At 68.3% G+C, this 112,730-nt stretch carries 111 protein-coding genes and 1 pseudogene (1 of these 112 running past the window's edge); 26 read left to right on the forward strand and 86 right to left on the reverse strand.

Annotation, left to right across the window (positions count from 1 at the left end):
• From ACZYZ9_RS14410 to ACZYZ9_RS14420, 3 genes are all read right to left on the reverse strand, one after another.
• On the reverse strand, positions 1–111 hold the beginning of the coding sequence (locus ACZYZ9_RS14410; protein WP_463826934.1) for a cell division protein DivIVA. Its footprint begins 636 nt before the window's first position; the window shows 111 of its 747 coding nt (coding positions 1–111); it begins with the start codon at positions 109–111; its stop codon lies off the left edge, out of view.
• Positions 112–177: 66 nt separating this feature from the next.
• On the reverse strand, positions 178–657 hold the full coding sequence (locus ACZYZ9_RS14415) for a dihydrofolate reductase (protein ID WP_463826935.1): 480 nt from the start codon (positions 655–657) through the stop codon (positions 178–180).
• On the reverse strand, positions 654–1,454 hold the full coding sequence (locus ACZYZ9_RS14420; protein WP_463826936.1) for a thymidylate synthase: 801 nt from the start codon (positions 1,452–1,454) through the stop codon (positions 654–656). Before ACZYZ9_RS14420 ends, ACZYZ9_RS14415 begins: the two co-directional genes overlap by 4 nt.
• A gap of 206 nt (positions 1,455–1,660) precedes the next feature.
• On the opposite strand from ACZYZ9_RS14420, the gene ACZYZ9_RS14425 reads away from it, so the two are divergent.
• Positions 1,661–2,398 carry a dienelactone hydrolase family protein gene (locus ACZYZ9_RS14425; RefSeq protein ID WP_463826937.1) on the forward strand — a complete coding sequence of 246 codons (738 nt, stop codon included), beginning with the start codon at positions 1,661–1,663 and terminating at the stop codon, positions 2,396–2,398.
• Positions 2,399–2,401: 3 nt separating this feature from the next.
• Here the strand turns inward: ACZYZ9_RS14425 and ACZYZ9_RS14430 are convergent, their stop codons facing one another.
• The 3 genes from ACZYZ9_RS14430 to ACZYZ9_RS14440 are packed head-to-tail and all read right to left on the reverse strand — an operon-like array spanning position 2,402 to position 5,432.
• Positions 2,402–3,490, reverse strand: coding sequence for an acyl-CoA dehydrogenase family protein (locus tag ACZYZ9_RS14430; RefSeq protein ID WP_463826938.1), 1,089 nt, complete (start codon positions 3,488–3,490; stop codon positions 2,402–2,404).
• Positions 3,487–4,668 (reverse strand): acyl-CoA dehydrogenase family protein, encoded by a 1,182-nt coding sequence (locus tag ACZYZ9_RS14435; protein WP_463826939.1) that lies wholly within the window; start codon positions 4,666–4,668, stop codon positions 3,487–3,489. The genes ACZYZ9_RS14430 and ACZYZ9_RS14435 overlap by 4 nt, the downstream gene beginning before the upstream one ends.
• Positions 4,665–5,432 carry an SDR family oxidoreductase gene (locus ACZYZ9_RS14440; RefSeq protein ID WP_463826940.1) on the reverse strand — a complete coding sequence of 256 codons (768 nt, stop codon included), beginning with the start codon at positions 5,430–5,432 and terminating at the stop codon, positions 4,665–4,667. Before ACZYZ9_RS14440 ends, ACZYZ9_RS14435 begins: the two co-directional genes overlap by 4 nt.
• Positions 5,433–5,534: 102 nt before the next feature.
• On the opposite strand from ACZYZ9_RS14440, the gene ACZYZ9_RS14445 reads away from it, so the two are divergent.
• Positions 5,535–5,861: a PE-PGRS family protein gene (locus tag ACZYZ9_RS14445; protein WP_463827171.1), complete on the forward strand. Its 327-nt coding sequence runs from the start codon at positions 5,535–5,537 to the stop codon at positions 5,859–5,861.
• An 8-nt stretch (positions 5,862–5,869) separates the two neighbouring features.
• On the opposite strand, the gene ACZYZ9_RS14450 is transcribed toward ACZYZ9_RS14445, so the two are convergent.
• The 6 genes from ACZYZ9_RS14450 to dapB all read right to left on the reverse strand — a co-directional run bounded on the left by ACZYZ9_RS14450 (position 5,870) and on the right by dapB (position 13,789).
• Complete coding sequence (locus ACZYZ9_RS14450; protein WP_463826941.1) at positions 5,870–9,121, reverse strand: acetyl-CoA carboxylase family protein; 3,252 nt, start codon at positions 9,119–9,121, stop codon at positions 5,870–5,872.
• 20 nt (positions 9,122–9,141) lie between these two features.
• On the reverse strand, positions 9,142–10,272 hold the full coding sequence (locus ACZYZ9_RS14455) for a PPE family protein (RefSeq protein WP_463826942.1): 1,131 nt from the start codon (positions 10,270–10,272) through the stop codon (positions 9,142–9,144).
• Positions 10,273–10,462: 190 nt separating this feature from the next.
• Positions 10,463–12,004, reverse strand: a complete 1,542-nt coding sequence (locus ACZYZ9_RS14460; protein ID WP_463827172.1) for a class I adenylate-forming enzyme family protein — start codon at positions 12,002–12,004, stop codon at positions 10,463–10,465.
• A 134-nt stretch (positions 12,005–12,138) separates the two neighbouring features.
• On the reverse strand, positions 12,139–12,594 hold the full coding sequence (locus ACZYZ9_RS14465) for a flavodoxin family protein (protein WP_463826943.1): 456 nt from the start codon (positions 12,592–12,594) through the stop codon (positions 12,139–12,141).
• The gene (locus ACZYZ9_RS14470; protein WP_463826944.1) at positions 12,591–13,055 is read right to left on the reverse strand and encodes a tetratricopeptide repeat protein; all 465 of its coding nucleotides are present in this window, start codon (positions 13,053–13,055) and stop codon (positions 12,591–12,593) included. Before ACZYZ9_RS14470 ends, ACZYZ9_RS14465 begins: the two co-directional genes overlap by 4 nt.
• On the reverse strand, positions 13,052–13,789 hold the full coding sequence (dapB, locus tag ACZYZ9_RS14475; RefSeq protein ID WP_463826945.1) for a 4-hydroxy-tetrahydrodipicolinate reductase: 738 nt from the start codon (positions 13,787–13,789) through the stop codon (positions 13,052–13,054). The genes ACZYZ9_RS14470 and dapB overlap by 4 nt, the downstream gene beginning before the upstream one ends.
• 180 nt (positions 13,790–13,969) lie before the next feature.
• Between dapB and nhaA the strand changes: the two genes are divergently transcribed.
• Both nhaA and ACZYZ9_RS14485 read left to right on the forward strand, forming a co-directional pair.
• Positions 13,970–15,310, forward strand: coding sequence for a Na+/H+ antiporter NhaA (gene nhaA / locus ACZYZ9_RS14480; RefSeq protein ID WP_463826946.1), 1,341 nt, complete (start codon positions 13,970–13,972; stop codon positions 15,308–15,310).
• Positions 15,311–15,363: 53 nt separating this feature from the next.
• Positions 15,364–17,094 carry an alpha/beta fold hydrolase gene (locus tag ACZYZ9_RS14485; protein ID WP_463826947.1) on the forward strand — a complete coding sequence of 577 codons (1,731 nt, stop codon included), beginning with the start codon at positions 15,364–15,366 and terminating at the stop codon, positions 17,092–17,094.
• Here the strand turns inward: ACZYZ9_RS14485 and ACZYZ9_RS14490 are convergent.
• From ACZYZ9_RS14490 to ACZYZ9_RS14505, 4 genes are all read right to left on the reverse strand, one after another.
• Positions 17,091–18,173, reverse strand: a complete 1,083-nt coding sequence (locus ACZYZ9_RS14490; protein WP_463826948.1) for a PDR/VanB family oxidoreductase — start codon at positions 18,171–18,173, stop codon at positions 17,091–17,093. The two genes, ACZYZ9_RS14485 and ACZYZ9_RS14490, sit on opposite strands and share 4 nt — an antisense overlap.
• A gap of 4 nt (positions 18,174–18,177) precedes the next feature.
• On the reverse strand, positions 18,178–19,734 hold the full coding sequence (locus tag ACZYZ9_RS14495) for an SDR family NAD(P)-dependent oxidoreductase (RefSeq protein WP_463826949.1): 1,557 nt from the start codon (positions 19,732–19,734) through the stop codon (positions 18,178–18,180).
• 3 nt (positions 19,735–19,737) lie between these two features.
• Entirely contained in the window at positions 19,738–20,655 is a 918-nt protein-coding gene (locus tag ACZYZ9_RS14500; protein ID WP_463826950.1) for a metal-dependent hydrolase, read from the reverse strand.
• Positions 20,656–20,726: 71 nt separating this feature from the next.
• Positions 20,727–21,188: an SRPBCC family protein gene (locus ACZYZ9_RS14505; protein ID WP_463826951.1), complete on the reverse strand. Its 462-nt coding sequence runs from the start codon at positions 21,186–21,188 to the stop codon at positions 20,727–20,729.
• A gap of 88 nt (positions 21,189–21,276) precedes the next feature.
• On the opposite strand from ACZYZ9_RS14505, the gene ald reads away from it, so the two are divergent.
• Positions 21,277–22,410, forward strand: coding sequence for an alanine dehydrogenase (gene ald / locus ACZYZ9_RS14510; RefSeq protein ID WP_463826952.1), 1,134 nt, complete (start codon positions 21,277–21,279; stop codon positions 22,408–22,410).
• On the opposite strand, the gene ACZYZ9_RS14515 is transcribed toward ald, so the two are convergent.
• From ACZYZ9_RS14515 to ACZYZ9_RS14540, 6 genes are all read right to left on the reverse strand, one after another.
• Entirely contained in the window at positions 22,398–23,426 is a 1,029-nt protein-coding gene (locus tag ACZYZ9_RS14515) for a nitronate monooxygenase (RefSeq protein WP_463826953.1), read from the reverse strand. The genes ald and ACZYZ9_RS14515 overlap by 13 nt on opposite strands.
• Before the next feature lie 4 nt (positions 23,427–23,430).
• Positions 23,431–24,747 (reverse strand): M16 family metallopeptidase, encoded by a 1,317-nt coding sequence (locus ACZYZ9_RS14520; protein WP_463827173.1) that lies wholly within the window; start codon positions 24,745–24,747, stop codon positions 23,431–23,433.
• Entirely contained in the window at positions 24,744–26,996 is a 2,253-nt protein-coding gene (locus ACZYZ9_RS14525) for a polyribonucleotide nucleotidyltransferase (protein ID WP_463826954.1), read from the reverse strand. The genes ACZYZ9_RS14520 and ACZYZ9_RS14525 overlap by 4 nt, the downstream gene beginning before the upstream one ends.
• Before the next feature lie 313 nt (positions 26,997–27,309).
• Complete coding sequence (gene lppU / locus ACZYZ9_RS14530; RefSeq protein WP_463827174.1) at positions 27,310–27,846, reverse strand: LppU family putative lipoprotein; 537 nt, start codon at positions 27,844–27,846, stop codon at positions 27,310–27,312.
• Positions 27,846–28,115 carry a 30S ribosomal protein S15 gene (gene rpsO / locus ACZYZ9_RS14535; protein ID WP_065161293.1) on the reverse strand — a complete coding sequence of 90 codons (270 nt, stop codon included), beginning with the start codon at positions 28,113–28,115 and terminating at the stop codon, positions 27,846–27,848. Before rpsO ends, lppU begins: the two co-directional genes overlap by 1 nt.
• A gap of 205 nt (positions 28,116–28,320) precedes the next feature.
• Entirely contained in the window at positions 28,321–29,289 is a 969-nt protein-coding gene (locus ACZYZ9_RS14540) for a bifunctional riboflavin kinase/FAD synthetase (RefSeq protein WP_463826955.1), read from the reverse strand.
• Between the two features lie 83 nt (positions 29,290–29,372).
• Here ACZYZ9_RS14540 and mntR point away from each other — a divergent pair, with 83 nt between their 5' ends.
• A complete protein-coding gene (gene mntR, locus ACZYZ9_RS14545) occupies positions 29,373–30,062 on the forward strand; it encodes a manganese-binding transcriptional regulator MntR (protein WP_463826956.1) in 690 nt (229 codons plus the stop codon).
• A 55-nt stretch (positions 30,063–30,117) separates the two neighbouring features.
• Here mntR and truB read toward each other — a convergent pair whose 3' ends face one another.
• Genes truB through ACZYZ9_RS14560 form a run of 3 tightly spaced genes read right to left on the reverse strand, consistent with a single transcriptional unit; the run spans position 30,118 to position 32,632 of the window.
• On the reverse strand, positions 30,118–30,999 hold the full coding sequence (truB, locus tag ACZYZ9_RS14550; protein ID WP_463826957.1) for a tRNA pseudouridine(55) synthase TruB: 882 nt from the start codon (positions 30,997–30,999) through the stop codon (positions 30,118–30,120).
• Positions 30,996–31,676, reverse strand: a complete 681-nt coding sequence (pptT, locus tag ACZYZ9_RS14555) for a 4'-phosphopantetheinyl transferase PptT (protein ID WP_463826958.1) — start codon at positions 31,674–31,676, stop codon at positions 30,996–30,998. The genes truB and pptT overlap by 4 nt, the downstream gene beginning before the upstream one ends.
• Positions 31,673–32,632 (reverse strand): metallophosphoesterase family protein, encoded by a 960-nt coding sequence (locus ACZYZ9_RS14560; RefSeq protein ID WP_463826959.1) that lies wholly within the window; start codon positions 32,630–32,632, stop codon positions 31,673–31,675. Before ACZYZ9_RS14560 ends, pptT begins: the two co-directional genes overlap by 4 nt.
• 106 nt (positions 32,633–32,738) lie before the next feature.
• Between ACZYZ9_RS14560 and ACZYZ9_RS14565 the strand changes: the two genes are divergently transcribed.
• Both ACZYZ9_RS14565 and ACZYZ9_RS14570 read left to right on the forward strand, forming a co-directional pair.
• Positions 32,739–33,320 carry a DUF3558 domain-containing protein gene (locus ACZYZ9_RS14565; protein WP_463826960.1) on the forward strand — a complete coding sequence of 194 codons (582 nt, stop codon included), beginning with the start codon at positions 32,739–32,741 and terminating at the stop codon, positions 33,318–33,320.
• A 45-nt stretch (positions 33,321–33,365) separates the two neighbouring features.
• On the forward strand, positions 33,366–35,084 hold the full coding sequence (locus ACZYZ9_RS14570; RefSeq protein ID WP_463826961.1) for a CocE/NonD family hydrolase: 1,719 nt from the start codon (positions 33,366–33,368) through the stop codon (positions 35,082–35,084).
• On the opposite strand, the gene ACZYZ9_RS14575 is transcribed toward ACZYZ9_RS14570, so the two are convergent.
• The gene (locus ACZYZ9_RS14575) at positions 35,043–35,585 is read right to left on the reverse strand and encodes a DUF1802 family protein (protein ID WP_463826962.1); all 543 of its coding nucleotides are present in this window, start codon (positions 35,583–35,585) and stop codon (positions 35,043–35,045) included. The two genes, ACZYZ9_RS14570 and ACZYZ9_RS14575, sit on opposite strands and share 42 nt — an antisense overlap.
• A gap of 16 nt (positions 35,586–35,601) precedes the next feature.
• Positions 35,602–35,871: a DUF2277 domain-containing protein gene (locus tag ACZYZ9_RS14580; protein ID WP_463826963.1), complete on the reverse strand. Its 270-nt coding sequence runs from the start codon at positions 35,869–35,871 to the stop codon at positions 35,602–35,604.
• Between the two features lie 85 nt (positions 35,872–35,956).
• Here ACZYZ9_RS14580 and ACZYZ9_RS14585 point away from each other — a divergent pair, with 85 nt between their 5' ends.
• Positions 35,957–36,706, forward strand: a complete 750-nt coding sequence (locus tag ACZYZ9_RS14585) for an enoyl-CoA hydratase (protein ID WP_463826964.1) — start codon at positions 35,957–35,959, stop codon at positions 36,704–36,706.
• Positions 36,707–36,757: 51 nt separating this feature from the next.
• On the opposite strand, the gene ACZYZ9_RS14590 is transcribed toward ACZYZ9_RS14585, so the two are convergent.
• The 7 genes from ACZYZ9_RS14590 to rimP form a co-directional block, all read right to left on the reverse strand.
• Complete coding sequence (locus tag ACZYZ9_RS14590; protein ID WP_463826965.1) at positions 36,758–38,059, reverse strand: MATE family efflux transporter; 1,302 nt, start codon at positions 38,057–38,059, stop codon at positions 36,758–36,760.
• Positions 38,052–39,077 (reverse strand): DHH family phosphoesterase, encoded by a 1,026-nt coding sequence (locus ACZYZ9_RS14595; protein WP_463826966.1) that lies wholly within the window; start codon positions 39,075–39,077, stop codon positions 38,052–38,054. Before ACZYZ9_RS14595 ends, ACZYZ9_RS14590 begins: the two co-directional genes overlap by 8 nt.
• Positions 39,040–39,579, reverse strand: coding sequence for a 30S ribosome-binding factor RbfA (gene rbfA, locus ACZYZ9_RS14600; RefSeq protein WP_463826967.1), 540 nt, complete (start codon positions 39,577–39,579; stop codon positions 39,040–39,042). The genes ACZYZ9_RS14595 and rbfA overlap by 38 nt, the downstream gene beginning before the upstream one ends.
• Before the next feature lie 47 nt (positions 39,580–39,626).
• Positions 39,627–42,431: a translation initiation factor IF-2 gene (infB, locus tag ACZYZ9_RS14605; RefSeq protein WP_463826968.1), complete on the reverse strand. Its 2,805-nt coding sequence runs from the start codon at positions 42,429–42,431 to the stop codon at positions 39,627–39,629.
• Positions 42,432–42,506: 75 nt separating this feature from the next.
• Complete coding sequence (locus tag ACZYZ9_RS14610; protein WP_463826969.1) at positions 42,507–42,857, reverse strand: YlxR family protein; 351 nt, start codon at positions 42,855–42,857, stop codon at positions 42,507–42,509.
• A 66-nt stretch (positions 42,858–42,923) separates the two neighbouring features.
• Positions 42,924–43,967, reverse strand: a complete 1,044-nt coding sequence (gene nusA / locus ACZYZ9_RS14615; RefSeq protein ID WP_463826970.1) for a transcription termination factor NusA — start codon at positions 43,965–43,967, stop codon at positions 42,924–42,926.
• Positions 43,964–44,485: a ribosome maturation factor RimP gene (rimP, locus tag ACZYZ9_RS14620; protein ID WP_463826971.1), complete on the reverse strand. Its 522-nt coding sequence runs from the start codon at positions 44,483–44,485 to the stop codon at positions 43,964–43,966. Before rimP ends, nusA begins: the two co-directional genes overlap by 4 nt.
• Before the next feature lie 143 nt (positions 44,486–44,628).
• Here rimP and ACZYZ9_RS14625 point away from each other — a divergent pair, with 143 nt between their 5' ends.
• Together ACZYZ9_RS14625 and ACZYZ9_RS14630 are read left to right on the forward strand one after the other, a co-directional pair.
• Positions 44,629–45,162: a hypothetical protein gene (locus ACZYZ9_RS14625; protein WP_463826972.1), complete on the forward strand. Its 534-nt coding sequence runs from the start codon at positions 44,629–44,631 to the stop codon at positions 45,160–45,162.
• Positions 45,159–45,623: a ferritin-like domain-containing protein gene (locus ACZYZ9_RS14630; protein ID WP_463826973.1), complete on the forward strand. Its 465-nt coding sequence runs from the start codon at positions 45,159–45,161 to the stop codon at positions 45,621–45,623. Before ACZYZ9_RS14625 ends, ACZYZ9_RS14630 begins: the two co-directional genes overlap by 4 nt.
• Positions 45,624–45,678: 55 nt before the next feature.
• Here the strand turns inward: ACZYZ9_RS14630 and ACZYZ9_RS14635 are convergent, their stop codons facing one another.
• The 8 genes from ACZYZ9_RS14635 to mqo all read right to left on the reverse strand — a co-directional run bounded on the left by ACZYZ9_RS14635 (position 45,679) and on the right by mqo (position 57,182).
• Positions 45,679–47,427, reverse strand: coding sequence for a proline--tRNA ligase (locus ACZYZ9_RS14635; protein WP_463826974.1), 1,749 nt, complete (start codon positions 47,425–47,427; stop codon positions 45,679–45,681).
• 1,136 nt (positions 47,428–48,563) lie between these two features.
• Positions 48,564–50,156 (reverse strand): MFS transporter, encoded by a 1,593-nt coding sequence (locus tag ACZYZ9_RS14640; protein ID WP_463826975.1) that lies wholly within the window; start codon positions 50,154–50,156, stop codon positions 48,564–48,566.
• A gap of 22 nt (positions 50,157–50,178) precedes the next feature.
• Entirely contained in the window at positions 50,179–51,387 is a 1,209-nt protein-coding gene (cobA, locus tag ACZYZ9_RS14645; RefSeq protein ID WP_463826976.1) for a uroporphyrinogen-III C-methyltransferase, read from the reverse strand.
• Positions 51,384–52,781 (reverse strand): cobyrinate a,c-diamide synthase, encoded by a 1,398-nt coding sequence (locus ACZYZ9_RS14650; protein WP_463826977.1) that lies wholly within the window; start codon positions 52,779–52,781, stop codon positions 51,384–51,386. Before ACZYZ9_RS14650 ends, cobA begins: the two co-directional genes overlap by 4 nt.
• Positions 52,775–53,389, reverse strand: a complete 615-nt coding sequence (gene cobO, locus ACZYZ9_RS14655) for a cob(I)yrinic acid a,c-diamide adenosyltransferase (RefSeq protein ID WP_463826978.1) — start codon at positions 53,387–53,389, stop codon at positions 52,775–52,777. The genes ACZYZ9_RS14650 and cobO overlap by 7 nt, the downstream gene beginning before the upstream one ends.
• A 1-nt stretch (position 53,390) precedes the next feature.
• Entirely contained in the window at positions 53,391–55,220 is a 1,830-nt protein-coding gene (locus ACZYZ9_RS14660; RefSeq protein WP_463826979.1) for a magnesium chelatase subunit D family protein, read from the reverse strand.
• Complete coding sequence (locus ACZYZ9_RS14665) at positions 55,217–55,693, reverse strand: GNAT family N-acetyltransferase (RefSeq protein ID WP_463826980.1); 477 nt, start codon at positions 55,691–55,693, stop codon at positions 55,217–55,219. The genes ACZYZ9_RS14660 and ACZYZ9_RS14665 overlap by 4 nt, the downstream gene beginning before the upstream one ends.
• 7 nt (positions 55,694–55,700) lie before the next feature.
• Positions 55,701–57,182: a malate dehydrogenase (quinone) gene (mqo, locus tag ACZYZ9_RS14670; protein ID WP_463826981.1), complete on the reverse strand. Its 1,482-nt coding sequence runs from the start codon at positions 57,180–57,182 to the stop codon at positions 55,701–55,703.
• 130 nt (positions 57,183–57,312) lie between these two features.
• On the opposite strand from mqo, the gene ACZYZ9_RS14675 reads away from it, so the two are divergent.
• The 4 genes from ACZYZ9_RS14675 to ACZYZ9_RS14690 all read left to right on the forward strand — a co-directional run bounded on the left by ACZYZ9_RS14675 (position 57,313) and on the right by ACZYZ9_RS14690 (position 61,875).
• Positions 57,313–58,299, forward strand: a complete 987-nt coding sequence (locus ACZYZ9_RS14675; protein WP_463826982.1) for an alpha/beta hydrolase — start codon at positions 57,313–57,315, stop codon at positions 58,297–58,299.
• A gap of 7 nt (positions 58,300–58,306) precedes the next feature.
• Positions 58,307–59,686, forward strand: coding sequence for a mycothione reductase (gene mtr / locus ACZYZ9_RS14680; protein WP_463826983.1), 1,380 nt, complete (start codon positions 58,307–58,309; stop codon positions 59,684–59,686).
• Positions 59,687–59,725: 39 nt separating this feature from the next.
• The gene (locus ACZYZ9_RS14685; protein ID WP_463826984.1) at positions 59,726–60,856 is read left to right on the forward strand and encodes an alkaline phosphatase family protein; all 1,131 of its coding nucleotides are present in this window, start codon (positions 59,726–59,728) and stop codon (positions 60,854–60,856) included.
• An 83-nt stretch (positions 60,857–60,939) separates the two neighbouring features.
• Positions 60,940–61,875: a PPE family protein gene (locus tag ACZYZ9_RS14690; RefSeq protein WP_463826985.1), complete on the forward strand. Its 936-nt coding sequence runs from the start codon at positions 60,940–60,942 to the stop codon at positions 61,873–61,875.
• A 1-nt stretch (position 61,876) separates the two neighbouring features.
• On the opposite strand, the gene ACZYZ9_RS14695 is transcribed toward ACZYZ9_RS14690, so the two are convergent.
• The 12 genes from ACZYZ9_RS14695 to dxr form a co-directional block, all read right to left on the reverse strand.
• A complete protein-coding gene (locus tag ACZYZ9_RS14695; protein WP_463826986.1) occupies positions 61,877–62,653 on the reverse strand; it encodes a 3-oxoacyl-ACP reductase in 777 nt (258 codons plus the stop codon).
• Entirely contained in the window at positions 62,650–64,017 is a 1,368-nt protein-coding gene (locus ACZYZ9_RS14700) for an aldehyde dehydrogenase family protein (RefSeq protein ID WP_463826987.1), read from the reverse strand. The genes ACZYZ9_RS14695 and ACZYZ9_RS14700 overlap by 4 nt, the downstream gene beginning before the upstream one ends.
• Positions 64,014–64,754, reverse strand: a complete 741-nt coding sequence (locus ACZYZ9_RS14705; RefSeq protein WP_463826988.1) for a gamma-glutamyl-gamma-aminobutyrate hydrolase family protein — start codon at positions 64,752–64,754, stop codon at positions 64,014–64,016. The genes ACZYZ9_RS14700 and ACZYZ9_RS14705 overlap by 4 nt, the downstream gene beginning before the upstream one ends.
• Entirely contained in the window at positions 64,735–66,090 is a 1,356-nt protein-coding gene (locus tag ACZYZ9_RS14710; protein WP_463826989.1) for a glutamine synthetase family protein, read from the reverse strand. Before ACZYZ9_RS14710 ends, ACZYZ9_RS14705 begins: the two co-directional genes overlap by 20 nt.
• A gap of 26 nt (positions 66,091–66,116) precedes the next feature.
• Positions 66,117–66,665 (reverse strand): alpha/beta hydrolase, encoded by a 549-nt coding sequence (locus ACZYZ9_RS14715; protein WP_463827175.1) that lies wholly within the window; start codon positions 66,663–66,665, stop codon positions 66,117–66,119.
• 92 nt (positions 66,666–66,757) lie between these two features.
• The gene (gene map / locus ACZYZ9_RS14720) at positions 66,758–67,615 is read right to left on the reverse strand and encodes a type I methionyl aminopeptidase (RefSeq protein ID WP_463826990.1); all 858 of its coding nucleotides are present in this window, start codon (positions 67,613–67,615) and stop codon (positions 66,758–66,760) included.
• 36 nt (positions 67,616–67,651) lie between these two features.
• Positions 67,652–68,227 (reverse strand): DUF1707 SHOCT-like domain-containing protein, encoded by a 576-nt coding sequence (locus tag ACZYZ9_RS14725; RefSeq protein WP_463827176.1) that lies wholly within the window; start codon positions 68,225–68,227, stop codon positions 67,652–67,654.
• Positions 68,228–68,305: 78 nt separating this feature from the next.
• Positions 68,306–70,114, reverse strand: coding sequence for a penicillin-binding transpeptidase domain-containing protein (locus ACZYZ9_RS14730; protein ID WP_463826991.1), 1,809 nt, complete (start codon positions 70,112–70,114; stop codon positions 68,306–68,308).
• A 91-nt stretch (positions 70,115–70,205) separates the two neighbouring features.
• On the reverse strand, positions 70,206–71,060 hold the full coding sequence (locus ACZYZ9_RS14735) for a GNAT family N-acetyltransferase (protein ID WP_463826992.1): 855 nt from the start codon (positions 71,058–71,060) through the stop codon (positions 70,206–70,208).
• A gap of 49 nt (positions 71,061–71,109) precedes the next feature.
• Positions 71,110–72,288, reverse strand: a complete 1,179-nt coding sequence (gene ispG, locus ACZYZ9_RS14740; RefSeq protein WP_463826993.1) for a flavodoxin-dependent (E)-4-hydroxy-3-methylbut-2-enyl-diphosphate synthase — start codon at positions 72,286–72,288, stop codon at positions 71,110–71,112.
• 19 nt (positions 72,289–72,307) lie between these two features.
• Positions 72,308–73,522, reverse strand: a complete 1,215-nt coding sequence (locus tag ACZYZ9_RS14745; protein WP_463826994.1) for a M50 family metallopeptidase — start codon at positions 73,520–73,522, stop codon at positions 72,308–72,310.
• A complete protein-coding gene (dxr, locus tag ACZYZ9_RS14750; protein ID WP_463826995.1) occupies positions 73,522–74,751 on the reverse strand; it encodes a 1-deoxy-D-xylulose-5-phosphate reductoisomerase in 1,230 nt (409 codons plus the stop codon). Before dxr ends, ACZYZ9_RS14745 begins: the two co-directional genes overlap by 1 nt.
• A 96-nt stretch (positions 74,752–74,847) precedes the next feature.
• Here dxr and ACZYZ9_RS14755 point away from each other — a divergent pair, with 96 nt between their 5' ends.
• The 3 genes from ACZYZ9_RS14755 (at position 74,848) to ACZYZ9_RS14765 (ending at position 77,560) form a co-directional block, all read left to right on the forward strand.
• Positions 74,848–76,566 carry a cytochrome c biogenesis protein DipZ gene (locus tag ACZYZ9_RS14755; RefSeq protein ID WP_463827177.1) on the forward strand — a complete coding sequence of 573 codons (1,719 nt, stop codon included), beginning with the start codon at positions 74,848–74,850 and terminating at the stop codon, positions 76,564–76,566.
• Between the two features lie 82 nt (positions 76,567–76,648).
• Entirely contained in the window at positions 76,649–77,227 is a 579-nt protein-coding gene (locus tag ACZYZ9_RS14760; RefSeq protein ID WP_463826996.1) for a fasciclin domain-containing protein, read from the forward strand.
• Between the two features lie 78 nt (positions 77,228–77,305).
• Positions 77,306–77,560 (forward strand): DUF2631 domain-containing protein, encoded by a 255-nt coding sequence (locus ACZYZ9_RS14765; RefSeq protein ID WP_463826997.1) that lies wholly within the window; start codon positions 77,306–77,308, stop codon positions 77,558–77,560.
• 7 nt (positions 77,561–77,567) lie between these two features.
• Here the strand turns inward: ACZYZ9_RS14765 and ACZYZ9_RS14770 are convergent, their stop codons facing one another.
• From ACZYZ9_RS14770 to pyrH, 6 genes are all read right to left on the reverse strand, one after another.
• Positions 77,568–78,449, reverse strand: a complete 882-nt coding sequence (locus tag ACZYZ9_RS14770; RefSeq protein ID WP_463826998.1) for a cytochrome c biogenesis CcdA family protein — start codon at positions 78,447–78,449, stop codon at positions 77,568–77,570.
• A 4-nt stretch (positions 78,450–78,453) separates the two neighbouring features.
• The gene (locus ACZYZ9_RS14775) at positions 78,454–78,945 is read right to left on the reverse strand and encodes a protein disulfide oxidoreductase (protein WP_463827178.1); all 492 of its coding nucleotides are present in this window, start codon (positions 78,943–78,945) and stop codon (positions 78,454–78,456) included.
• 213 nt (positions 78,946–79,158) lie between these two features.
• Positions 79,159–80,253 carry a dual-specificity RNA methyltransferase RlmN gene (rlmN, locus tag ACZYZ9_RS14780; RefSeq protein WP_463826999.1) on the reverse strand — a complete coding sequence of 365 codons (1,095 nt, stop codon included), beginning with the start codon at positions 80,251–80,253 and terminating at the stop codon, positions 79,159–79,161.
• A 13-nt stretch (positions 80,254–80,266) separates the two neighbouring features.
• Entirely contained in the window at positions 80,267–81,175 is a 909-nt protein-coding gene (locus ACZYZ9_RS14785) for a phosphatidate cytidylyltransferase (RefSeq protein ID WP_463827000.1), read from the reverse strand.
• Positions 81,176–81,206: 31 nt separating this feature from the next.
• On the reverse strand, positions 81,207–81,764 hold the full coding sequence (gene frr / locus ACZYZ9_RS14790) for a ribosome recycling factor (RefSeq protein ID WP_463827001.1): 558 nt from the start codon (positions 81,762–81,764) through the stop codon (positions 81,207–81,209).
• Between the two features lie 85 nt (positions 81,765–81,849).
• A complete protein-coding gene (gene pyrH / locus ACZYZ9_RS14795; protein ID WP_463827002.1) occupies positions 81,850–82,614 on the reverse strand; it encodes a UMP kinase in 765 nt (254 codons plus the stop codon).
• Positions 82,615–82,879: 265 nt separating this feature from the next.
• Here pyrH and mbp1 point away from each other — a divergent pair, with 265 nt between their 5' ends.
• A complete protein-coding gene (mbp1, locus tag ACZYZ9_RS14800; protein WP_463827003.1) occupies positions 82,880–83,116 on the forward strand; it encodes a microaggregate-binding protein 1 in 237 nt (78 codons plus the stop codon).
• 188 nt (positions 83,117–83,304) lie between these two features.
• Positions 83,305–84,024 (forward strand): winged helix-turn-helix domain-containing protein, encoded by a 720-nt coding sequence (locus tag ACZYZ9_RS14805; protein ID WP_463827179.1) that lies wholly within the window; start codon positions 83,305–83,307, stop codon positions 84,022–84,024.
• A 4-nt stretch (positions 84,025–84,028) separates the two neighbouring features.
• On the opposite strand, the gene ACZYZ9_RS14810 is transcribed toward ACZYZ9_RS14805, so the two are convergent.
• Positions 84,029–84,964: a lysophospholipid acyltransferase family protein gene (locus tag ACZYZ9_RS14810; RefSeq protein ID WP_463827004.1), complete on the reverse strand. Its 936-nt coding sequence runs from the start codon at positions 84,962–84,964 to the stop codon at positions 84,029–84,031.
• Between the two features lie 258 nt (positions 84,965–85,222).
• Positions 85,223–85,774: pseudogene (locus tag ACZYZ9_RS14815) on the reverse strand (MPT63 family protein); the annotation flags it as partial.
• Positions 85,775–86,163: 389 nt separating this feature from the next.
• Here ACZYZ9_RS14815 and ACZYZ9_RS14820 point away from each other — a divergent pair.
• Positions 86,164–86,583, forward strand: a complete 420-nt coding sequence (locus tag ACZYZ9_RS14820; RefSeq protein WP_463827005.1) for a MarR family winged helix-turn-helix transcriptional regulator — start codon at positions 86,164–86,166, stop codon at positions 86,581–86,583.
• A 3-nt stretch (positions 86,584–86,586) separates the two neighbouring features.
• On the opposite strand, the gene ACZYZ9_RS14825 is transcribed toward ACZYZ9_RS14820, so the two are convergent.
• Genes ACZYZ9_RS14825 through rpsB form a run of 3 tightly spaced genes read right to left on the reverse strand, consistent with a single transcriptional unit; the run spans position 86,587 to position 89,671 of the window.
• The gene (locus tag ACZYZ9_RS14825) at positions 86,587–87,987 is read right to left on the reverse strand and encodes an amidase (RefSeq protein ID WP_463827006.1); all 1,401 of its coding nucleotides are present in this window, start codon (positions 87,985–87,987) and stop codon (positions 86,587–86,589) included.
• Between the two features lie 12 nt (positions 87,988–87,999).
• Positions 88,000–88,818: a translation elongation factor Ts gene (tsf, locus tag ACZYZ9_RS14830; protein WP_463827007.1), complete on the reverse strand. Its 819-nt coding sequence runs from the start codon at positions 88,816–88,818 to the stop codon at positions 88,000–88,002.
• Between the two features lie 13 nt (positions 88,819–88,831).
• Positions 88,832–89,671 (reverse strand): 30S ribosomal protein S2, encoded by an 840-nt coding sequence (rpsB, locus tag ACZYZ9_RS14835; RefSeq protein ID WP_463827008.1) that lies wholly within the window; start codon positions 89,669–89,671, stop codon positions 88,832–88,834.
• A 285-nt stretch (positions 89,672–89,956) separates the two neighbouring features.
• On the opposite strand from rpsB, the gene ACZYZ9_RS14840 reads away from it, so the two are divergent.
• Positions 89,957–90,466 (forward strand): M23 family metallopeptidase, encoded by a 510-nt coding sequence (locus ACZYZ9_RS14840; RefSeq protein WP_463827009.1) that lies wholly within the window; start codon positions 89,957–89,959, stop codon positions 90,464–90,466.
• Here the strand turns inward: ACZYZ9_RS14840 and ACZYZ9_RS14845 are convergent.
• The 9 genes from ACZYZ9_RS14845 to ACZYZ9_RS14885 all read right to left on the reverse strand — a co-directional run bounded on the left by ACZYZ9_RS14845 (position 90,451) and on the right by ACZYZ9_RS14885 (position 100,134).
• Positions 90,451–91,347 (reverse strand): tyrosine recombinase XerC, encoded by an 897-nt coding sequence (locus ACZYZ9_RS14845; protein ID WP_463827010.1) that lies wholly within the window; start codon positions 91,345–91,347, stop codon positions 90,451–90,453. The genes ACZYZ9_RS14840 and ACZYZ9_RS14845 overlap by 16 nt on opposite strands.
• A 31-nt stretch (positions 91,348–91,378) precedes the next feature.
• Positions 91,379–92,539, reverse strand: a complete 1,161-nt coding sequence (locus tag ACZYZ9_RS14850) for a lactate 2-monooxygenase (RefSeq protein ID WP_463827011.1) — start codon at positions 92,537–92,539, stop codon at positions 91,379–91,381.
• A gap of 26 nt (positions 92,540–92,565) precedes the next feature.
• The gene (locus ACZYZ9_RS14855; protein WP_463827012.1) at positions 92,566–93,414 is read right to left on the reverse strand and encodes a siderophore-interacting protein; all 849 of its coding nucleotides are present in this window, start codon (positions 93,412–93,414) and stop codon (positions 92,566–92,568) included.
• 64 nt (positions 93,415–93,478) lie between these two features.
• Positions 93,479–94,639, reverse strand: coding sequence for a DNA-processing protein DprA (gene dprA, locus ACZYZ9_RS14860; RefSeq protein WP_463827013.1), 1,161 nt, complete (start codon positions 94,637–94,639; stop codon positions 93,479–93,481).
• Positions 94,636–96,147: a YifB family Mg chelatase-like AAA ATPase gene (locus tag ACZYZ9_RS14865; protein ID WP_463827014.1), complete on the reverse strand. Its 1,512-nt coding sequence runs from the start codon at positions 96,145–96,147 to the stop codon at positions 94,636–94,638. Before ACZYZ9_RS14865 ends, dprA begins: the two co-directional genes overlap by 4 nt.
• Positions 96,147–96,524, reverse strand: a complete 378-nt coding sequence (locus ACZYZ9_RS14870) for a YraN family protein (protein ID WP_463827015.1) — start codon at positions 96,522–96,524, stop codon at positions 96,147–96,149. Before ACZYZ9_RS14870 ends, ACZYZ9_RS14865 begins: the two co-directional genes overlap by 1 nt.
• 118 nt (positions 96,525–96,642) lie before the next feature.
• On the reverse strand, positions 96,643–96,873 hold the full coding sequence (locus ACZYZ9_RS14875) for a deoxyribodipyrimidine photolyase (RefSeq protein WP_463827016.1): 231 nt from the start codon (positions 96,871–96,873) through the stop codon (positions 96,643–96,645).
• 70 nt (positions 96,874–96,943) lie between these two features.
• The gene (gene fdhD / locus ACZYZ9_RS14880) at positions 96,944–97,771 is read right to left on the reverse strand and encodes a formate dehydrogenase accessory sulfurtransferase FdhD (RefSeq protein WP_463827017.1); all 828 of its coding nucleotides are present in this window, start codon (positions 97,769–97,771) and stop codon (positions 96,944–96,946) included.
• Positions 97,771–100,134 (reverse strand): FdhF/YdeP family oxidoreductase, encoded by a 2,364-nt coding sequence (locus ACZYZ9_RS14885; RefSeq protein ID WP_463827180.1) that lies wholly within the window; start codon positions 100,132–100,134, stop codon positions 97,771–97,773. The genes fdhD and ACZYZ9_RS14885 overlap by 1 nt, the downstream gene beginning before the upstream one ends.
• Positions 100,135–100,244: 110 nt before the next feature.
• Between ACZYZ9_RS14885 and ACZYZ9_RS14890 the strand changes: the two genes are divergently transcribed.
• On the forward strand, positions 100,245–101,600 hold the full coding sequence (locus tag ACZYZ9_RS14890; protein WP_463827018.1) for a WS/DGAT/MGAT family O-acyltransferase: 1,356 nt from the start codon (positions 100,245–100,247) through the stop codon (positions 101,598–101,600).
• Between the two features lie 61 nt (positions 101,601–101,661).
• Positions 101,662–102,402, forward strand: coding sequence for an ANTAR domain-containing protein (locus ACZYZ9_RS14895; RefSeq protein WP_463827019.1), 741 nt, complete (start codon positions 101,662–101,664; stop codon positions 102,400–102,402).
• Here the strand turns inward: ACZYZ9_RS14895 and ACZYZ9_RS14900 are convergent, their stop codons facing one another.
• From ACZYZ9_RS14900 to rplS, 4 genes are read right to left on the reverse strand one after another with little or no spacing between them, the layout of a single operon-like run.
• Complete coding sequence (locus ACZYZ9_RS14900) at positions 102,403–102,708, reverse strand: DUF2469 domain-containing protein (RefSeq protein WP_012393608.1); 306 nt, start codon at positions 102,706–102,708, stop codon at positions 102,403–102,405.
• Positions 102,709–102,751: 43 nt separating this feature from the next.
• Positions 102,752–103,453 carry a ribonuclease HII gene (locus ACZYZ9_RS14905; protein WP_463827020.1) on the reverse strand — a complete coding sequence of 234 codons (702 nt, stop codon included), beginning with the start codon at positions 103,451–103,453 and terminating at the stop codon, positions 102,752–102,754.
• Between the two features lie 2 nt (positions 103,454–103,455).
• Positions 103,456–104,328, reverse strand: a complete 873-nt coding sequence (gene lepB, locus ACZYZ9_RS14910; protein WP_463827021.1) for a signal peptidase I — start codon at positions 104,326–104,328, stop codon at positions 103,456–103,458.
• Between the two features lie 54 nt (positions 104,329–104,382).
• Positions 104,383–104,724 (reverse strand): 50S ribosomal protein L19, encoded by a 342-nt coding sequence (gene rplS / locus ACZYZ9_RS14915; RefSeq protein WP_044510756.1) that lies wholly within the window; start codon positions 104,722–104,724, stop codon positions 104,383–104,385.
• A 367-nt stretch (positions 104,725–105,091) separates the two neighbouring features.
• Between rplS and ACZYZ9_RS14920 the strand changes: the two genes are divergently transcribed.
• Entirely contained in the window at positions 105,092–106,045 is a 954-nt protein-coding gene (locus ACZYZ9_RS14920) for a serine hydrolase (RefSeq protein ID WP_463827022.1), read from the forward strand.
• A gap of 10 nt (positions 106,046–106,055) precedes the next feature.
• On the opposite strand, the gene trmD is transcribed toward ACZYZ9_RS14920, so the two are convergent.
• The 5 genes from trmD to ACZYZ9_RS14945 form a co-directional block, all read right to left on the reverse strand.
• The gene (gene trmD / locus ACZYZ9_RS14925) at positions 106,056–106,742 is read right to left on the reverse strand and encodes a tRNA (guanosine(37)-N1)-methyltransferase TrmD (RefSeq protein ID WP_463827023.1); all 687 of its coding nucleotides are present in this window, start codon (positions 106,740–106,742) and stop codon (positions 106,056–106,058) included.
• Between the two features lie 13 nt (positions 106,743–106,755).
• The gene (gene rimM / locus ACZYZ9_RS14930) at positions 106,756–107,277 is read right to left on the reverse strand and encodes a ribosome maturation factor RimM (protein ID WP_463827024.1); all 522 of its coding nucleotides are present in this window, start codon (positions 107,275–107,277) and stop codon (positions 106,756–106,758) included.
• A 7-nt stretch (positions 107,278–107,284) separates the two neighbouring features.
• A complete protein-coding gene (locus ACZYZ9_RS14935; RefSeq protein WP_036354608.1) occupies positions 107,285–107,527 on the reverse strand; it encodes an RNA-binding protein in 243 nt (80 codons plus the stop codon).
• Positions 107,528–107,535: 8 nt separating this feature from the next.
• On the reverse strand, positions 107,536–108,024 hold the full coding sequence (gene rpsP, locus ACZYZ9_RS14940) for a 30S ribosomal protein S16 (protein WP_463827025.1): 489 nt from the start codon (positions 108,022–108,024) through the stop codon (positions 107,536–107,538).
• 154 nt (positions 108,025–108,178) lie between these two features.
• Positions 108,179–108,598: a nuclear transport factor 2 family protein gene (locus ACZYZ9_RS14945; RefSeq protein ID WP_463827026.1), complete on the reverse strand. Its 420-nt coding sequence runs from the start codon at positions 108,596–108,598 to the stop codon at positions 108,179–108,181.
• Between the two features lie 46 nt (positions 108,599–108,644).
• Between ACZYZ9_RS14945 and ACZYZ9_RS14950 the strand changes: the two genes are divergently transcribed.
• Positions 108,645–109,526: a D-alanyl-D-alanine carboxypeptidase family protein gene (locus ACZYZ9_RS14950; RefSeq protein WP_463827027.1), complete on the forward strand. Its 882-nt coding sequence runs from the start codon at positions 108,645–108,647 to the stop codon at positions 109,524–109,526.
• Positions 109,527–109,618: 92 nt separating this feature from the next.
• On the opposite strand, the gene ACZYZ9_RS14955 is transcribed toward ACZYZ9_RS14950, so the two are convergent.
• The 3 genes from ACZYZ9_RS14955 to ACZYZ9_RS14965 all read right to left on the reverse strand — a co-directional run bounded on the left by ACZYZ9_RS14955 (position 109,619) and on the right by ACZYZ9_RS14965 (position 112,716).
• Positions 109,619–110,221 (reverse strand): TetR/AcrR family transcriptional regulator, encoded by a 603-nt coding sequence (locus ACZYZ9_RS14955; RefSeq protein WP_463827028.1) that lies wholly within the window; start codon positions 110,219–110,221, stop codon positions 109,619–109,621.
• 1 nt (position 110,222) lies between these two features.
• A complete protein-coding gene (locus ACZYZ9_RS14960; protein ID WP_463827029.1) occupies positions 110,223–112,010 on the reverse strand; it encodes an N-acyl-D-amino-acid deacylase family protein in 1,788 nt (595 codons plus the stop codon).
• Between the two features lie 61 nt (positions 112,011–112,071).
• Positions 112,072–112,716 (reverse strand): Rv2253/PknI dimerization domain-containing protein, encoded by a 645-nt coding sequence (locus ACZYZ9_RS14965; RefSeq protein WP_463827030.1) that lies wholly within the window; start codon positions 112,714–112,716, stop codon positions 112,072–112,074.
• Positions 112,717–112,730: the final 14 nt, after the last annotated feature.

Consider the following 112,730-nt stretch of genomic DNA (forward strand, 5'->3'; position numbering starts at 1 on the left):
GTCGCGCAACAGCTGCTGCCTGGTGGTCAGCGCCTCGATGTGCGCATCGACCGCGGCCGGGTCGTAGCCCCGGAACCTGCGGGCGAATGTCTTGACGGGTTCGGTCACCATTTGCATTCCCCCTTCTTCACTTCCCGGCCTACCGAGGCGACCACGTCAGACGCGGCAGGCCGGCAGTTACGGCCGTATATAGCTGTGGAACCGGTACCGCAGTCCTTCGCGGCTGACCAGCCATTCCCCCGTTGTACCCACCCACGCCTCGTCGAGCAGGGGGGCCAGCGCGTCTTCGTCGTCGCGCGGCAGTTCAATATCGACCTCGGTGACTTCACACCGGGTGGCCAGCGGCAAAGCCAGCGCATAGATCTGCCCGCCGCCAATTATCCACGTGTCGTCTGCGGTCAACGCCTGGTCCAACGATCCCATCACTTGGGCACCGTCCGCGGTGAAGCCGGCCTGGCGGGACAGCACGATGTTGCGGCGCCCCGGCAACGGCCGCACCCGGGCGGGCAGCGAGTCCCAGGTATGCCGACCCATCACCACCGTGTGCCCCATCGTCAGCTGCTTGAACCGGGCCAGGTCCTCGGGCAGGCGCCACGGGATGTCGCCACCGCGGCCGATCACACCGGACGTGGATTGCGCCCAGACCAGGGCCGTCATACAGCTACAGGTGCTTTGATTGCCGGGTGCGGGTCGTAGTTCTCCACGACGACGTCGTCATAGGTGTAATCGAAGATCGAATTCCGTTGCTTCAGAACAAGTTTCGGATAGGGACGAGGTTCGCGGCGCAGCTGCAGCGCCACCTGTTCGACGTGATTGTCGTAGATGTGGCAGTCCCCACCGGTCCAGACGAACTCACCGACCGCCAGTCCGGCCTGAGCGGCCATCATGTGGGTGAGCAGCGCGTAGCTGGCGATGTTGAACGGCACCCCGAGAAACAGGTCGGCGCTGCGCTGGTAGAGCTGGCAGCTCAGCCGGCCGTCGGCCACATAGAACTGGAAGAACGCGTGGCATGGCGGCAGCGCCATCTGCGGGATGTCGCCGACGTTCCAGGCCGAGACGATGATGCGCCGCGAGTCCGGATCGGTACGCAGCAACTCCAGCGCGGCACTGATCTGGTCGATGTACGCACCATCCGGCGTCGGCCAGGACCGCCACTGGACACCGTAGATCGGGCCGAGTTCTCCTGTGTCGCTTGCCCATTCGTCCCAAATGGTGACGCCGTGCTGGTGCAGCCAGCCGATGTTGGACTCACCGCGTAGGAACCACAGCAACTCATACACTACCGACTTGAAGTGCACCTTCTTGGTGGTGAGCAGCGGAAACCCGGCCGACAGGTCGTATCGCAGCTGCTGGCCGAACAGGCTGCGGGTCCCGGTACCGGTGCGGTCGGATTTGGCCGTCCCGGTCTCGAGGACTAGGCGCAACAGATCCTCGTAGGGCGTCGCAACAGGCACGCGGTCAGGATAGCGGCGATCGCAAGCGCGGCGAAGCCGGGCGCCGCGGGTCGACGCCATAGATGACGCGGCGATCGCAAGCGCGGCGAAGCCGGGCGCCGCGGGTCAACGCCATAGATGACGCGGCGATCGCAAGCGCGGCGAAGCCGGGCGCCGCGGGTCGACGCCATTGGATACGTGGAAGCGTCTGGAGTAGAACGGGAGCCATGCCGAAAATCACTGATAGCGTCACCACTCCCGACGGCACCTGTCCGGTGCGCTTCTTCACGCCCGACGGCACGGGCCCCTGGCCCGGCGTGATCATGTTCCCCGACGCCGGCGGTGTGCGCGACACCTTCGACGAGATGGCGGCCAAGCTGGCCGGATTCGGTTACGCCGTGCTGCTTCCCGACGTGTACTACCGCGAGGGTGACTGGGCCCCGTTCGACATGACGAGCGCCTTCGGCGACGCCGAGGAACGCGCCCGCATCATGTTCATGATCGGCACCTTGACGCCGGACCGGATCACCCGGGATGCCGGCGCCTACTTCGACTATCTGGAGAGCCGTCCCGAGGTCACCGGGGATCGCTTCGGCGTCTGCGGCTACTGCATGGGTGGCCGCATCTCGGTGCTGCTGGCCGGACGGCTGCCGGAGCGGGTGGCTGCGGCGGCATCGTTCCACGGCGGCGGTCTGGTGACGGACAACGAATACAGCCCGCACCTGCTGGCCGACCGGATGAACGCGGTGGTGTATGTGGGCGGCGCCGAGAAGGACCCGTCGTTCACCGCCGATCAGGCCGAACAGCTCGGCAAGGCACTGACGGCCGCGGGCGTGCGGCACACCATCGAGTGGTACCGGGCCGGCCACGGGTTCGCGGTACCCGACAATGGCCCCTATGACGTCGCCGCCGCCGATCGGCACTGGGCGGCGTTGAGGGAGACCTTCGAATCGGCGCTCAGTTAGCAGTCAGCTGACCGGCAGGTCGACCAGTTCGGCCAGGCGCGACCGGTGCCGGTACTCGGTGCCGAACGCCAACTGGTCGCTCTTGGCACGCTTGAGGTACAGGTGCGCGGGATACTCCCAGGTCATCCCGATGCCCCCGTGCAACTGCACGCACTCCTCGGCGGCATGCACGGCCGCGCCGCTGCAGAAGGCCTGCGCGACGGACGCCGCGACCGCCGAATCCTGATCACCGCGGGCATTCGTGTCGGCAGCGTAGCGGGCTGCCGACGTCGCCGAGCTCACCTCGAACCACAGATCGGCCAACCGGTGCTTGATCGCCTGATACGACCCGATCGCACGACCGAACTGCTTGCGTTCCTTCACATATCGCAGTGTGGTGTCGAAACACCACTGCATCAGCCCGAGCTGCTCGGCGGCCAGCAACGCCACCCCCAGCTGTAACGCCGCGGTGATCGCATCCGCCCCCGCGCCGACCCGCCTGGACGCGGCACCGGAAAATCGCACGTCGGCAAGGGGTCTGGTCATGTCGAGGGCCAGCACCGGCGACACGTCGACGCCGGTCGCATCCCGCGAAACAGTATGCAGCTCAACGCCATCGACCCCGGCGACCGGCACCACAAGCACGTCGGCTTCAGCAGCGCCGGCGACAGTGTTGACCACGCCGCTCAGCCCGTCGGCGCCCGGCAACCCCGTGACCGCATCCCACGGCGCGGTGGTCAGCGGCACCACCAGTGCAGCAGTGACCTCGCCGCAGGCCAGCGCGGACACCGTCTCGGTGTCTCCGGCCGTCAACAGCGCCACCGTCGCGACTACCGCGCTGGACAGGAACGGCACCGGAGCGACGGCCCGGCCGATCTCCTCCATCACCACCGCGGCCTCGCGTGCGCCGGCACCCGCCCCACCGAGCGATTCCGGTACCAGCAGGCCCGCCACCCCAAGCTCCGCGGCCAGCGTGCGCCATACCGGTGAAAAGTCTTGCGGCGGAAAATCATAGGACTTGGTGACGGTTTCCGGCGGGCACCGCTCGGCGAACAACTGCCGAACGTTCTCGCGCAATGCCTCCTCGGTGTCGGAATACAGCAGGTCTGTCATCGGGGGATGTCCTTCCAGGCGACGTCCTTGTCGACGCGGTGTTCCCCGGGCAGACCCAGTACCCGCTCGGAGACGGTGTTGCGCAGGATTTCCGACGTTCCGCCTTCGATCGAGTTGCCGCGAGCCCTCAGGTAGCGATATCCGGGGCCGCGGCCGGTCAGGTCGACCACTTCCGGGCGGCGCAGCGTCCAATCGTCGTAGCGCAGCCCGTGCTCACCGTGCAACTCGACTTCGAAACCCGAAATCGCTTGGGCCAGTTCGGCGAACATCACCTTCATGCCAGCGCCTTCGGGCCCGGGTTGCCCGGCGACCGCTTGCTGGCGCAGCCGTTCGCCGCTGAGCCGGAAGACTTCCGCGGCCACCCATAACCGCATCAGTTCGTCGTGCATTGCGGGGTTGCGTAGCCCGGGCCGGTCCCGCCAGGCCCCGGTGACCTTGCCGATATGACCGCCTTCGCGCGGCACCCCGGCCCGCGTGCCGATTGCGACGCGTTCGTTGTTCAGTGTGGTTGTGGCAACCCGCCATCCGCCCCCTACCGGACCCAGCCGGTTGGCGTCGGGCACCCGGGCGTCGGTGAGGAACACTTCATTGAACTCCGCCTCGCCGGTGATCTGCCGCAGCGGCCGGATCTCCACCCCCGGTTGCGTCACATCGCACAGAAAGTATGTCAGGCCAAGGTGTTTGGGAACGGTGGGGTCGGTGCGGGCGACCAGGATGGCCATGTGCGCATGCTGGGCCTGCGACGTCCACACCTTCTGTCCGTTGACAATCCATTCATCGCCGTCGCGTACCGCGCGGGTGGCCGCGGCGGCCAGGTCTGATCCCGCTCCCGGTTCACTGAACAACTGGCAGTAGATCTGCTCACCGGTGAACAACGGGCGCAGAAACTTTCGTTTCTGCTCGTCGGTACCGAACGCCGCGATGGTCGGCGCCGCCATCCCCATGCCGATGTAATTCTTCGGGGTGCCGCCCACCGGTGCGCCGGCCGCGGCCAGTTCCAGGTCGACCTTCTCCTGTGCGGCCCGGGGCAGGCCGAGCCCGCCGAAGCCCACCGGCAGGTGCACCCACGCCAGTCCGGCGTCGTATTGAGCGCCGAGGAATTCCCGCGTTTCGGTGCTGGCGGGAGGGTGCTGGTCGAGTAACTCCTGCATCCGTTGGGCCAGGTCCTCGCTGATCATCTGGCCTGAAATCCCTGCGCTGCGCCCAGCAGCAGACCACCGTCGATCACCATGGTCTCGCCGGTGATCCAGCTGGCGGCATCGGACACCAGGAACGCCACCGCTGCCGCGACGTCGTCTGGTTCACCGATCCTGCCCAGTGCGATGGAACTGGCCAGCGGATCTTCGTGGTCCTTCCACAGTGCCTCGGCGAGCTTGGTGCGCACCACGCCCGGACAGATCGCGTTGACCCGTACCCGCGGCGAAAGTTCAAGTGCCAGTTGCTTGGTCACGTGGATCAGTGCGGCTTTGGTGGCGTTGTACATGCCCATGGCCGGCGACTGATGCATGCCGCCGATCGAAGCGGTGTTCACGATTGCACCGCCGTGCTCACCCATCCCCGATTTGACGACGAGCGACGTCCACAACAACGGCGCCCACAGGTTGACATCGAAGATCTTGCTGAACCGAGCGTGGTCCTGGTCGATCAGCGGTCCGTAGGCCGGGTTGGTACCGGCGTTGTTGATCAGGATGTCCACCCGGCCGAAACGCTCGAGCGTGAGATCGACGCACCGGCGCGCGGCGTCCTCGTCCACGGCGTGCGCGCCGACGCCCAGCGCAGTACCGGCGACCTCCGCTGCCGCCGCCTCGGCCGCTTCCTGCTTGCGCGCGGTGAGGACGACGTTCGCGCCGGCCGCGGCGAGCTGTTGCGCGATCGCCAACCCGATGCCGCGGGAGGCGCCGGTGACGATAGCGGTGCGGCCGGTCAGGTCTGTTGAAGTCATGGTGGGAACGCCTTCTGTCGCTTGGAAGTAGGGTTGCGATCTGCGAGGTTTGAATTTGCGCACGCGTGGTATGCGAAACGCATGTTATCGAAATTCATTTCACTGAAACCACTGGTGGTGGCCGGGGCCGTCGCTACAGCGATCGCTGCGGCGCCACTAGCCTCCGCCGACGTTGTCGCGTCGGGGCCGGGCGCTCCCAGCACCGGCATCACCCACTTCATCCCGCTCGACCCCGGCGGCGGCGGTTGCGACCCGAACGGCAACTGCGGCTCCGGCGGCGTCAACGGCGGACCTGGTGGCGGTCCTGGCGGTCAGGGCTGCATTCCGGGCGTCGGCTGCGGCGAGGGTGGCCAGTTCTTCGGTCCGAACGGGATTCCCGGTGGCGAAGGCTGTCTGCCCGGTGTCGGCTGCGGTTCTGGACACGGCTAGACACATCCTCACCCTCGGTGGCCCGGGAGCCTGGTGATCCAGGCCCGGGTCGCCGCGGGATCGACGACGTCGTCCAGTTCGAACGTGGTGCCCGCACGCAACGCCTTGCCGTGTTCGTACGCGGCTGCGACGAGTTTGTCGAAGAGTGCCTGCCGCTCTGAGTCGTCAGCGGCGGCGGCGAGTTCCTTGCTGAAACCAAGTCGCACAGCACCTTCCAGCCCCATACCGCCGATCTCCCCGGTCGGCCACGCGATCGTGAACTGCGGCGCGTGGAACGATCCGCCGGCCATGGCCATCGCACCCAGTCCGTAACCCTTGCGCAGGATGACCATGCCGAAGGGCACCGTCAACTGCGCGCCGACAATGAACATGCGGCCGAAACGGCGCACGGCAGCTTCCTTCTCTGCTTCCGGGCCCACCATGAATCCCGGTGTGTCGCACAGCGAAACGATCGGCAATCCGAACGCGTCGCAGCTCGACAGAAAATCGCCGGCCTTATCGGCGGCTTCGGCGTCGATGGCACCGCCGAGGTGGTGGCTGCTGTTGGCGATCAGCCCGTATGCCACGCCCTCGACACGCACCAGTGCGGTGACGATGCCGACGCCGTACTCCGCCCGCAGTTCCAGCACCGACCCGACGTCCGCGATCGAATCGATCGCGCGATGCACGTCGTAGGCACGTAACCGGTTCTGCGGCACCACATGCCGGGCAAGCCGAGGATCGGGCGCCTCCCAATCGCGGACGTCACCCTGGAAGTACGACAGATAACGCTTGGCCAGCGACACGGCATGCGACTCGTCGCGGGCCACCAGACTGACCACGCCGTTGCGCCGCTGCACCTCGATAGGTCCGATCGCCTCCGGGGGGTAGACCCCGAGCCCGCCGCCCTCGATCATCGCCGGCCCGCCCATGCCGATGTTGGCATCCGGCGTAGCGATGATGACGTCACACACCCCGGCCAGCGCGGCGTTGCCGGCGAAGCAACGCCCGGACACGATCGACACCAGCGGGACGCGCCCGGACATCTCTGCCAGCACCCGGAACGTCGGCACATCCAGCCCGGCGTGCCCGCCTACGTCGGTGTCTCCGGGCCTGCCGCCGCCGCCTTCGGCGAACAGCACCACCGGCAACAGTTTCCGGACTGCCAGGTCGAATACACGGTCGGTTTTGGCGTGATTGCGCATGCCTTGCGTCCCGGCGAGCACGGTGTAGTCGTAGGACACCACCACCGCCTCAGCGGCCTCGCGCCCGAAGGTATCTGCGCCGATGGTTGCCAGGCCTGCCACCAGGCCGTCCGCCGGAGTGTTGGCGATCAAGTCCTCCTCGGTACGCCTGCTGCGCTGAGCGGCGATCGCCAGCGCACCGTACTCGATGAAACTGCCGGGATCGACCAGGTCGGCGATGTTCTCGCGGGCGGTCCGCCGGCCCTGCTTGTGCCGTTTGGCCACTGCCGCGTGGCGGGCCTCGTCCAGAGTCATCGCATGCCGCCGCCGCACCTCGTCGAGATCAGCCCGGGGGCGGTCGAGATCGACTGCGGCTGAGCCGGATCCCTTGTCCGCACCAGCTCCGGCGCCGGCGAAGACCACGAGCGGGTCGCCGGTGCCGACGACCTGACCCGGCGCAACCAGGCTGCGAATCGTCCGCAGCGACTGCGGCGCCACCAGCACGTGCTGCATCTTCATCGCTTCGAGCACCACCACCTGACCGCCTGCTGCCACGTCGGCTCCCTCGGGAACCACCTCGATCACCGTGCCGGCCAGTTGGGCACGCAACACTTCTTCACCCGGGTAGAGCTCGACATGGGTGTGCTGGTGCTGCTGGTGTGGCTTCACGGCGGCCGTCAGCTCGGGGAGCTTGTCGTCGAGCAGGCTCGTCGATGCCGTACCGGATTGAAACTGGCCGTCGGACATGAGATCTCGTAGTAACTCGATGTTCGTGCCGACGCCTTCGACGCTGAACTCCGCCAACGCAGTGCGCGCCTTGCGGACCGCGGCGGAAAACGACGAGCTCCGTACATGGGTGACGACCTTGGCGAGCAGCGAGTCATAGCTGGGGCTCAACACCAGGCCCGCGCGGCCGTAGGTATCCACCCGCACCCCTGGTCCGCTCGGCGGCGAGAATACGCTCAGGGTTCCGGTAGCCGGGAGGACGGAACCGTCGGCCCCGAAAGTCTCTGCGTTGACCCGGGTTTGAATTGCGATACCTGTCCGCGCCGCAGGCTCGCCGATCACTTCGATGCCATCCGAGGCGATTCCGGCCGGCAGACCCAGCTCGTAGAACGACGCGCCGCCGGCGATGGCCAACTGCACTGCGACCAGATCGACCCCGGTCACCTCCTCGGTGACGGTGTGCTCCACCTGGATCCGTGGGTTGACTTCGAGGAACACGAATTCATCACCGCTGAGCAGGAATTCGACGGTGGCCACACCACGTAGCCGCGCCCGCGCGCACAACCGGACCGCTGCCTCGTGCAGACTGCGCCGCAACTGGTCGGAGAGCTGTTGTGCAGGAGCGATTTCGATGAGCTTCTGAAAGCGCCGCTGGATGCTGCAATCCCGGTCACCCAGGGCCAGCGCACGCGTCTGGTGACCCATCGGCGCGGCAACAATCTGCACTTCGATGTGCCGTGCGGTGGGCAGCACCGCCTCGGCGAACAAGCTCGAATCGGCGAAGCCCAGCTGCGCCTCCGCGGCGCATTGCCGAAAGGCAGCGTCGATCTCATCGACGCTGTGTACCTTGCGCATGCCGCGGCCGCCGCCTCCGGCCAGCGCCTTGATCATGATGTCGCCGTCCTGGGCGGCGAAGAATTCGCGGATGTCCTGGATGCTGCTCGGCCCGTCGGTAGCCGGAAGCACCGGCACGCCGGCATCGGTTGCGGCGGCGCGTGCCGATGACTTGTTGCCGACCAGGTCCAGCACCTCGGGGCCGGGCCCGACGAACGTGCGCCCCGCGGACGCGCAGGCGCGGGCGAAATCTGCGCTCTCGCTGAGGAATCCGTAACCGGGATGAATCAGCTGCGCACCACAGCGTGCTGCCGCGGCGAGGATCGACTCCCCGTCCAGGTAGGCGGATACCCCGTTGCCGGGCAAAGCGATTGCTTCGTCGGCGGCGTGCATGTGTGGACTGTCGGCGTCGTCGGCGGCATAAATTGCCACCGTCCGGATACCTAATTCGATTGCGGTGCGCACGATGCGCAGGGCGATTTCGCCGCGGTTGGCGATGAGCAGCGTCGTGTGGTCATCGCGCGGTGGTGGCCGCATGGGCCAAGCCTACGGACCGCTCAGAAGACACCCTTGGTGGGCATCACGATCGGCTTGACGCCGTACCGCGGCACTGACCCGCGGCCGGATCCGTGCGCGACTGCCACCATGCCGGGAGCTACCGACGGCTCTTCATCCTCGTCGCCAACCGTCCAGCCGGTGGCTTCCACGGCCGGGCGCTCGGTGGTCACCGGCGCGGCGACCGGCCAGTTCGCCGGCACCGACAATTCGCCGACGAGCAGGGCTTTGCCCAGGTGAGCCACCGGCGGCGCGCCCGCGTTCATGGAGCGCGTCAACGGCGCGGGCCGGATACCCGAATCGGCCGCGCCGGCAATGGTTTCGATCTCTTCCTCGTCGTCGCCGCCCATCGGCCAGCCGACACCGTAGTCCCAGTAGGTCGCTCGCTGATGGTTGAGCGATTCGACCCACCAGAGGTCGGCGCGATCGAATGCGACCAGCAGCTCCATCCAGTTCGAAGCCTCTGCCGCGCCGGGGGCCGCGAGACCGGTGACCGCCTCCGGACCGCTGGCGATCAGGCCACGGAGCTCCGCCGGACCGGTGGCGGCGGCCTGCGCAACGGCGGCGGCCTGCGCAACGGCGGCGGCCTGGTTAGCGGCCCCGGCCGCATCGGCGACGGGCGCCGGGTCGGTGAGGGGATTCAGTTTGGCCGCCGCGGCCGAGCTAGCGGCGTAGCTGTACATCGCCGAAGCGTCCTGGGCCCACATTTCGCAGTAGCGAGCCTCGGTGGCGGCAATGGCCGCCACGTTGTGCCCGAACGTGTCGGTCGCTACCAGTCGGGCAAGCAGCGCGCGGTTTGCGGCCACCTCGGCGGGTGGCACCGTCATGGCATATGCCTGCTCGAAGGCCGCCGCGGAGGCCATCGCCTGCGTCGCGGCGAAGGCCGCACATTCCGAGGTGTAGGACAGCCACGCCACGTGGGGCTGCACTGCGGCCGCCATCAGCAGCGACGCAGTACCCGTCCACTCGTCGGTGATCAACCGGGTGATGACCGCATCGAAGGAGGATGCTGCCGCGTTCAACTCCGAAGCGATGCCGTTCCACGCGCCAGCGGCCGCGAGCAAGGGCGAAACGCCCGCGCCGGAGTACATGCGGGCGGAGTTGACCTCCGGCGGCAGCGCTCCGAAATCCACTAGGCAGGTCCCATCCCGGTCGAGGCCGCGGCCGTCGACACTCCCCCAGGCATCTACGTCAGCAACAATCTTCCGTCAGCGACAGTCTCGTCGCCGGACTGCGGCCCTAACTCATGGCAAATTCTAATGAACACAACGGTTGCCGTAATTACCTGGTGACGGGTATCATCCCGCCGTCTTTTCATGCGAGTCAGCGCAACGCCGGTCCCCACTGAACCTGCTCGCGGAGTCGACCTTTGAGCAGTTTGCCACCTGCATTGCGGGGCAGCGGCGTCGTTACGACGCTGACGTACTGCGGTATTTTGAAGTCGGCCAGCGAGTTGCGGCAGTGGTCGAGGACCGCGGCCACATCCACCTGTTCTCCGCACAGCACGGCACCGACCTTCTCCCCCATGACCTCGTCGGGCACCGCGAGCACACAGGCGTCCAGGACACCGGGCGCTCCCAGTAACGCCGCCTCGACCTCGACGCTGGAGATGTTCTCTCCACCGCGATTGACGATGTCCTTGAGCCGGTCGACGATGTGCACGCGGCCGGCGTCGTCAACTCGGACCACGTCGCCGGTGTGCAGCCAGCCGTCCACGACGGTGGCGGCGGTGGCCTCCGGGCGGTTCCAGTATCCGGCGGTGATGTTGGCGCCCCTCGTCACCAACTCGCCGACGAGACCACCCGGCTTGTCCTCGAGTGGGATCAGGCCCAGATCCACCGAGGGAACCGCATAACCGACCGAGTCCGCGTGCTCGATCGCCTCCTCGTGGGGCAGGACGGTCATCAGCGACGCACTCTCGGTCATGCCGTATCCGTTGAACACCCTGGCTTTTGGAAACGCCGACTTGACCGCCTGCACCAACGCGGGCGCGATCGGTGCGCCGCCGTAACCGGCCCAGCGCACACCGGACACATCCGTTGCGCCAAAGTTTTTGTGCCGCAACAACAGCGAGTAGATGGCAGGGACGGTGACCAGGACCGATATCCGCTCGGCAGTCAGGGTGTCCATCAGCTGTTCGAGATTGAGAGCGGCCATGATCACCGCCGCCCCACCCAGCCGAGTCGCGGCCAGAAGCTGTGAGTTGCAACCTGTTACGTGAAACAGCGGCACCGAAATCAAGGTGCGCAGATCCGCACCGATGTCTCTGGGCTGTTGCAGGCATCGGACCGCATTCTCGGTGTTGGTCATAAATGCCTCGTGCGTGGTCGGTACCCCTTTGGGATGACCGGTGGTGCCTGAGGTGTAGAACAACGCGGCGACATCTGTGCTGGTGAGGTGTTCGGTCACATAGGGCGAACCGTCAGGCAACGGTGCGTCCCCGGCAAGGTCGACATGGGCTCCGGCATCGGACAACACGAAGTCGACCTCCGGCTGGGCAGAGCGCGTATTGACGGCCACCGCAACGCCTTCGGCCATCACCGTGCCCCAGAACGCCAGCACCCACTTCACCCCCGCGGGATAACGCACCGCGACGCGCTCGCCTGGTCTCAGACCGCCCGCTCGCAGCCCGCCGGCTACCCGTGCCGCACGGTCCCACAGCTGGCGATAGGTCAACCGTTGCGAACCGAGTTCGATCACGGCTTCACTGTCCGGGTGGGCGTCGACCTGCTCGGCGAGCATGTCCAACAGGGTGGCCGGGAGGTCGTCGTAGTGCGGGACGCCGCGCGCATCCACCGACACCCCCGTTCGCGGGAATGGGTTGTGGCTGCGCGGGATTTCGATGACGGGGGCAGTGGTGGGCATGCCCGGACCTCGCTCTCGGTGGTCCTGAATGTCGACGATCGCGGATTCCGCCATCATGCCCGAGGCATCCTCCGGTGTCGACGCCGACTCTCAGCCCCACAGCTACGCAGTGCTTGATTCTGTTGCAGCGCAGGCTATTCCATGAGTGTTGCCGCGACTGTGGCCCCAAGGTTCCAGCACGCTTCGAGGTCGGCCTCGGTCGGCTTGCCCGATACCAGCACGTGGTCGGCGGCTTTCATCCAGCCCAGGCCGGCGGCGATGCCTTCGATGGCGCGTTCGGCGCCCTCCGTGCCTTCGTTGCCGTGCAGGTAGACCCCGAAAGGGCGGCCACGGGTGGAGTCGAGGAGCTGGTAATAGCTCTGGTCGAAGGCGTGCTTGAGAGCCCCCGAGATGTAACCGAGGTTGGCCGGGGTGCCCAACAGGTAGCCGTCGGCTTCGAGCATCTCGACCGGGGACGCCGTCAACGCCGGGCGCCGGATGACCTCGACGCCCTCGATCTCGGGGTCGGTCGCGCCGGCGACGACTGCTTCGAGCATTTCCTGGCAGTGCGGGGACGGAGTGTGATGGACGATCAACAGCTTCTTGCTCATCCTTGCGCCTCCAGCTGCACGGCGGTCTTCATCGCCTCGCGAGCTCTACGCCTGTCGCCCGCGTAGTCGTACGCCCGCGCCAGGCGATACCAGCGGCGCCAATCATCGGGGTCGTCTTCCACCTCGGAGCGCACGGTGGCGAACAGTGCGTCGGCGGCATCGCGCCGGATCCGTCCGGACGCTCGTCGCGGCAACGTGCTGACGTCGAGTTCCATTCCCTCGTAGGCTATTTGGCGGGCCAGCTTCTGGTGCGCAAACCCGGCCCGGAGCGTCGCGACCATCGCCCACAACCCGAGGAACGGCAGTACCAGCACCGCGAGTCCCAGACCCACGGCGGCCGGCCGACCCGACTGGATCATCACCACGGCGACGCGGCCGAGCATGACGAAGTACGCCAGCATCGCCACGCACAGGAAGGTGATGAGCAGCTGAATTCGTACCGTGCGGGCGGAGTCCGTCATTGCAGGTTGAGCAGCGACTCTATGCCTATGGTCAGGCCGGGGGTCTCCTGAATGCGTCGTACCGCCAACAGCACACCCGGCACGAAGGAGGTGCGATCGAGGCTGTCGTGGCGGATGGTCAGCGTCTCTCCCTCGGTGCCGAACAGCACCTCCTGGTGGGCGACCAGCCCGGCCAGCCGCACCGCATGAACCGGCACGCCGTCGACGTCTGCGCCACGCGCTCCGGGCAGGCTGGTGCTGGTGGCATCGGGGTTGGGCGGCATATCTTTTCGGGCCGCGGCAATCAGCTTGGCGGTGCGGGTCGCCGTGCCCGACGGGGCGTCGGCTTTGTGCGGGTGATGAAGTTCGATGACCTCGACCGAATCGAAGAACGGTGCGGCCTGCTGGGCGAAGTGCATGGACAGCACGGCCCCGATGGCGAAGTTGGGCGCGATCAGCACAGCGGTCCCGGGCTTGGCGGCCAGCCAGGACTCGACCTGGTCGATGCGCTCCGCAGTGAAGCCGGTGGTACCCACGACAGCGTGAATTCCGTTGTCGATCAGGAACTCCAGGTTCCCCATCACGACGTCGGGATGGGTGAAGTCGATGACGACCTCGGTGTTGCCGTCGGTCAACAGGCTCAGCGCGTCCTCCGCATCGACCGCTGCCGAGAGGGTCAGATCCGGTGCCGCCTCGACCGCCCGCACCATCGTCGCGCCGACTTTGCCTCGAGCTCCCAGTACGCCTACCCGCATGGTCTGCAGCCTACTGTTCGCCTGTCGGGGCTCTGACCGGTCGGTAGGGCTCCGTAGGCGCATCCTTGCGGCGGGGCTTCCTGTCGTAGTATTTGCCGCAAAGCGCTAAGCGGTGTGCCGGGAAGTCTGGTCGGCGGTGTGAACGTGTTCGCGTGCCGCAGCCGAAGGATCGAGGTCACCGTGTCCGAGAGTGCATTCAAGCGTGCCACCTTGTTGCTCACCCGCGGGTCCTGGTCCGAGGCATCGCGGATCTCAGCGATCCTCCGCAAGGAAACGGTGGGTGGCGCGCTGCTGCTGGTCGCGTCCGCCATTGCGTTGGTCTTGGCCAACAGCCCCTGGGCGTCGGCCTACGATTCGCTCAAGAATCACCGACTGGGCGCCGAGGTTCTCGGCCTTGATCTGAATGCGACGCTCGGAACCTGGGCGTCCCAGGGACTGCTCGCGATCTTCTTCTTTGTCGTGGGGTTGGAGCTCAAGCGCGAATTCGTTGCCGGAGACCTGCGGGACCCTGCGCGTGCCGCGTTGCCCATCGTGGCGGCGGTGGGCGGAATGGTTTTGCCCGCTGTGGTTTTCGTCGCCGTCACCGCCCACGTGGGCGCAGGTGTGACGAGGGGGTGGGCCATCCCGATAGCCACCGACATCGCTTTCGCTGTCGCGGTGCTGGCGGTTATCGGAACGCACCTGCCGTCGGCTCTGCGCAGCTTCCTGCTGACCTTGGCCGTCGTGGACGATTTGTTGGCGATCACCGTGATCGCGGTCTTCTACACCGACCAGATCCGCTTCTGGGCCCTGGTCACCGCGGCGCTGCCGTTGGCGCTGTTCGCCGTCTGCGTGCAGCGGCGGGTGCGTGCCTGGTGGGTGCTTATCCCACTCGCGCTGGCGACCTGGGCGCTCGTCCACGAATCCGGCATACACGCCACCGTCGCCGGCGTCCTCCTGGGTCTGACCGTCCCGGTGGTTCGCAGCACCGATGCCGGCGGGCCCGAAGCCGGGCCGGGGCTGGCCGAACATTTCGAGCACCGCTTGCGTCCGTTGTCTGCGGGTTTCGCGGTGCCTGTCTTCGCGTTCTTCGCCGCGGGTGTGACGGTCGGCGGGGTCGACGGATTTCTCGACGCGCTCGCCGACCCGCTCACCGTCGGCATCGTCGCCGGGCTGGTGATCGGCAAGACCGTCGGCGTCTTCGGCACCGCTCGCCTGGTAGCAGCAGCTACCCGGGCCACCCTCGATGCCGGGCTGCGGTGGGTCGACGTATTCGGCCTCGCGCTGCTGGCCGGGATCGGATTCACGGTGTCGTTACTGATGGGAGAACTCGCCTACGGCGCCGGCTCCAAGCGCGACGAACTCGTCAAGATCGGTGTCCTGAGCGGGTCGTTGATCGCAGCTACCGTCGCGGGGGTAGTGCTGAGGTTGCGCAACCGCCACTATCGGACACTGTGCGCGGAGGAAGAGCTGGACGCCGACCACGACGGGATACCCGATGTCTACACCCGGGGCCGAGGCGACGGGATCGGGCACCCGTAGCGCATCTCTAAGCTGAGGAATCGATGTCCAAATCCGACGGCGGAGGTGCGCGCGTGAGATCCAGCGACATCCGGATCCGCGAAGCAAGGCCGAAAGAATTCGCCAGGGTCGCTGCCATGCAATACCCGGTGTGGCGGCAGTCCTGGCGCGGGATCGTGGCGACGCACGTACTAGACATGCTCAGCACGCCCAAGATCTGGGTGGACATCACCTATCCGGTGACTCTGCGGCGTGGCGGCTGGCGGATGTGGGTCGTGGAGCTGCGGGGCCAGCTGATCGGGATGGCGCTGTTCGGCCCGGACCTGAGCAGTCCCGAGCACATTCAGCTCGACGCGCTCTATGTCGCTGAACAGCACCAACGGCACGGTGTCGGTGGACTTGTGTTGGACAAGCTGACGCAGACCTTCCCGGACAACGACGTGATTCTGTGGTGTGCTGACCAGAACCGGTTGGCCCGCGACTTCTACGAGAAGAAGGGTTTCCAGCTCGACGGCCGCACCTACGGGATGATGCTGCTGCCCGGCGTGACCGTCCCACACGTCGGCTACCGCTTGTACCGCTCGGCACCGCCCGAAACCAGCGCCGAAACGGCTGTGCCCAGCGCCAGCCCGTCAGCGATCGCGTCCCTGATTACGCCCCGAACGAGCAACCCGATACAGCCGTATGTCATCGACGTGCCCGACTCCGAATTGGACGACCTGCGCCACCGGCTGGCCCGCACCCGCTGGCCGGCCGAAATCGCCGATGCTCATTGGGATTACGGCACCGACCAGGCGTTCCTCAGGGACGTGATCGAGCATTGGCTGCACCGATACGACTGGCGGCGCACCGAAGCCGAGATCAACGCGGTGGGATCGTTCATCACCGAGGCGGCCGGTCAGCGCGTGCACTTCCTGCACGCGAAGTCCGAACACCCGCATGCGATCCCGTTGGTGGTGACGCACGGCTGGCCGGGATCGATCGTCGAGTTTCTGGACGCTCTGCCGTTGCTGCGGCGGCGTTTTCACGTCGTTGTCGTGTCGATGCCCGGGTACGGGTTCTCCGGGCCGACGCGGCAACGGGGAGTCGACGTCGCCCGCGTCGCCGCCGCCGTTGCCGAGGTGATGGCCCAACTCGGGTACGAACGCTATGTCGCCCAGGGTGGGGACTGGGGCGCGCTGGTCACCCGCTATCTCGGTGAGCACTACCCGCCGCATGTCGCAGCGATCCACACCAACATGTTGTTCGCACCGCCGGATCAGAACGATCCGAGACTGTTGGCCGACGTCTCCGAATCCGAACTCGCCGCGATTGCGGCCAGTATGGAGCGCACCACGGATGGCACCTCCTACCTGGAATTGCAGTCCACGCGGCCACATTCGCTGGGGTTCGGGTTGGACGATTCACCGGTGGGCCTGGCGGGTTGGATACTCGAGAAGTTCCACGCGTGGTGTGACATCACAGCCGGCATGCCGATCAGCACCGACCGGCTGATCGACAACCTGATGATGTACTGGCTGACCGGCACTGCGACGTCGGCGGCGCGCCTCTACTGCGAATCGCGACGGGCCGGCACCGGCGCGCTGGACGAGTGGACCGGCCGGGTCGACGTGCCCACCGGATACGCCGTCTACCCCGGCGAACTGCTGCAGACACCGCGGGCCTGGGCGGCTGCCCGCTACAACCTGGTGCACTATGCGGTCCAAGACCGGGGTGGTCACTTCGCAGCGTTCGAACAACCCGCACTGTTCGCCGCCGATCTGACGCAGTTCGCCGACACCCTCGAGCAGACGTCGGTCTTTTAGACGTCGACGACGACCCGGTCTCCCCGCGACCGCGACACGCATACGAGCATCTCGCCGTCACCTTCCGCGGTGCGGCCGCGCCGATCTACCTTTCCGGCAAGCACTTTGACTTTGCAGGTGCCGCAGAAGCCCTGCTGACAGGAATAGGCAGTGGTGGGATCGTGGTCGAGCAGGACATCGAGCGCCGAACGGTTCGCCGGAATGTTCAGTACGTCCCCGGATCGGGCGAGTTCGAGCTCGAACGGAGCACCATCGACGATCGGCGGCGGACTGAACCGCTCGTAATGCAGTGGTGCATCGGCATATTCGTTGCGGGCCACCCGGACCGCCTCGAGCATGGCGGCCGGTCCGCAGACGTACACCGCGGTTCTCCGACCGGCACCGGCCAGCAGATCGTCGACCGGCGCGAAACCGCCGTGCTCGTCGTCGGCCCACACCGTCACGCGTTCCGGCGCCACCGCCACCACCTCGTCCAGCAACGGCATGTATTCCCGACTGCGGCCGGTATAGATTGCGCGCCAATCGATTCCGCGTTGCTGCGCGACCCGCATCATCGGCAGGATAGGCGTGACGCCGATGCCGCCGATCACGAACAGCACATCGCGCTCGGACGCACCGAGATAGAACGCGTTGCGAGGTCCTTCGAACACCAGCGTGTCACCGACATCGAAGGCGTCGTGCATCTCAATCGAACCGCCGCCACCGTCCTCGATGCGGCGCACCGCGATGCGGTAGTCCGTACGCCGCCCGGGCGGACCGCACAGCGAATATTGCCGACGCCGCCCCGAGGGCAGCTGAACGTCGACATGTCCACCCGGCGTCCAGGACGGCAACAGTCCCCCGTCCGGGTCAGCCAGCGTCAGGGCCACCACGTCCGGCGCCACGAGTTCGCGTCCAGTCACCGTCGCACGGTGCGTCCGGCGCACCGGCAACACCCGCGACGGAGTCCACCGCGAGGTCGCCGACAACCCGCCCATCACGGTGCGCAGTCCCCACAACACCGTCAGGAAGCGGTCCCGGTCCCGGCGACCGTACAGGTCGGCGGGTCTGCTCGTCCAAATACTCCCCGGCATTGTCATAGTCCTATTTCTGCGTTCTGACGCTGATGCGCCGCATCGCGTGACCGAGTCTGGACTCGGCGGCGACGGGCACCACCGGCGCACCGGTCCGGACGGCCTTGACAATTGCCTTGGCGCTCTTGGCAATGTCCGCGCTGGCGGTGCCCAGGCGGACGACTGTGACGGTGATGCCCTCCTCAGCGAATTCGGCGCGCAGGGATTTGCTGTCGTTCAGCACCGCAGCCGTGGTGGTGCTGGGGCTGATGGATGTCGAGGGCAGGTATGCCGCGTCCGCGGCGACATTGATGATCGTGCCGCCCTCGCCGCGTTCAACCATCTGGGCACCGAACGCCCGGCTGGTTCCCCACCAGCCCGCCCTGCCGATTCCGGCGTTATTCACCAGGATGTCGATCACCCCGTGCTCGTCGCGCACTCGTGCGGCGAGGTCGTTGATCGCGTCGTCGTCGGTGCTGTCGACCCGATGTACCGCAACCGCAGCACACGCCGCGCGGACGGCGTCTGCAGTCTCATTGGCAGCGGCCAGGTCTGGATCGACGATCACCACCGCGCGGGCACCGTGGCGCGCCAACTCCACCGCAGCGGCCCGGCCGAAGCCCGCGCCCGCCCCGGTGACCAATGCCAGTTTGCCGCGCACCTCCCGCGGGCCGCCGCGGACCACTGAGGCGCCGCGGGGCGAGTCACCCTCCACCACCTGGTCGATCCACTCGCCCGTCAGTCGGGCCACGACATCGGGCCGCGAGGTGACCACCCAGTGGCCGCCTTGAATCGGAATCACCCTGCCGCCCTGCGGAATCGCACCGATGTACCGCTGCAGGGGCGGCTTGATGAAAACGTCCTTTCCCGGTACGAGCACCTGGACGGCGACCTCGATTTCCGGCAGTCCGTCGCCCGGCGACACCAGCGGCCCGGGCAGGTTCTCCCGGTAGAGACTCAGCCCGTTGACGTAGTCGCCGATCGCACGCGGCGGGCGGACGCGCCGGCTCAGGGTGCTCGTCTGGCCGATACGCTCCGCAGCCTCAACGACTTTCACGCCGAGCCCGGAACGGAACGCCAACTCCGGTACCCGCGGGCACAGCAGCAGTCCCAGGTACCCCGAGGACATCACCTGCCCGGCAACCTCGGCGGCGGACCGCGGTGTGCGCACCGATCTGAGAAACCGGCCGGCAGCCGGTAGGTGCGGCCCCGATATCGAGGTGAACGAGGCGATCTTGCGTGCCAGACGCCGGTCGCTGACCGCGGCCCAACCCTGAACCGATCCCCAGTCGTGCGCGAGCAGGTGCACCTGCCCGACACCGAGGCTGTCGATCACCGAGTCCAGGTCGGTCACCAACTGTTCCAGCGCGTACCCGGATCTGCTTGCCGGACAACCTGATTCGCCGGCACCACGCACATCGTAGGCAGCGACGTTGTACCGCGGCACCAGCTTTTCGGCCACGCCGTCCCAGATCCGGTGGTTGTCGGGATAACCGTGCACGGCCAGCACGGACGGGCGTCCCGGGTCGAATTCGTTGTACCGGTGAACCGCCAGGGGGACCCCGTCGGACGCGGCGACAATGCTCATCGGTCAGTGCGAGGCGCGGGCCGCCGGCGACACCGCAAGATATTCGACGGCACGCTCCAGCCCGCCCAGTTCCGACGGATGGAAGCCCGGACGGTAGTACGAGCCGACCGCCCGGATCAGCGGTAGCGGTCCCGGCACCAGTCCGCGACGCGCGGCCTTCAGGTAGTCCCGCCAGCGCGCCCGGGTGCCCGGTGGCACGCACGGGTCGACTGAGAACATGAACCGCACGCCGCGGATCCACAACAGCAGCAACACCGGCGCAACCACCAGCTGGGCGCGTACCTGCCGCCAGTACCCGGACCGCAGGTGCTTCATGGTGTCGAAAGCCACGGCTTTGTGCTCGACTTCCTCGGCACCGTGCCAACGCAGCATGTCCAACATCACCGGATCGGCGCCGGCGGCGTCGAGTGCAGGCGAATCGAGCACCCACTCGCCCAGGACGGCGGTGTAGTGCTCCACCGCGGCGATCATCGCCACCTGCTCGAGCAGCCAGGAATGCCGCCGCCGTTCGCTCCGGTAGGACCGTTCGCCGAGCAGCCGCTGGAACAGCCAGCGGATCTGGTTGGTGAACGGTGTGAGGTCGATGCCCTGGGCGTCGAAATGGGCGAGCACGCCGGAGTGCGCCTGGGAGTGCATGGCCTCCTGGCCGATGAATCCCTGGATGTCCAGCCGCAGTTGGTCGTCGCGGATCAGCGGCAAGGTCTTTTTGAAGACCTCGACGAAGAACTCTTCCCCGGCCGGCAGCAGCAGGTGCAGGACATTGAGCACATGGGTGGCCATCGGCTCATTAGGCACGTAGTGAAACGGCAGCTCCGTCCAGTCGAACTCGACGTTGCGTGCTTCGAGGACCAGTCGTTCGTGGTCGGCGGCGGTCGAATCCGTCGAGTGCGGACCCACTGCCCTGTCGTCGACTGTGCTCATCAAGGCCCCCTCGCCTCGGCTTTTCCCGGATCAGTCTAGCCACGAGAGCACAGTATGCGATACCCGCGGTACTACCTTTTTTCGGCCCGCTGCTTGAGACGCTGCAGCGTCAACTCGATGTTTTTGGTGTTCTCCGCGGCCCGGTCGGATACCCCGGTGGCGAGGCCGGCGATCTTACGGAACCAGCCCGGCCGCCGGTCCCAGGTACTTTCCGTCACACGGCACCCGCCGCCGGTCGGGACCAGCTCGTACTGCCAGCGGGCGATGGGAATGACCGTGTGCCGCACGTCGAAGGCGAACAGGTGTCCGGGCTCGGCGTCGGTGACGGTGCACTTGGTGGCCCAGCGCTTGCCGCTGTTCTCGTTGTGCCCGACGAACACCGCGCCCTTGCTGATCGCGTCGCCCTTGCGCAACTCCATCTCGACCGTTTCCTCGGCCAGCGCGGCCAGCGTCGACAGGTCGGTGAGCAGGCCGTACACCTCGTCCGGGGTGGCGTTGATCTGCACGGTGGCGGTCGCGGAGGGGGCAGTCATCCGCTGATCTTAACCAGCGCCCGGTCGGCGTCCGCCGGCGTTGTCGGGAACAATGAAGTACCCACACCAGGCTCGGCAGGAGGCGATCATGCGAGTCGGAGTTCCGACCGAGACCAAGAACAACGAATTCCGGGTGGCTATCACCCCGGCCGGGGTCGCGGCGTTGACCCAGCGCGGCCACGAGGTCCTGGTCCAGACCGGCGCCGGGGAAGGTTCGGCAATCTCCGACGAGAAATTCACGGCGGCGGGTGCACAACTCGCCGACACCGCCGCGCAGGTGTGGGCCGAAGCGGACCTGGTGCTCAAGGTCAAGGAACCGTTGCCGGCCGAGTACGGTCACCTGCGCGCGGATCAGACCCTTTTCACCTACCTGCACCTGGCCGCATCGCGCTCGTGCACCGACGCGTTGTTGAAGGCCGGCACGACGTCGATCGCCTACGAGACCGTGCAGACCGCCGACGGCGCCCTGCCGTTGCTGGCCCCGATGAGTGAGGTCGCGGGCCGGCTTTCGGCGCAGGTCGGCGCCTACCACCTGATGCGGACGCAGGGCGGCCGCGGCGCGTTGATGGGTGGGGTGCCGGGGGTGAAGCCGGCAGACATCGTGGTGATCGGCGGCGGCACCGCCGGGTACAACGCCGCCCGGGTCGCCTGCGGTATGGGCGCGTCGGTCATGGTCCTGGACGTCAGTCTGGGCAAGCTTCGACTGCTTGATGCGGAGTTCGCCGGCCGCATCGGCACCCGCTACTCATCGACCTACGAGTTGGTGGGGGCGGTCAAACGTGCCGACCTGGTGATCGGCGCAGTGTTGGTGCCCGGCGCGAAGGCGCCCAGCTTGATCCCCAATTCGCTTGTGGCGCAGATGAAGCCGGGAGCGGTGCTGGTCGACATCTCGATCGACCAGGGTGGTTGCTTCGAGGATTCGCGGCCCACGACCCACGACGAGCCGACATTCGCCGTGCACGAGACGCTGTTCTACTGCGTGGCCAACATGCCCAGCGCGGTGCCCAAGACGTCGACCTATGCGTTGACGAACGCGACGATGCCCTACGTGCTCAAGATTGCCGACCTGGGCTGGCATGCGGCGTGCCGCTCGGATCCGGCGCTCGCCAAAGGGCTTTCGACGCACGCGGGCGCCCTGCTGGCCGACCATGTGGCCGACGACCTGGACCTGCCCTACACCGACCCCTCCGGTTTGCTGGCCCGCGACGATCAGCGCACGTAGGGCGCCAGCGCGGTGACGATGTCGCCGGCCGGGCCGGGCTGCACTTCCCGGTAGGCCTCCCCCGCCCACAGGTTGGTGCCGTGCGGATCCTCTTCCTGGATCGCCGCCGCGCGGATCGGCTTGGTCATCTGATTGACCTCGGGATAGCCCAGCGGCGCCACGTGATCGAGCAACCGGGTGAAGTTGTTGGCCAACCCCCGGGCGTAGCGACCGGAGAACGCGCGAGTGACGACGGTGGCGTCGAACAACGGATTCTTCAGTGCGACACGGTAAGCGGGGTGGGTGCCGGCTTCGTCGGCCAGCAGCAGCGCGGTGCCGACCTGCGCGGCCACCGCGCCCCGGCGCAACGCCGCGGCGATGTCTTCCACGGTGCCCAACCCACCCGCGGCGATCAACGGCACCTCGTGCGCGGCGCCGATCTGCTCCAACAGCTGGTGCAGCGACTCGGAACCGGGTTCCATGTCCGGCGCGAACGTGCCGCGGTGCCCGCCCGCGGCGGGCCCCTGGACCACCAGGTTGTCCGCGCCGGCGGCAACGGCTACCCCCGCTTCGTACACCGAGGTCACCGTGACCGACACCAGCAGTCCCAGCGCACTGAACCGGCGGATCACGTCCGGTGGCGGAGCGCCGAAGGTGAACGACACCAGCTCCGGGCGCACGTCGGCGATCACTTCGAGCTTGCGGTCCCAGTCGTCGTCGTCGCCGTGCACGGGCCGACCCACGTCCACGCGGTAGTGGTCGGCGACTTCTTCGAGATCTTCGGCGTAGTACTCCAGCGCCGCCCAGTCGGCGACGCTCGGTTGGGGCACGAACAGGTTGGCCCCGATCGGACCGGTGGTCGCGGCGCGCGCTGCGGAGATGTCCGCGGCGAACTGGTCCGCACTGAGGTAGCCACCGGCGACCATGCCGAGGCCGCCCGCATTGGACACCGCCGCCGCCAGCGCCGGCGTTCCCGGGCCACCCGCCATCGGCGCACCCACGATGGGCGCTGCGATGTCCCAGAAACCCAGTACCATCGGGCTAACCTACCACCGCTCGAAGTTGTTGCGGCAGCGATCGTTTCGACTTATGCGGGCCGAGCACAGCCGCTCCGAACGGTTTGTTCAGCAGCCGCCGCGCCACCTCGTTGACTTCGTCAACGGTGACTTTGTCGATTTGCCGCAGCGTGTGCGCGATATTGCGGTGCGCGCCGTAATTCAGTTCGCTGCGGCCGATGCGACTCATCCGCGAGCCCGAATCCTCCAGCCCCAGGACCAGTCCACCGCGCATGGAACCCTTGGCGATCCGGCACTCCGCCTCGGTGATCCCATCCCGCGCAACAGATTCCAGCACCGCGGTAGTGACCTTCATGACATCGGCGAACCGTTCCGGCAGGCAGGCCGCATACACCGACAGCGCCCCGCTGTCGGCGAACAGGTCCAGCGCGGAATAGACCGAGTAGGCCAGCCCGCGGGCCTCGCGCACCTCCTGGAACAACCGCGAGCTCAGCCCGCCGCCCAGCGCGGTGTGCAACACCGACAGCGCCCAGCGGTGCTCCCACCCCCGGCCCGGCGTGCGCACACCCAGCGAGACGTGGGTCTGTTCGGCGTCGCGGCTGCCCAGCACCAGGCCGGGCCGGCCGCTCACCCGGCCGGCACCCCGGCGCGGCGCCACCGGCCCCCGGCCGCGCACCAGCCGTGGCCCGAAGTGCCGGCGCGCCAAGCCGACTACCTCGGCGTGGTCGACGTTGCCGGCCACCGCAATCACCATCCGCTCCGGGGTGTAACGCCGCAGATGGAACGAGTGCAACTGCGACCGGGTCATCGCCGACACCGATTGCGCGCTGCCGATCACCGGACGGCCCACCGGATGGTCACCGAACAATGCCGTCATGAACATGTCGGCCAGCGCGTCCTCGGGGTCGTCGTCGCGCATCGCGATCTCCTCGAGCACGACGTCGCGTTCCAGTTCGACGTCGTCGGCGGCGCACCGGCCGTTGAGTACCACGTCGGCGACCAGGTCGACCGCCAGCGTCAGGTCGGTGTCCAGCACATGGGCGTAATAGCAGGTGTGCTCTTTGGAGGTGAAGGCGTTGAGCTCACCGCCGACGGCATCCATCGCCTGCGCGATGTCCACCGCGGTGCGGGTCGGGGTGGACTTGAACAGTAGATGCTCCAGGAAGTGCGCGGCGCCGGCCACCGTGGCGCCCTCGTCGCGCGAGCCGACCCCGACCCAGACGCCGACGGAGGCGGACCGGACCGCGGGTAGATACTCGGTGACCACCCGCAGCCCGCCCGGCAAGGTGCTACGACGCACCCCCGGCGACCGTTCAGCGTTTCGTGCCACCCGCAGCGTCAGCTGCTGACCGGCGCGGCATCCGCCGGCGCAGCGTCAGCGGGTGCCGCGGCCGCGCCGTCCTCAGCGACCAGGACCAGCGAGATCTTGCCCCGCTTGTCGATGTCGGCGATCTCCACCCGCAGCTTGTCTCCGACGTTGACCACGTCCTCGACTTTCGCGATGCGCTTGCCCCGGCCCAGCTTGGAGATGTGCACCAGGCCGTCGCGACCGGGCAGCAACGACACGAACGCACCGAAATCGGTGGTCTTGACCACGGTTCCGAGGAACCGCTCGCCCACGGTCGGCAGCTGCGGGTTGGCGATCGCGTTGATCCGGTCGATCGCGGCCTGCGCCGACGGGCCGTCGGTGGCGCCGACGAACACGGTGCCGTCGTCCTCGATGGAGATCTGCGCGCCGGTCTCCTCGGTGATTGCGTTGATGACCTTGCCTTTGGGCCCGATGACCTCGCCGATCTTGTCCACCGGCACCTTGATGGTGGTGACCCGGGGGGCGTACGGGCTCATCTCGTCGGGCCGGTCGATGGCTTCGGCCATGACCTCGAGGATCGTCACGCGGGCGTCTTTGGCCTGGGCCAGGGCGCCGGCGAGCACCTGGGACGGGATCCCGTCCAGCTTGGTGTCCAGCTGCAGTGCGGTGACGAAGTCCTTGGTGCCGGCGCACTTGAAGTCCATGTCGCCGAATGCGTCCTCGGCGCCCAGGATGTCGGTCAGCGTCACGAAGCGACGTTCGCCGTCGACGTCGTCGGAGACCAGGCCCATCGCGATGCCGGCCACTGGCGCCTTCAGCGGCACACCGGCGTTGAGCAGCGCCAGCGTCGACGCGCACACCGACCCCATCGAGGTCGAGCCGTTGGAGCCGAGCGCTTCGGACACCTGACGGATCGCGTACGGGAACTCTTCGACACTGGGCAGCACCGGGATCAGCGCCCGCTCAGCCAGCGCGCCGTGCCCGATCTCGCGCCGCTTGGGCGACCCGACCCGGCCGGTCTCGCCGGTGGAGAACGGCGGGAAGTTGTAGTGGTGCATGTACCGCTTGGATGTCTCGGGTCCCAGCGAGTCGATCTGCTGGGCCATCTTGACCATGTCCAGGGTGGTCACGCCGAGGATCTGGGTCTCGCCCCGCTCGAACAGCGCACTGCCGTGTGCTCGCGGCACCACTGCGACCTCGGCGGACAGCGCGCGGATGTCGGTGACGCCGCGGCCGTCGATGCGGAAGTGGTCGGTCAGGATGCGCTGGCGGACCAGCTTCTTGGTCAGCGACCGGAACGCGGCGCTGACCTCTTTTTCCCGGCCTTCGTAGGTGCCGGCCAGCCGCTCGAGGACCTCGGCCTTGAGCTCGTCGGTGCGGGCGTCGCGCTCGGCCTTGCCGCCGATGGTCAGCGCCTTGGCCAGCTCGTCGGTGGCCACCGAGGACACCGAGTAGTACACGTCCTCCTCGTAGGCGGGGAACGTCGGGTACTCGCTGGTGGGCTTCGCGGCCGCGTCGGCGAGTTCCTGCTGCGCGGTGCACAGCGCGGCGATGAACGGCTTGGCCGCTTCCAGACCTTCGGCCACGATCGTCTCGGTCGGCGCCTGCGCGCCGCCTTCGACGAGCTCGATGACCTTCTCGGTGGCCTCGGCTTCCACCATCATGATCGCCACGTCTTTGTCGTCAGCTTCGCCGACTATGCGACCGGCCACCACCATGTCGAACACCGCCCGCTCGAGTTGCTCGACGGTCGGGAAGGCAACCCACTGGCCGTCGATGAGCGCCACCCGCACGCCGCCGATGGGGCCGGAGAACGGCAGCCCGCTGAGCTGGGTGGAGGCTGACGCGGCGTTGATCGCCACCACGTCGTACAGGTCGTTGGGGTCCAGGCTCAGGATGGTCACCACCACCTGGATCTCGTTGCGCAGCCCGTCGATGAACGACGGGCGCAGCGGCCGGTCGATGAGCCGGCAGGTCAGGATCGCGTCGGTGGACGGCCGGCCCTCACGCCGGAAGAACGAGCCGGGAATGCGGCCCGCGGCGTACATGCGCTCTTCGACGTCGACCGTCAACGGGAAGAAGTCAAAGTGCTCTTTGGGGTTCTTGCTGGCGGTGGTCGCCGACAGCAGCATGTTCTCGTCGTCGAGGTAGGCGACGACGGCGCCGGCGGCCTGCAGGGCCAACCTGCCGGTCTCGAAACGCACGGTGCGGGTGCCGAAGCTCCCGTTGTCGATGGTGGCGGTGGATTCGAACACGCCTTCTTCAATTTCAGTCGCAGACATACGTCAGTGCGGCCTCTCTGGTTATTCAGCTGTTTCGCGTCGTCACGCGGAATCCAGAGGGCGGTCACGAGCCCGGATGCGGCTACGGCCATCGATCGAAGCGGCCGACCTGTCCCAGATCCGGGGAGCCCGGCAGCCACTACCGAAGACCGCCCGATTCAGGCCGGGTCCCTCGAACTTGCAGTGACTCGCTGGAACGGCGCCCGCGGATATGCGTGAGCCGCACCAGGTTGCTCGGGCCGAACCGGCCCAGAACGCCCTCACTCTACACTGGCTAACTCCCCGGATCGGCGCAGACCCGAGGGCGCAACTTCTATTTCGGCACTCCGGCGGTGACATTTTCCACGCACACAGCGAAGCGCCGCTGCGCATAGGTGTAACCCAGGCCGCTGGCGCATTGGTCCACGCTGACCGGAGGGTCGAGATCGGTGAGGATCTGCGTAGCTCGCTGACGGTGCGGTGCAGCGCCGTCGTTGCAGTCGACCCGGAACGGGTCCGCGACGTGGTGCGGGTCCACACTCATGCATCCGCCGATCACCCAGTCGATGTCTAGACACAGAGTGTTGTCGGTGCCGCTGATCGCGTTGTGCGTCGTGTAGGACGAGTCGACGTCGGCGGGGCACTTCGCCCCTGCGGTGGCCAGCGCGGCGACTTTGAAGTTGGACTCGGGGCTGCCGCACGTAGCTCTGGCCGCGTGCGGTCGGTCGGCCGTGCCGCCGAGTTTGAGACAATCCCCCACTTTGATGTCGCCGAGATCGGGCCCGCTGGCCTGCCCCGCACACCCCGCTGATGCCGTCACCATCGAGACCAGGACCAGCCCGGTGCTCGCGGCGCGCACGGCGCCACGGATCAGCGGCGCAGACCCAGCCGTTCGATCAGCGAACGGTAACGCTCCACGTCGACCTGGGTCAGGTACTTGACCAGCCGCTTGCGCCGACCCACCAGCAGCAGCAACCCGCGCCGCGAGTGGTGGTCGTGCTTGTGCACCTTCAGGTGTTCGGTCAGATCCGCGATCCGCTTGGTCAGCAGCGCGATCTGCGCCTCCGGCGACCCGGTGTCGGTCTCATGCAGACCGTAGGAATTCAGAATTTCTTTTTTCTGCTCGGCGGTAAGCGCCACGAAAACATCTCCATCAATAGGTCCGCGATCAGAGTCAACGGGCACGGCCACCGCGAACCGCAGCGCATGCCGTCGGGCAGTTTAACAGCGGCGGGCCGCCACCCTCCAATCCCGTGGCGGTCGCAAGCGCGGCGCAGCCGGGCGCGGCGGGCCGCCACCATGCAATCCTGCGGTCGCAAGCGCGGCGCGGCGGGCCGCCAGTCCACTAGCTCAGCAGTTTGCGGGTGCGGTCGGTGTCATTGCCGATCTCGGCGACCAGATCTTCGGCCGAATCGAATTTCTGCTGACCGCGGATGCGGGTGACGAAATCCAACGCCACATGCTGCCCGTACAGGTCAGCCTTGGCGTCCAGGACGAATGCCTCGACGGTGCGGGTACGCCCGGAGAAGGTCGGATTGGTGCCGACCGACACTGCTGCCTGGTAGCGCTCACCGGGGACGACGGTGCCGGTGGCCGGTCCGTGCCCGAGCACGGTGAACCACGCCGCATATACGCCGTCGGCCGGGATCGCCGAGTGCATCGGCGGCGCCACATTGGCGGTGGGATATCCCAACTCGACCCCGCGCCCGTATCCGCGCACCACCACGCCCTCGACGCGGTGCGGACGCCCCAGCGCTTCGGTGGCCGCCGCCATGTCCCCGGCGTCCACGCAGGAGCGGATGTAGGTCGACGAGAACGTCACGGTCTCGTTGCTGTGGTGCTCGGACAGCAGCGACATCGACTCCACCGCGAAGCCGAACCGCTCGCCGGCCCGGCGCAGCGTCTCCACGTTGCCGGCCGCCTTCTTGCCGAAGGTGAAGTTCTCCCCGACCACGACCTCCACCACGTGCAGGTTCTCCACCAGCAACTCGTGCACGTAACGCTCGGGGGTGAGCTTCATGAAGTCGGTGGTGAACGGCATCACCAGGAAGACGTCGATGCCCAGTTCCTCGACGAGTTCGGCGCGGCGGGTCAGCGTGGTCAGCTGGGCGGGGTGACTGCCGGGGTGCACGACTTCCATCGGGTGCGGGTCGAACGTCATCAGCACCGAGGGCACCCCGCGCGCCCGGGAAGCCTTGACCGCGTGCGCAATCAACTCCGCATGTCCCCGATGCACGCCGTCGAAAACTCCGATGGTCAGCACGCATCGGCCCCAGTCTGTAGGGATCTCGTCCTGGCCACGCCACCGCTGCACGAGCGCAAGCCTAATCGTCCCGCTTAGCGTCCCGGCAATCTCGGGACAACCGTTTAGGCGTGCATTGCCTAAGATTCGTGTTTGTGAGGGCCGACGAAGAGCCTGGTGGACTCACCGCGGTTGCCCAGGACTATTTGAAAGTCATCTGGACAACTCAAGAGTGGTCTCGGGAAAAGGTGAGCACCAAGTTGCTCGCCGAGAAGCTCGGGGTGTCGGCCAGCACGGCTTCGGAGTCCATTCGAAAGCTCGCTGAGCAGGGCCTGGTCGACCACGCGAAGTACGGCGCGGTGACGCTGACCGAGTCCGGCCGCCGCGCGGCGCTGGCCATGGTGCGCCGGCACCGGCTACTGGAGACCTTCCTGGTCAACGAGCTCGGCTACGGCTGGGACGAGGTACACGACGAGGCCGAGGTACTCGAGCACGCGGTGTCGGACCGGTTGATGGCCCGCATCGACGCCAAACTGGGCTTCCCGCAGCGCGATCCGCACGGCGATCCGATCCCGGCCACCGACGGGCAGGTCCCGACACCGCCGGCCCGGCAACTGTGGGCGTGCGGCGACGGCGACACCGGCACAGTGGCCCGGATTTCCGACGCCGACCCGGAGATGCTGCGATATTTCGACAGCGTGGGGATCAACCTGGACTCACGGCTGCGGGTGCTGACCCGCCGGGAGTTCGCCGGGATGGTCTCGGTGGCGGTCGAATCGGAGGACGGTGCGACGACGGTGGATCTGGGCAGTCCGGCCGCGTGCGCGATCTGGGTGGTGGCGTAGCCGCTGACCGGCGCTTTCGGCGCCGTACTTCCTCATCTGCGCACGGCCGGCTGCCTCACAGGGTCGCCGGGCGGAGCACCACTGCGGACCGGGTCCGCGAACCCTCGTCGCGCAGCAGCGCAATTACCCGCCCGTCGGCGTCGGTGGCCGCGTAGACACCGTCGATGCCGGCCGGCGCCAGGGCGCGGCCGTGGCTGGTAGCCACAGCCTCATCGGCGGTGAGGTCGCGGCGCGGGAACATCAGCAGGCAGGCCTGGTCCAGGCTGAGACTCAGCCGCGGCCGCTCGGCCAGTTCCTCGAGCGACACGGCCTGGCTCAGGTCGAAGCGGCCGACGCGAGTGCGCCGCAACGACGTCAGATGACCACCGACGCCCAGCGCCTCACCCAGGTCGCGGGCCAGCGCGCGGATGTAGGTGCCCGACGAGCAGTCCACCTCAACGTCGAGATCCAGCAGGTCCACTCCGCGTCGGATGGCCAGCACCTCGAAGCGGTCGATGCGCACCGGTCGGGCCTGCAGGTGCACCGCCTCCCCCGCGCGGGCCAATTGGTACGCCCGCCGGCCACCGATCTTGATCGCGCTGACCGCCGACGGTATCTGCTCGATGTCACCGCGCAGCGGGGCCAGCGCCGCCTCGATCGTCTCATCGGTGAGGTGCGAAGCCGAAACCGATTGCAGCAGTTCACCTTCGGCGTCTTCAGTGGAGGTGGTCTGCCCGAGCCGGATGGTCGCGGCATACGACTTGGAGGTCATGGTCAACAGGCCCAGAATTTTGGTGGCCCGCTCGATTCCGAGCACCAGCACGCCGGTGGCCATCGGATCCAGCGTGCCGGCATGACCCACCCGGCGGGTGCCGAAGATCCGCCGGCACCGGCCCACCACGTCGTGGCTCGTCATGCCTTCCGGTTTGTCGACGATCGCCAGACCGGCCTCGCTCATAACACGATCGCGGTCAGCACCAAGCCATTTGCCACCGACCAGCGTCCGGCCAGCGTCGTCAGCGGTGGGCCCGACAGCGCGGCCGGGTCGATCAAAATGCGGGAGACGAACCGCCCGCTGGACTCGGTGTCCGCCGAGAAGGTGATGTGCGCGTCTTCGAACCCCAGCCACCGCTTGGTCAGCGGGAACCACGCCTTGTACGTTGCCTCCTTGGCGCAGAACAGGATTCGATCCCAGTGCAGCGCGGACGGCAGCGCCAGCGGCAGCTCGGTGCGTTCGGCGGGCAGGCTGATCGCGTCCAGCACACCATTGGGCAGCACGTCGTGGGGTTCGGCGTCGATGCCCACCGAACGCACCGCCTCGCTGCGGCCGACGACGGCGCCGCGGTACCCGGTGCAGTGTGTCAGGCTGCCGACCACACCGTCGGGCCAGCAGGGTTCGCCCTTGTCGCCCTTGAGGATCGGCACCGGCGCTACCCCGAGTTCGTCGAGCGCGATCCGCGCGCAGTGCCGCACGGTGATGAATTCGTTGCGCCGCTTGGCCACCGACTTGGCGATCAGCGGCTCCTCCTCGGGCAACGGCACCAGCCCGGGCGGGTCGGAATACAACTCGGCGTAACCCATGTCGTCGACCAGGGTGCCGGGCAACAACGTCGACACCAGTGTGCGCGCCGTCACCGGTTCTGCCGTTGCCGCAACTTTTCCCGGAACTGGGTGGCCTGCGCCTTCATTTCCGGAGTGATGACGAAGTGGCCGCCGAAGTCGTTCAGGTACCCCGGCGCGTACTGCGGGTCCGGCAGCACCTGACGCAGCCAGCTGTAGGGCTTGCGGCGCCGCCACTCCCGCGGGTAGCCGACCGACACCTCTTCGAAGCGCACATCGTCATACCAGGTCGTCCGCGGAATGTGCAGGTGCCCGTACACCGAACACACCGCGTTGTAGCGGGTGTGCCAGTCCGCAGTCTTGGTGGTGCCGCACCATAGCGAGAACTCCGGGTAGAACAGCGCGTCGCAGGGGTTGCGCACCAGCGGGAAATGGTTCACCAGCACGGTCGGCTGCATCCAGTCCAGCTGTTCGAGGCGGGCCCGGGTCTTGGCGACCCGGTCGCGACACCACGCGTCGCGGGTGGCGTACGGCTCGGACGACAACAGGAATTCGTCGGTGCACACCACGTTGCGCTCTTTGGCGATGGCCATGCCCTCAGCTTTGGTGGCGGCTCCGGCCGGCAGGAAGCTGTAGTCGTAGAGCAGGAACATCGGCACGATGGTGGCCGGGCCGCCCCGCTCGGTCCAGACCGGGAAGGGGTGCTCGGGGGTGACGACACCCATCTCGTCGCACATATTGACCAGGTAGTCGTAGCGGTCGCGGCCGAAGATCTGCATCGGATCGCGGTTGGTGGTCCACAACTCGTGGTTGCCGGGCACCCAGATGACCTTCGCGAAGCGGCGGCGCAGCAAGTCCAGCGCCCAGCGGATTTCGTCGGTGCGTTCGGCGACGTCGCCACAGACGATCAGCCAGTCATCCGGCGACGACGGATGCAGCGACTCGGTGACCGGCTTGTTGCCCAGATGCCCGGTGTGCAGGTCCGAGACAGCCCACAGCGTCGGCTGTCCGGTCGATTCGTGTCCTGCCACGATTAACCAGCCTAGCGACCCGCGGTCGGTGTGCTCGTTTCCCTGTGACCGCGCAGAGGCTACTTGTACACTCCCGGCAAGGGTGCTGCCGAGAGCAGGGGGTGTCGTGTTCGCCAAAATGCGTCTGGCTGCAGCGTTCGGTGCGCTGGTCACAGCGGTCACGGTGGGGGTGGCCGGCTGGCAGGACGGCCCCCCGCCGACCCATCGTGGCAAAGTCGAACTGCGGTCCACCGCCGCGCCGATGGAAACCACGATGAAGAGCCCGATCGTGGCCACCACCGATCCGAGCCCGTTCGACCCGTGCACCGACATCCCGCTGGAGGCGGTGCAGCGGCTGGGCCTGGCGTTCACCCCGCCCGAACCGCAGGAAGGGTTGCGCTGCCAGTTCGACGCGGGCAACTACCAGCTGGCCGTGGAGCCAATCGTCTGGCGCACCTACGCCCAGACCCTGCCGCCGGACGCCATCGAAACCACGATCCAGGGTCACCGCGCCGCGCAGTACTGGGTGCTCAAACCCACCTACCACAACAGCTTTTGGTACATCTCGTGCATGGTGACGTTCAAGACCAGCTACGGGGTGATCCAGCAGTCGCTGTTCTACTCCACGGTCTACTCCGAGCCCGACGTCGACTGCCCGTCGACCAACCTGCAGCGCGCCAACGAACTCGCGCCGATGTACAAGTTCTAGTCCCGGGTTGCGCGGTGCGCGCCCGGCCTTCCCTAGGCTTGGCACGTGAGCACCACATCGATCCCGCACGACGAGCCGAAGCTACGCACCCGCGCCACCGGAGCGGGCGGCCGAGCGGCTTTGGGCGCACTCGGCCTGGCTCTGCGGCTGCCCCGGGCAAGGACCCGCTACACCGTCACCCGGGTGAGCATCCCGATGCGCGACGGCGTCGAACTGGTGGGCGACCACTACGCGCCCGCAACGGCCAAGCCGGCCGGCACCCTGCTGGCCCGCGGCCCATACGGACGTAAGTTCCCGTTCTCCCTTGCCTTCGCCCGGTTGTACGCTGCCCGCGGCTACCACGTCGTGTTGCAGAGCGTGCGGGGAACCTTCGGCTCCACCGGTGACTTCGAGCCGATGGTCCACGAAGCCGCCGACGGCCAGGACACCGTGCATTGGCTGCGTCAACAGCCGTGGTTCACCGGCCGCTTCGCCACCGTGGGCCTGTCCTACCTCGGCTTCACCCAGTGGGCGCTGTTGCAGGACCCGCCGCCGGAGCTGGCCGCGGCGGTGATCACGGTGGGGCCGCACGACTTCCGCGACTCGGTGTGGGGCACCGGCACATTCGCCGTCAACGACTTCCTGGGCTGGAGTGATCTGGTCGCCCGCCAGGAGGATCCGGGACGCCTCCGGACCGGCCTTCGCCAGCTGCGGGCACCGCGCAAAGTGGCCCGCACGGTCCGCGAGGTGCCGCTGGGGCCGGCCGCGCGGACCCTGCTCGGCGCCGGCGCGCCGTGGTTCGAATCCTGGGTCGAACACACCGACGCGCACGACCCGTTCTGGGACCGGCTGCGCTTCCCCGACGCACTGGACCGCGTCGAAGTACCGGTGCTGCTGCTGAGCGGGTGGCAGGACATCTTCCTGCGCCAGACCCTGCAGCAGTACCGGCACCTGCGCGACCGCGGGGTGAACGTCGCGCTGACCGTCGGGCCGTGGACCCACACCCAGATGCTGGTCCAGGGGCTGCCGACCTGCGCGCGCGAAACCCTGGACTGGCTGGACACCTATCTGGGCGGCGCGCCGGACCTGGACCGTCCCAGCCCGGTGCACATCTACGAGGCCGGCGTGGGGTGGCGTCACCTGCCCGACTGGCCACCGGCCACCAGCGAACACGCGCTGTACCTGCAGCCCTATGGACACCTGGGCGACACTCCGCCGACCACCAAGACGCGACCGGCGAATTTCCACTACGACCCGGCCGACCCGACCCCCACCACCGGTGGTCCACTGCTGTCACCGAAGGGCGGCTACCGCGACGACACCCATCTGGCGACGCGCGACGACGTGCTGAGCTTCACCGGCGCCGCGCTCCCCCACGACCTGCACGTCTACGGCCAACCCGTCATCGAACTGGAGCACAGCGCCGACAACCCCAACGTCGACCTGTTCGTGCGGGTCAGCAAGGTCAACGCCAAGGGCAGGTCCCAGAATGTCAGCGACGGCTACCGGCGCCTGGCCACCGACGAGCCCGGCACCCGGCGGGTCACCATCGAACTCGACGCGATCGCGCACCGCTTCGAGGCCGGTTCCCGGATCCGGGTGCTGATCACCGGCAGCTGGTTTCCGCGTTACGCGCGCAACCTCGGTACTGACGAGCCGGTGCTGACCGGGCGTCAGATCCGCCCGGCGACGCACTCGGTGCACTTCGGGGAATCCCGGCTGTTGTTACCGGTGCAGGCAGACTCAACCGACCGCGCGCCGGACCCGGGCCCCGATCCCGGCTAGCGTCCCGTCGTCGTGCACCGGCGCCGCCAGCGCAGGCTCGACCGGCAGCGGCACCCAACTGGTGCATCCCGCATAGTCGGGGGTACGGGTCAGCTGGACCGGCTCGACCAGCGGCATCGCCTGGACGACCAGCACCGCCAGCTTGTGTTTGGGCCGGAAGTCCAGCCGGTCCGCTTGCACCGACTCGGCGGTCCAGATGTGCAGATCCTCGATCTCGGCGAGCCCCTCCGCGCGGTTGACCGGCAGCGCGGCAACCACTTTCGCGGCGGCCCGCACCGTGACCTGCTGCTCGGTGCTGTCGGCGGCCGCCAGTGCGAGCAGGCTTTGATGTTCAGCCCGGACACGTTCGGCGTGGCTGTGCGCGACCGTCGAGAACAGCAGAAACTCCCGGGCGGCGACCTCGAACCGTTTCTCCCTTATGCCGCCTTTGCGCAGCAGGATGGTCTGGCGCCCGTCGAGCAGCGCGTGCACCGCCACGCTCCACTCCTTGAGCGCGTACATCTTTCAGCGTTCTCCGCTACTGCGATCTGGCGAGCCGGGCCAGAACCTCGGGGCGGCGCAGGGGCGGCACCGTCTTGGGCGGCTGCCGTCGAGGTGCCAGCGCTTCGAGCAACCGGGTGGTGGTGGCGGTGACCTCGGCGACGGCGGCCTCGAAGGCGTCTTCGTTGACAGCGGACGGGTGCGTGATGCCGCTGACCTTGCGCACGTACTGACGTGACGCGGCCGCGATCTCTTCGGCGGTAGCCGGTGGTTCCAGCCCACGCAGCTCGGTGATATTCCGACACATGGTGTCCACGATAGGTGCGGCGCTACCAGACCGCGATCGGCCGCGGGTGCCGATCGCCACCCCGTGGGTGACTACGGTGAACCCTATGACCGACGACATCCTGCTGATCGACACCGACGAGCGGGTACGCACCCTGACCCTGAACCGGCCGCAGTCCCGCAACGCGCTGTCCGCGGCGCTGCGCGACCAATTCTTCGGCGCCCTGGCCGATTCCGAGTCCGACGACGGCGTCGACGTCGTGATCGTCACCGGCACCGACCCGGTGTTCTGCGCCGGACTGGACCTCAAGGAGCTGGGCGGGCAGACCGCGTTGCCCGACATCTCGCCGCGCTGGCCGGCGCTGACCAAACCCGTCATCGGCGCCATCAACGGCGCCGCGGTCACCGGCGGACTCGAGCTGGCGCTGTACTGCGACATCCTGATCGCCTCCGAGCAGGCGCGGTTCGCCGACACGCACGCCCGGGTGGGTCTGCTGCCCACCTGGGGTTTGAGCGTGCGACTGCCGCAGAAAGTGGGGGTGGGCCTGGCCCGACGGATGAGCATGACCGGGGATTACCTGTCGGCGGCCGACGCGCTGCGCGCCGGGCTGGTCACCGAAGTGGTGCCGCACGACAAGTTGCTGGCGACCGCGCGCGGCGTCGCGGCGTCCATCGTCGGCAACAACCAGGACGCGGTGCGCGCCCTGCTGGCGTCCTACCACCACATCGACGACGCGCAGCTCGGCGGCGGGCTGTGGCTGGAAGCGGCGGCGGCTCGGCAGTTCCGGCCCAGCGGCGACGACATCGCCGCCAACCGGGAAGCGGTGCTGCAGCGCGGACGTTCGCAGGTGCGCTGATCGCGTCACCCGCACCCCCGGATACGCCCGGTCACGATGCCGGCGGAGCCGTCAGGCCGTGCCGGTCACTACCCAGCGTCCCGACAGCGTGCGCCAGCCGCCGAACACCAGCCGCAGCACCATGAAGGTGCTCAACCCTGACCAGATACCGGTCAACCCCCAGCCGTAGGCCAGCGACAACCAGATCAGCGGCAGGAATCCCAGCAGCGCACTGAGCACCGTCGCGGTGCGCATGAACGCGGCGTCCCCGGCGCCCAGCAACACTCCGTCCAGTGCGAAAACGATTCCGGCGACCGGTAATTGGGCCACCAGAAACCACCACGGCACTCCGATCGCCGCCAGCACCGAGCTGTCGTCGGTGAACAGGTCCGGCAGCATCGCGGATCCCGCCGCGAAGAAACCGGCCAACAGTGCGGAGGCGAGCAGCGAGAACAACGTCACCCGCCACGCGACCCACCGCGCGTGCGCCGCATCACCGGCTCCCAGCGCGGCGCCGACCAGGGCCTGCGCGGCGATCGCGAGCGAATCAAGCACCAGAGCCAGAAAGGTCCAGAGCTGCAACACGATCTGGTGGGCCCCCAGCGCGGCGGCGCCGAACCGGGCGGCCACCGCGGCCGCCGAGACGAAACACACCTGGAACGCCAGGCTGCGCAGGATCAGGTCACGTCCGAGCACCACCTGGGCGCGCAGCGCGGCACCATCGACCTGCAGCGGCACCCGCTCGGCGAGCAGCGCACGGCCGAACAGCAACGCCGCCAGCCACTGCCCGGTCACGTTCGCCACCGCCGACCCGGTCAACCCCAACCGGGGCAGACCCAACCAGCCGTAGACCAGCAGCGGGCACAGCAGCGCCGACACCGAGAATCCGGCGACCACAAAACGCAGCGGACGTCCGGTGTCCTGCACGCCGCGCAGCCAGCCGTTGCCGGCCAGCGAGACCAGGATCGCCGGCACCCCCAGGATCGCGATCCGCAACCAGGGCAACGCCGCAGCGGCGATCTCGCCACCCGCGGCGATCGCCGACACCACCGGCACCGCCGCGGCCTGCACCACGACGACGATCGCCGCGCCCAAACCCAGGCCGAGCCAGGTCGCCTGCACCCCTTCGCGGACCGCGGCGCCACGATCGGCGGCGCCGAAGTAGCGGGCCGCGCGGGCCGTGGTGCCGTAGGACAGAAACGTCAGCTGAGTGCTGACCAGACCCAACACCAGACTGCCGATCGCCAGACCGGCCAGCGGCACCGCCCCCAGCCGACCGACCACCGCGGTGTCGAACAACAGATACAGCGGTTCGGCGGCCAGCACGCCCAACGCGGGCAGAGCCAGCCGGGTGATCTGGCGAAACTCAGCCAAGCGCCGCGCACAACGACGCCACGACGTCCTCGATGGCGCCGGCCGTCGAATAGCCGGCCGCCAGCCGGTGACCGCCACCGCCGAAACCGGATGCGACCGCAGCCAGGTCCACCTCGGTCTTGGCGCGCATCGACACCGACCACTGCTGCGGGACGACCTCCTTGAACACCGCCGCCACCTCGGCCTGCTGCGTGGTGCGCACGATGTCGACCACGCTCTCGACCTCCTCGGGACGGGATCCCGACCAATCCCGGTGATCGACGACGGCATAGACCAGTCCGCGACCGCCCGCCGCCTCCGGCACCAGCTGGGCCGACCCCAGCACCCGCGACAGCATCGGCAACCACGCGAACGGATGTGTGTCCATCAGTGCCCGGCTGACCGCGGCGTTGTCCACACCGATCTCGACCAGCCGCGCGGCCAGCCGCAGGGCGCGGGCACTGGCCCAGCGAAACGACCCGGTGTCGGTGGTCAACCCGGCGTAGATGCAGTGCGCCACACCTTGGTCGATCGGTTTGCCCCACGCGTCGAGGATCTCGGCGATCATCATCGTCGTCGAATCGGCCGACTCGTCGACGAAATTCGCGGTGCCGAACAGACCGTTGGACGCGTGGTGGTCGATAACCAGCAGTTGCCGGCCGGGGGCAGCCAGATCCCGCAACGCGCCGAGCCGGTGCATGCTGGGCACGTCGACGGTCACCACCAGATCGACGTCGCGGCGCAACTCTGCCGGCGTGACCAGCAGGTGACAGCCGGGCAGCGACCGCAGCGACTCCGGCAGTTGTGCCGGCGTGGCGAAGCTGACCTGCACCTTCTTACCGCTTTGGTCGAGCACCGCGGCGAGCGCGAGTCCGGCGCCGATGGTGTCGGCGTCGGGGTGAACATGGCAGATCACCGCGACCGAGTCGGCCGCCGACAGCAGTTCGGCGGCGCCGACTGCGTCGACGCGCGCCCCGGGAAGGCGCGGCATACCGGTCAGCTCAGTCTTCGGATCGATCGTGCGGTCGGTTGTCGTCATCGGCGTCTCCCCCGCGAACGGGCGGTACCCCCAAAGCTCCGAGTCCCCCTGAGGCCGCCGGTTCGGCCGTCGACCCACTCTCACGGTACGGGTCGGCCTCGCCGGCGGGTTTCGCGCCCACCCTGACCCGCGCCAGATCCGCATCCGCCGCGCGGGCGCGGGCCAGCAACTCCTCCATCCGCTTGACGGCGTCGGAGGTGGTGTCGCGCTCGAACGTCAGGGTGGGGGTGAACCGCACCCCGGTGCCGGCGCCCACCTTGGTCCGCAACACACCCCGGGCCCGGTCCAGCGCCGCCGCCGCGCCGGGGTAGTCCGGCTCGTCATCGAGGGTGGGGCCCATCACGGTGTAGTAGACCGTCGCATCGTGCAGGTCGGCGGTCACCTTCGTGTCAACGATGGTGATGCCGGCCAGCCCCGGATCTTTGATCTCGTATTCGATCGCCGAGGCGACGATCGTGTTGATCCGCTTGGCCAATCGGCGCGCCCGGGCCGGGTCGGCCATATCAATTCACCGCCTTCTTCTCATCGCTTCGCACTGCCTTGTCGTGGTCAGGCGCGTTCCTTCTGGACCAGCTCGAAGGACTCGATGATGTCGCCTTCCTTGATATCCGAATAGCCCAGTGTCAGACCGCACTCGAAGCCCTCGCGGACCTCGGTCACGTCGTCCTTCTCCCGGCGCAGCGAATTGATCGAAAGGTTCTCGGTGACCACGATGTTGTCCCGCAGCAACCGCGCCTTGGCGTTGCGGCGCACCACACCCGAGGTGATCATGCAGCCGGCGATGATGCCGACCTTGGAGGACCGGAAGATCGCCCGGATCTCGGCCTGACCCAGCTGGTTCTCCTCGTAGATCGGCTTGAGCATGCCGCGCAGGGCCTTCTCGATCTCGTCGATCGCCTGGTAGATCACCGAGTAGTAGCGGATCTCCACGCCCTCGCGGTTGGCCAGCTCGGTCGCTTTGCCCTCGGCCCGCACGTTGAAGCCGATGATGATCGCATCCGAGGCCGACGCCAGGTTGACGTTGGTCTCGGTGATGCCACCGACGCCGCGGTCGATGACGCGCAGCGCCACCTCGTCGTCCACCTCGATACCCATCAGGGCCTCTTCCAGCGCCTCGACGGTACCGGCGTTGTCACCCTTGAGGATCAGGTTCAGCTGGCTGGTTTCCTTCAGCGCCGAATCCAGGTCCTCCAGGCTGATCCGCTTGCGACTGCGCGCTGCCAGCGCGTTGCGCTTGCGAGCGCTGCGCCGGTCGGCAATCTGCCGGGCGATGCGGTCCTCGTCGACCACCAACAGGTTGTCGCCGGCGCCGGGCACCGACGTGAAACCGATCACCTGCACCGGACGCGACGGCAACGCCTCGTGCACATCCTCGCCGTGTTCGTCGACCATGCGTCGGACGCGGCCGTAGGCGTCGCCGGCGACGATCGAGTCGCCGACCCGCAGGGTGCCGCGCTGAATCAGCACGGTGGCCACCGGACCGCGACCGCGGTCCAGGTGCGCCTCAATGGCCACACCCTGGGCTTCCATGTCGGGGTTGGCCCGCAGGTCCAACGCGGCATCGGCGGTCAGCAGCACCGCCTCTTCGAGTGCCGCGATGTTGGTGCCCTGCTTGGCGGAGATGTCGACGAACATGGTGTCGCCACCGAAGTCTTCTGCCACCAGACCGTACTCAGTGAGCTGCGACCGGATCCTGGTCGGATCGGCGCCCTCCTTGTCGATCTTGTTGACCGCCACCACGATCGGCACGTCGGCGGCCTGGGCGTGGTTGATCGCCTCCACGGTCTGCGGCATCACACCGTCGTCGGCCGCGACCACCAGGATGGCGATGTCGGTGGCCTTGGCGCCGCGGGCACGCATGGCGGTGAACGCCTCGTGACCCGGGGTGTCGATAAAGGTGATCAGCCGCTCGCTGCCCTCGAATTCGACGGCAACCTGGTAGGCACCGATGTGCTGGGTGATGCCACCGGCCTCGCCCTCGCGGACGCTGGCGTTACGGATGGTGTCCAGCAGTCGGGTCTTACCGTGGTCGACGTGACCCATGACGGTCACCACCGGCGGCCGGGTCTGCAGGTCGTCCTCGTCGCCTTGGTCCTCGCCGTAGGTCAGGTCGAAGGACTCCAGCAGCTCACGGTCCTCGTCCTCGGGGCTGACCACCTGGACCACGTAGTTCATCTCGCTGCCCAGCAACTCGAGGGTCTCGTCGCCCACCGACTGGGTGGCCGTCACCATCTCGCCGAGGTTGAACAGCGCCTGCACCAGCGCGGCCGGGTTGGCGTTGATCTTGTCGGCGAAGTCGCTCAGCGACGCCCCGCGGGCCAGCCGGATGGTCTCGCCGTTGCCGTGCGGCAACCGCACGCCGCCGACGACCGGCGCCTGCATGTTCTCGTACTCGGCGCGTTTGGCCCGCTTGGACTTGCGGCCCCGCCGCGGCGCGCCGCCGGGCCGGCCGAACGCACCTGCAGCACCGCCGCGCTGGCCGGGCCGGCCACCGCCGCCACCGGGACCGCCACCGCCGGGCCGGCCGCGGAAACCGCCGGGACCGCCGCCGCCGGGTGCGGCACCGACGCCGCCACCGCCGCGGTAGTTACCGCCGCCGCCGTCGCGTCCGCCACCGGCACCGCCGGGCCGGGCACCGCCGGGCCGGGGCGCGCCGGTGCGCGGCGGACGGGGACCGCCCGCGGCACCGCCGGGACGCGGCGGCATGCTGCTCGGCGAAGCGCCGCCGGGGCGTGGTGCACCCGGCCGGGGTGCGCCGGGCCGCGGAGCCTGCGGGTGCGGCCGCGGGATGGGCCGGTCGACGGGCTGCGCCGACGAGAACGGGTTGTTGCCGACGCGCGGGGTGCGGACCCCGGGCTTGGGCGCCGGGCCCGGACGCGGTCCGGGCGTTGCACCCGGCTGGGGTGCCTGCGGGCCGGGCTGGCCCGGGGCGGGTGTGGGTGCCGGAGGCCCGGGCGTCGGCCGTGCCGGCGCAGCAGGAGTGGGCGTGCTGGCGGCCGGTGCGGCCGGGGTGGGCGGAGCTGCGGGTGGCGCCGGGCGCCCAGGCGCTGCGGGTTTGGCAGGCGCGGGGACCGCGGCACCGTTGCCGACCGCCTTGTCGAGTGCTTGATCAAGGGCCGCATCGGGCGCCTTGGCTGCCACCTTCTCGGGGGCGCTGGGCGAGCTTGCCGGGGCCTTCTGGCCGGCGGGTTTGCTGCCGCCGAAGGACTCGCGCAACCGCCGGGCTACCGGCGCTTCCACGGTCGAGGATGCGGATTTGACGAATTCGCCCTGTTCGTTCAGTCGGGCGAGGACTTCCTTGCTGGTGACACCGAGTTCCTTGGCTAACTCGTGTACGCGGGCCTTACCTGCCACTACATCTCCTGTCTAAGAGGCGACAGTGCTGGGCCGCGCCTCGGGTATTAGCTATGACACATGGTCATCGGGACTTCACGGTGTGCTCATGTTCTTCGCTACCTGTTCTGTTACGGGTGGACTCACGTGCTCGACCACCGCGGATGTTTCCGGCGAACCGGTGATGCGCAACGCTCTGGTGAAAGCCCGCCGCCGAATTGCTTGGTGTAGGCACTGCGGAACGGGATGCAGCCACGCACCCCGCCCCGGCAGGCGTCCGGCCGGATCAACGATCACGGCGTAGCCGCCGTTCCCATCCGACCGAGCCACCACTCGAAGCAGTTCGCCGGCCAACTCTCGCTTCCGGCACCCGACACATGTCCGCACCGGTCCGCTGGGGTTATCCGGGCTTCCGTGCGCCGAGACCGAAGGCTCGCGCTGGATCACGGTTTAGTTTAGCGTCACCGGACCGGTGCCCTGAACCACCCGGCGGGCCCGGTGTACTGCGGCGGGCTAATGGTCCTGCGGCACTCCGTGGGCGGCGCCCTGCTCGGGTTGGTTGCCGGGCTGGGCCGGCGCGTCGCCCCGGATGTCGATGCGCCAACCGGTGAGCCTGGCCGCCAGCCGTGCGTTCTGGCCCTCCTTGCCGATGGCCAACGACAACTGGAAGTCGGGCACCACCACGCGGGCTGCGCGGGCGGTCGCGTCGATCACCGAAACGGAGACCACCTTCGCCGGCGACAGCGCGTTGGCCACGAACCGGGCCGGGTCCTCGTCGTAGTCGATGATGTCGATCTTCTCCCCGGACAGCTCGCTCATCACGTTGCGGACCCGCTGGCCCATCGGGCCGATGCACGCGCCCTTGGCGTTCAGCCCCGCCACGTTGGACTTGACCGCGATCTTGGAGCGGTGGCCGGCCTCCCGGGCTACCGCCACGATCTCCACCGACCCGTCGGCGATCTCGGGCACTTCCAGCGAGAAGAGCTTGCGCACCAGGTTGGGATGGGTGCGCGACAGGGTGATCACCGGTTCGCGGGCACCGCGACTGACCCCGACGACGTAACAGCGCACCCGGTTGCCGTGTTCGTAGGTCTCGCCGGGCACCTGTTCGGCGGCGGGGATCACGCCCTCGGAGGCTTTGGTTTCGGTGCCCATGCGCACCACGATCAGCCCGCGGGCGTTGGCCCGGCTGTCGCGCTGAATCACCCCGGCGACGATCTCGCCTTCGCGGGTGGAGAACTCACCGAACGTGCGCTCGTTCTCGGCGTCGCGGAAACGCTGCAGCATCACCTGACGCGCCGTGGTGGCGGCGATGCGCCCGAAACCCTCCGGGGTGTCGTCCCACTCGCCGATCAGGTTGCCCTCGTCGTCGGTCTCGTGGGCCATCACCTTGACCACACCGGTCTTGCGGTCGATCTCGATGTGGGCGTCATTCTGGTGCCCCTGGGTGTGCCGGTAGGCGGTGAGCAGCGCGGACTTGATCGTGTCGAGCAGTTCGTTTACCGAGATGCCCCGGTCCACCTCGATCGCGTGCAGCGCGGCCATGTCGATGTTCATGCTCCGGCCTCCGTCCCGTGGGCCAACTCCAACTCTGCCGGTGCCGGCGGCGAAAACTCAACCTGCACAACAGCTTTGGTGATCTCGCTGAGCGGGATCTCGCGCACGGCCAGGTCGCGGCCGGTTCGGACCACCAGCGCGACCGTGTCGCCGCTGGTCTGGCCCACGCGGCCGGTCAACTGCGAGCCGTCGGCCAGCGCCAGCTCCACTTTGCGTCCGCGTGCGCGCCGGAAATGCTTGTCGCTGGTCAACGGACGGTCCACCCCCGGAGAACTGACCTCCAGGACGTAGGGCGCGCCCTGACCACCGTCGGCGCCGTCCAGCAGCGTCGACGCCACGCGGGACAGCTGTTCGATCGTGTCCAGATCCAGGGCGGTGTCGCCGTCGGCGACCACGGTGATTCGCGGCGGGCGGGTGCGGCTGTCGATGAGCACGTCATCGATCTCGTAGCCGGCGCGCGCGAACTCGTCACTGAGTAGCTCGATCACCTGCGTCTGCGAAGGTAGCTCGGTGGTCACGGCGAGCTCCTCATCTTGAGTTGTCCAAGCCAGCTATCCACGATACGCCAGGAACCGGCAATGACGCCCTGATCGCGTCGTCCGGGTATGACGGCAACGTGCCTGGCGTCGCTGCGGTGTCCTGTGATGGCAGGATGAGGGACGTGCCCAGAGCAGTACCCGTCATCAGCAGGCGGGGCGTACTCGCCGGTGGGGCCGCTCTTGCCGCTCTAGGGGTGGTATCGACCGCCTGCAGCGAGCCGGCGCCCAAGCCCCCCGCCGTCGAGGAGTTGCTGGCTCCGTTGGACCAGGCCCGCCGCGACAGTGCGCTGGCGGCCGCGGCGGCCGGAGCCGTCGGCAGCCCCCCGCAGATCGCGGCCGCGCTGACCGTGGTCGCCACCCAGCGCGCCGCGCACGCCCGGGCGCTGTCCACCGAGATCGCCCGCGCCGCGGGCAAGCTGGTCTCGTCGACCAGTGAGACGAGCAGCAGCGGCGCAAGCGCCAGCCCGACCGAGCAGGAGCCGCCACCACCGCCGCCGGTGTCCGACGTGATCGACTCGTTGCGCAAGTCGGCCGAGGACGCCAGCCGGTTGCTGGCGACGTCCTCGGGCTACCGGTCGGGGCTGCTCGCCTCGATCGCCGCATCCTGCACCGCGTCGGCCACCGTCGCGCTGGTCCCTGGAGGACCGTCGATATGACCGGCCCGAAACGTGCCCCGGCCGGCAAAGATGCCGATATCACCGCGTTCGGCGAAGCTCTGGCCGTCGAGCACGCCACGATCTACGGGTACGGCATCGTGTCCGCGATGTCACCGCCCAGCGTTAACGACCTGGTGGTGGAGGCGCTCAATCAGCACCGGCAACGCCGCGACGACGTGATCGCGATGCTGACCGCGCGCAAGGCCACCGCCCCGGTGGCCGCGGCCGGCTATCAGCTGCCGTCCCCGGTGGGCAGCCCGTCCGAAGCGGCCCGGCTGGCGGCGCGGATGGAGAACGACGGTGCGACGGCCTGGCGCGCGGTCGTCGAGCACGCCGATACCGCGGAGGACCGCGCGTTCGCCGCCACCGCCCTGACCCAGAGTGCGGTGATGGCCGCCCGCTGGAACAAGGTGCTGGGCGGCTGGCCGATCACCACGTCGTTCCCAGGCGGAAACGAGTAACTCACTCTGCGGCCACGGCGCAGTCGTGCGGGTGATGGGCGCCCGCAGCGCAGAGTCAATGACGTGTGATGGCTGCTACCAGGTCGGTGGCGAGGCTGTCGCCGACGGCCAACTCCGATTTCTCTCCGGTGAACCGATCACGCAGTTCCACCCGCCCGTCGGCCCAGCCCCGGCCCACCACGACGATCCAGGGCACGCCGAGCAATTCGGCGTCCTTGAATTTCACCCCGGGCGAGGCCTGGCGATCGTCGAGCAGCACCTCGACGCCCACCTTGTCCAGATCGGCGGCCAGTTTGGTGGCTCCCAGCCGGGCCTCGGGGTCCTTGTTGGCGATCACCAGGTGCACGCCGAACGGCGCTATCGACGCCGGCCAGCGCAGCCCGAACTCGTCGTGGTGTTGTTCGGCGACGACGGCGACCAGGCGAGACACCCCGACGCCGTAGGAACCCATGGTCAGCCGCACCGGCTTGCCGTCCTCGCCGAGCACGTCGGCGGTGAACGCGTCGGTGTATTTGCGGCCCAGCTGGAAGATGTGCCCGATCTCGATGCCGCGCGCCATCACCAGCGGGCCCGCCCCGTCCGGGGAGGGATCGCCTTCGCGTACCTCGGCGGCCTCGATGGTGCCGTCGGCGGTGAAGTCGCGGCCGGCCACCAGGCCGACCACGTGGCGTCCGGGCTCGTCGGCCCCGGTGATCCAGCTGGTGCCGTCCACCACCCGCGGGTCCACCAGATATCGAACACCGTTGTCCTGCAAGGCTTTCGGCCCGATATACCCCTTCACCAGGAAGGGGTGCCGGGCGAAGTCGGCGTCGCCGAGCAACGCGTACTCGGCGGGGTCCAGGACTGCGGCCAGCCGCTTGTCGTCTACTTCGCGATCCCCGGGCACGCCCACGGCCAGCAACTCCCAGTCGCCACCGGGCTGGCGGACCTTGATCAGGACGTTCTTGAGGGTGTCGGCGGCGGTGACGGGGCGGTCCAGGGCGGCGTTCGCCCAGTCGACCAGGGTGGCGATGGTCGGGGTGTCGCCGGTGTCGTAGACCTGCGCGGGAGGCAGGTCGCTGGTGGGTTTCGATTCGGGGCGCGCGGTGACGACGGCTTCCACGTTGGCCGCGTAGCCCGATTCCAGGCAACGCACGAAGGTGTCCTCACCGATCGGGCTCTCGGCCAGAAACTCTTCGGAGGCACTGCCCCCCATCGCGCCGGAAACCGCCGACACGATCACGTATCGCACCTGCAGGCGCGCGAACATGCGCTGGTAGGCCTCGCGATGGGCGTGATAGGAGGTCTTGAGCCCGGCCGCGTCGACATCGAAGGAATAGGAGTCCTTCATCACGAATTCGCGGCCACGCAGGATCCCGGCGCGGGGTCGCGCCTCGTCGCGGAACTTCGTCTGAATTTGATACAGCGTCAGCGGGAAGTCCTTATAGGAGCTGTACTCCCCTTTGACGGTGAGGGTGAACAGTTCCTCGTGCGTCGGCCCCAGCAGGTAGTCGTTGTCGCGGCGGTCTTTGAGCCGGAAGACGCTGTCGCCGTACTCGGTCCAGCGGTTGGTGGTCTCGTAGGGCGCGCGCGGCAGCAGCGCGGGGAACAGGATCTCCTGTCCACCGATGGCGTTCATCTCCTCGCGCACGACGCGTTCGACGTTGCGCAGCACCCGCAGGCCCAGTGGGAGCCAGCTGTACAGCCCGGGCGCGATGGGCCGCACGTAGCCGGCGCGGATCAGCAGCTTATGGCTGGGCACTTCGGCGTCGGCGGGGTCGTCGCGCAGGGTGCGCAGGAACAGCTCGGACATCCGGGTGATCACAGGCGGCAGCCTAGCCTGCGGCCCGGTGCGTCGGGCGTCACGTGGGCGAGCGGGGTATTGGTGCGTCGAGCGTCACGCCAGTGCGACGGCGGGTCCGCAGTGCGTCGAACGTCACGCCAGCGTGACGGCGGGTCCTCGCCGCGTCGAGCGTCACGCCAGCGTGACGGCGGGTCCTCGCCGCGTCGAGCGTCACGCCAGCGCGACCGCGGCGCCTCGGCGCGTCGAACGTCACGCCAGCGCGACGCTCACCTGCCATCGCCACTCTGGCGTGACGCTCGGCGACATGCGCGGCTGGGCGAGCGTGGGACTTGGCGACGCGTGGAGGCTTAGCGAGGCCCGCGACTCGGCGAAGGTGGGGTCTCGGCGCATCGAACGCCACGCCAGCGCGACGCTCACCTGCCATCGCCACTCTGGCGTGACGCTCGGCGAAAAGCGCGGCTGGGCGAGCGTGGGACTTGGCGACGCGTGGGGACTTAGCAAGGCCGCGGCTCGGCGAAGGTGGGGTCTCGGCGCATCGAACGTCACGCCAGCGCGACGCTCATCTGCCATCGCCACTCTGGCGTGACGCTCGGCGAAAAGCGCGGCTGGGCGAGCGTGGGGGCTTGGCGACGCGTGGGGACTTAGCAAGGCCGCGGCTCGGCGAAGGTGGGGTCTCGGCGCGCCGAACGTCACGCCAGCGCGACGCTCACCTGCCATCGCCACTCTGGCGTGACGCTCGGCGAAAAGCGCGGCTGGGCGAGCGTGGGGCTTGGCGACGCGTGGAGGCTTAGCGAGGCCCGCGGCTCGGCGAAGGTGGGGTCTCGGCGCGTCGAACGTCACGCCAGCGCGACGCTCACCTGCCATCGCCACTCTGGCGTGACGCCCGGCGAAAAGCGCGGCTGGGCGAGCGTGGGACTTGGCGACGCGTGGCGGCTTGGCGAAGGCTGTGGCTCGGCGAAGGTGGGGTCTCGGTGCGTCGAGCGTCACGCCAGCGCGACGCTCGCGTGCCATTGCCACGCTGGCGTGACGCTCGGCGACGCGTGGGGGTAGCGGCGAATGCGGGCTCGGCGACGCGTGGGGGTAGCGGCGAATGCGGGCTCGGCGACGCGAAGGGCGCGGCGACGCGAAGGGCGCGGCGACGCGAAGGGCGCGGCGGGCTACAGCTCGCCCGCGTCCAGCGCTTCCTTGACCTCCTGCGCGTGCGCGACCTGCTCCGGCGTGTAACCGATGAACAGCGCCGCACACCCCACGATGACGGCCGTGCCGGCCACCCACAGCAACCCGTAGGTGTAGCCCTTGTCGAGGGCATGCAGCTGCAGTTCGTTCATGAACTTCACCGGCCCGGTGGTGCCGCCGTTGTAGAGCGTGCGCGAGGTGATCACGGCCTGGATGACCGCCAGCACCAACGGCCCGCCCAGGCTCTGCAGCATCAGCGTCATCGCCGAGACCGGACCGATCTGGTCGAACCCGACGCCGGCGATCGCCGAGAGCGTCAGCGGAACGACGACCATCCCGATCCCGATGCCGCCGACGACGATGGGCAACACCAGGTTGGGGAAGTAGGGAGCGCCGCGGTGCATGCACAGGGAGCCGTAGATCATGGCGCCCAGCAACAGCCAGCCACCGCCGATGGTCAGCACCCGCGGCGAGAACCGGGACACCAGCTGTGAGGAGATGCCCAGGCCGATCCCCATCGCAATGACGAACGGGATGAACCCGATGCCGGCGCGTAGCGCGCTGTAGCCCAGGATGTCCTGCACGTACAGGCCGATCGACACGGTCAGGCTGAACATGACGCCACCGGCCAGGAAGATCGCGCCGAAGGTGACCAGCCGGTTGCGGTCACGGAACAGCTCGAACGGAATCACCGGGTTCTCCGCGGTGCGCTCCACGATGACGAAGGCGATCGCGGCGGCCAGTGCCACCACGCCCGAACCGATGGTGGTCACCGAGATCCAGCCCTTTTCCGGCCCGATCGAGAAGGCGAAGACGGCCGCGGTGCAGGCCAGGGTGGCCAGCATCGCACCTGCGGCATCCAACTTCATCCGCTCGCGGTTGGTTTCCCGCAGCGCGGTGCGGGCCAGGTAGATCATCACCAGCCCGATCGGCACGTTCACCAGGAACGCCAGCCGCCAGGAGTACTCGGTCAGGAACCCGCCGACCACCAGACCCATCACCGAACCGATCGCGGTCATCGCGGCGAACACGGCGGTCGCGGCGTTACGCGCCGGCCCCTTCGGGAAGGTCGTCGCCACCAGCGCCAAACCGGTCGGCGATGCGATCGCCGAACCAATGCCCTGCGAGAGCCGCGCAATGACCAGGGTCACTTCATCCCATGCGACCGCGCACAGCACCGAGGAGATGGTGAACAGGGCGACGCCGACGATGAACGTGCGCTTGCGCCCGATGGTGTCGCCGAGGCGCCCGCCGAGCAGCATCAGTCCGCCGAAGGTCAGCACGTAGGCGGTGATCACCCAGCTGCGGCCCGCATCGGACAGGCTGAGCTCGTCCTGAATCTTAGGAAGCGCGACGATGGCAACGGTGCTGTCCATGGTGGCCAACAGCTGCATCCCACCGATCGCGATGACCGCGGCGATGAACCGGTAGGAAGGCAGCCAGGTCGGGTAATACCTGCTCAGGCGCTGCAAGGTGGTCTCCACCGAATCCGTGGGACGCTCCTGTGCCGAACTTTGCGAGCGTCCATCTGTCCAAGTATGGACAACCCGCTCTGAGTCGTTGAGAGCCGTCATAGCAGGTTACCTTACAGTAATCTTAAGAATCGTCTAAAGCCCCGAGGCCCGCGACGGGTCCGATCACGATGATTGCGGGTGGTCGGATCCCCTCCGCACGGACCTTCTCCGGGGTCTCCGCGAGGGTGGCCCGCAACGTCTGTTGCGCCGCCGTCGTGCCGTGCTGGACCACCAACACGGGAGTATCCGCAGGTCGGCCGCCTTCCAGCAGCGCGGCCGCGAAGAGTTCGATGCGTTCGACCGCCATCAGCAAAACAATCGTGCCCGTCATTGCTGCCAATGCATCCCAATTCACTAACGATTCGGGATGGTCGGGCGCCAGATGGCCGCTGACCACCACAAACTCGTGATTTGTGGCCCGATGAGTGACCGGAACGCCCGCCATGGCAGGTACAGCTATGGCACTGGTCACACCCGGCACCACAGTCACCGGAATCCCCGCTTCGGCGCACGCCAGCACTTCCTCATAACCCCGTGCGAACACGAACGGATCACCGCCCTTGAGCCGGACCACGAACTTGCCGGCCCGGGCCCGTTCGATCAGCACGGCGTTGATCGCGTCCTGGGCCATGGCGCGCCCGTACGGGATCTTGGCCGCGTCGATCACCTCCACGTGCGGGGCCAACTCGGCGAGCAACTCCGGCGGCGCGAGCCGATCGGTCACCACGACGTCGGCCTGGGCCAGCAGGCGGCGGCCGCGCACCGTGATCAGCTCGGGATCGCCGGGTCCGCCGCCGACCAGTGCCACACTTCCGCGCACCGCGTCCTCGCTGTCGGCGAGGATGACGCCCTGCTGCAACGCCTCGCGGATCGCCGACCGGATTGCCGCCGAACGGCGGTGCTCGCCACCGGCCAGCACGCCTACCGACAGGCCCGCGTATTCGAACGACGCCGGGGTGACCGCGGTGCCCTCGACGGCGATGTCCGCGCGGACACAGAAGATGCGGCGACGTTCCGCTTCGGTGACGACGGCCGCGTTCACCTGCGGATCGTCGGTGGCCGCGATGGCATACCAGGCGTCGTGCAGGTCACCGTCGCGGTATTCCCGCAACGTCAGCGTGATCCCGTCCATCGCCTCGACGGACTGGGTGGCGCTGCGGGAGACGACGTGCACGTCGGCGCCGCTGGCGATGAGCAGTGGTAGCCGTCGTTGCGCCACGCTGCCCCCGCCGACCACGACGACCTTCCTGCCGGTCAGTCGCAGTCCCACCAGGTAGGGGCTCTCGGTCACCGGGCAAGCCTAGTGGCGGGTGTGGCGGCGGTGCAGGCCGTGGCGTGCGCGACGAAGCGCGCCACCGCCCGGGGCGTCGCGGCGGCGTGGGTGTGCAGATACGAGGCGTGCACACCGCCGTGCACTGCGCCTTCGCGCGCCCCGCCGGCCCCCGGGTAGGCCCAGGCGGGCTGGTAGTCGTCGCTGAAAGCGATTGTGGTCCGGTGGAATTCGTGTCCGGACACCCGCTCCCCGGTCGCGTACACCGACGAATCGGCCAGCGCGACGGCGTCGCGGTAGGCCAGGGTGAGGTGCTGGGCGAAGCGCGCCGAGCCGGCCAGTACCCCGCACATCGGGTGTCCGTCGACGTCGGAGACCAGATAGATCAGTCCCGCGCATTCGGCATGCACCGGAGCGCCGGAAGCGGCCAGTTCGCGGATCTGCCGGCGCACCTCGTCGTTCGCGGACAACTCGGCGGCGAACTGCTCGGGGAACCCGCCCGGCAACAACACGGCGGTCGTCCCCGCGGGCAGGGTTTCACTGAGCGGGTCGAACTCGGCGACCTGCGCACCGGTGGCCTGCAGCAGTTCGGCGTGTTCGGCGTAGCCGAAGCTGAACGCCTTTCCCGCAGCCACCGCGATCACCGCGTCGCGGGCGCCTGCGACCGGCCCGACGGCGACCGCCGGATCCCACGCCGCGTCGTCGACCCGTCCCCCGGCGGCCGCCACCACGGCGGCCAGATCGACATGACGGGCCACCAGATCCGTCATCGCCGCCACCGCCGACCGGGCGTGCCGACCGTATTCAACGGCAGTCACCAAACCCAGATACCTGGTCGGCAGCTCCAATTCGGCGACGCGGGGAATCACACCCAGCACTGGCACGCCGGCCTGCTCGCACGCCTGCCGCAGCACCTGTTCGTGCCGGGCCGAACCGACGCGGTTGAGGATGACGCCGCGGACCCGGGTCTGGGGGTCGAACGTGGAAAAACCGTGCAGCAGCGCGGCGATGCTGTGGCTCTGGCCTCGTGCATCGACCACCAGGATCACCGGCGCGCCCAGCAGGGCGCCGACGTGCGCGGTGGACCCCACCGCCGGGCCGGTCACGGTCGCCCCGATCCGCCCGTCGAACAGACCCATCACTCCTTCGATCACCGCGATGTCGGCGCCCGCGGTGCCGTGCCGAAACAGCGGGCCGATCAACGACTCCCCCACCAGCACCGGGTCCAGGTTGCGGCCGGGACGGCCCGCGGCCAGCGCGTGATAGCCGGGGTCGATGAAGTCCGGGCCCACCTTGAACGGTGCCACCCGGTGCCCGGCCCGAACCAGGGCACCGATCAAACCCGTTGCGACCGTGGTCTTTCCGCTGCCGGAGGCGGGCGCAGCGATGATGACGGCGGGCGCGGGGGCTACCACTCGATTCCCTTCTGGCCCTTGCGCCCGGCGTCCATCGGGTGCTTGACCTTGGTCATCTCGGTCACCAGGTCGGCAGCCTCGATCAGCCGCGGCGGGGCGTCGCGGCCGGTGATCACCACGTGCTGGTGGCCGGGTCGAGCCGTGAGCGCCTCCAGCACGTCATCGAGGTCGAGCCAACCCCATTTCAAGGGGTAGGTGAACTCGTCGAGGACGTAGAAGTCGTGCCGCTGGGTGGCCAGGCGCTGCTTGATCTCGGTCCAACCGTCCGCGGCCGCCGCCGCATGGTCGACGTCGCTGCCCGATTTGCGGGTCCAGGACCAGCCCGAGCCCATCTTGTGCCACTCGACCGCGCCACCGACGCCGTGATCGTCGTGCAGCTCGCCGAGTCGCCGGAACACCGACTCCTCGCCCACTTTCCATTTCGCGCTTTTGACGAACTGGAACACCCCGATGCCGAGCCCGACATTCCAGGCCCGCAACGCCATTCCGAACGCGGCCGTCGACTTACCCTTGCCGTCGCCGGTGTGCACGGCCAGTACCGGGGTGTTGCGGCGCGCCCGGGTGGTCAGGCCGTCGTCGGGAACTTCGGTCGGAATGCCCTGCGGCATATCAGGCCACGCTACGAACGGCGTGGGTGAGGTGGTCGGCGTGCAGCTGTTCGAGCCGCAGCACCGGCGCGCCCAACTGGGTGGCGAGCTGACCGGCCAGACCCAGCCGCACATAGGACGTCTCGCAGTCCACCACCACCGCGGCCACATCCTCGGCGACCAGGCGGGCTGCGGCAATTTTACTGCGGCCCAACGGGTCTGGGCCGGAGGTCGCGCGTCCGTCGGTCAGCACCACCAGCAGCGGCCGCCGGCCCCGGTCGCGCACCCGCTCGCGCAGCACCAGCTCACGCGCGGCCAGCAGACCCTCGGCCAGCGGCGTCCTGCCACCGGTGTCGAAGCGGGCCAGTCGACGGCCGGCGATGTGCGCCGACGAGGTCGGCGGCAGCAACACGGTAGCGGCCTGCTGCCGGAACGTGATGACGGCGACCTTGTCGCGACGCTGATAGGCATCGCGCAGGAGCGAGAGGGTGGCGCCACTGACCGCCGCCATCCGGTCGCGCGCGGCCATCGACCCGGACGCGTCGACGACGAAGATCACCAGGTTGCCTTCCCGGCCCTCGCGGACGGCACGGCGGATGTCGTCGGGCCGCAACCGCAACCGCCCGCCGGCCGATGCCTGCTCGGCCGCCGACAGCAGGCTGGCGAACAGGTGCAGACCGTGGGCGTCGGGGTCGGCCGGTGGTGCGGCGGCCACCACGCTGCCGGCGGCGTTGCGCGCGCGGGACCGTCGGCCGGGGGCCCCGGCACCGACGCCGGGCACGGTCAGTGCCCGGGCGCGGAAGACCTTCGCCGGCGGGGCGCTGGGCCGTGGCGGTGCGGGGTTCGAATTCGGTTGTGGTGTATCGCTCTTGGGTGTGACGCCGCCGCCCGATGGATCGGGATCCGGGTCCGGTTCGCCGTCCTGGGATTGCGCGGCCTGGGCCAGCGCTTCGTCCAGTTGGTCTTCGTCGATGCCGTGCTCGTCGAACGGGTCACGCCGGCGCCGATGCGGCAGGGCCAGCTGCGCCGCCACCCGGATGTCCTCTTCCTCCACGGTGTGAGCCCCGCGCCAGGCCGCGTGCGCGACGGCGGTCCGGGCCACCACCAGATCCGCGCGCATGCCGTCGACGTCGAACGCCGCGCACAGCGCCGCGATGCGCCGCAACTCGTTGTCCGGCAACACCACATCGTCGACCAACGCGCGGGCCGCGGAGATGCGCGCGGCCAGCTCGGCATCGGCGGGCGCGTAACGCTGCGCGAAGCCCTCCGGGTCGGCCTCGTAGGCCATTCGTTGGCGGATCACCTCCACCCGTACGTCGACGTCGCGGGACGCCTGGACATCCACGGTGAGTCCGAACCGGTCCAGCAACTGCGGACGCAGCTCGCCCTCTTCGGGATTCATCGTCCCGATCAGCACGAAGCGGGCGTCGTGGGAGTGGGAGATGCCGTCGCGTTCGATGTGCACCCGTCCCATCGCCGCGGCGTCGAGCAGGATGTCGACAAGATGGTCGTGCAGCAGGTTCACCTCGTCGACGTAGAGCACCCCGCCATCGGCGCGGGCCAGCAGTCCCGGCGAGAACGCGTGCTCGCCGTCGCGCAACACCCGTTGCAGGTCCAGCGAGCCCACCACCCGGTCTTCGGTTGCGCCCAAAGGCATTTCGACCAGGCCGGCACCTTCGGCACCCGTCGCCGCCGACAGCAGCGCGGCCAGTCCGCGCACCGCCGTCGACTTCGCGGTGCCCTTCTCACCCCGGATCAGGGCACCGCCGATCTCCGGGCGTACCGCACACAACAGCAGCGCGAGCCGCAGCTGGTCGTGTCCGACGATGGCGCTGAACGGGTAGGCCTTCATCGCTGAGCTCCCGCGCCGGGTCCTGAACCGGGCCTGAGCATCGGCACGTGCGGAATGCCGCCGTCGATGAAATCATCGCCGTCCCGGACGAACCCGTGTTGGGCCCACATGTCGACCAGGTAGGTCTGCGCGTCGATCCGGCACGGAAAGTCACCCACCTCAGCCAGCGCGGCGCGCAGCAACCGGGTGGTGTGGCCCTGACCGCGGGCGCTGCGCTTGGTGCACAACCGGCCGAGCCGGAAGGCCTTCTCTCCGCCGGGGTGTTCCTCCATCAGCCGCAACGTGCAGATCACCTCTCCCTGCGGGGATTCCAGCCAGAAGTGCCGGGTCTCGGCGAGCAGGTCGCGCCCGTCGAGCTCCGGGTAGGGCCACGCCTGCTCGACCACGAAAACCTCCACCCGCAGTTTGAGCAGCTCGTAAAGAGTCTGCGCGTCAAGATCTTTGGACCACATCCGGCGCAATGCTTCACTCATCGGCGGCTCACGCGGCGTCCAACTGCAGAGCCCGGGAGGTCCAGGACCGCAACTCCTCGTACAACACCGGTTCGTCGGACAACGTGGCCCCCAGCGACGGCACCATCTCTTTGAGCTGGGGCAACCACGACTGATACCGGCCGGCGAAACAGGTTTGCAGAACTTCCAGCATGATCGGCACCGCGGTCGAGGCACCCGGCGAGCCGCCGAGCAGGCCGATGATGCTGCCGTCGGCGTCACCGACCAGCGAGGTGCCGAACTCCAGCACCCCGCGCCCGCGACGGCCCCGCCGGATCACCTGGACCCGCTGTCCCGCCACCGTCATTTCCCAGTCGGAATCCGTTGCGGCGGGTACGAATTGGCGTAACACGCGGACCCGCTCGGGTTCGGACAGCCGCAACTGGCCGAGCAGATAGGCGAGCATGGTCGTCTGCGTGGCGCCGACACCGAGCATCGGCACCAGATTCCCCAGCCGGATCGACCGGGCCAGGTCACTGAAGTGCCCGTGTTTCAGGAACTTCGGCGACCAAGCGGCGTACGGCCCGAACACCAGCCACGGCTTGCCGTGCACGAAACGCAGATCCAGGTGCAGCGCGCCGAGCGGCGGGGCGCCCGGCGACGGCACGCCGTACACCTTGGCGCGGTGCCCGGCGGTCAGCGCCGGGTTGGTACAGCGCAGGAAGCGGCCGCCGATCGGGAACCCGGCGAGGCCCCGGATCTGCCTGATGCCCGATTTCTGCAACAACGGCAGCGCGTCGCCACCGGCGCCGACGAACACGAACTTGGCGGTGAGCTGGCGCCTTTTGCCGGTGCGGCGGTTCGCGACCGTGATGGTCCAGCCGCCGTCGGACCGGCGGGACAGGTTGAGCACCTGATGACCGAACCACGCCGTGGCGCCGCCGCGCACGCAGTAACCGACGAGCTGGCGGGACAACTCGCCGAAGTCCACGTCGGTGCCGTCGGCGGACCAGTTGAGCGCCACGGGCTCGGTGAAGTCGCGTCGGGCGGACATCAACGGCAGCCGGCGCGCGAATTCGTCCGGGTCGAGAATCAATTCGGTGGCGGCGAACAGTGGGTTGGACGCCAGCGCGTCACGGCGGCGCCGCAGATACTCGACACCGTCGGCGCCGCGGACGTAACTCACGTGCGGGACGGCGTTAAGGAAGTCGCGGACGTCGGTCAGCATGCCGTTTTCCACGGCGTACGCCCAGAACTGGCGGGTGACCTGAAACTGCTCGTTGACCAGCACCGCTTTGCTGATGTCGATCGTGCCGTCGGGCCGCTGCGGGGTGTAGTTCATCTCACACAACCCGGCGTGGCCGGTGCCGGCGTTGTTCCACGGACTGCTGCTTTCGGCGCCGACGCCGTCGAGTCGCTCGATCACCGTGATCGACCAGTCCGGCTCCAGCCGGCGCAGCAGCGCCCCCAGCGTCGCGCTCATGATCCCGGCGCCCACCAGCACGACGTCGGTTCTGGTTCGCTGTGACACCGGCTGATGATCCTTCCCTGGGTATGCCGGTCCCAGGTTATCCCGATGGGTCCGGGCCCAACGACCCAAGCGCCCGACGGCCCGGCACCTTTGTGAGCACCACCGGGACACCTTCTTTAAGCTGGCCATCGTGACTGGCTGGGTGCCCGATGTGTTACCCGGCTACTGGCAGCACTCGATCCCGCTGGGGGCCGATCCCGACGGCGAGGGTGACATCGTCGCGACCCTGGTCCGACGCGGGCCGCCGGCGGCTACCGAGCACGCGGTGCTGGCCGTCCACGGCTACACCGACTACTTCTTCCAGACCGCCCTGGCCGACCATTTCGCCGAGCGCGGCTTCGGGTTCTACGCGCTGGACCTGCGCAAGTGCGGCCGGTCGCGGCAGCCCGGGCAGACCCCGCACTTCACCACCAGCCTGGCCCGCTACGACACCGAGCTTCGCCGCGCGGTGACCCTGATCCGCGCTGAGTCCGGCAATCCCACCGTGGTGATGTACGGGCATTCCGCGGGCGGGCTCATCGTGTCCCTGTGGCTGGACCGCCTGCGGCGCCGGAACGCGACCGGGTCCGCCGGCATCGGGGGCCTGGTGCTCAACAGCCCCTTCCTCGATCTGCACGGGCCGGCCTACCTCCGACTCGGCGTCACGTCGGCGACCATTGCGGCGCTGTCGCGGGTGCGGGGCAAGGCGATCGCGCGGGCCGGCGGTGCCGGCGGCTACGGCTCCAGCCTGCACCGCGACTACCACGGCGAGTTCGACTACGACCTGCGGTGGAAGCCCTTGGGCGGCTTCCCCATCACCTTCGGCTGGCTGCATGCCGTGCGCAGCGGCCAGGCCCGCCTGCACCGGGGACTCGACGTCGGGGTGCCCAACCTGATCCTGCGCTCGGATCACACCGTGCCCGAAGACGCCGGCCCGCAGGCGCTGCAGTGCGGTGACGCGGTGCTCGACGTCCGCCAGATCGCCCGCTGGGCCGGCTGTATCGGCAACCGCAGCAGCATCGTTCCGGTTCCCGACGCCAAACACGACGTCTTCTTGTCGCTGGAGCAACCACGCCGGTTGGCCTACCGCCATCTCGACCGGTGGCTGGACGATTATCTCTGCACACGGAAAGGCTGACCGCTGAATGGAAACCTACGATCTCGCAATCATCGGAACCGGTTCGGGCAACTCCATTCTCGACGAGCGTTACGCCGACAAGCGGGTGGCGATCTGTGAGCAGGGCACCTTCGGCGGCACCTGTCTGAACGTGGGTTGCATTCCGACCAAGATGTTCGTCTACGCCGCCGAGGTCGCCGAGGCGGTACGCGGGGCGGCGAAGTTCGGCATCGACGCGCACCTGGACGGGGTGCGCTGGGATGACATCGTCTCCCGTGTGTTCGGCCGCATCGATCCGATCGCGAACAGCGGCGAAGACTATCGGCGTTCGCTGCCCAACGTCGAGGTGTACGGCCACCACACCCGTTTCGGGCCGGCCCAGGACGACGGCCGCTACCTGCTGCGCACCGAGGCCGGCGACGAGTTCACCGCCGAGCAGGTGGTGATCGCGGCGGGTTCGCGACCAGTGGTCCCGCCGGCGATCCAGAACAGCGGTGTGACCTACCACACCAGCGACACCGTGATGCGCATCCCCACTCTGCCGCAGCACCTGGTGATCGTCGGAAGTGGTTACGTGGCAGCGGAATTCGCGCACATTTTCGCCAGCCTGGGTAGCCGGGTCACCATCGTGATGCGCGGCGGCACCATGCTCAAGCACTGTGACGACGCGATCCGCGAACAGTTCACCCGGATCGCGTCCGCCAAATGGGAGCTGCGGGCGCGGCGCAACGTCGTCGACGCCGAGAACCGGGACTCGGGCATCACCGTCAAACTCGACGACGGGTCCAGCATCGAGGCCGACACACTGCTGGTGGCCACCGGCCGGATCTCCAACGCCGATCTGCTGGACGCCGAACAGGTGGGTGTCGATGTCGAACTGGGCAGAATCGTGGTGGACTGTTTCCAAAGAACCTCTGCGCGTGGGGTTCACGCCCTCGGTGACGTCTCATCGCCCCATCAGCTCAAACACGTCGCCAACCACGAGGCCCGGGTGGTGGCGCACAATCTGCTCACCGACTGGGACGACACCGAGTCGATGGCCGTCACCGACCACCGATTCGTTCCGTCCGCCGTATTCACCGACCCGCAGTTGGCCAGCGTCGGACTGACCGAAAACCAGGCACTGGCAGAGGGATACGACATTTCCGTCAAGATTCAGGAGTACGGCGACGTCGCCTACGGCTGGGCGATGGAAGACACCACCAGCATCGTCAAGCTGATCGCCGAACGCGGCACCGGCAAGTTGCTGGGCGCGCACTTCATGGGCTACCAGGCCTCGGCACTGATCCAGCCGTTGATCCAGGGCATGAGCTTCGGTCTCACCGCTGCCCAGATGGCCCGCGGTCAGTACTGGATCCACCCGGCGTTGCCCGAAGTGGTCGAGAACGCGCTGCTGGGCCTGGCGTGAATCAGCCTGGCCCGCTCGCAGCCGTGCCACACTGACCGCGTGCCCGGCTCGATCTGCGATGTGCTGCCCAGCGTGGCGGCACTGTTCGGGGTGCCGGACGGGGTCGACGTACTCGGGCTGGCGGATTCGGTCGGCGGCACCGACCGCGTCTGCATCGTGTTGGTCGACGGGATGGGCTGGGAGTTGCTGGCCGACCTGGCCGCGGACGCGCCGCTGCTGGCCTCGGTGCTCGCCGGCGGCACCGGACGGCTGCGCCGCCTGGACTGCACCTTTCCGTCCACCACCCCGGCCAGCCTGGTGTCACTGGGCACCGGAGCCCCGCCCGGCCAGCACGGGGTGCTGGGCTTCACGGTCAACGTGCCCGGCACCGAGCAGGTGCTCAATCACATCCGCTGGCGCGACGACCCACCGCACGCCCAGTGGCAGCCGTTGCCGACGTGGTTCCAGCGGCTGTCCCGCGCCGGGGTCGGCACGCGCGCGGTGCTGCCGGAGTGGTTCCGCGGCAGCGGACTGACCGAGGCGGCGTATCGCGGTGCCACGTTCGTCCCGGCGCGTTCCGGTGCGGACTACGCAGCCACGCTGGCAGCGGAGGTACGCGCGGCGCCCGGCCTGATCTACGGCTACACCGCCGACCTGGACACCGCCGCCCACGTGTTCGGCATCGGCTCACCAGCCTGGCACGAAGCGGCGAGCGGGGTCGACGCCCTGCTGCGCAGCGTGGCCGAGGCGCTGCCGGCGAACGCCGTGCTGCTGGTCACCGCCGACCACGGCGGTCTCAACGTGCCCACGGACGCCCGCATCGACATGGACGCCGACCCGCGGCTCACGGCGGGTGTGCGGGTGGTGGCGGGCGAACCGCGGGTGCGCTACCTGCACACCGAACCCGGCGCCGCCGACGACGTGGTGGCCACCTGGACCGAGCTGCTCGCCGGCCGCGCGCAGGTCCGCACCCGGGCCCAGGCCGTCGCATCGGGCGTCTTCGGGCCGGTCCGCCCCGACCACCTGCCCCGGATCGGCGATGTCGTGGTCACCTGCACCGGCGAGGCGGCAATCCTGGCGACCGGCCACGAACCGCCGGAGTCGGCCCGTCTCGTCGGCTTTCACGGCGCGGCGACCGCCGCGGAACGGGCAATTCCGCTGATCGAAATTCGGAGCGAACTCAAATGTTGAGTCAGGTGGCTGACACCACCGGCTCGGGATAGGTTGAGAGCGTGGATCTGCTGGTCGCGGGCCACGGCTGAGGAGATGTAGCGATGGATTACGGCTGCCTGGCACCGGAGATCAACTCGGCGCGAATGTATGCCGGTCCCGGCGCGGGATCGTTGCTGGCGGCCGCGACAGCCTGGAACCAGTTGGCCGACGGGCTGGATGAAGCGGCAGCCGACTTCCGGAGCGTGACCACCCGGCTCAACGGCGGGTGGCAGGGTCACGCCGCCATCGCGATGACCCAGGCCGCCGCGCCCTACCTGGGCTGGCTGGGCGCCGCCGCCGCCAAAGGCCGGCAGACGGCCGCACATGCCGCGGCAGCCGCGAGTGCTTACGAAGAAGCGCATGCAGCGGTGGTGCCTCCTGCCGTCGTCGCCGCCAACCGGTCCCGGCGCACCTCGATGGCCAGCACCAATTCGCTGGGCCAGGACAGCGAGTCGATCGCCACCGTCGACGCCGACTACGAACAGATGTGGGCCCGGGACGTCGAAGCCATGTACAGCTACGCCGACGCGGCTGCCGCGGCCTCCCGGGTGACGCCGTTCACCTCGGCGCCGCTGGCCGTCGACCTGCCGGTGCTCGCCAGGTCGGGCGAGGTCAGCGACCCCGACGTGATCGCGGCCGGATCGCAACTGATCTCCAGCCTTCCGCAGGCACTGCAGGCGCTCGCGTCGTCGCCGTCGGCCGCCTTCGATGCCGCGCTGATGTCGATGTCCTCCTCGCTGGTGCGGCTGGGTTCGTTGGCCGCGCCGGTGAAATTCCCGATGCAGCTGCTGAATTTCCTGGGCCGCGGACCCCGGCGGGCGGCGGCTTCGGTGACGGCACGCTGGGGCGGTGGGGCGCGTATAGGTCGATTGTCGGTGCCGCCGGCCTGGAGCGACATCGAACCGCCCAGCCCGGTCAGCGTGGACTTCCGCGCCTCTGCCCGCCGGATGCGGATGATCGGCGGGCGGGCCGTCTGCGCGCGGCTGATCTGCTCCTGACTCAGAGCGGGGTCACGTAGGCCGAGCTGATGCCGCCGTCGACCAGGAACGTCGACGCGGTGATGAACGACGCGTCGTCACTGGCCAAAAACGCCACCGCGGCGGCGATCTCGTCCGGATCGGCGAACCGGCCCAGCGGCACGTGCACCAGCCGGCGCGCCGCCCGCTCCGGGTCTTTGGCGAAAAGTTCCTGCAGCAGCGGTGTATTCACCGGACCCGGGCACAGCGCGTTGACGCGGATGCCCTGCCGGGCGAACTGCACACCGAGTTCGCGTGACATGGCCAGCACGCCCCCCTTGGAGGCGGTGTAGGAGATCTGTGACGTCGCCGAACCCAGCACTGCGACAAAGGATGCCGTGTTGATGATCGCACCCCTGCCGGCCGGCACCATGTGCCGCAACGCCGCCCGGCAGCACAGGTACACCGACTTCAGGTTGACGTCCTGCACGTGCTGCCAGGCCGCCAGTTCGGTGTGCTCGATCAGATCGTCCTCCGGCGGTGAGATACCGGCGTTGTTGAACGCGATGTCGACCCCACCGCAGGTGTGGGCGGCGGCGTCGAACAGCTTGTTCACCGACTCCTCGTCGGAAACGTCGACGTGCACATACAGACCGGACAGTTGCTCGGCGGCCGCGCCGCCGGCCTCGCCGTCGATGTCGGCGATGACGATGGTGGCACCCTCGGCGTGCATGCGGCGGGCGGTGGCCAAACCGATGCCGCTGCCGCCGCCGGTGATGACGGCCACCCGCCCGGCCAGCCGTTGCGTCAGGTTGATCACGGACTCTCCTTGATCGCGATGAAGACGTTCTTGGTCTCGGTGAAGTGCAGCGGCGCATCGGGTCCGAGCTCGCGGCCCAGCCCCGACTGCTTGAATCCGCCGAACGGGGTGCTGTAACGGACCGAGGAATGCGAATTCACCGACAGGTTGCCGGACTCGACCGCGCGGGACACCCGCAGCGCCCGGGACAGATCGTCGGTCCAGATCGACCCGGACAGACCGTATTCGGTGTCGTTGGCCAGCTCGACGGCGTCCGCCTCGTCGTCGAAGGCCAGCACCGTGACCACCGGTCCGAAGATCTCGTCGGTGACGCTGCGGTCACCGCGTTGCGGGGTGAGAACCGTTGGTGGGAACCAGAATCCGGGGCCGGCCGGGGCGACGCCCTGAAACGCGACCGGGGCACCGTCGGGCACGTAGGAGGCCACCCTGGCGCGGTGCGCCGCCGATACCAGCGGGCCCATCTCGGTGTCGCGCTGGGCGGGATCGCCGACCACCACGGCTTTGACGGCCGGCTCCAGCAGTTCCATGAACCGCTCATAGACGTTGCGCTGCACCAGGATTCGGCTGCGGGCGCAGCAATCCTGTCCAGCGTTGTCGAACACCCCGGCCGGTGCGGTCGCGGCCGCACGCTCCAGATCGCAGTCGTCGAAGACGATGTTGGCGCTCTTGCCGCCCAGTTCCAGCGTCACCCGTTTGACCGCCGCTGCCGCGCCGGCCATCACCTTCTTGCCGACGTCGGTGGACCCGGTGAACACCACTTTGCGGATGTCGGGGTGGGTGACGAACCGCTCCCCCACCACCGCACCCTGGCCGGGCAACACCTGCAGCAGGTCCGGGTCCAATCCGGCCGCGGCGGCCAGCTCACCGATTCGCATGGTGCTCAGCGGCGTCCATTCGGCAGGCTTGACCAGTACCGCATTGCCCGCCGCCAGAGCGGGCGCGATGGCCCAGGTCGCGATCACCATCGGGAAGTTCCACGGGGTGATCACCCCGACCACGCCCATCGGTTCGTGGAAGGTGACGTCGATGCCGCCCGCCACCGGAATCTGCTTGCCGCACAGTCGTTCCGGGCTGCCGGCGTAATACTGCAGCACATCGCGGACGTTGCCGGCCTCCCATTCGGCCGAGGTGATCGGGTGTCCGGAGTTGGCCACTTCCAGCGCGGCCAGTTCGTCGAGGTGGGCGTTGACGGCGGCGGCGAACGCCCGCAGGCCGGCGGCGCGGTCGGCCGGCGCGAGCCTGGCCCACCGTTTCTGGGCCGCCCGGGCGCGGCCCACCGCGTCGTCGACGGCCGCCGCGTCGGCGTGCTCCACCGAGCGCAGCACTGCCGCGGTGGCGGGGTTGAGCAGCTGTACCGCAGTCACCGGCGCGTCCTTGCCGCGTCGACCAACGCAGTGAACAGCCGCAGGTCGTCCAGCGACTTCTCCGGGTGCCATTGCACCGCAAGGCAGAACGTGTCACCGGGCAGCTCCACGGACTCGACCACCCCGTCGGCGTCCCAGGCACCGACCACGAGTCCGTCGCCCACCTTGTCGATGGCCTGGTGGTGATAGCACGGCACGTCGGTGGACTCACCCAGCAACGCCGCCACCCGGGTGCCCGCCACCGTGCGCACCGGCAGCCTGCTGAACACCCCGTCGCCGGCCCGGTGCCCGGAGTGGCCGAGCACCTCGGGCAGATGCTGGTGCAGGGTGCCGCCGAAGGCGACGTTGAGGATCTGCGCGCCCCGGCAGATACCCAGCACCGGCAGCCGCCGGTCCAGCGCGGCCCGCAGCAACGCGAACTCCCAGGCGTCCCGGTCGGTGCGCGGCGCATCGGTGGTGGGGTGCGGCTGTTGGCCGTAGCAGGCAGGGTCCAGGTCGTACCCCCCGGTGATTACCAGCGCACCCAGGCGGTCGAGCAGCGCATCGACGGTGTCGGGCGCCACCGGCTGCGGCGGCAGCAGGACCGGGACGCCACCGGCGAGCGCCACGCCCTCGAAGTAGTCGGCGGGCAGGTAGGCGGCCGGGATGTCCCAGACCCCGGTGCGGACCTGCTCCCGATACATGGTGAGCCCGACGACCGGAGCTCGCGCGCTGTCCCTAGAGCCGTTCAAAGCCACGAATCCTCTCCCAGTCGGTGACCGCCGCGTTGAACGCCGCCTGTTCCACGTGCGCGTTGTTGAGGTAGTGGGCGACCACCTCGTCGCCGAACGCCGCACGGGCACGTGACGAGGCCCCGAATGCCGCGGCCGCCTCGGTGAGCGTGCCGGGCAGTCGCTCCACATCCTGGGCCTCGTAAGCATTCCCGAGGTACGGCTCGCCGAGCTCGAGACCCTGCTCGATACCGTACAACCCGCCCGCGACGAGCGCCGCCACGGCGAGGTACTGGTTGACGTCGCCGCCGGGAACCCGGCACTCGACGCGGATACTCGGTCCGTGCCCGACCACCCGCAGCGCGCAGGTGCGGTTGTCCAGGCCCCAGGCCACCGCGGTGGGCGCGAAGCTGCCGTCGGCAAAACGCTTGTAGGAGTTGATGTTCGGCGCATAAAACAGCGTGAACTCCCGCACGGTGGCCAGCAGCCCGGCGATGAAGCTCCGGAAGGTGGTCGACATACCCTGTGGCGCATCGGGATCGGAGAAAACCGAGCCCTCGGTGTCGCGCAGCGAGACATGGATATGGCAGCTGTTGCCTTCGCGCGCATCGTATTTCGCCATGAACGTCAGGCTCTTGCCGTGCCGGTCGGCGATCTCTTTGGCACCGTTCCTGTACACCGCGTGGTTGTCACAGGTGACCAGCGCCTGGTCGTAGCGGAAGCCGATCTCCTGCTGGCCGGCATTGCATTCGCCTTTGCTGGCCTCCACCCGCAGCCCCGCGCCCTGCATGCCCAGCCGGATATCGCGCAGCAGCGGCTCCATCCGCGTGGACGCCGCGATCGCGTAGTCGATGTTGTAGTCGCTGGCCGGGGTCAGGTCACGGTAACCGCCGGCCCAGGCCTGCCGGTAGGACTGGTCGAAGACGATGAATTCCAGCTCGGTGGCGACGTCGGCGACCAGCCCACGCTCGCCCAGCCGATCGAGTTGGCGGCGCAGCACCGCCCGCGGCGACACCGCGACCGGACTGCCGTCGGCCCAGGACAGGTCGGCCAGGACCAACGCTGTGCCCGGCAGCCACGGCACACGGCGCAGCGTGCTCAGGTCCGGTGTCATCGTCATGTCGCCGTAGCCGGTCTCCCAGCTCGACATCGCATACCCGGCAACGGTGTTCATGTCGACGTCGACGGCCAGCAGATAGCTGCAACACTCGGCGCCGTGCCCGGCCACCTCGTCGACGAAGAACCGGCCCGCCACCCGCTTGCCGACCAGCCGGCCCTGCATGTCGGTGAACGCCACGATGACGGTGTCGATGTCACCGGCAGCGACCAGCCGTTCCAGGTCAGCCTCGGAGAACCCAGTCATGCTCGTCAGTCAACCACCTGGAAACCTCACCAACCGCTGGTACGCAGGATGATCTCGGTGGCCAGCTGCGCGGTCGTCTCGTGCGCGCTGCGCCGCCCGAGCATCTCCACCACCCGGTAGTCACCGAAGACGAAGCGCTGGCTGTCCCGGGCGGCGTCGCGCACGGTCGGCACGCTCACCAACACGGTGGTGGCGATTTCCACCGGCGGGCACGTGTCGTCGGGCCCCTCGCCGCCGTTGATCCGCGGATGTGGCCGGTCGATCGCGACCAGTCCGGCGAAGCGACCCAACTTGGTGGCGGCCAGCACCCACGCCAACTCCGCGCCGCTGCGATCGCCGACCACCACCGCCCAGCCGATCCCGAGCGAATCGAGGATGCCGATCACCGACTTCGGGGTCAGGCGCGGGTCGGCGCCGATCACGACGGTGCGCAGCGAGGCGTTGTGCAGTCGCTCGCAGAGGGGGTCGTAGGCGGCGGGGGCGCGTTGCTCGGCGGCCAGCACCACCACGACAGTGCCCTTCTCCGGGCCGGACACGCCCACCGGGACCGGGAAGCCGTCGTGCGTGGTCATCATCGTCGGGGGCACCACCGCAAATTACCGGAAATCGCCGCCCCGGGCAGCGGACGGCATCGCTGTGTGGGCCGGCCCCGACACTGGACGGCAACTCAGGGCAGCGTGAGGATTTCGGCCCCGGTTTCGGTGACCAGCAGCGTGTGCTCGAACTGCGCGGTCCACTTGCGATCACGGGTGACCACTGTCCAACCGTCGTCCCAGATCTCGTAGTCCAGCCCACCCAGGTTGATCATCGGCTCGATGGTGAACGTCATCCCCGGCTGAATTACCGTGTCGACGGCGGGCTGGTCGTAGTGCAGCACGACCAACCCGTTGTGGAATGTGGTGCCGATCCCGTGCCCGGTGAAGTCACGAACCACGTTGTAGCCGAACCGATTTGCGTAGGCTTCGATGACGCGTCCGATCACCGACAGTGCCCGGCCGGGCTTGACGGCCTTGATCGCCCGCATCGTCGCCTCGTGGGTGCGCTCGACCAGCAGGCGGTGCTCCTCAGAGACGTCGCCGGCCAAAAACGTCGCGTTGGTGTCGCCGTGTACGCCGTTGATGTAGGCGGTGACGTCGATGTTGACGATGTCGCCGTCCTCGATCACCGTCGAGTCGGGAATGCCGTGGCAGATCACCTCGTTGAGCGAGGTGCAGCACGATTTCGGGAAGTGCTTGTAGCCCAGCGTCGACGGGTACGCCCCGTTGTCGACCATGTATTCGTGGGCGATGCGGTCGAGTTGGTCGGTGGTGACGCCCGGGGCGACGGCCTTGCCGGCTTCCTGCAGCGCCCGGGCCGCGATCTGGCCGGCGACGCGCATCTTCTCGATGACCTCGGGCTCCTGCACCCACGGCTCGGTGCCTTCCTTGGCCGTGGATTTGCCGACGTATTCCGGGCGCGCGATCCACGTGGGTACCGGCAGCGTCGGGGACAGCACGCCGGGGGAAAGCGCGGTACGAGCGGGCATGGCAGACAGCTTAGCGAGGCGCACCCGGCGCTGCCGCTACGAGCGGCCGTCGAACAGGTGCGGGCGGCGCAGCAGCGCCCGGCGCGGACCGCGAATGATCACCGAGCCGAACACCAGCTGACCGGTCAGCACGACGTGCGGATTGCCTTCCGCCGGCGGGTCTTTGCGACGATCGCTCGCGCTGCCCACGTAGGCCTCGACATTGTCGATGGAGGCGCTGGCGCCCTCCGGCAGACGCAGATCGAGGTTGCCGAATTTCATGTCGATCTCAATGACGACCACGGGCCCCGCGAAGCGCGCCTTGGTGAGATCGAGGTCGATGTTGCCGAACCTGCGCACCAGCGTGAGCCGGGTCGGCACCGTCCACTCCCCGTGCCGCTTGAGCGAACCGGCCCAGCCGCGCAGTTCCACCCGGTCGGTGGCGGAGCTGACGATCGCACCTGGTCCGGGCAGGTCACCGACCAGGCTGTCGAGCTCGTTGCGGGTCCGCGCATAGGCCACCTGGGTGGACCGTTGCTCGAACTCGTCGATGTCGATCAGCCCGAGCGCCAGGGCATTGTGCAGGCGGCGCATGGTGCCGTTGCGGTCGGCGTCGGAGACCCGCAACGCCATGTCCCCGTCCGTCACGGCCTACTCCGGTCTTTCGCGCACACCCTCGCAACTTACCGCCGCCGGCGGGTTCGATGGCTATCAGGCCAGGTAGCCCGGCGGCAGCGAGTCGAACATCACTTTGGTCATCCGGACCGCGTATTCCGAGCTGCCGCCCCCGACGATCAGCGCCGCGAAAGCCAGGTCGCCGCGGTATCCGGCGAACCAGGAATGCGAGCCGCCCGCGAATTCGGCCTCACCGGTCTTGCCGTAGACCTCCCCGCACCCGGCGATCTCCTTGGCGGTCCCGTTGGTCACGACGAGCCGCATCATCGGCCGCAGTGCCTCCACCATCTTCGGGCTGATCGGGGTGTTGTCGCCGTTGACCGTGGTCGGCCGGCCGGCGATCAGCTGCGGCACCGGGGTTTTGCCGGCGGCGACGGTGGCCGCCACCAGGGCCATGCCGAACGGGCTGGCCAGCACCCGACCCTGCCCGAAGCCGTCCTCGGTGCGCTCGGTCAGATCCACTGTCGGCGGTACTGAGCCGGTCACCGTGGTGATGCCCTCGACCTGGTAGTCCAGTCCGATCCCGTAGCGGGTGGCCGCCTGGGTCAGCCCGCGCGGTGGGAGTTTGCTGCTCAGTTCGGCGAAGGTGGTGTTGCAGGAACTGGCGAAGGCACGCGACAGCGGCACCACGCCGAGGTCGAAGCCGCCGTAGTTCGGGATGGTGCGATGGCCGATGTCCAGGTGGCCGGGGCAACCCAGCATGGTGTTGGGGGTCGCCATGTCGCGGTCGACGGCCGCGCCGGCGGTGACCATCTTGAAGGTCGAACCCGGTGGATACAGGCCGGTGGTGGCCGGCAGGCCCTCGGCGCTGGCCCCGGCGTTCTGTGCGATGGCCAGGATCTCCCCGGTCGACGGCTTGATCACCACCAGCATCGCCTTGCCGCCGCGGGTGTCCACCGCGTGCTGCGCGGCGTTCTGCACGGCTCGGTCCAGGGTGATCGACACCGACGGCGCCGGCGAACCCTCGACTTCGTGCAACACCGCGACGTCCACACCGTTCTGGTTGGTGCTGACGATGCGCCAACCGGCCTGGCCGTCGAGCTGGTCGATCACGGCCTTGCGCACTTCGCTCATCACTGCCGGCGCGAAGTGGGGATCGGTGGCCAACAGTTCGGGTCGTGGTGTGATGACGACGCCGGGAAGCTGGCCGATCGCCGGAAAGACCCGGTTGCTGTCGTCGGGCAGCAGGGTGACCAGGTCGACGGGCCGGTTCGCCGAGCTGGCGGTCTCGGCAAGCAACTGCGGGTCGTTGAGCTGGTCGTTGAAGGGACGCAACGCGTCGATCACCGCATGCGATGTCGCGCTCAGTTCCGGCCCGGCCTGGGTGGCGTCCAGCGAATAGTTGTACAGATAACCCGGGGCCAGCACATCGGTGCCGCCGAATTCGTTGACCGAAGCGCGCCGGGGCTGGTCGGCACGCAGTGCGAACGTCTGGTGTTCGCCCAGCTTGGGGTGCAGCCCGGTCGGGGTCCAGCGCACCTGCCACCGTCCCTCGTCGCGGGCCATTTTCAGCTGGCCGTCATAGCTCCAGGTCCGGTTCTTTGGTAGATGCCAGGTGAAGCGATACACCACCATGCCGGTGTCCTCGGCGTACTTCGAGCTCAGCACCTGGGCGTCGAGATGGGTGGCCTGCAGGCCGGCCCATGCGGCGTTGAGTGCTTCGCGGGCCTCGTTGGGCGCGTCGCTGAGTTGCGCGGCGGTTGCGGTGTCGCCGACCGACAGCGCGGCCAGGAACTTCTCGGCGGCCGGTCCGGGGCCCTCGGGTTTCGGGGTGCACCCGGGCAGGATCGTCAGCACGATCAGCAGACCGACCACCGCTGTTGCCAATGTTGTTTTTGTGACCATCGATGCTGATGTTAAAGCTGTGACCGCGCGACGGCGGCCGACACACCGAGACCGAACCGTTATGGCTTGGACCCGGTCGGGCCCGGCGCGGTCAGTCCAGCAAGATGGTGGCGAAGGTGCCGACTTCTTTGAACCCGATCCGGGCGTAAGCGGCCCGCGCCACCGTGTTGAAGTCGTTCACGTACAGGCTGGCGATCCGCCCGCTGCCGACGATCACGGCGGCCAGCGTCGCGGTCCCGGCCGTGCCCATTCCGCGGCCGCGCAGCTCGGGATGGACCCACACACCCTGGATCTGTCCGACCGATGGCGACTGTGATCCGACTTCGGCCTTGAACACGACCTGGCCGTTTTCGAAGCGCGCCCACGCCCGTCCGGCCGCGATCAGGCTGGCCACCCGGCGGCGATAGCCACGGCCGCCGTCGCCGAGCCGCGGATCGACGCCGACTTCGCCGATGAACATGTCCACGGCGGCCACCAGATAGGCATCGAGTTCCTCCGGGCGCACCTGGCGCACTTCGGTGTCCAGCGTGCACTGGGGATGGGAGTTCAGCGCCATCAGCGGCTGGTCGGCGCGCACGTCACGCGCCGGACCCCAGGCCGGTTCCAGACGCTGCCACATCGGCAGCACCAGATCGGCCCGCCCGACCAGCGACGAACACCGCCGCGCCGTGCTCTTGGCCTCGTCGGCGAACGCATTCAGATCGATCAGGTTGCCCCGCAACGGAATCAGGTTGGCGCCGGCGAAGCACAGCGACTCGTCCACACCGCCGCGCGTCCACAGTTCCCCGCCGATCGAATTGGGCTCCACGCCGTAATCGGCGACGCGCGCGGCCACCATGCACGATTCGACCGGGTTCTCGCCGAGGACGCGCCATACGGCGGCGGCATCACGCACCACCGACACCCGTCTCTCGCCAACCAGGCGCAAGATGGGCGGAGCCGACATCTCAAAACTCTCTGTCGTGCGTGTCGAGGGCCGGTGAGTCAGGCCTCTATCAGCTTACGGTCACAATAGGCGAACCGCTCGCTGCCGTCCCGGGATTCTCGGTCGCGTCGGCCTCCGAGCCCATCTGCTCGGCCAGCCGCATGGCCTCTTCGATCAGCGTCTCGACGATCTGCGATTCGGGCACCGTCTTGATCACTTCGCCCTTGACGAAGATCTGGCCTTTGCCGTTGCCGGAAGCCACGCCCAGGTCCGCCTCGCGGGCCTCGCCGGGGCCGTTGACCACGCACCCCATCACCGCGACGCGCAGCGGCACGTCGAGTCCGTCCAGTCCGGCGGTCACCTCGTTGGCCAAGGTGTAGACGTCGACCTGAGCGCGACCGCAGGACGGGCAGGACACGATCTCCAGACCGCGCGGGCGCAGATTGAGCGACTCCAGGATCTGGGTGCCGACTTTCACTTCCTCGACCGGGGGCGCGGAGAGCGAGACCCGGATGGTGTCGCCGATGCCCCTGGACAGCAGCGCACCGAAGGCGACGGCGGACTTGATGGTGCCCTGGAACGCCGGTCCGGCTTCGGTGACACCCAGATGCAGCGGATAGTCGCACTGCTCGGCCAGCTGCTGGTAGGCCGCGACCATGATCACCGGGTCGTTGTGCTTGACGCTGATCTTGATGTTGCCGAAACCGTGCTCCTCGAACAGCGAGGCCTCCCACAGCGCCGACTCGACCAGCGCCTCCGGGGTGGCCTTGCCGTACTTCTGCATGAAGCGCTTGTCCAGCGAACCCGCGTTGACGCCGATACGGATCGGGATGCCGGCGGCGCCGGCGGCTTTGGCCACCTCGCCGACCCGGCCGTCGAACTCTTTGATGTTGCCGGGATTGACGCGGACGGCCGCGCACCCGGCGTCGATGGCGGCGAAGATGTACTTCGGTTGGAAGTGGATGTCGGCGATGACCGGGATCTGGCTGTGCTTGGCGATCTCGGCCAGTGCGTCGGCGTCCTCTTGGCGCGGGCATGCCACCCGGACGATGTCGCAGCCGGCCGCGGTCAACTCGGCGATCTGCTGCAACGTGGTGTTGACGTCATGGGTTTTGGTGGTGCACATCGACTGCACCGCTATCGGATGGTCGCTGCCCACCCCGACGTCGCGCACCATCAGCTGACGCGTTTTACGGCGGGGAGCCAGCGTGGGCGCCGGGGGCTGCGGCAGGCCCAGGCCAACGGTCACTGTTCTGCCTTCTCTCTATTTACTGGAACAGGCGGATCGGGTTGACCAGGTCGGCGGTGACGGTCAACAGCATGTACCCGACCACGAAAATCAGCACGACGTAGGTCGCCGGCATCAATTTCAGATAGTTCACCGGGGCGGCGGCCACCTTGCCGCGCGCCGACCGGATCGTGTTGCGGATCTTCTCGTACACCGCGACCGCGATGTGGCCGCCGTCGAACGGCAACAACGGCAACAGATTGATCGCGCCCAGGATGAGGTTCAGCTGGGCCAGGAAGAACCAGAACGCCACCCACAGGCCGTGGTCGACGGTGTCGCCGCCGATGATGCTGGCGCCGACGACGCTCATCGGGGTCTGCGGGTCCCGCTCTCCGCCGCCGATGGCATTGACCAGGGCACCGACCTTGGTCGGGATGGCGGCCAGCGATTTGCCGACCTCGACGGTCAACTGCCCGGCGAAGACGAACGTTCCCGGCACCGCGGTGAGCACGTTGTAATGGGTGGGTTCGTTACGGGTGGCGCCCACCCCGATGGCGCCGACCGTGGCGGGTTCGAGTTGCTTGCCCTGCGCGTTGGGGACGTAGCGCTGGGTGGATTCGACGGTCACGTTCGTGGTGATGGTCCTGCCGTCCCGCTCGACGACGACCGGGACGGTGCCGTGCAGCTTGCGCACCGCGGTGGCCATTTCCTCGAACGAGGACACCGGGGTGTCCCCCACCTTGACCACCACGTCACCGACCCGGATCCCGGCCTGGGCCGCGGGGCCCGGACCGTTGCACTTGTCCAGCTTGCCTTTGCTGGTTTCCGGTGCCACGCAGCTGACTTCGCCGACGACGGCTTTGGTGGACGGGTGCAGGTTGGGCAGTCCCCAGATCAGCGCGATCGCGTACATCAGCACCAGGCAGATGACGAAGTTCATGCCCGGCCCGGCGAACAGCACCGCCACCCGCTTCCAGGTGGCCTGCTTGTACATCGCGCGGTCCTCCTCGTCAGGCGCGAGTTCCTCGACCGGCGTCATCCCGGCGATATCGCAGAAGCCGCCCGCCGGAATGGCCTTGAAGCCGTACTGGGTCTCGCCGCGCCGGGTGGACCACAGCGTGGGACCGAAGCCGACGAAGTAGCGGCGCACCTTCATGCCGGTGGCGCGCGCGGCCCACATGTGTCCGCACTCGTGCAGGGCGACCGAGATGAGGATGGCAAGTGCGAACAGCACAATGCCGACGACGAACATCATCAGCCTGATACGACCTTTCTCACGCCAGCGACTCCGACCGACGCCGAGCTTGTTTTCGCGATCGCGCGCTGTGCCCGCTCGCGGGCCCAGCGCTGCGCCTCGAGTACCTCATCCACGGTAGCGGGTACCTGGCCGAATTGCGGGGCCCACCGGTCGGCGGCGTGCAACACATCAGCGACGGTGTGCACGATCGCGGGGAATCCGATCCGGCCGTCGAGGAAGGCCGCAGCCGCCTCTTCGTTGGCCGCGTTGTAGATGGCGGTCATGCAGCCGCCTGTTTCGCCGGCCGCGCGGGCCAGTTCCACGGCCGGAAAGACGTCGCTGTCCAGCGGCTCGAATTCCCAGGTCGACGCCGTGCTGAAATCACACGCGGCGGCGGCACCGCTGACCCGGTGCGGCCAGCCCAGCGCCAGCGAGATCGGCAGCTTCATGTCCGGCGGACTGGCCTGGGCGATCGTCGAGCCGTCGATGAAGGTGACCATCGAGTGCACGATCGACTGCGGGTGCACGACGACATCGATGCGGTCGTAGGGGATGCCGAAAAGCAGGTGGGTTTCGATGAGCTCGAGCCCCTTGTTGACCAGCGTGGCCGAGTTCAGCGTGTTCATCGGCCCCATCGACCAGGTCGGATGCGCGCCGGCTTGCTCGGGGCTCACGCCGTGCAGGTCGTCGGCCGACCAGCCCCGGAACGGCCCGCCCGAGGCCGTCAGCACCAGCTTGGCGACCTCGTCGGCGGTGCCCCCGCGCAGGCACTGGGCCAGCGCGGAGTGTTCGGAGTCCACCGGCACGAGCTGGCCCGGGCGCGCCGCTGCCAGCACGAGAGGTCCGCCGGCGATCAGAGATTCCTTGTTGGCCAGGGCGAGGCGGGCACCGGATTCCAGTGCGGCCAGCGTCGGCCCCAACCCGAGGGCGCCGACCAGGGCGTTGAGCACGACGTCGGCGTCGGTGTCCTGGACCAGCCGGGTGGCGGCATCGGGGCCGCGGTAGGGAATGTCGCCGGCCCGCTCCGCGGCGGCCGCGTCGGCCACCGCGATGTTGGTCACCCCGGTCTCGGAACGCTGCCGCAGCAGCGTGTCCATATTGTGACCACCGGCGGCCAGCCCGACCACCTCGAAGCGGTCCGGGTTGGCGGCGATGACCTCGAGCGCCTGGGTACCGATCGAGCCGGTGCTGCCCAGCACCAGCACCCGCAACCGGCGTTCGGCCGGCCCGTCATCGCCGATAGTCACCCGTCCATTGTGCCGCCAGGCACCGTCAGACGATCATCGAGCCGCGAGGCACCGTCCAAAATCAGTCCGCGGCGGGCACCGTACCGAATGACTGACATGTTGACCCTCGCCCTAGTCGGCTTCGTCGGTGGCCTGATCACCGGGATCTCGCCGTGCATCCTGCCGGTCCTACCGGTCATCTTCTTCTCCGGAGCCCAGCGCACGCCGACCGCTCAATCCGACAGCGCGGTGGCGGTCAAGCCAGAACAGTCCCGCGCGCAGCGGACCCGGCCCTATCGGGTGATCGGCGGTCTGGTGCTCAGCTTCAGCGTGGTCACCCTGCTGGGCTCGGCGCTGCTGTCAGCGCTGCGACTGCCCCAGAACGCACTTCGGTGGGCGGCACTGATCGCATTGCTGGCGATCGGTGTGGGCCTGGTGTTCCCGCGCTTCGAACAACTGCTGGAACGGCCGTTCGCCCGCCTACCGCAACGTCACATCGGCAGTGCCGCCGATGGATTCGGTCTCGGCCTGGCACTGGGCGTGCTCTACGTCCCGTGTGCGGGCCCGGTGCTGGCCGCCATCGTCGTAGCCGGGGCCACCGCGAAGGTCGGCGTGGGCACCGTGGTGCTCACCGCGGCGTTCGCTATAGGTGCTGCGGTGCCATTGTTGTTCTTCGCACTGGCTGGACAGCGGATCACCCAGCGCGTCAGCGCCTTTCGACGGCGGCAACGCGAGATCCGGATCGGCGCGGGAATCGTCACTATTCTGCTCGCGGTCGCCCTGGTGTTCGACCTGCCCGCGGTGTTGCAGCGAGCGATTCCCGACTACACCTCGTCGTTGCAGCAGCAGGTCGCCGGATCACGGCAGGTCCAGGAAAGGTTGCGGGGCGTCGCCAGCGGGCAGCTGGCCGATTGCAGCAATGCGTCGACCCAGCTCCAGAACTGCGGTGCGGCACCGGATTTCAAAGGGATCACCAGATGGCTGAACACCCCCGGCGGCGCACCGGTCGCCCTGGATTCGTTGCGCGGCAAGGTCGTACTGGTCGACTTCTGGGCCTACTCGTGCATCAACTGCCAGCGCGCCATCCCGCATGTGGTCGGCTGGTATCGGGCTTACCGGGACAGTGGGTTGGCGGTGATCGGCGTGCACACGCCCGAGTACGCCTTCGAGAAGGTGCCCGCCAACGTCGCCCAGGGTGCGGCCGATCTGGACATCACCTACCCGGTCGCATTGGACGACAACTACTCCACGTGGACCAACTACCACAACCTGTACTGGCCGGCCGAATACCTCATCGACGCCGACGGCGTGGTGCGGCACACCAAGTTCGGCGAAGGTGACTACAAGCAGACCGAGTTGCTGATCAGGCAGTTGCTTGCCGACGCCCAGCCCGGTGTCCGGCTTCCTGAGCCTGTCGACGCACCGGATCTGACACCCACCACTGTGCTGACCCCGGAGACGTACTTCGGTGTCGGCAAAGCCGCCAACTTCGGTGGCGGCGGCGCATACGACGAAGGCGCGGCGACGTTCAGCTACCCGCCGAACCTGGCGTCCGACAAGTTCGCACTGCGCGGCCGCTGGTCACTGGACTATCAGGGCGCCACCGCCGGCGGCGACGACTCGACGGTCAAACTCAACTACCACGCCAAGGACGTGTACGTGGTGGTCGGCGGCACCGGCACCCTGAGCGTGACGCGGGACGGCAAGACCACGACGCTAGCCATCAACGGACCCCCGACCAGCCATCGGATGGTGGCCGGCGAGGCGCTTGCCACCGCAACCGTCGAGGTGCGCGCCAGTAAGGGCTTGCAGTTTTTCTCGTTCACTTACGGCTGAACCCATCCAGGTGTCGGTCCACTCCGAATCACTGGGGTCGGGGGGTCTCAGCACATAGCGACAAGCAAAGGAACGAGCGACGATGAAGACGCAGAATTCAATCGCAGCAACCGGTTTCGCGGCCGCCCTGGTGGCCTGCGCGGTAGCTGTGTCCCCGACCGCGTCGGCGGCCGATCTGGTGGGCCCGGGTTGTGGGGATTATGCAGCCATGAACCCCACCGGTCCGGCTTCGGTGCAGGGCATGTCGCAGGTCCCGGTGACCGAGGCAGCCGCGAACAACCCGATGCTGACCATGCTGACCTCGGCGCTGTCCGGCGGGCTCAACCCGCAGGTGAACCTCGTCGACACCCTCAACAGCGGCCAGTACACGGTGTTCGCGCCCACCGACGCCGCCTTCGCCAAGTTGCCGGCGGCCACCGTCGAGCAGCTCAAGACCGACGCACCGATGCTGACCAGCATCCTGACCTACCACGTGGTCAACGGTCAGGCCAGTCCAGCCAGGGTCGCCGGCACCCACCCGACTCTGCAGGGCGCCAGCCTGATGGTGACCGGCCAAGGCAACAACATCCGGGTCAACAATGCCGGCCTGGTCTGCGGCGGCGTCTCGACGGCCAACGCTCAGGTGTACATGATCGACACGGTGCTGATGCCGCCGTCGTAACAGGTGCTTCGCTGCTCGCCGGCGGACGGCTGTGCCAGAATGTCAGGGTCTGAATCCAGTCCAACCGGAGGGATCGCCGTGGCAAGTACTGAGGTGGAGCCGTACGCCGGCGTCGACGAAGCTGAGGTGCCGTCCGCGCGGTGGGGCTGGAGCAGGATCAACTACCGCACCTGGTACGGCGTCGGTATCGCCAGCATCGTGCTGCTGCTGGCGTTCCTGCGCGGCAACCACGTGGGACACGTCGAGGACATCTTCTGTGTCGGGTTCGCCGTGGTCGTGCTGTTCATTCTGGTTCGCGACATCTGGGGACGACGCCGCGGCTGGTTGCGGTAACCCGGCCTCAGCCGGGCCCGGCAGGACCACCCTGCCGGTGCGGTGCGGCGCGGTTGCGTCGGCGCCGCCCGGCGCCCAGCGCCGCAATCACCACCAGCGCCAAGCCCAGCAACCACGGCCAGCCGCCATGCTGATGCACCCAGCCCGCGACGGCGCCCTGCAGTCGTCCGGCAGCGGCGATCACCGCATCGTCGGGACTGCCGTTCGCGGTGAAAAGCCGAACCTCATAGAGGCCGTAGTAGCCGACGTACAGGCCGGTCAGGATCAGCACCACCCCGCCGGCCCGGCTGACACACGGTAAAACCCGGCGCACGCGCTCGACCAGCGTGGCGCTCGCCGTGGCCGCCGCCACCGCCAGGACCCCCACCACCAACGACAGCCCGGCCACGTAGGCGGCGTAGACCGCGATGCCGTCGAGCACCGAACCGCTGCGCAGCCCGGCGCCGGTGACCGCCAGAAAAGGTCCGACGGTGCACGACAACGAGGCGATCGCGTAGCTGACGCCATAGCCGAACATCGAACCCAACCGCGCGGTCGGCGCCCAGCGCGGACCGAACGGGTTCGGTGCCGGCAGCTCCCGCCCGGCCAACAGCCAACCGCCGAGGCCGATCATCACCAGCCCGATCAGCACCGTCGCATACGGCAGGTAGCGCTGCACCGTCGCACCGGCCGAGATGGTCAGCAGCCCGAAGGCGCCGAACACCGCCACAAACCCCAGCACCATTCCCAGCGTGGCGCCCACTGCGCGGCCGAGCGCCACGATCGGACGCCGGGATCGTTCGCCGCGCACCACCAGCAGCAGGTACGCGGGCAGCAACGCAAAACCGCACGGGTTGAGCGCAGCCACCAGGCCGGCGGCGAATGCCAGTCCGAGCAGGGGCTGACTCACCCGGTCAGGACAGCGCGGCGACCCGGGCGGACAAGTCCTGCTGGGACATGGCCGAGCTGGTGTTGTTCACGAACGTGGACGAACCGTCGGAACGGTAGAACACCCAGGCAGGCTGCCAGGGCACGTTGTAGCGGGCCCAGATCGCACCGTCGGCGTCGTTGAGGTTGGTGAAGTTCAGGCCGTACTTGGCGACGAAGTCCTGCATCTGCCCGACGTCGGAATGCGCGGCGATGCCGACGAAAGTCACCTTCGGATTGGCTGCTGCCACCTGGCTGAGGGTGGCCGCTTCGGCGTTGCAGAACGGGCAGAAGGGGGTCCAGAACCACAAGACCGCCGGTTTGCCCTGCAGGCTGGCCCCATCGAACGGGGCTCCGCTCAGCGTGGTGCCGGTGAAATTCAGCCGGTCGTCGGCGGCCACCGCGCGCGGCGCGGTAGCCAGGCCCGTCATCAGGACGACCGCGACGGCGGTGGCGGCAAAGATCTTGAGTGGGAACATCAGGCATCGGAACACGGCACACCTCATTCGGTCGGCGGTTTACCCAGCACACCGGTTACCCCGCCGGACGGTTCATCACGCCTCGGGCCCGCTCCAGCTACCCGCCTTCGGCGGCCAGCTGTCCGCAGGCCCCAGCCCAATCGCCCGCGCTCCAGCTACCCGCCTTCGGCGGCCAGCTGTCCGCAGGCCCAAGCCGAATCGCCCGCGCTCCAGCTACCCGCCTTCGGCGGCCAGCTGTCCGCAGGCGGCGCTTATCTCGCGGCCGCGGGTGTCCCGCACCGTACATGAAACACCTTGCGCGCGAACACGTTTGACGAATTCCCGCTCCACCGGCTTGGGACTGGCGTCCCAGTCGCTGCCCGGAGTCGGGTTCAACGGGATCAGATTGACGTGCGCCAGCGGACCCAACGCCCGGTGCAGCAGCTTGCCCAACAAGTCCGCCCGCCACGGCTGATCGTTGACCGCACGGATCAGCGCGTACTCCACCGACACCCGCCGGCCCGTCACGTCCGCGTAGTGACGGGCGGCTTCGAGCGCCTCGGAAACCTTCCACCTGTTGTTGACCGGAACCAGGGTGTCGCGCAGTTCGTCATCGGGAGCGTGCAACGACAACGCCAGCGTCACGCCGAGCCGCTCGTCGGCCAGCTTGCGGATCGCCGGAGCCAGACCCACCGTCGACACCGTCACCGACCGGGCCGAGATCCCGAAGCCGCACGGCGGCGGCTCGGTGATGCGGCGCACGGCGGCAACAACTCTGGCGTAGTTGGCCAGCGGCTCCCCCATACCCATGAACACCACATTGGACAACCGCTCGCCGAATTCGTCGCGCGACGCGACCGCTGCGGCGCGCACCTGCTCCAGGATCTCGGCGGTGGACAGATTGCGGGTCAGCCCGCCCTGGCCGGTGGCGCAGAACGGGCAGGCCATCCCGCAGCCTGCCTGCGAAGAGATGCACACCGTGTTCCGCTGCGGGTAACGCATCAGCACCGACTCCACGGTGGCGCCATCGGCGCACCGCCACAACGTCTTTCGCGTCTGACCGGAATCGCAGGTAACTTCGCGGTGCGCGGTCAGCAGAGCGGGGAACATGCTCGAGGCGACCTGGTCGCGAACCGCGGCCGGCAGATCCGTCATCTGGTGTGGATCGGCGATCAGCCGCCCGTAGTACTGGCTCGCCAGTTGCTTGGCGCGAAACGCCGGCAATCCCAGCTCCGCGACTGCCGCCACGCGACCGGCCGCATCGAGGTCGGCCAGGTGCCGCGGTGGCTTACCGCGGCGTGGCGCATCGAATACCAACTCTTGGACCATGACCAGTCCAGTATCAGGGCAACAGCGTCAAAACGGTCCACGCGGCCACCGCTGAGGGCAGCACCCCGTCCAATCGATCCATCAACCCGCCGTGGCCGGGCAGCAACCGGCCCATGTCCTTGATCCCCAGATCACGCTTCACCTGCGACTCGATCAGGTCGCCCAGGGTGGTGGTCAGCACGAAGAGCAGACCCAGCAGCACTCCGACCCACCACCGCTCGCCGGCCAACAGCGTCGCGGTCAAGATCGTGGCGGTGATCCCGCAGATCAACGAGCCGGCGAAGCCTTCCCAGGATTTCTTCGGGCTGATCGCCGGAACCATCGGATGCTTACCGAACAGCGCCCCGACGGCATAACCCCCGGTGTCGGAGGAGATGACCGCGATCATCATGCAGAACACCCAGCCGGGGCCGTGCTGCGGGTCGTAAACCAGCATCGCGGCGAACGAGGCGAACAGCGGCACCCAGGCGGCCAGGAAAACGGTGGCCGACACATCGCGCAGGTAGTTGCTCGGCGGCGGTGTCCCGTCGGCCTCCGGCTTGGCCTGCATGAACAGCCGCCAGATCAGGCAGATGACCACCATGCCGCCGAATCCGGCCGCCGCGCCGGCAGCACGATAAGGCCAGGTCAGCCACACCGTCGCCTGTCCGCCGAGCAGCAACGGAATGACCGGGATCAGGTAACCGGCCTCGCGCAACCGCCGGACCACCTCGTGGCTGGCCACCAGCGTGGCCAGAGCGCAGTACAGCACCCAGAAATGCGGCACAAAGAGCAGGGTCGCAATCAGGACCGCGCCGATGCTGACGCCCACCGCGATCGCAGCGGGCAGGTCGCGGCCCGCGCGGGACTTCTTCTTGGCTGGCTGGGACGCCTCGACCGGCTCCTCGGTCGGGCTGCCGGCTTCGGCATCGGTGGTTGCCACGGAGGTGAACTGTCTGGACTGCTGTAGGCCGCTAGACCTCCAGCAGCTCGCCTTCTTTGTGTTTGACCAGCTCGTCGATCTGGGCGACGTACTGGTGGGTCGCCTTCTCCAGATCTTTCTCCGCTCGGCCGACCTCGTCCTCGCCGGCCTCGCCGTCCTTACGGATGCGGTGCAGTTCCTCCATCGCCTTGCGACGGATGTTGCGGATCGAGACCCGGGCGTCCTCGCCCTTGGCCTTGGCCTGCTTGACCAGATCGCGCCGACGTTCCTCGGTGAGCTGCGGTATCGCCACTCGGATCAACGTGCCGTCGTTGGTGGGGTTGACACCCAGGTCAGAGTTGCGGATCGCCGTGACGATGGCATTCACCTGGCTGGCTTCATAGGGCTTGATGACGACGAGCCGCGCCTCGGGCACGTTGATGCTGGCCAGCTGGGTGATGGGCGTGGCTGCGCCGTAGTAGTCGATGACGATCCGGGAGAACATGCTCGGGTTCGCCCGGCCGGTCCGAATGGTCGACAGGTCGTCGCGGGCCACCGAAACGGCCTTTTCCATTTTCTCCTCGGCGTCGAAGAGAGCCTCGTCAATCATCTGCACCGCTCCTCTCCCCCGCACGCGGGTGGTACCCCGCATGGCTTGTTGTGTCGCCGTCGGCAGGCATCATGTCCGCGTCATCTCAGGTGGTGACCAGTGTCCCGATCTTCTCACCAGCGACCGCCCGGGCGATATTGCCGTCGGTCAGCAGGTTGAACACCAGGATCGGCATGCCATTGTCCATACAGAGACTGAACGCGGTGGCATCGGCCACGCGCAAGCCGCGGTCGATCACCTCGCGGTGGCTGATCGCGCTGAGCATTTCCGCGTCCGGGTTGTCCCGCGGATCCTCGGTGAACACACCATCGACCGCTTTGGCCATCAGCACCACGTCCGCACCGATCTCCAACGCCCGCTGGGCCGCCGTGGTGTCGGTGGAGAAGTACGGCAGGCCCATGCCGGCGCCGAAGATCACCACTCGCCCTTTTTCCAGGTGCCGCACCGCGCGTAACGGGAGGTACGGCTCGGCCACCTGGCCCATGGTGATCGCGGTCTGCACCCGCGTGGCGATGCCTTCCTTCTCCAGGAAGTCCTGCAAGGCAAGGCTGTTCATCACTGTGCCGAGCATGCCCATGTAGTCCGACCGGGTGCGTTCCATACCGCGCTGTTGCAGCTGCGCGCCGCGGAAGAAATTGCCCCCGCCGATCACCACGGCGACCTGCACCCCGGAGCGAACCACCTCGGCGATCTGCCGGGCCACCAACGCGACAACGTCGGGATCCAGCCCCACCTGACCGCCGCCGAACATCTCGCCGCCCAATTTGAGCAGCACGCGAGAGAACTTCGACGGCGGGCCGGAAACCGCGGCGGTCGCCGACACGCCGTTGCTCTCCGCAGGCTCTGTCATCGATCTCCTCGCAAGAAAGTGTCATCCCAGCAAACCACCCGGCACGACCCCTCTCATCCTGCCTCATCTTCCGCTACCGACGGGGACGGGGTCCCGGAGTCGTCGTACAGGTTTGGCGGCGCGGCACCGTGGGAACCCGCTTTGCGCCGGGGTGACATGGGGGTCTTGAGAAAAGAATCGCGTTGCCCGGCAGTGTGTTGACCGCTGGTTCGGTCGGCACCACCCCAACAGACGCCTACCGATGCGGCCGATCAAGGAGGAATTCATGGCGGACAGCAACTCTGGACCCGCGGAAGCGGTCAAGGGTGTCGTCGAGGACGTCAAAGGCAAAGCCAAAGAAGCGGTCGGCACCGTGACCGGTCGCGGCGACCTGATCAACGAGGGCGAAGCCCAGCAGGACAAGGCCGAAGCTCAGCGCGACGCCGCGAAGAAGGAAGCGCAGGCCGAGGCGGCTCGCGGTGCGGCCGAAGTCGCCGAAGAGCGCCAGAAGGCCAACCAGTAGAACTTGTCACAAGGATGGGCCCGGTCTGTGTACACGGACCGGGCCCATCGAACATCTCCGGGTAGGGTTTCCGGCGCTGTAACAAAGTTGGAATAATCGCGGGCGCAGGCAGTTTGCGCTGGGGGCGGATATCCACGGGGCTGCGGCAGGGACCGGCGGCACGCCGGTACCACCCTCGAGGCCTGGAGATACCAGTGGACGTTCTGCTCCTCACCAACGACAACCATTTCGAATCCTCATTGCAGCTGGGATCTTTCGCCCTCACGGTGCGCAGCGCGCCGTTGAACGACGGCGATTTCTGGCGGCTCGACGGCGCCGACGTCGCAGTGATCGACGCCCGCACCGATTTGGTGGCCGCGCGGGCCGCGTGTCGCTGGCTGACCGCCACCGCGCCGGCACTGGCGGTCATTGCCGTGGTGACCCCGACAGACTTCGTGGCCGTCGACGTCGACTGGAACTTCGACGACGTGCTGCTGGCCTCCGCCGGGGCGGCCGAGTTGCAGGCACGGTTGCGGTTGGCGATCACCCGTCGTCGCAATGCCGTGGGCGGCACTCTGCAGTTCGGCGAGCTGGTGCTGCATCCATCCAGCTACACCGCGATGCTGCGGGACCGGGACCTCGGGCTGACGTTGACCGAGTTCAAGTTGTTGAACTTCCTGGTCCAGCACGCCGGCCGCGCGTTCAGCCGGACCCGGTTGATGCACGAGGTGTGGGGTTATGAGAGCAACGGGCGGGTCCGCACGGTGGACGTTCACATTCGTCGACTGCGCGCCAAGCTGGGGCCCGCGCACGAGTCGATGGTCGACACCGTCCGCGGGGTGGGCTACATGGCCGCCACCCCGCCGCAACCACGCTGGGTTGTCGGCGAACCGGTGCTGAGTCCGGTATCCGACGCCGTCGCGCGGTGACCCGCTAACCGAACAGCGGCAGCGTCCGTTTGCGGGCCAGCGCATCCATCCCTGCTTGAATGCTGTCTTCGACTTCCCGGTACTTCGCGTCGATGTACTCATCGTCGCCGGCGCGGGCGGGATCCGAGTCGATCTCGACAGGCGGCATGAATCGCGTCCTGATCTTGGCCGGCAGCGGCAGTTGCGGCAGGGCCGCCGGGGCGATACCCCAGGGCAGCGAGACCGCGAGCGGAAAGACCTTCAGCCGCAGCAGTTTGTCCAGCCGCAGCGTCTTGGACAGTTGGTCGCCGCGAATCAGCACCGGCATCGCGTCGGCGCCGCCGACAGTGGCGATCGGCACGATCGGCACCCCCGCCCGGATCGCCATCTTCACGAATCCCTTGCGTCCGGCGAGGTTGGCGCGGTCCCGCTCGCTCCAGGGCCGCAGCGAATCCACTTCGCCGCCGGGCCACAGGGCCACGTCGCGCCCCTCGGCCAGCGCCGTGGCGATCGCGTCCGGCGCCGCCGGCAGCACACCCATGGACCGGAAGTAGCGCCCGATGCCGGGAATCGCCATCAGCGCGTCGTGCGCCGTGCCGTGCAGCGGGCGGTCCGGACCGAACCGCCGCCACCACTGCAGGCCCACCGTCCACGCATCCCAGACGAATGGCGCTCCGGAGTGGATGCCGATCAGCAGAACCGGGGACTTCCCGACGTTTTCCCAGCCGTCGATCTCCATCCGGAACCAGTAGTCGACCAGCACGTTCCAGAAGAATTTCTGCCGTTGCATGGTGGCTTCGTCCTGGCCGTCGAGGGACCAGTCCCCGGCCCGATTAGCAACCCAGCCGCTGACGCCGCCGCTCTGCTTGTCGCGCTTCTCCGCCATGGTCGAACGGGCTTCTTCGGCGTGGTGGCGTGCCTGCTCGAGAACGTCTTCCGATCGGTGATCTGTGTGGGTCATGGCTTGTGGCATACCCCACATGTCCATAGAAAACTCCGATAAACGAGACCTCCCCGCGCCGGTTGAGTGGCGCGGGGAGGGTCGTCTAGCTACGGGTACCGACTATTACGCGGGTTCCGACGGGTTGGGCTCCGCGGCGTTCGGGCCGGGTACCGAGTTCGGGCCGGTCATCGAGTTCGGCGCCGCAGGGTTGGGGCCGGTCATCGAGTTCGGTGCCTGGTTCGGGCCGGGCACCGTGTTCGGCGCCTGGCCGGGCACCGTGTTCGGTGCCTGACCGGGCATCCCATTGGGTGCCTGGTTCGGCAGGGCGTTGGGCGCGGGAGCGGTGGCCGAACCACCCTCCCAGACCAGCGCGTCCTGCATGCCGTCGTTGTAGACAACGCGGGTCGGTGCAGCACCGGTCACGTCGAAGTAGATCTTCCCGCTGGTCATCCCGCCCTGCGTGATCGGCGCGGGGCTCAGTCCCTCAGGAGTTGCCTTGGTGCTGATGACGCGGTAATTCGTGCCATCGGCGGTACGCGCGTTGAAGTTGGTCACGACGGGCGTGACGACTCCGTTGGTCGCATGCACCTGGACGTCGGCCTGCCAGAGCTGGCCCTTGACGGTGTAGCCCGGGATGGTGATGGTGGCGGGCTGCAGGTTGCTCACGGTGTACTCGGTGCTCAGCGGCCCATCAACCAGGGTTTCGGGGGTCCCGAGACCGTCGACGATGGTGGGCGCAGCCGAAGCCGCTGCCGCACCGAACAGGCTGACAGCCGCGATTCCGGCGGCACCGATGACCGTTTTTGCAGTGGTAGTGCTGAACTTCACGCTCAATCCTCTCGTTTGGTGTCGTTCTCAGCAGTCAGCGTCTTACGTTCGCTGTGCCAACCGCACTTGCATCCCATTACCCACCGCACACCTACTCAAACAGCGCCGGGCTGGCAGAATTACCACACGCGGGGCCGCTAGCTGCGTAAACAGCGCACAAATTGAGCTGCGCCACAATAATGATTTCGTCACATCTTCAACATTGGCACCACCGTAATTCACAATGCCGGACCGAAAACCTATCCGTCGAATGTCAAATATCCAGGATTAGCACCGGACCGCCGCTGCGCATTGAATACTTTTTTGCCCACCATTGTTGGCAGACCGATCGAGGTGAAATTCTCGGGATGCACCCGCGCCGGAGGAATACCTATGTCAATATCCTTGAGATGGATGCCACCGAGGACGCCCCGCTTGGTTATCTGCTGTATCGAGTGTCATCGGTACTGCGACCCGAGGCGTCCGCGGCGCTGAATCCGCTAAGCCTGACGCTGCCGGAATTCGTCTGCCTACGCATCCTGTCCCAGTCGCCGGGATCGTCGAGCGCTGAACTGGCCCGTCATGCAAGCGTCACGCCACAGGCGATGCACACGGTGCTGCGCAAACTGGAAGACCTCGGCGCGGTGGACCGTCCGGCCTCGGTGTCCTCCGGGCGTGCCCTGCCGGCGTCGCTGACCGACGCCGGTCGCGAGCTGCTTCACCGTGCGGAGGCGGTGGTGCGTACCGCCGACGCCCGCATCCTGGCCAAACTGACCGCGGCCGAGCAGGCCGAGTTCAAGCGACTGCTGGACAAACTCGGGTCGGATTGACGCTCAACCCTGAATCCGCGCCCACGGCCGCGCCGCTTCGAGTTCGTAGGCCAGCTCCAGCAGCCGCGACTCCTGGCCCAAGTCGGCGGACAGCATCATGCCCACGGGCAGGCCGTTCGCGGACTGGCCCACCGGCAGCGAGATGGCCGGGTCGCCGGTGACGTTCTGCAGCGGTGTGAAGGCCACCCAGTCGACCAGACGATCGATGACCTGCTGGTAGTCGGTCGGCGCCAGGAAGCCGACCGGGGGCGGCGGATCGGCCAGGGTCGGCATCAGCACGGCGTCGTAGTCAGCAAAGAACCGGGCGCTGCGCCGCCGCAGCCTGCGCAACCGGGCGATGGCCAGCGGGAGCCGGTGGATGTGGCGCCGGGTGTGCCGGTACAGACCCATCGTCAAGGCATCCAGACGGGAGCGGTCGAACGAGCTGCCGAACACCCGCCGTCCGGCGCTGACCTGCGCCAATGACAGGAAACCCCAGTACAGCACGAAGTCGTCCTGGAAGCCGGCGTGCACCGGCAGCTCGTCGAGGGTTTCCACCCGGTGCCCGAGTTCCTCGAGCAGTGCCGCCGTCTTCAGCGTGAGGTCCCGCACCTCGGGTCCGGATTCGCGATGCATGGACCGGGTCGTGACGGCGATCTTGAGCCGCTGCCGGCCCGGCCCGCTCACGTCACCGATCGGTGGCAATGTGTGATTGCGGAAGCTGCGTTCCGCCTCGCGGTACCAAACGGCGGTATCGCGCACCGAGCGGGTGAGCACGCCGTTGGCGACGATGCCGACCGGTAGCCGGCGCAATTCCGGGTCCAGCGGCAACCGGCCCCGGGACGGTTTCAACCCGACCAGCCCGGTGCACGCCGCCGGGATCCGGATCGACCCGCCGCCATCGTTGGCGTGGGCGATCGGGGTGACGCCGGCGGCGACGAACGCCGCCGACCCCGACGACGAGGCGCCCGCGGTGTGCTCGGGGTGCCAGGGGTTGCGCACGGCCCCCAATCGGGGGTGTTCGGCGGCGGCGCTGAACCCGAACTCCGAAAGTTGGGTTTTGCCCAGCACGATCAGCCCGGTGTCCAGCAATACCCGGGTGACCACACTGTCGGCGGACGCCGGATACGGTTCCCACGCGTCCGTGCCGTGCCGCGACGGCAGCCCGGCGACGTCCACGTTGTCCTTGATGAAGGTCGGGACGCCGGCGAAGAAGCCGGTGCTCGGCCGCGCGGCGGCGGCGCGCGCCTGATCGAAGCCTGCGCAGGCCAGCGCGTTGAGCGCCGGGTTGACGGCGTGCGCACGCGCAATCGCAGCCTCCAGCACCTCGGCACGGTTCAGCTGGCCGGACCGCAGGGCCTCAGCCAGCGCGACGGCATCCAGGTCACCCAGGGCGTCGTCGCCGAATGCGTGTACGCGCGGCATCGGGAACCGGCGCTAGGCCTGGCCCACCTCGAACCGGACGAACCTGGTCACGGTGACGCCGGCCTCGTCGAGCAGGGCCTTGACGGTCTTCTTGTTGTCCGACACCGACGGCTGCTCGAGCAGCACGGCGTCCTTGAAGAACCCGTTGAGCCGGCCCTCGACGATCTTGGGCAGCGCCTGTTCCGGCTTGCCCTCGGCCTTCGCGGTCTCCTCGGCGATGCGGCGCTCGCTGGCCACCACGTCCTCGGGGACGTCCTCGCGCGACAGATAGCGCGCCTTGAGCGCGGCGATCTGCAGCGCGACGGCGTGTGCCGCGTCGGCGCCCCCGTCACCGGTGTACTCGACCAGCACCCCAACCGCGGGCGGCAGGTCGGCGGCACGCTTGTGCAGGTAGGCCTCGACGGTGCCGTCGAAGTTGGCCACCCGGCGAAGCTCCAGCTTCTCCCCGATTTTGGCCGACAGCGCGGCGATGGCCTCTTCGACCGTCTGGTCGCCGGTGCTGGCTGCCTTGAGCGCGTCGACGTCGGTGGCCTTGGAGGCCACCGCGGCTTCGACCACCTTGTCGGCCAGCTCCTGGAACTCGGCGTTCTTGGCGACGAAGTCGGTCTCGCTGTTCAGCTCGATCAGCGCGCCGCCCTTGGTGGCGACCAGGCCTTCGGCGGTGGCCCGCTCAGCGCGCTTGCCGACGTCCTTGGCGCCCTTGATGCGCAGCGCCTCGACCGCCTTGTCGAAGTCGCCGTCCGTCTCCACCAGCGCGTTCTTGCAATCGAGCATGCCGGCGCCGGTCAGCTCGCGAAGTCGCTTGACGTCGGCAGCGGTGTAGTTCGCCAATGCTCAGCCTTTCCTAGGATGCGTCTGTGGTTGGTGCGCCGGCGGCGGTGTCAGCGCCGGGGGCGGCGTCGGTGCCGGCGGCAGCGCCGGCCAGCAGTTCCTGCTCCCATTCCGGCAGCGGCTCGGCGGCCTCAGCTTCCGGCTTGCCGTCGCTGCGGCCCGCGCCGGCACGCGCCTGCAGACCCTCGGCGACCGCCTTGGCGATCACCGTTGTCAACAGCTCGGCCGAGCGGATCGCGTCGTCGTTGCCGGGGATCGGGTAGTCGACCTCGTCGGGGTCGCAGTTGGTGTCCAGGATCGCGATGACCGGGATGCCCAGCTTGCGGGCCTCGCCGACGGCGATGTGCTCTTTGTTGGTGTCCACCACCCAGACCGCAGACGGCACCTTGGCCATGTCCCGGATACCGCCCAGGGACCGCTCCAGCTTGTTCTTCTCCCGGGTCAGCATCAGGATTTCCTTCTTGGTGCGACCCTCGAAGCCACCGGTCTGCTCCATCGCCTCGAGCTCCTTGAGGCGCTGCAGCCGCTTGTGCACGGTGGAGAAGTTGGTCAGCATGCCGCCCAGCCAGCGCTGGTTGACGTACGGCATCCCGACGCGGGTCGCCTCCCTGGCGACCGAGTCCTGCGCCTGCTTCTTGGTGCCGACGAACAGCACCGTCCCACCGTGGGCGACGGTTTCCTTGACGAACTCGTATGCGTTGTCGATGAAGGTCAGCGTCTGCTGCAGATCGATGATGTAGATGCCGTTGCGGTCGGTGAAGATGAACCGCTTCATCTTGGGGTTCCAACGACGGGTCTGATGCCCGAAGTGCGCGCCGCTGTCAAGCAGCTGCTTCATGGTTACGACAGCCATGGTGAAGCCACGTCCTTTTCTCGGTTGTCGCCCGGCTCGGGTGAAGCCGGGCCCTGGCGCCTGCTGCGATGCCGAACCCGCTGCCAGGTACACCTGGTCACGGGACCGCTCGGCATGCTGATGCGGATCCCTGGACTACTGGGTCGCGATGCAGACGCGCGAAGTCAGCCCGCTTGTCACGAGCTGCGCCGAGAAGTTTACACCGACTCGGCGACCGGAATTCCCACGCCGCAGAGCTGTCCACAGCGACTGGTCCGATCCCGCGCGTGCGGCTGCACTGATCAGGTGCGATGGCTGGTAGTGGTGTTGTTCCCGTGCTGGGTGCTGCTGAACGCACCGCCGGCAGACGCCGACAACGGGCGGTTCAGCTGGCCGCTGCGCCCGCCGCCGACGGTGGTCCGGGTATTCGACGCGCCGCGCCCGGATTGGCTGGCCGGGCACCGCGGTGTGGACCTGGCCGGTCGACCGGGTCAGCCGGTGTACGCCGCCGGCGAGGCGACAGTGGTGTTCGCCGGGTCGGTCGCCGGACGGCCGGTGGTGTCGCTGGCCCACCCGGGCGGATTGCGCACCAGCTACGAACCGGTCCGGTCAGCGGTGCGCGCGGGACAATCGGTGACGTCGGCGACGGCGATCGGTGAGCTGCTGGCCGGGCACGCCGGTTGCCCGGCGCCGGCGTGCCTGCATTGGGGCGCGATGTGGGGGGCGGCGTCGCGAGCCGACTACGTGGACCCGCTCGGCCTGCTGGCGGTCACGCCGATCCGGCTCAAACCATTGCCGGGTCAGGCGCGCGGATGAGCCTGGTCGTGTACCGCGCGCAGCCTGGCCACCGCGACGTGCGTGTAGAGCTGGGTGGTGGCCAGGCTGGAATGGCCGAGCAGTTCCTGGACCACGCGCAGGTCGGCGCCACCTTCGAGCAGGTGGGTGGCAGCGCTGTGCCGCAGTCCGTGCGGTCCCATGTCGGGCGCGCCGTCCACGGCGGCGACGGTTTGGTGCACCACCGTGCGGGCCTGCCGGACGTCCAGACGGCGGCCGCGGGCCCCCAGCAGCAGCGCGGGACCGGACTCGGCGGTGACCAGTTCGGGACGCCCGTGCGTCAGCCACGCCTGCAGCGCCGCGGCGGCCGGCTGCCCGAACGGCGCGGTGCGCTGCTTGTTGCCCTTGCCGAGCACCCGGACCACTCGATGCCCGGTGTCGACGTCGTCGACATCCAGCCCGCACAGCTCGCTGACCCGGATCCCGGTCGCGTACAACATCTCCACGATCAGCCGGTCCCGCAGGGCCAGGGGATCGCCCTGCTGCGCACCGGATTCGGCGGCCGACATGGCGGCCAGCGCCTGGTCCTGGCGCAGCACCGCAGGCAGGGTGCGGTGCGCCTTGGGGACCTGCAGGCGGGCGGCGGGGTCGTTTGCGATGATGCCGCGCCGCAACGCCCACGCGGTGAAAGCTTTGACCGACGACGTGCGCCGGGCCAGGGTGGTGCGCGCGGCGCCGGCGCCGGCCGCGGCCGCCAGCCAGGCCCGCAGCACAGGCAGGCTCAGCGTCTGCAGACTGGATCCACGCTCGGCGAGAAAGTCCAGCAGCGCCCGCACGTCCCCCAGATAGGCCCGACGGGTATGCGCCGACCGGCCGCACTGCAGGTCGAGATATTCGTCGAACTCGTCAAGGATCGCCTGCACTCCCCCACGCTCGCAGACGCGGCACGGCGATTCAGCGGACGCGCCGCAGTGTGTCCGGGGTGAGATCTTTCAGCGTCGGATAGCCGTCGACGGCCATGATCAGGTCGGCTTCGGCGAGCAGCATCCGCAGCACGTGCACCAGGCCGTCGACGCCGCCGAGCGCGAGGCCGTAGGAATAGGGCCGGCCGACGCCGACCGCGGTCGCACCCAGGGCCAGCGCTTTGATGATGTCGGCGCCGCTGCGGATGCCCGAGTCGAACAGCACCGGCAGCCCGTCCGCCGCCTCGACCACGTCCGGCAGGCAGTCCAGGGCGGGCAGCCCACCGTTGGCCTGCCGACCGCCGTGGGTCGAGCAGTAGATGCCGTCGACGCCGCCGTCCTTGGCGCGCCGCGCGTCGTCGGGATGGCAGATCCCTTTGAGGATCAGCGGCAGGTCGGTCAGCGAGCGCAGCCAGGGCAGGTCGTCCCAGGTCAGCGGGTTCCCGAAGGTCTGGGCCCACTGCAGCACCGCGCCTTGCGGGTCTTCCTCGGGCGGGCGCGGCAGGCTGGCGCGGAAGACCGGGTCGCTGGTGTAGTTGCTCAGGCACAACCCGCGCAGCTGGGGAAAGTTGGCGGTGGTGAGGTCCCGCGGTCGCCAACCGGGAATCCAGGTGTCCAGCGTGACGACGATCGCCTTGTAGCCGGCCGCTTCGGCACGCTGCACCAGGCTGGCGGCCAGTTCCCGGTCCTTCGGGGTGTACAGCTGGAAGAAGCCCGGGGTGTCGCCGAATTCGGCCGCGACGTCTTCCAGCGGGTCGGCGGTCAGCGTGGACACCACCATCGGCACTCCGGTGCGGGCCGCCGCGCGTGCGGTCGCCAGGTCGCCGTGGCCGTCCTGCGCGCACAGTCCGATGACGCCGATCGGCGCCATGAACAGCGGCGAGGGCAGTTTCAACCCGAACACGTCGACGGAGAGGTCGCGTTCGGCGGCGCCGATGAACATGCGCGGCATCAGGCCCCACTGATCGAAGGCTTCCCGGTTGGCCCGCTGGGTGCGTTCGTCGCCCGCTCCCCCGACGACGTAGGACCACACTGACGGCGGCAGGGCCATTTCGGCCCGCAGCTCCAGTTCCGCGAAACTCATCGGCAGCTTGGGAGCGATCCCGGAGAGTCCTTGGAAGTAGATCTCGTACTGATAGTCGCCGTATGCCATGAGCTAGAGGATGCCAGTGGCCCGCGCTACTGGTCCGGGCCCTCCGCCTCGGCGAGTTCCTTTTTCCACTCCCGGAACGACTCTTCGGTGCGCCCGCGCCGCCAATATCCGGAGATCGACGCCCACTGGGCATCGACGCCGCGTTCCTTGCGGATGTAGGGCCGCAGGTTGTGCATGACGGCTTGTGCTTCGCCGTGGATGAAGACGTGCACCTGCCCCGGCAGCCAGGGCGAGGTGGTGACCGCCTCGATCAGCGGTGCGTGATCGCCCGCGCGGTCTTCGGGAACCAGGTCGGCGCGGCCGCCGCGCACAATCCAGAACACGTCCACACCTTCGGGTGCGGTCAACGGGATTTCGTCCTCGGGAAAGCCGACCTCGATGAAGGCCTTGCCGACCGCAGTTTCGGGCAGTGCCTCCAGCGCTGCGGCGATGGCGGGCAACGCGGATTCGTCTCCGGCCAGCAGATGCCAGTCGGCGGCCGGGTCGGGAGTGTAGGCGCCGCCGGGGCCCATCAGATAGATCGGCTGGCCCGGTTCGGCCGCGGCCGCCCACTGTCCGGCCACGCCGTGCTCGCCGTGCACCGCGATGTCGACGGTGATCTGGCCGGCCTGTTCATCCACGCGGCGCACGGTGATGGTGCGCACCGAGGGCCGGTGCGCGGGGGGCAACTCGGCGAAGCTGTCGATCGTCAACGGCTGGGGTAGCCCGTTGATGTCGACGTTGTCGGGGACGAACACCAACTTGACGTAGGAGTCGGTGAACTTGCTCGGCACGAAGGCGTCGAAATCCTTGGCGCCCAGCACCAACCTGACCATGTGCGGCGTGAGCTGTTCGGTACTGACGACCTCGAATGCCTGCAGCGGCCGACCTGCCACCGTGTCCTCCTGTCCCGCGGTCGTCCCGTCCCGCGCCGCGATACCCACACCCGACCCCAGTCGACTATACGAGTCGGGTTTTGCCGCGACCGTGCCGTGCGATCCGCCACCGGCCGTCGTCGCACTCGACCAAGCCGGCAACCTCGAGCAGCGCCAGTGGCCCCAGTACCTGTTCGGGAACCAGGCCGGACGCGACCGCGATCTGTTCGACGGTGGCCGCGCCACGGCCCGGCAACGCGTCGTGCACCCGTTGCTCGGCCTCGCTCACACCGTCCAGCACGGTGGCGGGCCGTGACTCCTCGGGCGCCAGTTCCCCGATGCGGCCCACCATTTCGACGACATCGTCAGCACGGGTGACCAGCTCCGCGCCGTTGCGCAGCAGTACATGACATCCCGCTGAGGCCGACGACGTGACCGGCCCGGGTACCGCGGCCACTACCCGCCCCAGCGCGCGCGCCCACGCTGCGGTGTTGGCGGCACCGCTGCGCAGCCCCGCTTCCACCACGACCGCGGCGCCGGCGACGGCGGCCACCAGGCGGTTGCGGGTGAGGAACCGGTGCCGGGCCGGCCGGGTACCGGGCGGGTACTCGGTGACCAGCAGCCCGTGCCGGCTGATGCGGTGCAGCAGCGCGGAGTGCCCGGCCGGATACGGCACGTCGATCCCGCCGGCCATTACTGCCACCGTGCTGCCCTCGGCGGCCAGCGTTGCCCGGTGCACCACACCGTCGATGCCGAAGGCACCGCCGGAAACGGTTGCCACCTCCCGGTCGACCAGACCGGCCGCCAGATCGGCCGCCATGTGCTCGCCGTAGCTGGTGGCGGCCCGGGTGCCGACGATGGCGGCCGACCGGTGGGACACCTCGGCCAAGTCGACGGGCCCGATCGCCCACAGCGCCAGCGGCGGCCCGCCGCGCGATGTGACCGCCGCGTTGTCGAAGGCGGCGAACGCCAGCACCGGCCACTCCGCGTCGTCGGGTGTGATCAACCGGCCGCCGCGCCGCTCGAGCAGCTCCAAATCCGCTGCCGCCTGGTCGATGTGGCGCCGGGCCTCGGTGCGTCGGGCCAGATCCGGACAACCCGGTAGCCCGGCCTCCCCACGCTTGATCCGCTCGGCCGCCTCCTGCGCCCCGACGCATCGCACCAGCGTGGCGAGCTCCGCGCAGGGCGGTTCGACGACCCGCGACAGGTAGGCCCATGCCCGCGACTGCGGATCGGTGGCGCTCATCGTGCCGCCCCCGCCTGCCGGAAGCTGAGCGCGGTGGCGACGTCGTCGCGGCCAGGTGACGTGCGCCCGGCGAGGTCGGCCAGACTCCAGGCGACCCGCAACGTCCGATCGACCCCGCGGATGCTCAGCACCCCGCACCTCAATGCGGTGTGCAGTGGCTCCATCGTGGCGTGGCCGAGCCGGAATTTCCGGCGCAGCAGCGCGCCGGAGACTTCGGCGTTGGTACGACAACCGTGCGGCCGCCACCGGTCGGCTGCGGCCGCCCGGGCCTGCGCCACCCGGTGCCGGACCTGCGCGGTGGATTCACCGTCGGCAGGCGCGAACGCTCCCGATCGCACCACGGTCATCTGGACCCGCAGGTCCACCCGGTCGAGCAGCGGACCGGACAACTTGCTCAGGTACCGCCGCCTGACCGCGGCGGGACAGACGCAGTCCTGCGGGTCGGCCGGCGCGCACGGACACAGGTTCGCTGCCATCACCAGCTGGAACCGGGCCGGGTAGCACGCGACGCCGTCGCGGCGGGCCAGCCGAATCTCACCGTCCTCCAACGGTGTCCGCAATGCGTCCAGGGCGCTGGCGCCGATCTCGGCGCACTCGTCGAGGAACAACACGCCGCGGTGCGCGCGGCTGACCGCACCTGGGCGGGCCATCCCGCTGCCGCCGCCGACGAGGGCGGCCACGGTGGCACTGTGGTGCGGCGCCACGAACGGCGGCCGGGTGATCAGCGGTGTGTCTCCGGCCAGCAGGCCGGCCACCGAATGGATCGCGGTGACCTCCAGCGCCTCGCTGTCGGTCAGCGGCGGCAGCAGCCCCGGTAGACGTTGTGCCAGCATCGTTTTGCCCACCCCCGGTGGGCCGGTCATCATCAGGTGGTGCGCCCCCGCGGCCGCCACCTCGACAGCGAACCGGGCGTGGGACTGACCGACGACGTCGGCCAGATCCACCACCGGCTCGTCGGCGGGCGCCGACCCCAGCACCGGGCCGTCCAGGCCGCCGCTTCCGTTCAGCCAGCCTTTCAGCTGTCCGAGGGTGCGCACCCCCCATACCTCGATACCGTCGACCAGGCAGGCCTCGGGCAAATTCGCGCTGGGAACCACGACGGCGGGCCAGCCGTCGCGCTTGGCGGCCAGCACCGCGGGCAGCACCCCCCGGACCGGACGCACCCGGCCATCCAGCGCCAGCTCGCCGAGCAGCACCGTCTTCTCCAGCCGGTGCCATGACCGCTTGCGCTGCGCCGAGAGCACCGCGGACGCCAGCGCGATGTCGTAGACGGATCCCATTTTCGGCAGTGTGGCCGGTGACAGCGCGAGCGTGAGCCGGGCCTGCGGCCAGTCGTTGCCGCAATTGCTGACCGCCGCGCGCACCCGGTCCCGGGACTCCTGCAACGCCGCGTCGGGCAGGCCGACCAGATGCACGCCCGGCAGTCCCGAGCTGATATCGGCTTCGATTTCCACCATGTGCCCGTCCAGGCCTTGCACGGCGACCGAGAATGCGTGCCCGAGCGCCATCACCCGACCGCCTTGAGGTGGGTGAGCTCCGGGACGCGCCGGCGTCCGATGCGCACCGCGATCACGTCGATGCGGATCACCGCCCAGCGCTGCTGCTGACCGGCCAGCCACAGGCCCGCGAGCCTGCGCAACCGGCGCACCTTGGCGTCGGTCACCGCCTGCGCCACGCCACCGTATCCGTCCGTCGTGCGGGTCTTGACCTCGACGAAAATCACTGTGCGAGTGGCTATATCAGCAGCGATCACGTCGAGTTCCCCGTAGCGGCAGTGCCAGTTCCGGTGCAGGATGCGCAACCCCAGGCCGGTCAGGTGTGCTACGGCCAACTGTTCACCGAACGCTCCGAGCTGCGCCCGGGTCATCGTTTCTTGGCTCGTCATGAGGCTCACCCTGCAGGTGGGCCCCGACACGGCCGGTGGTGGCGGATGCGCAGCACCCGGTTGCGCCGCTACCTATCCACACCCGGGCATTCATCCACAGCCCGAGCGGACGCGGCCGTCAGGCGCGCTTGCTGGGCACGATGATCACGACGATCAACGTCAGGATGCTGAAGAACAGGCCGCACAGTCCCCAGATGACAGCGCTGCGTCCCTTCATCGACGCGATCACCGCGCAGACGATCGCCGCGATCACGCTGCCGACCATGACGAAGATCCCTTTGATCCCGCGCAGGATGAACCCCGCTGCCTCGGGATTGCTTTGCGCGGCGGTAATGACTTCGTGCAGCATGGCCGTCTCCTGGACTGAGTGAGGTGAGCTCGGTGAAGCGCTAGGACCGGCTACCCTCGCGGCCGGGGTCTCAATCCACGGTGACCCGGTCCACCCGGGTGTAGACGTTCATCGAATCCGCGCGCAGGAACGCCACCAGCGTGATCCCGGACTTTTCGGCCAACGAGACGGCCAACGACGACGGCGCCGAAACCGCGGCCAGCACCGGAATCCCGGCCATCAGCGCCTTCTGGGTCAACTCGAAGGACGCCCGCCCGCTGACCAGCAGCACCGTGCCCGCCAACGGCACCCGCCCGTGTTCCAGCGCCCAGCCGATCACTTTGTCCACGGCGTTGTGCCGGCCGATGTCCTCGCGTGCGGCCAGCATCGTCCCGTCCACCCCGAACAGCGCCGCGGCGTGCAGCCCGCCGGTGGAGGCGAAAACCTTTTGGGCGTCCCGCAATTGGTCCGGCATCGCTTCCAGGCTGGCCGCGGCAACGGTGGCGGGATCATCCCCGGGCGCGTGCCGGCTGATCAGCCGCACCGCCTCCAGTGACGCCTTGCCGCAGACCCCACACGACGACGTGGTGTAGAAGTTGCGGGTCACATCCAGATCGGGCACGTCGACACCCGCCGCCAGGGTCACGTCGAGCACGTTGTAATTGTTGCCGCCGTCGGCATCTTGGCCTGCGCAGTAGCGAATCGTGCGTACGTCCTCGCGCCGGACAAGCACTCCTTCGGTGAGTAGAAAACCTTGTGCCAGTTCGAAATCGGCACCCGGGGTGCGCATGGTCACGGTGACCGCGGTGCCGTTGACGCGGATCTCCAACGGCTCCTCGACGGCCAGCGTCTCCGGCCGGGTGATCGCCCGGCCGGCGGCGAGATGCCGAACGCGCCGACGCGCGGTGACGTGTCCCACTAACCGCCCGGCTCCACTCGGATCACGATCGCCTTGGACACCGGGGTGTTCGATTTCGCCGCGGTGTGGTCGAGCGGCACCAGGGCATTCGTCTCGGGGTAGTAAGCGGCCGCATTGCCGACCGGCGTCGAATACTGCACCACCAGAAAGTCTTTCACCCGGCGCTCCTCGAGCCGGCCTGCACTGTCGGTCCACTCCGACACCAGATCCACCCGGGCGCCGGGGGTCAGACCGAGCGCCTCGATATCGACGGGGTTGACGAACACCACCCGGCGGCCGCCCTTGACCCCTCGGTAGCGGTCGTCGAGCCCGTAGATCGTGGTGTTGAACTGGTCGTGGCTGCGCAGCGTCTGCAACACCAGCCGCCCGGGTGGCACCTGAACCCACTGCAGCGGATTGATGGCGAAGTTGGCTTTGCCTGTGCTGGTACGGAATTCGCGTGAATCGCGGGGCGGATGCGGCAGCTGGAAGCCGTCGGGCCGGCGCACCTTGCGGTTGTAGTCGGCACAACCGGGCACCACCGCGGCGATGGCGTCGCGGATGATGTCGTAGTCGTCGGCGAACCGCTCCCATGGCACGGGGTGCGCCGGGCCCAGCAGGGTCCGGGCCAGCCGGCAGACGATCTCCACCTCGCTGCGCAACTGGTCGCTGGGCGGCTGCAGGCCACCGCGGGACAGATGCACCATCGACATCGAATCCTCAACCGATACAAGCTGTTTGCGACCGCCGCGGATGTCGCGGTCGGTGCGGCCCAGGGTGGGCAGGATGAGCGCGGTGCTGCCGTGCACGATGTGGCTGCGATTGAGTTTCGTCGAAATCTGTACAGTCAGCGCGCAATTGCGGAGAGCGGCCTCGGTGACGGCGGTGTCCGGCGTGGCCGAGGCGAAGTTGCCGCCCATGCCGACGAACACGCTGGCGCGGCGGTCCCGCATGGCGCGGATCGCGGCCACCGTGTCATACCCGTGCGCACGGGGGCTGGTGATCCCGAACTCACGGTCCTGAGCGGCCAGGAACGGTTCGGGCATCTGCTCCCAAATGCCCATGGTGCGGTCGCCCTGGACATTGGAGTGTCCGCGCACCGGGCACACTCCCGCGCCGGGTTTGCCGATCATGCCGCGCAGCAACAGCACATTGGTGATCTCGCCGATCGTGGCAACCGCGTGCGTGTGCTGCGTCAGGCCCATTGCCCAGCACACCACGGTGCGTTGGGACGCCATCAGCATCGCGGCGACGCGCTCGAGTTGCGCACGTCCGATGCCGGTGGCGGCCGCCACGTCGTCGAGGTCGATTTCCAGGGTGCGCCGGCGGTACTCATCGAAGCCGGCACAGTGCCGGTCGACGAATTCGCGGTCGATCACCGTGCCCGGGGCGCGCTCGTCGGCCTCGAGCAGCAACCTGCCCAGACCGGCGAACAGCGCCATGTCGCCGCCCAGCCGCACCTGGACGAACTCGTCGGTGATGGGAATGCCCCGCCCGAGCACCCCGTGCACCTTCTGCGGGTCCTTGAACCGGATCAGTCCCGCCTCGGGCAGCGGGTTGACGGTGATGACCTTGGCGCCGTTGTCTTTCGCCTTCTCCAGAGTCGAGAGCATGCGGGGATGGTTGGTGCCCGGGTTCTGTCCGGCGATGACGATCAGGTCGGCGTGCACCATGTCGTCGACGGTGACCGAACCCTTTCCGATGCCGATGGATTCGGTCAGCGCCGAACCCGAGGATTCGTGGCACATGTTGGAGCAGTCGGGCAGGTTGTTGGTGCCGAAACTGCGCACCATCAGCTGGTAGCAGAACGCGGCCTCATTGCTGGTCCGCCCCGAGGTGTAGAACACCGCCTCATCCGGGCTGTCCAGGGCGTTGAGCTGATCGGCGATCAGCCGATAGGCGGCTTCCCAGCCGATCGGCCGGTAGTGGTCGTCACCGGGCCGCAGCACCATGGGCTGGGTGAGCCGACCCTGCTGGGAAAGCCAGTATTCCGGCTTCGCTGCCAGGTCGGCGATCGAATGCCGGGCGAAGAACTCCGGGTCCACCACCCGCTTGGTGGCTTCTTCGCCGACCGCTTTGGCGCCGTTTTCGCAGAACTCGGCCAGCTTGCGGCCACCGTGTTCCTCCGGCCAGGCGCACCCCGGACAGTCGAAACCGTTGCGCTGATTCAGCTTGGCCAGCGCCCGCGCGGTGCGCACCGCACCCATCTGCTCCAGGTCGCGCTGCAGCGACACCATGACCGCGCGCACTCCCGCCGCGTCCTGCTTGCGCGGCGTGACGGTTACCGCGTGTTCGTCGTAGTCGGCGGGAATGTCACCGGGTCCGCCGGAACGCTGAAACCACACGGCGTCAACGTACCCCGATTCGGGCGCACTCCACCGAATCCTGCCCGGTCGGGCACACTCAGCGACGACGTACGTCACCAAATGTGTGCGCGATGCCACAGTTGGCTACTACTACCGGGTTCAATACCGCTTGGAGGGTACGAGGGACCATGAAATTGATCGCGCCGGCCGACTCGATGTTCCTGCTCGGGGAATCCCGCGAGCACCCGATGCACGTCGGCAGCCTGCAGTTGTTCCAGCCACCTGATGGCAAGGACGAAGACTTCGTGACCGAGGCCTACGAATCGATGCTCAGCCGCACCGACGTCCAGCCGACGTTCCGCAAGCACCCGGCGTTCGTGGGTCCGGTCACCAACCTGGCGTGGTCGGAGCAGAAGGACATCGAACTCGACTACCACTTCCGCCGGTCGCACCTGCCCCGTCCGGGCCGGGTCCGCGAGTTGCTCGAGGTGTGTTCACGCTGGCACGGTAGCCTGCTCGACCGGCACCGCCCGCTGTGGGAAGCGCACCTCATCGAGGGCCTCAACGACGGGCGCTATGCCGTCTACACAAAGTTCCACCACTCGCTGATGGATGGTGTCTCGGCGATGCGGTTGATGCAGCGCGCGTTCACCAACGATCCGAACGACGACGAGGTCCGGGTGCCGTGGGAGCTGAAACCGCGCCACAAGCCGGACTCGGGCGGCGGCTCGTCGCCGCTGCAGGCGCTGACCGGTGCGATCGGTTCCGCGGCGGGTCTGGCGCCGTCGACCCTGACGCTGGCGCGCGCCGCCCTGATCGAGCAGCAACTCACGTTCCCCTTCCGGGCCCCCAAATCCATGTTCAACGTGCGGATCGGCGGCGCGCGGCGCATTGCCGCGCAGTCGTGGCCGCTGGAACGCATCTTCAGCGTGAAGAAGGCCGCGAACGTCAGCTTCAACGACGTGGTGTTGGCGATGTCGGCGGGCGCACTGCGCACGTATCTGATCGAACAGAATGCCCTGCCCGACGCGCCGCTGATCGCGATGGTGCCGGTGAGCCTGCGCAAGGAGGACAGCGACGGCGGCGGCAACTCGGTGGGAACCGTGCTGTGCAACCTCAACACCCATGTCGAAGACGCGGGCGATCGGCTGCGCGGGATCAACTCGTCGATGACCGAACAGAAAGAGCTGTTCAACCAGCTCCCCCAGGTTCAGCAGCTGGCATTGTCGGCGTTCCTCACCGGCGGCCTGTTCCTCGGTCTGGTACCCGGATTCATCCGCACCGCACCGCCGCCGTTCAACATCGTGATCTCCAACGTGCCGGGCTCCAAGGAGAAGTTGTATTGGCGCGGCGCGGAGCTGGTCGGCAACTATCCGCTGTCGATCACGCTGGATGGGCAGGCGATGAACATCACCGTGACCAATAACGGTGACAATCTGGACTTCGGTTTGGTGGGCGCCCGGGGCAGCGTGCCGCACCTGCAGCGGATGCTCAGTCATCTGGAGACCTCGCTGAAAGACCTCGAGCGCGCAGTCGGCGTGTGACGCCTGTGACGACCGCGCTAGTCTACGGCCAGCACCCGCTGCGCCGAAGGGAGGTGACGACTTGGTCAACGAACCGAGCGCCGCCGACGGCCCGACCCCGGGTGGGTCGACGGCCGATCCCGCGACGGTGTTCGCCGCCCTGGCCGAGATCCTCTACCAGGGCACGGACCCGACCCAGATGTATGCGGCGATCTGCGTGGCCGCCACTCTGGTCGTGCCCGGCTGCGACCACGCCAGCCTGCTGGTCAAGCGCGACGACCGCTACGTGACGGTGGGTGCCAGTAGCCGACTCGCCTACCAGGTCGACGACCTGGAACGACGAGCCGGCGACGGTCCGTGCATCGACGCGATCGAGGAGGAGACCCCGCAGATCGAGCCGGACCTGACCGTCCCGAATCAATGGCCGAGGTTCGCCGAGCGCCTGGTCGCCGAAACGCCGGTGCGCGGCGCGATGGGCTTTCGGCTGCTGATGGACAGGCGCAAGAACGCTGCGTTGAACCTGTTCAGCGAAACGCCCAACCTCTTCGACGCCGAAGCCGCCGGACGGGCCGCGGTGCTGGCGGCGTTCGCCGGTGTGGCCATCAACGCGATCGCGCAGGGCGAGGACGCCGCCAGCCTGCGCCGCGGCTTACTGAGCAACCGGGAAATCGGCAAAGCCGTGGGCATGCTGATGATGCTGCACCAGATCGGCGAAGACGAGGCCTTTGATCTGCTGCGCCGGCACTCGCAGAGCCTGAACATCAAACTTGCCGACGTGGCGCGCCACGTCGTCGACGCCCGCGGTCAGCTGCCGCCCGGCTGACTACTCCGGTAAGCGGAGTTCGGGTTTCTCCACCTCTTCGATGTTGACGTCCTTGAACGTCACCACCCGCACCTGTTTGACGAACCGGGCCGGGCGGTACATGTCCCACACCCACGCGTCGGCCAGGCGGAGCTCGAAATACACCTCGCCGTCGGCGTTGCGCGGCACCATCTCGACACTGTTGGCCAGATAGAACCGGCGCTCGGTTTCCACGACGTAGCTGAACTGACCGACGATGTCCTTGTATTCGCGGTACAGCGAGAGCTCCATCTCGGTTTCATACTTTTCGAGATCTTCTGCACTCATCTGCTCAGACGTCCTCTTCCCGGATCTTGGGCTCTATCTTTCCTCACTGACAAACGCCGCTCTCGGGCGGACCACCGGTGGTGAGCACAGTCCCGGTCGCGACCCGGCGCACGTTGATGAACGAACGGCGATGTTCGGGGCACGGACCCAGCCGGGTCAGCGCCCGACTGTGCGCGGGGGTGCTGTAGCCCTTGTGGTCGGCGAAGCCGTAGCCGGGATGATCGGCTTCCATCGCGACCATCAACCGGTCGCGACTGACCTTGGCCAGCACGCTCGCCGCGGCGATACAGGCCGCCGCGGCATCCCCGCCGATCACCGGCAGCGACGGCACCGCCAACCCGGGGACCCGGAATCCGTCGCTGAGTACATAGCCGGGCCGCACCGACAGGCCGGCCACCGCGCGTCGCATGCCTTCGATGTTGGCCACGTGCACGCCGCGGCGATCGACCTCGGTCGAGGGAATGAACACCACGTGATAGGCCAGCGCGTAGCGGCGGATCAACGGAAACAACCGCTCCCGTACCTTCTCCGTCAGCTTCTTCGAATCATCAAGGGCAGCAAGGCTTTCCAGGCGCCCCGGACCGAGGACGCAGGCCGCGACCACCAACGGGCCGGCGCAGGCGCCGCGACCCACCTCGTCGACCCCCGCGACCGGGCCCAGTCCGTTGCGGTACAGCGCGGACTCCAGGGTGCGCAACCCTGACGACTTGCGGATCACCGTCCGCGGCGGCCACGTCGTGGCCATCGTCACTGAGCCTGCTGAGGGTTCACCGAACCCACGCCACCCCACCGTTTCGGCGGCCACACGATGAAGCGCGCTTTGCCGATGACGTTGCCGACCGGAACCGTACCGGCGGTCGGGTCACCCGTGCACAGCATCGGGCAGTGCGCCCGGGAGTCCGCCGAGTGGGTCCGGTTGTCACCCATCACCCACAACCGTCCCGGCGGCACGGTGACCGGACCGAACTCACTGCCCAGACACGGATACACCGACGGGTCGGCCATCATCGTGTTCGGGTCGAGGTACGGCTCCTTCAACGTCTTGCCGTTGACCGTCAAGCCGGTGTCCGCCCGGCACTGGACTGTTTCTCCACCGACCGCGATGACGCGCTTGACCAGGTCGTTTTCGTCGGGCGGCACGAATCCGATGGACGACAGCGCGTTCTGGATCCAGCGCATCGCGGGGTTGTGCGAGCGGATCGACTTGTAGCCGAGGTTCCACGACGGCGGGCCCTTGAAGACGATGACGTCACCCGGCTTCGGTTCGCCGAAGCGGTAGGTGAGCTTGTCGACCATGATGCGGTCGCCGACGCAGGTCGGGCAGCCGTGCAGGGTCGGTTCCATCGATTCCGACGGGATCAGATACGGGCGCGCAACGAACGTCAGCATCACGTAGTACAGGACGATCGCGATCACCAGCAGCGACGTCAGTTCCCGCAGGGTGGACCGTTTCGGCTTCGCATCCTCGGCCTCGGGCGCCGTGTCGACCGGCTCGGCCGTCCCTGCAGCGGCCGCGACGGGCTCGTCGGACGCGGTTGTGTCGAGCGACTGCGGCGCCGACCGCACGAGGTCAGGGTCCGAAGACGAGTCCTCCGGAGGGGACTTTTCCGTTTCCGTCACGAGCTCAGCGTAGCCAGGGCTCGAAGCTCTCGCGGTCAGCGCTGCTGGGCGAGGTCAGCGCTTTTCCTTGATCTTGGCCTTCTTGCCACGCAGCTCGCGCAGATAGTACAGCTTGGCGCGACGGACGTCGCCCCGGGTCACCACCTCGATGTGATCGATGTTCGGCGAATGCACCGGGAAGGTCCGTTCGACGCCCACGCCGTAGCTCTCCTTGCGGACCGTGAACGTCTCGCGGATGCCACCGCCCTGCCGGCGGATCACCACACCCTTGAACACCTGGATACGCTCCTTGGCGCCCTCGATGACCTTCACGTGCACGTTGATGGTGTCGCCCGGGTTGAACGCGGGGATGTCGTCGCGCAGCGACGCCTGGTCGACGAAGTCCAGCCTGTTCATTGGAAAGACACTTCCTCGGGGTCGCGGCCGGATGAACTACCCGCACGCAGGCGCGCGGCGATCACCAAGCCGATGGGTTTCGGGCTTCTCAAGTCGCGTCTCGCAGCAGGCGGCAGGCACGGGCCGGCCGACGACCGCCGGAGACAACCGCCCAATTGTGCCAGATGGTGCGCATGCAGTGAAAATCACAGGAAACTGTAGTGGTTCGCGTCCGCCCTGAAGCGCCTGCAAATGGTACATATGACAGGGGTTCAAACCGCGCGGAATCTATACCTGGACCAGCCCCGGAAGTTCGGGCCCGGGACAGCATCCGGCGCGGCTGACCCCCGCCCACTAGAGACGCCCACGGGACGGCTGAAGGAGTGCGATGCGAGCCCGGCCGCTGACCCTGCTGACCGCCGTAGCCGCGGTGGCGCTGGTGGTTGTCGCGGGTTGCGAGGCGACGGTGCACGCCAAAGCATTCGACTCCCCCGCCCAGCCGGTGTCGGAGTCGCCGACCCAATCGCAGCCGCAGCTGGTCGAACTGCTGCTGCGGGTGATCACGCCCAGTGGCAACCCGACGGCGCTGCCCATGCTGCGGCCCGGCGGGCTCGACGGAGTGCAGGCGCGGGTCCAGCAAGCCACCGAGCAGGCCGCGGCCAGCGGGGCGATCCTCTCGGTGGCCATCCTCGACCGGGCCACCCACCAGCTGGTCTCCAACGGCAACGACCAGATCATCGCCACCGCCTCGGTGGCCAAACTCTTCATCGCCGACCAGCTGTTGCTGCAGGAATCCGAGGGCAGGTCGGTGCTGTCCGCCGACGACCACCAGGCACTGGACGTGATGCTGCAGTCGTCCGACGACGACGCGGCCGAGCGGTTCTGGGGACAGGACGGCGGCGATGCCATCGTCACCCAGGTCGCGGCCCGGTACGGGCTGACCGCCACCACACCACCCAGTGACGGGCGGTGGTGGAACACCATCAGTTCGGCCGCCGACCTGATCCGCTACTACCAGGGGTTGCTGGACGGCTCGGGCGGTCTGCCGCAGGACCGGTCCCGGCTGATCTTCAACGATCTGGCCCGGTCCACCCCCACCGGGGTCGACGGGTACCCGCAACGGTTCGGGATACCTGACGGCCTGTACGCCGAACCCGTTGCGGTCAAACAGGGTTGGATGTGCTGCATCGGCGCCGACTGGATGCACCTGTCGACCGGTGTGATCGGCGCCGACCGGCGCTACATCATGGTGATCGAGTCGCTGCAGGCTGCTGACGACGCCACCGCTCGCGAGACGATCACCCAGGCCGTCAAGACGATGTTCCCCAACGGCCGCATCTGAGCGCCCGCGGTCAGTCCAGCAGTTCGGGCCGCCGCTCCCGGGTGCGCTGCATCGACACCTCCCGGCGCCAGGCCGCGATGCGGGCGTGGTCGCCGGAGAGCAGAACCGGCGGGACATCCAGGCCGCGCCAGCTCGGCGGTCGCGTGTAACTCGGGCCTTCCAGCAGTCGGTCCAGCGCCGGTGAATGCGAATCATGTTGGTGCGATGCGGGATTGCCCAGCACCCCGGCGAGCAGCCGCAGCACGGATTCGATCATCACCAGCGCCGCCGACTCGCCGCCGGGCAACACGTAGTCGCCGATCGACACTTCTTCCACACGCATCCGGCGGGCCGCATCGTCGACGACACGCTGATCGATGCCCTCGTACCGGCCACAGGCGAACACCAGGTGAGTTTCGGCGCTCCAGCGTTGCGCGGTGGCCTGGGTGAACAGCGCGCCCGCCGGCGTGGGAACCGCCAAAAGTGTCTGTTCGGTGCAGATTTCGTCCAGGGCGTCGCCCCAGACCGGTGCCCGCATGACCATGCCCGGGCCACCGCCGTAGGGCGCGTCGTCCACCGAGTGGTGTACGTCGTGGGTCCAGCGTCGCAGGTCGTGCACCTGCAGATCCACCAGGCCCGACGCAATCGCCTTGCCCGGCAACGACTGTCGCAGCGGTTCCAGGTAGGCCGGAAAGATCGTGACGACGTCTATTTTCATGGGATGCGCACGGTCAGCCCGGGTCCAGCAGACCGTCGGGCGGTTCGATCTCCACGGTGCCGTCTTCCAGCGAGACCGAGGTGACGATAGCGCTGACGAACGGCACCAGCACCTCGCCGGAATCGCCCGTGACAGCCAGCCATTCGGCCCCGGCGGTGTGCAGCACCTCGGTGACGACACCGACCTGCCGCCCGCCGGTCGTGGTGACCCGCAGACCTTCCAGCTGGTGGTCGTAGTAGGTGTCCGGTTCCTCGATCGGCGGCAGTTCGTCGGAGTCGATCAGGAACAGGCTGCCCCGCAGCGCATCGGCGCCATCCCGGTCGGTGACCCCCGCCAGCCGGACCAGCAGCCGGGTGCCGTGCGGACGGGCGCCCTCGACGACGTAGCTGCGTTCGGGACCCGGATCGCGCGGTTTACGGGTCCGCAGCCTGCTGCCCGGCGCGAACCGGACGTCGGGATCGTCGGTGCGGACGTCGACGACGAGTTCGCCGGTGATGCCGTGGGCCTTGGCCACCCGCCCGACGATCAGCTCCATTCGAGCGCTACTGGTCGGTGTCCACCACGTCGACGCGGATGCCGCGGCCACCGATCCCGGCGACCAGGGTGCGCAGCGCGGTCGCGGTGCGTCCCCCGCGGCCGATCACCTTGCCCAGGTCGTCGGGGTGCACGTGCACCTCGACGGTGCGGCCGCGGCGGCTGGTCACCAGATCCACCCGGACATCGTCGGGGTTGTCGACGATGCCGCGAACCAGATGCTCAACGGCGTCGACCACGACAGTGCTCACGGCCCTGCTCAGCTTTCGGCTTCGGCAGCCGCCGCCGTTTCGCTCGGCGTCTCGGCGGCCGGCTCGGCAGCGGTCTCAGTGGTCTCGTCACCCTTGGCGGCCTTCTTCGGCGCCGACTTCTTCTTCGGCTTGGTGGCCTCAGTGGTGGGCCCGCCGTCGGCTGCGGCCAGGGCGGCATTGAACAGTTCGAGCTTGCTCGGCTTGGCGGGCTTGACCTTCAACCGGCCCTCGGCGCCGGGCAGGCCCTTGAACTTCTGCCAGTCGCCGGTGATCTTGAGCAGCTTGAGGACGGGCTCGGTGGGCTGTGCGCCGACCGACAACCAGTACTGGGCACGCTCGGAGTTGATCTCGATCAGGCTCGGCTCTTCCTTGGGGTGGTAGCGGCCGATGACCTCGATCGAGCGGCCGTCGCGGCGGGTGCGCGAGTCGGCGATCGCGATGCGGTACTGGGGATTGCGGATTTTGCCAAGCCGGGTGAGCTTGATCTTGACAGCCATAACTGAACTCCTGTGGGTGTCACGCTGCAATTCAGCAACCGGGGCGGAACGCCCGGGTCCGGTTTTGCCTCGCGTGTTGTGACCGGGTGCGATCATGATCGCGCCGCGGACAGCCGCCTATTGTGCCAGAACGTGGCGATCCGGCGGTAATTCGCTACAGCACCTTCTGAAAGGTCTTGGTCTCTACGCGCCGCGTCATCCGCCAGCCCTGCGGCGTGCGCACGAATTCGTCGTCGTACCAGAGACCACAGAACAGGATCTGGTCCTGCTGGCCGCCCAGCACCATCGGGTTGAAACAGATAACCCGCGAGGACGCGGTGTCGCCCTCTATGCGGACCGAGAAATTCCCCAGCATGTGCGCGTAGACCGGGAAATTCGGCAGCACCTCCGACAGCCACTTCTTGACCTCGGGATACGGGCCGTCGATACCGCCGAGTTCGCGGTAGTCGATATAGGCATCCGGCGTGAAGACGCGGTCCAGGTCGTCGAATCGACGCTGGTCGATGGCGGTGGAGTAATCCACGAGTAACTGCTGGATCTCCAGGCGGTCAGAAATCTCGGCCAGGCTCAACATGGGAACGATTCAACACCGCGGCGTAGCCGGGTTAAACTCTGCGCCCATGCGAAAGCTCGTGGCTACCGCCGCCGCGCTGGCGATGATCTGGGCCGCAGGCGTCACGTCCCCAGTGTCGGAAGCCGACACCGATGTGCAGCAGGTGGCCGGTTCGGTGCCGATCCCGGACGGGCCGGCGCAGACCTGGATCGTCGCCGATCTGGACAGTGGGCAGGTCCTGGCCGGCCGCGACCAGAATGTGCCGCACCCACCCGCCAGCACCATCAAGGTGCTGCTGGCGCTGGTGGCGCTCGACGAGCTGGACCTGAACTCCACCGTGGTGGCCGACCTCACCGACACCGCAGCCGAGTGCAACTGCGCCGGGGTGAAGCCGGGCCGCAGTTACACCGCCCGCCAGTTGCTCGACGGCCTGTTGCTGGTGTCGGGCAACGACGCCGCCAACACGTTGGCGCACATGCTCGGCGGCCAGGACGCCGCGGTGGGCAAGATGAACGCCAAAGCCGCGTCGCTGGGCGCCGGGAACACCCACGCGACGACCCCGTCCGGATTGGACGGCGCCGACGGCTCCGGTTGGACGACCGCCCATGATCTCGCGGTCATCTTCCGCGCGGCGATGGCCAACCCGACGTTCGCCCGCATCACTGCCGAACCATCGGCGATGTTCCCCGGCGACACCGGCGACCAGCCGATCCTCAACCAGGACGAGCTGCTGGTCCGGTATCCCGGCGCCATCGGCGGCAAGACCGGTTTCACCAACGCCGCCCGCAAGACCTTCGTGGGCGCGGCCGCGCGCGGTGGCCGCCGGCTGGTGATCGCCATGATGTACGGGTTGGTCACCGCGGGTGGCCCAACGTACTGGGACCAGGCGGGCAACTTGTTCGACTGGGGGTTCGCGGTGGGCCCGCAGTCCGGCATCGGCTCGCTGTAACCCCGGCCACTCGCCCGCGAGCAGACGCAGAATCGCACGAAATCGCTTGTGCTTGTGCGATTCTGCGTCTGCTCGCCCAGAGATGCGGGCGCTCAGGCGCGCGGGTTCGGCCACGCCGCGGTGAGCAGCTCGGTCAGCACCGGGATCCGGCGCTCGGCGATTTCGGGTTGCGGCAGTACGCCTTCGACGATCGCGGCACCGTCGAAGACATTGGTCAGCAGCGCCACCAGGACCGGCAGCGTGTCCTGCGGGATGTGTTCGGTCCCCGGCATCGTGCGCGCCGCGTCGTACATCTTGGCGCGGTATTGCCAAAGTTCGTGCTGCAGGGTCGCTTTCAGTTTCTCGTCGGTGCGCGCGGCGATCATCATCTCGTAGAGCACCGCGTTGGTGGAGCCGGCGGTGATGTCGCGCAGGATCGCCAGCGCCGACTCCAGCGCCGGCCGGTCGGCCGGAATCTCGGCGACCTGTTTGGTGAACGTCTCGATCTGCCGGCGCAACACCTCCGAGGCCGTCGCGGCCATGAAGTCGCCCATGTTGTCGAAGTGCCGGAACAGCGCACCCACCGACACCCCGGCGCGTTTGGTGATCACCGCCGCCGAGGCTCGGGCGTACCCGGACTCGACGATGGTGTCGATGCACGCGTCCAGCAGGCGCCCGACGGTCTCCTCGCGACGCTGCTGCTGCGTCCTGGCCATCTCAGGCCGGCACGCTGACCGCGGCCGCCTGCCGCTCACCGGCGCGCAGGTAGCGCCCCGACTTGACGGTCTGGCCGTAGCCCTCGCGGAACTCGCCGTCGCGGAAGACCACAGCGCCGCCCACCCCGGTGGCGACCACGGTCGCGTCGTTGCGGTTCACCATGCGGCTCAGTCCGCCGTAGAACGGGACCTCGGACTCGTGGTAGCTGTCCACCGAGTCGTCGAGGTGGGCGGGGTCGATGACGACGAAGTCGGCCCGGTCGCCTTCGCGCAGGGTGCCGGCGTTGATGCCGAACCACTCGGCGACCTCGGCGGTCAGCCGGTACACGGCTCGTTCCACGGTCAGGAACGGCTTGCCGGCCTGCAGTGCGTCCCGCGTCCGCTTGAGCAGTCGCAGCGGGAAGTTGTAGAACGCCATGTTGCGCAGGTGCGCGCCCGCGTCGGAGAACCCCATGTGCACGCTGGGATCGGCGGCCAGTTTGTCCAGCAGCTTGGGCCGGTGGTTGGCGACGATGGTCGTCCAGCGCACATTGCGCTCCCCGTTCTCGACCAGGATGTCGAGGAACGCGTCCAGCGGGTGCAGTCCGCGCTCGTCGGCGATCGCGCCAAAGCTCTTGCCCACCAACGACTTGTCCGGGCATTCCACGATGACAGCGTCGTGGAAGTCACGGTGCCACAACGACGGTCCGAGCTTCTTGCGGTCGAACTGGCGGCGGAACCGGCGGCGGTAGGCTTCGTCGGCCAATAGCTCGTTGCGCTGCAGTTGGTCCCGCAGGTGCAACGCCGCGGTGCCGGCACCGAACTCCTCGAAAACCGGCAGATCGATTCCGTCGGAATACAATTCGAACGGCACCGGCAGGTGCTGGAACCGCACGCTGGAAGCCAGCAGCTTATTGAGCAGCCGGGTACCGCGGCCGAACACATGCACCCCCATCGGCATCGACTTGGCGTCGGCGGAGACCAGCATGCTCATCCGAACACCCCTGCGGCGGTTGAGGATTCGACTGCTGGTGAGGAAGAACATCAGCGGGGACAGCGGGCTGTTGACGTTGGGCGCGCTCTGCAGGATGCGACCGCGCTTGCGCAGCACCTTGATCAGCCGGCGCCGTTCCCGCCACGTCGCGAAGGTGGACGGCAGCGCACGGGACCGGAAGCGGTCGCCGTCGAGCTTGTCGATCGGCGCGTCCATCCCCGACATGCCCAGCATTCCGGCGTCCAGCGCCTCGTCGAGCAACTTCGCCATCTTCTCCAGTTCGGCGTCGGTGGGCCGCACTGTCTCGTCGGTGGCCCGCTCCAGGCCGAGCACCGCGGTCCGCAGGTCCGAATGACCGAGCATGGAACTCACATTCGGCCCCAGCGGCAGTGCGTCGAGCGTCTCGATGTACTGCTGAGGCGTCGACCAGTTCTTGTTGCTTTCCAGCGCACCGAGGACGAAGTCGCGCGGCACCGCCTCGACGCGACTGAACAGGTCGGCGGCATCCTCGGAGTTGGCGTAGACCGTCGACAGCGAACAGTTGCCCAGCAACAGGGTGGTCACCCCGTGCCGCACCGACTCGCGCAGTCCCGGGTCGAGCAGGATCTCGGCGTCGTAGTGGGTGTGCACGTCGATGAAGCCGGGCAGCACCCATTTGCCGGCCGCGTCGATCACTTCGGGACAGCCGGTCTCGTCCAGCGGCACCGACGAAACGGCGGCCACCACGCCATCGCGGATGCCCAACGTCCTGGTCTGCGGCACCGCACCGGTGCCGTCGAACCACAGGCCGTCACGGATGATCACGTCGTAAGTCACAGTTCCTCCAAGTCGTGGGCTGCCGCGACGCTAACATAGATAGCGATCACTCGCAATCTTTTCAGGGGCTGGCCGCGGGGTCCGGGACGTCGACGCCCGGCGGCACGTTTCCGCTGCGGTGCGCTGCAGCCGGGACGCGGATGACGCCACCGCGCCGGCCGCACTCGTCGCCGGTCACCGTGGTCACCATCTCGCCGACCAGCTCTGAGTGGGAGCGGGGCCGCAGCGACAGCACCTGCGTGGCTTGCTGATGGTTCGCCGAAGTCTCGGAGGCCGCGCACGGAACGCGCACGGTTCTCGGCCGCGACCGCCACTGCCCGTCGGCGAATTGGAACACCATCACGGTGTGGCCGTGGTCGTCGAGCAGAATCGCCGCGGCCCGGCAGCCGCCGGAGGTGCACGACGAGCGGATGGCCCAGCTGGTGGTCACGTCGGGGGGCTGTGGGTCAGGCCGGTTGTCGTAAGTCTGCTGGGAGCGTTCTTCCTCGATGCGATAGGTGCCGTCCAGTGGAACCGGGGCGGCGTGGTGGCGCCGGTCGTGAACGACCGTCTTGCCTTCGGCGAACAAACCGATCGCCATGATGGTGGCGGCCAGTGCGAGTATGCCGCGGCGCAGCCAGCGTCGCGAAGTGGTCAACGGCGAAAGCCGGCGGACCGGCTGTTCGTCGGGATCGGGGCCGTCGTCGGCGCCGTTGACCGGGGCCATGCGGTGATATTAGC

The organism is Mycobacterium sp. IDUB_28 (genome assembly GCF_055419285.1).

Excerpts from the sequence above, each read along its gene's own strand:
- ACZYZ9_RS14760 (WP_463826996.1), top strand. The coding sequence starts at position 76,649 with ATGAAGACGCAGAATTCAATCGCAGCAACCGGTTTCGCGGCCGCCCTG.
- ACZYZ9_RS14965 (WP_463827030.1), bottom strand. The coding sequence starts at position 112,716 with ATGGCCCCGGTCAACGGCGCCGACGACGGCCCCGATCCCGACGAACAG.
- ACZYZ9_RS14515 (WP_463826953.1), bottom strand. The coding sequence starts at position 23,426 with ATGGTACTGGGTTTCTGGGACATCGCAGCGCCCATCGTGGGTGCGCCG.
- ACZYZ9_RS14735 (WP_463826992.1), bottom strand. The coding sequence starts at position 71,060 with ATGTCGGCTCCGCCCATCTTGCGCCTGGTTGGCGAGAGACGGGTGTCG.
- ACZYZ9_RS14525 (WP_463826954.1), bottom strand. The coding sequence starts at position 26,996 with ATGTCTGCGACTGAAATTGAAGAAGGCGTGTTCGAATCCACCGCCACC.
- ACZYZ9_RS14630 (WP_463826973.1), top strand. The coding sequence starts at position 45,159 with ATGACCGGCCCGAAACGTGCCCCGGCCGGCAAAGATGCCGATATCACC.
- ACZYZ9_RS14820 (WP_463827005.1), top strand. The coding sequence starts at position 86,164 with ATGGATGCCACCGAGGACGCCCCGCTTGGTTATCTGCTGTATCGAGTG.
- trmD (WP_463827023.1), bottom strand. The coding sequence starts at position 106,742 with ATGAAAATAGACGTCGTCACGATCTTTCCGGCCTACCTGGAACCGCTG.
- ACZYZ9_RS14825 (WP_463827006.1), bottom strand. The coding sequence starts at position 87,987 with ATGCCGCGCGTACACGCATTCGGCGACGACGCCCTGGGTGACCTGGAT.
- ACZYZ9_RS14435 (WP_463826939.1), bottom strand. The coding sequence starts at position 4,668 with ATGATCAGCGAGGACCTGGCCCAACGGATGCAGGAGTTACTCGACCAG.
- mbp1 (WP_463827003.1), top strand. The coding sequence starts at position 82,880 with ATGGCGGACAGCAACTCTGGACCCGCGGAAGCGGTCAAGGGTGTCGTC.
- ACZYZ9_RS14440 (WP_463826940.1), bottom strand. The coding sequence starts at position 5,432 with ATGACTTCAACAGACCTGACCGGCCGCACCGCTATCGTCACCGGCGCC.
- rbfA (WP_463826967.1), bottom strand. The coding sequence starts at position 39,579 with ATGGCCGACCCGGCCCGGGCGCGCCGATTGGCCAAGCGGATCAACACG.
- dprA (WP_463827013.1), bottom strand. The coding sequence starts at position 94,639 with ATGAGCGCCACCGATCCGCAGTCGCGGGCATGGGCCTACCTGTCGCGG.
- ACZYZ9_RS14755 (WP_463827177.1), top strand. The coding sequence starts at position 74,848 with ATGTTGACCCTCGCCCTAGTCGGCTTCGTCGGTGGCCTGATCACCGGG.
- ACZYZ9_RS14690 (WP_463826985.1), top strand. The coding sequence starts at position 60,940 with ATGGATTACGGCTGCCTGGCACCGGAGATCAACTCGGCGCGAATGTAT.
- ACZYZ9_RS14465 (WP_463826943.1), bottom strand. The coding sequence starts at position 12,594 with ATGAGCAAGAAGCTGTTGATCGTCCATCACACTCCGTCCCCGCACTGC.
- ACZYZ9_RS14875 (WP_463827016.1), bottom strand. The coding sequence starts at position 96,873 with ATGCTGCACGAAGTCATTACCGCCGCGCAAAGCAATCCCGAGGCAGCG.
- ACZYZ9_RS14595 (WP_463826966.1), bottom strand. The coding sequence starts at position 39,077 with ATGACGACAACCGACCGCACGATCGATCCGAAGACTGAGCTGACCGGT.
- ACZYZ9_RS14640 (WP_463826975.1), bottom strand. The coding sequence starts at position 50,156 with ATGACGGCTCTCAACGACTCAGAGCGGGTTGTCCATACTTGGACAGAT.
- rlmN (WP_463826999.1), bottom strand. The coding sequence starts at position 80,253 with ATGGTCCAAGAGTTGGTATTCGATGCGCCACGCCGCGGTAAGCCACCG.
- ACZYZ9_RS14745 (WP_463826994.1), bottom strand. The coding sequence starts at position 73,522 with ATGATGTTCGTCGTCGGCATTGTGCTGTTCGCACTTGCCATCCTCATC.
- ACZYZ9_RS14665 (WP_463826980.1), bottom strand. The coding sequence starts at position 55,693 with ATGAGTGAAGCATTGCGCCGGATGTGGTCCAAAGATCTTGACGCGCAG.
- ACZYZ9_RS14870 (WP_463827015.1), bottom strand. The coding sequence starts at position 96,524 with ATGACGAGCCAAGAAACGATGACCCGGGCGCAGCTCGGAGCGTTCGGT.
- map (WP_463826990.1), bottom strand. The coding sequence starts at position 67,615 with ATGCCCGCTCGTACCGCGCTTTCCCCCGGCGTGCTGTCCCCGACGCTG.
- ACZYZ9_RS14710 (WP_463826989.1), bottom strand. The coding sequence starts at position 66,090 with ATGACTGGGTTCTCCGAGGCTGACCTGGAACGGCTGGTCGCTGCCGGT.
- dapB (WP_463826945.1), bottom strand. The coding sequence starts at position 13,789 with ATGCGGGTAGGCGTACTGGGAGCTCGAGGCAAAGTCGGCGCGACGATG.
- rimM (WP_463827024.1), bottom strand. The coding sequence starts at position 107,277 with ATGGAGCTGATCGTCGGGCGGGTGGCCAAGGCCCACGGCATCACCGGC.
- ACZYZ9_RS14470 (WP_463826944.1), bottom strand. The coding sequence starts at position 13,055 with ATGACGGACTCCGCCCGCACGGTACGAATTCAGCTGCTCATCACCTTC.
- nusA (WP_463826970.1), bottom strand. The coding sequence starts at position 43,967 with ATGAACATCGACATGGCCGCGCTGCACGCGATCGAGGTGGACCGGGGC.
- ACZYZ9_RS14890 (WP_463827018.1), top strand. The coding sequence starts at position 100,245 with ATGAAATTGATCGCGCCGGCCGACTCGATGTTCCTGCTCGGGGAATCC.
- mtr (WP_463826983.1), top strand. The coding sequence starts at position 58,307 with ATGGAAACCTACGATCTCGCAATCATCGGAACCGGTTCGGGCAACTCC.
- cobO (WP_463826978.1), bottom strand. The coding sequence starts at position 53,389 with ATGCCGCAGGGCATTCCGACCGAAGTTCCCGACGACGGCCTGACCACC.
- ACZYZ9_RS14430 (WP_463826938.1), bottom strand. The coding sequence starts at position 3,490 with ATGACAGACCTGCTGTATTCCGACACCGAGGAGGCATTGCGCGAGAAC.
- ACZYZ9_RS14425 (WP_463826937.1), top strand. The coding sequence starts at position 1,661 with ATGCCGAAAATCACTGATAGCGTCACCACTCCCGACGGCACCTGTCCG.
- rplS (WP_044510756.1), bottom strand. The coding sequence starts at position 104,724 with ATGAACAGGCTGGACTTCGTCGACCAGGCGTCGCTGCGCGACGACATC.
- ACZYZ9_RS14580 (WP_463826963.1), bottom strand. The coding sequence starts at position 35,871 with ATGTGTCGGAATATCACCGAGCTGCGTGGGCTGGAACCACCGGCTACC.
- ACZYZ9_RS14415 (WP_463826935.1), bottom strand. The coding sequence starts at position 657 with ATGACGGCCCTGGTCTGGGCGCAATCCACGTCCGGTGTGATCGGCCGC.
- ACZYZ9_RS14490 (WP_463826948.1), bottom strand. The coding sequence starts at position 18,173 with ATGACAATGCCGGGGAGTATTTGGACGAGCAGACCCGCCGACCTGTAC.
- truB (WP_463826957.1), bottom strand. The coding sequence starts at position 30,999 with ATGAGCGAGGCCGGTCTGGCGATCGTCGACAAACCGGAAGGCATGACG.
- pyrH (WP_463827002.1), bottom strand. The coding sequence starts at position 82,614 with ATGACAGAGCCTGCGGAGAGCAACGGCGTGTCGGCGACCGCCGCGGTT.
- ald (WP_463826952.1), top strand. The coding sequence starts at position 21,277 with ATGCGAGTCGGAGTTCCGACCGAGACCAAGAACAACGAATTCCGGGTG.
- ACZYZ9_RS14730 (WP_463826991.1), bottom strand. The coding sequence starts at position 70,114 with ATGGTCACAAAAACAACATTGGCAACAGCGGTGGTCGGTCTGCTGATC.
- ACZYZ9_RS14495 (WP_463826949.1), bottom strand. The coding sequence starts at position 19,734 with ATGAGCATTGTCGCCGCGTCCGACGGGGTCCCCCTGGCGGTTCACCGG.
- ACZYZ9_RS14450 (WP_463826941.1), bottom strand. The coding sequence starts at position 9,121 with ATGCGGCCACCACCGCGCGATGACCACACGACGCTGCTCATCGCCAAC.
- ACZYZ9_RS14715 (WP_463827175.1), bottom strand. The coding sequence starts at position 66,665 with ATGATGACCACGCACGACGGCTTCCCGGTCCCGGTGGGCGTGTCCGGC.
- ACZYZ9_RS14725 (WP_463827176.1), bottom strand. The coding sequence starts at position 68,227 with ATGGCGTTGCGGGTCTCCGACGCCGACCGCAACGGCACCATGCGCCGC.
- ACZYZ9_RS14585 (WP_463826964.1), top strand. The coding sequence starts at position 35,957 with ATGACCGACGACATCCTGCTGATCGACACCGACGAGCGGGTACGCACC.
- rpsP (WP_463827025.1), bottom strand. The coding sequence starts at position 108,024 with ATGGCTGTCAAGATCAAGCTCACCCGGCTTGGCAAAATCCGCAATCCC.
- ACZYZ9_RS14575 (WP_463826962.1), bottom strand. The coding sequence starts at position 35,585 with ATGTACGCGCTCAAGGAGTGGAGCGTGGCGGTGCACGCGCTGCTCGAC.
- ACZYZ9_RS14865 (WP_463827014.1), bottom strand. The coding sequence starts at position 96,147 with ATGGCGCTCGGGCACGCATTCTCGGTCGCCGTGCAAGGCCTGGACGGG.
- ACZYZ9_RS14460 (WP_463827172.1), bottom strand. The coding sequence starts at position 12,004 with ATGCCCACCACTGCCCCCGTCATCGAAATCCCGCGCAGCCACAACCCA.
- ACZYZ9_RS14920 (WP_463827022.1), top strand. The coding sequence starts at position 105,092 with ATGCGAGCCCGGCCGCTGACCCTGCTGACCGCCGTAGCCGCGGTGGCG.
- ACZYZ9_RS14955 (WP_463827028.1), bottom strand. The coding sequence starts at position 110,221 with ATGGCCAGGACGCAGCAGCAGCGTCGCGAGGAGACCGTCGGGCGCCTG.
- ACZYZ9_RS14500 (WP_463826950.1), bottom strand. The coding sequence starts at position 20,655 with ATGAGCACAGTCGACGACAGGGCAGTGGGTCCGCACTCGACGGATTCG.
- ACZYZ9_RS14950 (WP_463827027.1), top strand. The coding sequence starts at position 108,645 with ATGCGAAAGCTCGTGGCTACCGCCGCCGCGCTGGCGATGATCTGGGCC.
- ACZYZ9_RS14945 (WP_463827026.1), bottom strand. The coding sequence starts at position 108,598 with ATGTTGAGCCTGGCCGAGATTTCTGACCGCCTGGAGATCCAGCAGTTA.
- ACZYZ9_RS14775 (WP_463827178.1), bottom strand. The coding sequence starts at position 78,945 with ATGTTCCCACTCAAGATCTTTGCCGCCACCGCCGTCGCGGTCGTCCTG.
- frr (WP_463827001.1), bottom strand. The coding sequence starts at position 81,764 with ATGATTGACGAGGCTCTCTTCGACGCCGAGGAGAAAATGGAAAAGGCC.
- ACZYZ9_RS14905 (WP_463827020.1), bottom strand. The coding sequence starts at position 103,453 with ATGGCCACGACGTGGCCGCCGCGGACGGTGATCCGCAAGTCGTCAGGG.
- ACZYZ9_RS14505 (WP_463826951.1), bottom strand. The coding sequence starts at position 21,188 with ATGACTGCCCCCTCCGCGACCGCCACCGTGCAGATCAACGCCACCCCG.
- ACZYZ9_RS14810 (WP_463827004.1), bottom strand. The coding sequence starts at position 84,964 with ATGACCCACACAGATCACCGATCGGAAGACGTTCTCGAGCAGGCACGC.
- ACZYZ9_RS14660 (WP_463826979.1), bottom strand. The coding sequence starts at position 55,220 with ATGAAGGCCTACCCGTTCAGCGCCATCGTCGGACACGACCAGCTGCGG.
- rpsB (WP_463827008.1), bottom strand. The coding sequence starts at position 89,671 with ATGGCTGTCGTAACCATGAAGCAGCTGCTTGACAGCGGCGCGCACTTC.
- ACZYZ9_RS14900 (WP_012393608.1), bottom strand. The coding sequence starts at position 102,708 with ATGAGTGCAGAAGATCTCGAAAAGTATGAAACCGAGATGGAGCTCTCG.
- ACZYZ9_RS14850 (WP_463827011.1), bottom strand. The coding sequence starts at position 92,539 with ATGGCATACGGCGACTATCAGTACGAGATCTACTTCCAAGGACTCTCC.